The organism is Pseudoalteromonas sp. SWN29 (assembly GCF_015864465.1).
In the GTDB taxonomy this organism is placed as follows: Bacteria; Pseudomonadota; Gammaproteobacteria; order Enterobacterales; family Alteromonadaceae; genus Pseudoalteromonas.
Genome location: NZ_JADYXE010000009.1, coordinates 1 through 97,213, shown reverse-complemented (window position 1 = coordinate 97,213; position 97,213 = coordinate 1). Strand labels below are relative to the sequence as shown.

General features: G+C 39.1%; 89 protein-coding genes and 1 tRNA gene. 57 read left to right on the top strand and 33 right to left on the bottom strand.

Annotated elements, in window-relative coordinates:
- Nucleotides 1-258: 258 nt before the first annotated feature.
- Together I6F53_RS05450 and I6F53_RS05445 are read right to left on the bottom strand one after the other, a co-directional pair.
- Nucleotides 259-909, bottom strand: coding sequence for a hypothetical protein (locus I6F53_RS05450; protein ID WP_197238803.1), 651 nt, complete (start codon nucleotides 907-909; stop codon nucleotides 259-261).
- Nucleotides 910-1,665: 756 nt separating this feature from the next.
- On the bottom strand, nucleotides 1,666-3,042 hold the full coding sequence (locus tag I6F53_RS05445) for an NAD-dependent succinate-semialdehyde dehydrogenase (RefSeq protein WP_197238802.1): 1,377 nt from the start codon (nucleotides 3,040-3,042) through the stop codon (nucleotides 1,666-1,668).
- A gap of 348 nt (nucleotides 3,043-3,390) precedes the next feature.
- On the opposite strand from I6F53_RS05445, the gene I6F53_RS05440 reads away from it, so the two are divergent.
- Together I6F53_RS05440 and I6F53_RS05435 are read left to right on the top strand one after the other, a co-directional pair.
- Nucleotides 3,391-3,957 (top strand): Crp/Fnr family transcriptional regulator, encoded by a 567-nt coding sequence (locus tag I6F53_RS05440; protein WP_197238800.1) that lies wholly within the window; start codon nucleotides 3,391-3,393, stop codon nucleotides 3,955-3,957.
- Nucleotides 3,958-4,006: 49 nt separating this feature from the next.
- Nucleotides 4,007-4,501, top strand: coding sequence for a YgjV family protein (locus I6F53_RS05435; RefSeq protein WP_197238799.1), 495 nt, complete (start codon nucleotides 4,007-4,009; stop codon nucleotides 4,499-4,501).
- 39 nt (nucleotides 4,502-4,540) lie between these two features.
- Here I6F53_RS05435 and I6F53_RS05430 read toward each other — a convergent pair whose 3' ends face one another.
- Nucleotides 4,541-5,056, bottom strand: a complete 516-nt coding sequence (locus tag I6F53_RS05430) for an NUDIX hydrolase (protein ID WP_165727626.1) — start codon at nucleotides 5,054-5,056, stop codon at nucleotides 4,541-4,543.
- Between the two features lie 225 nt (nucleotides 5,057-5,281).
- Between I6F53_RS05430 and I6F53_RS05425 the strand changes: the two genes are divergently transcribed.
- From I6F53_RS05425 to I6F53_RS05395, 7 genes are all read left to right on the top strand, one after another.
- Entirely contained in the window at nucleotides 5,282-6,622 is a 1,341-nt protein-coding gene (locus I6F53_RS05425) for a sigma-54-dependent transcriptional regulator (RefSeq protein WP_165727625.1), read from the top strand.
- Nucleotides 6,623-6,636: 14 nt separating this feature from the next.
- Complete coding sequence (locus tag I6F53_RS05420; RefSeq protein WP_166420498.1) at nucleotides 6,637-6,846, top strand: histidine kinase dimerization/phospho-acceptor domain-containing protein; 210 nt, start codon at nucleotides 6,637-6,639, stop codon at nucleotides 6,844-6,846.
- Nucleotides 6,847-6,881: 35 nt separating this feature from the next.
- Nucleotides 6,882-8,366, top strand: a complete 1,485-nt coding sequence (locus I6F53_RS05415) for a sensor histidine kinase (protein ID WP_166420497.1) — start codon at nucleotides 6,882-6,884, stop codon at nucleotides 8,364-8,366.
- Entirely contained in the window at nucleotides 8,367-8,828 is a 462-nt protein-coding gene (locus I6F53_RS05410) for a response regulator (RefSeq protein WP_197139911.1), read from the top strand.
- A 10-nt stretch (nucleotides 8,829-8,838) separates the two neighbouring features.
- Nucleotides 8,839-10,806 carry a hybrid sensor histidine kinase/response regulator gene (locus tag I6F53_RS05405; RefSeq protein ID WP_197238797.1) on the top strand — a complete coding sequence of 656 codons (1,968 nt, stop codon included), beginning with the start codon at nucleotides 8,839-8,841 and terminating at the stop codon, nucleotides 10,804-10,806.
- A 260-nt stretch (nucleotides 10,807-11,066) separates the two neighbouring features.
- Nucleotides 11,067-12,482: an IS4 family transposase gene (locus I6F53_RS05400; protein WP_197238795.1), complete on the top strand. Its 1,416-nt coding sequence runs from the start codon at nucleotides 11,067-11,069 to the stop codon at nucleotides 12,480-12,482.
- 217 nt (nucleotides 12,483-12,699) lie between these two features.
- Nucleotides 12,700-13,314: a fumarylacetoacetate hydrolase family protein gene (locus I6F53_RS05395; RefSeq protein WP_197238794.1), complete on the top strand. Its 615-nt coding sequence runs from the start codon at nucleotides 12,700-12,702 to the stop codon at nucleotides 13,312-13,314.
- A 66-nt stretch (nucleotides 13,315-13,380) separates the two neighbouring features.
- On the opposite strand, the gene I6F53_RS05390 is transcribed toward I6F53_RS05395, so the two are convergent.
- Both I6F53_RS05390 and I6F53_RS05385 read right to left on the bottom strand, forming a co-directional pair.
- Entirely contained in the window at nucleotides 13,381-14,433 is a 1,053-nt protein-coding gene (locus tag I6F53_RS05390; RefSeq protein WP_197238793.1) for an aldo/keto reductase, read from the bottom strand.
- A gap of 18 nt (nucleotides 14,434-14,451) precedes the next feature.
- Nucleotides 14,452-14,880: an acyl-CoA thioesterase gene (locus tag I6F53_RS05385; RefSeq protein ID WP_197179947.1), complete on the bottom strand. Its 429-nt coding sequence runs from the start codon at nucleotides 14,878-14,880 to the stop codon at nucleotides 14,452-14,454.
- A 167-nt stretch (nucleotides 14,881-15,047) separates the two neighbouring features.
- Here I6F53_RS05385 and I6F53_RS05380 point away from each other — a divergent pair, with 167 nt between their 5' ends.
- From I6F53_RS05380 to I6F53_RS05370, 3 genes are all read left to right on the top strand, one after another.
- A complete protein-coding gene (locus I6F53_RS05380; protein ID WP_197179945.1) occupies nucleotides 15,048-15,224 on the top strand; it encodes a hypothetical protein in 177 nt (58 codons plus the stop codon).
- Between the two features lie 340 nt (nucleotides 15,225-15,564).
- Nucleotides 15,565-16,617 carry a DNA polymerase IV gene (gene dinB, locus I6F53_RS05375; protein ID WP_166420491.1) on the top strand — a complete coding sequence of 351 codons (1,053 nt, stop codon included), beginning with the start codon at nucleotides 15,565-15,567 and terminating at the stop codon, nucleotides 16,615-16,617.
- Between the two features lie 129 nt (nucleotides 16,618-16,746).
- A complete protein-coding gene (locus I6F53_RS05370; RefSeq protein WP_197238791.1) occupies nucleotides 16,747-18,267 on the top strand; it encodes a M17 family metallopeptidase in 1,521 nt (506 codons plus the stop codon).
- 73 nt (nucleotides 18,268-18,340) lie between these two features.
- Here the strand turns inward: I6F53_RS05370 and I6F53_RS05365 are convergent, their stop codons facing one another.
- Together I6F53_RS05365 and I6F53_RS05360 are read right to left on the bottom strand one after the other, a co-directional pair.
- A complete protein-coding gene (locus I6F53_RS05365; RefSeq protein WP_166420489.1) occupies nucleotides 18,341-19,978 on the bottom strand; it encodes a methyl-accepting chemotaxis protein in 1,638 nt (545 codons plus the stop codon).
- 144 nt (nucleotides 19,979-20,122) lie between these two features.
- On the bottom strand, nucleotides 20,123-22,348 hold the full coding sequence (locus I6F53_RS05360; RefSeq protein ID WP_197238790.1) for a S9 family peptidase: 2,226 nt from the start codon (nucleotides 22,346-22,348) through the stop codon (nucleotides 20,123-20,125).
- A 111-nt stretch (nucleotides 22,349-22,459) separates the two neighbouring features.
- On the opposite strand from I6F53_RS05360, the gene I6F53_RS05355 reads away from it, so the two are divergent.
- Together I6F53_RS05355 and I6F53_RS05350 are read left to right on the top strand one after the other, a co-directional pair.
- Nucleotides 22,460-22,858, top strand: coding sequence for an HIT domain-containing protein (locus I6F53_RS05355; RefSeq protein WP_197238788.1), 399 nt, complete (start codon nucleotides 22,460-22,462; stop codon nucleotides 22,856-22,858).
- A gap of 203 nt (nucleotides 22,859-23,061) precedes the next feature.
- On the top strand, nucleotides 23,062-23,595 hold the full coding sequence (locus tag I6F53_RS05350; RefSeq protein WP_197238787.1) for a fused DSP-PTPase phosphatase/NAD kinase-like protein: 534 nt from the start codon (nucleotides 23,062-23,064) through the stop codon (nucleotides 23,593-23,595).
- Between the two features lie 55 nt (nucleotides 23,596-23,650).
- Here I6F53_RS05350 and I6F53_RS05345 read toward each other — a convergent pair whose 3' ends face one another.
- Nucleotides 23,651-25,351: a dipeptidyl-peptidase 3 family protein gene (locus tag I6F53_RS05345; RefSeq protein ID WP_197238786.1), complete on the bottom strand. Its 1,701-nt coding sequence runs from the start codon at nucleotides 25,349-25,351 to the stop codon at nucleotides 23,651-23,653.
- A 295-nt stretch (nucleotides 25,352-25,646) separates the two neighbouring features.
- Between I6F53_RS05345 and I6F53_RS05340 the strand changes: the two genes are divergently transcribed.
- Nucleotides 25,647-26,486: an HDOD domain-containing protein gene (locus I6F53_RS05340; protein ID WP_166420484.1), complete on the top strand. Its 840-nt coding sequence runs from the start codon at nucleotides 25,647-25,649 to the stop codon at nucleotides 26,484-26,486.
- Between the two features lie 54 nt (nucleotides 26,487-26,540).
- Here I6F53_RS05340 and I6F53_RS05335 read toward each other — a convergent pair whose 3' ends face one another.
- From I6F53_RS05335 to I6F53_RS05310, 6 genes are all read right to left on the bottom strand, one after another.
- On the bottom strand, nucleotides 26,541-27,218 hold the full coding sequence (locus I6F53_RS05335; protein WP_166420483.1) for a FlgO family outer membrane protein: 678 nt from the start codon (nucleotides 27,216-27,218) through the stop codon (nucleotides 26,541-26,543).
- Between the two features lie 103 nt (nucleotides 27,219-27,321).
- Nucleotides 27,322-28,998, bottom strand: coding sequence for an amidohydrolase (locus tag I6F53_RS05330; RefSeq protein ID WP_197238785.1), 1,677 nt, complete (start codon nucleotides 28,996-28,998; stop codon nucleotides 27,322-27,324).
- A gap of 133 nt (nucleotides 28,999-29,131) precedes the next feature.
- Entirely contained in the window at nucleotides 29,132-29,368 is a 237-nt protein-coding gene (locus tag I6F53_RS05325; protein WP_197238784.1) for an EF-hand domain-containing protein, read from the bottom strand.
- A 9-nt stretch (nucleotides 29,369-29,377) separates the two neighbouring features.
- A complete protein-coding gene (locus I6F53_RS05320; protein ID WP_197238782.1) occupies nucleotides 29,378-29,614 on the bottom strand; it encodes an EF-hand domain-containing protein in 237 nt (78 codons plus the stop codon).
- A gap of 446 nt (nucleotides 29,615-30,060) precedes the next feature.
- Nucleotides 30,061-30,288: a hypothetical protein gene (locus tag I6F53_RS05315; protein ID WP_166420478.1), complete on the bottom strand. Its 228-nt coding sequence runs from the start codon at nucleotides 30,286-30,288 to the stop codon at nucleotides 30,061-30,063.
- Nucleotides 30,289-30,312: 24 nt separating this feature from the next.
- Entirely contained in the window at nucleotides 30,313-30,546 is a 234-nt protein-coding gene (locus tag I6F53_RS05310) for an EF-hand domain-containing protein (RefSeq protein ID WP_002961641.1), read from the bottom strand.
- Between the two features lie 330 nt (nucleotides 30,547-30,876).
- On the opposite strand from I6F53_RS05310, the gene I6F53_RS05305 reads away from it, so the two are divergent.
- Genes I6F53_RS05305 through I6F53_RS05290 form a run of 4 tightly spaced genes read left to right on the top strand, consistent with a single transcriptional unit; the run spans nucleotide 30,877 to nucleotide 34,742 of the window.
- Nucleotides 30,877-32,334: a sensor histidine kinase gene (locus tag I6F53_RS05305; RefSeq protein ID WP_197238780.1), complete on the top strand. Its 1,458-nt coding sequence runs from the start codon at nucleotides 30,877-30,879 to the stop codon at nucleotides 32,332-32,334.
- Between the two features lies 1 nt (nucleotide 32,335).
- The gene (locus tag I6F53_RS05300; RefSeq protein ID WP_197238779.1) at nucleotides 32,336-32,881 is read left to right on the top strand and encodes a hypothetical protein; all 546 of its coding nucleotides are present in this window, start codon (nucleotides 32,336-32,338) and stop codon (nucleotides 32,879-32,881) included.
- A gap of 2 nt (nucleotides 32,882-32,883) precedes the next feature.
- Entirely contained in the window at nucleotides 32,884-34,233 is a 1,350-nt protein-coding gene (locus I6F53_RS05295; RefSeq protein ID WP_197238778.1) for a sigma 54-interacting transcriptional regulator, read from the top strand.
- An 8-nt stretch (nucleotides 34,234-34,241) separates the two neighbouring features.
- On the top strand, nucleotides 34,242-34,742 hold the full coding sequence (locus I6F53_RS05290) for a DUF1543 domain-containing protein (RefSeq protein WP_197238776.1): 501 nt from the start codon (nucleotides 34,242-34,244) through the stop codon (nucleotides 34,740-34,742).
- A gap of 18 nt (nucleotides 34,743-34,760) precedes the next feature.
- Here I6F53_RS05290 and I6F53_RS05285 read toward each other — a convergent pair whose 3' ends face one another.
- Nucleotides 34,761-34,988 (bottom strand): hypothetical protein, encoded by a 228-nt coding sequence (locus I6F53_RS05285; protein ID WP_024611697.1) that lies wholly within the window; start codon nucleotides 34,986-34,988, stop codon nucleotides 34,761-34,763.
- A gap of 131 nt (nucleotides 34,989-35,119) precedes the next feature.
- On the opposite strand from I6F53_RS05285, the gene I6F53_RS05280 reads away from it, so the two are divergent.
- Nucleotides 35,120-36,370: a multifunctional CCA addition/repair protein gene (locus tag I6F53_RS05280; RefSeq protein ID WP_197238775.1), complete on the top strand. Its 1,251-nt coding sequence runs from the start codon at nucleotides 35,120-35,122 to the stop codon at nucleotides 36,368-36,370.
- 5 nt (nucleotides 36,371-36,375) lie between these two features.
- On the opposite strand, the gene I6F53_RS05275 is transcribed toward I6F53_RS05280, so the two are convergent.
- The 3 genes from I6F53_RS05275 to pdsR form a co-directional block, all read right to left on the bottom strand.
- Nucleotides 36,376-36,540, bottom strand: coding sequence for a hypothetical protein (locus I6F53_RS05275; RefSeq protein ID WP_197238774.1), 165 nt, complete (start codon nucleotides 36,538-36,540; stop codon nucleotides 36,376-36,378).
- A gap of 150 nt (nucleotides 36,541-36,690) precedes the next feature.
- Nucleotides 36,691-38,826, bottom strand: coding sequence for a proteobacterial dedicated sortase system histidine kinase (gene pdsS, locus I6F53_RS05270; protein WP_197238772.1), 2,136 nt, complete (start codon nucleotides 38,824-38,826; stop codon nucleotides 36,691-36,693).
- On the bottom strand, nucleotides 38,826-39,515 hold the full coding sequence (pdsR, locus tag I6F53_RS05265) for a proteobacterial dedicated sortase system response regulator (protein WP_197238771.1): 690 nt from the start codon (nucleotides 39,513-39,515) through the stop codon (nucleotides 38,826-38,828). The genes pdsS and pdsR overlap by 1 nt, the downstream gene beginning before the upstream one ends.
- A 204-nt stretch (nucleotides 39,516-39,719) precedes the next feature.
- Here pdsR and pdsO point away from each other — a divergent pair, with 204 nt between their 5' ends.
- Genes pdsO through I6F53_RS05250 form a run of 3 tightly spaced genes read left to right on the top strand, consistent with a single transcriptional unit; the run spans nucleotide 39,720 to nucleotide 43,141 of the window.
- Nucleotides 39,720-40,451, top strand: a complete 732-nt coding sequence (gene pdsO, locus I6F53_RS05260) for a sortase-associated OmpA-like protein PdsO (RefSeq protein ID WP_197238769.1) — start codon at nucleotides 39,720-39,722, stop codon at nucleotides 40,449-40,451.
- Between the two features lie 51 nt (nucleotides 40,452-40,502).
- Nucleotides 40,503-42,539 (top strand): marine proteobacterial sortase target protein, encoded by a 2,037-nt coding sequence (locus I6F53_RS05255; protein ID WP_197238804.1) that lies wholly within the window; start codon nucleotides 40,503-40,505, stop codon nucleotides 42,537-42,539.
- A complete protein-coding gene (locus tag I6F53_RS05250; RefSeq protein ID WP_197238768.1) occupies nucleotides 42,536-43,141 on the top strand; it encodes a class GN sortase in 606 nt (201 codons plus the stop codon). The genes I6F53_RS05255 and I6F53_RS05250 overlap by 4 nt, the downstream gene beginning before the upstream one ends.
- Here I6F53_RS05250 and I6F53_RS05245 read toward each other — a convergent pair.
- Nucleotides 43,036-43,995 (bottom strand): DMT family transporter, encoded by a 960-nt coding sequence (locus I6F53_RS05245; RefSeq protein WP_024604368.1) that lies wholly within the window; start codon nucleotides 43,993-43,995, stop codon nucleotides 43,036-43,038. The two genes, I6F53_RS05250 and I6F53_RS05245, sit on opposite strands and share 106 nt — an antisense overlap.
- 119 nt (nucleotides 43,996-44,114) lie before the next feature.
- Here I6F53_RS05245 and proB point away from each other — a divergent pair, with 119 nt between their 5' ends.
- The 4 genes from proB (at nucleotide 44,115) to I6F53_RS05225 (ending at nucleotide 47,689) form a co-directional block, all read left to right on the top strand.
- Nucleotides 44,115-45,218 carry a glutamate 5-kinase gene (gene proB / locus I6F53_RS05240; RefSeq protein WP_197238767.1) on the top strand — a complete coding sequence of 368 codons (1,104 nt, stop codon included), beginning with the start codon at nucleotides 44,115-44,117 and terminating at the stop codon, nucleotides 45,216-45,218.
- A 116-nt stretch (nucleotides 45,219-45,334) separates the two neighbouring features.
- The gene (locus tag I6F53_RS05235) at nucleotides 45,335-45,694 is read left to right on the top strand and encodes a glutaredoxin family protein (protein WP_197113089.1); all 360 of its coding nucleotides are present in this window, start codon (nucleotides 45,335-45,337) and stop codon (nucleotides 45,692-45,694) included.
- A 41-nt stretch (nucleotides 45,695-45,735) separates the two neighbouring features.
- Nucleotides 45,736-47,220, top strand: a complete 1,485-nt coding sequence (gene gltX, locus I6F53_RS05230; RefSeq protein ID WP_197238765.1) for a glutamate--tRNA ligase — start codon at nucleotides 45,736-45,738, stop codon at nucleotides 47,218-47,220.
- Nucleotides 47,221-47,389: 169 nt separating this feature from the next.
- Nucleotides 47,390-47,689, top strand: a complete 300-nt coding sequence (locus tag I6F53_RS05225; RefSeq protein WP_021032137.1) for a hypothetical protein — start codon at nucleotides 47,390-47,392, stop codon at nucleotides 47,687-47,689.
- Nucleotides 47,690-47,702: 13 nt separating this feature from the next.
- Here the strand turns inward: I6F53_RS05225 and I6F53_RS05220 are convergent, their stop codons facing one another.
- Both I6F53_RS05220 and I6F53_RS05215 read right to left on the bottom strand, forming a co-directional pair.
- Nucleotides 47,703-48,098 (bottom strand): hypothetical protein, encoded by a 396-nt coding sequence (locus I6F53_RS05220; RefSeq protein ID WP_197238764.1) that lies wholly within the window; start codon nucleotides 48,096-48,098, stop codon nucleotides 47,703-47,705.
- Between the two features lie 263 nt (nucleotides 48,099-48,361).
- Nucleotides 48,362-49,243: a CPBP family intramembrane glutamic endopeptidase gene (locus I6F53_RS05215; RefSeq protein WP_197238762.1), complete on the bottom strand. Its 882-nt coding sequence runs from the start codon at nucleotides 49,241-49,243 to the stop codon at nucleotides 48,362-48,364.
- Between the two features lie 112 nt (nucleotides 49,244-49,355).
- On the opposite strand from I6F53_RS05215, the gene I6F53_RS05210 reads away from it, so the two are divergent.
- The 3 genes from I6F53_RS05210 to I6F53_RS05200 all read left to right on the top strand — a co-directional run bounded on the left by I6F53_RS05210 (nucleotide 49,356) and on the right by I6F53_RS05200 (nucleotide 52,519).
- Entirely contained in the window at nucleotides 49,356-50,057 is a 702-nt protein-coding gene (locus tag I6F53_RS05210; protein ID WP_197238761.1) for a DUF3581 domain-containing protein, read from the top strand.
- 174 nt (nucleotides 50,058-50,231) lie between these two features.
- Complete coding sequence (locus I6F53_RS05205; protein WP_197238759.1) at nucleotides 50,232-51,479, top strand: DEAD/DEAH box helicase; 1,248 nt, start codon at nucleotides 50,232-50,234, stop codon at nucleotides 51,477-51,479.
- 59 nt (nucleotides 51,480-51,538) lie between these two features.
- Nucleotides 51,539-52,519: a sensor domain-containing diguanylate cyclase gene (locus I6F53_RS05200; RefSeq protein WP_197238758.1), complete on the top strand. Its 981-nt coding sequence runs from the start codon at nucleotides 51,539-51,541 to the stop codon at nucleotides 52,517-52,519.
- Nucleotides 52,520-52,592: 73 nt separating this feature from the next.
- On the opposite strand, the gene I6F53_RS05195 is transcribed toward I6F53_RS05200, so the two are convergent.
- Nucleotides 52,593-53,549, bottom strand: coding sequence for a methylenetetrahydrofolate reductase (locus I6F53_RS05195; protein WP_197238757.1), 957 nt, complete (start codon nucleotides 53,547-53,549; stop codon nucleotides 52,593-52,595).
- 259 nt (nucleotides 53,550-53,808) lie between these two features.
- Here I6F53_RS05195 and I6F53_RS05190 point away from each other — a divergent pair, with 259 nt between their 5' ends.
- Nucleotides 53,809-56,691, top strand: coding sequence for a M16 family metallopeptidase (locus I6F53_RS05190; protein ID WP_197238756.1), 2,883 nt, complete (start codon nucleotides 53,809-53,811; stop codon nucleotides 56,689-56,691).
- A gap of 132 nt (nucleotides 56,692-56,823) precedes the next feature.
- Here the strand turns inward: I6F53_RS05190 and I6F53_RS05185 are convergent, their stop codons facing one another.
- On the bottom strand, nucleotides 56,824-57,144 hold the full coding sequence (locus I6F53_RS05185) for a helix-turn-helix transcriptional regulator (RefSeq protein ID WP_197179900.1): 321 nt from the start codon (nucleotides 57,142-57,144) through the stop codon (nucleotides 56,824-56,826).
- A gap of 4 nt (nucleotides 57,145-57,148) precedes the next feature.
- On the bottom strand, nucleotides 57,149-57,556 hold the full coding sequence (locus I6F53_RS05180; protein WP_197179986.1) for a hypothetical protein: 408 nt from the start codon (nucleotides 57,554-57,556) through the stop codon (nucleotides 57,149-57,151).
- Nucleotides 57,557-57,900: 344 nt separating this feature from the next.
- Between I6F53_RS05180 and cysE the strand changes: the two genes are divergently transcribed.
- Both cysE and I6F53_RS05170 read left to right on the top strand, forming a co-directional pair.
- The gene (cysE, locus tag I6F53_RS05175; protein WP_197179898.1) at nucleotides 57,901-58,719 is read left to right on the top strand and encodes a serine O-acetyltransferase; all 819 of its coding nucleotides are present in this window, start codon (nucleotides 57,901-57,903) and stop codon (nucleotides 58,717-58,719) included.
- Between the two features lie 64 nt (nucleotides 58,720-58,783).
- The gene (locus I6F53_RS05170) at nucleotides 58,784-59,470 is read left to right on the top strand and encodes a hypothetical protein (RefSeq protein WP_197238754.1); all 687 of its coding nucleotides are present in this window, start codon (nucleotides 58,784-58,786) and stop codon (nucleotides 59,468-59,470) included.
- A gap of 11 nt (nucleotides 59,471-59,481) precedes the next feature.
- Here the strand turns inward: I6F53_RS05170 and xseA are convergent, their stop codons facing one another.
- Nucleotides 59,482-60,822, bottom strand: a complete 1,341-nt coding sequence (gene xseA, locus I6F53_RS05165; RefSeq protein ID WP_197238753.1) for an exodeoxyribonuclease VII large subunit — start codon at nucleotides 60,820-60,822, stop codon at nucleotides 59,482-59,484.
- A 135-nt stretch (nucleotides 60,823-60,957) separates the two neighbouring features.
- Between xseA and guaB the strand changes: the two genes are divergently transcribed.
- The 5 genes from guaB to rimI all read left to right on the top strand — a co-directional run bounded on the left by guaB (nucleotide 60,958) and on the right by rimI (nucleotide 65,163).
- A complete protein-coding gene (gene guaB / locus I6F53_RS05160; RefSeq protein WP_166420910.1) occupies nucleotides 60,958-62,427 on the top strand; it encodes an IMP dehydrogenase in 1,470 nt (489 codons plus the stop codon).
- 102 nt (nucleotides 62,428-62,529) lie between these two features.
- Nucleotides 62,530-64,107 (top strand): glutamine-hydrolyzing GMP synthase, encoded by a 1,578-nt coding sequence (guaA, locus tag I6F53_RS05155; RefSeq protein ID WP_166420909.1) that lies wholly within the window; start codon nucleotides 62,530-62,532, stop codon nucleotides 64,105-64,107.
- Between the two features lie 155 nt (nucleotides 64,108-64,262).
- A tRNA-Trp gene (locus I6F53_RS05150) sits at nucleotides 64,263-64,339 on the top strand.
- Nucleotides 64,340-64,403: 64 nt separating this feature from the next.
- Nucleotides 64,404-64,709 (top strand): hypothetical protein, encoded by a 306-nt coding sequence (locus tag I6F53_RS05145; protein WP_166420908.1) that lies wholly within the window; start codon nucleotides 64,404-64,406, stop codon nucleotides 64,707-64,709.
- Nucleotides 64,696-65,163, top strand: coding sequence for a ribosomal protein S18-alanine N-acetyltransferase (rimI, locus tag I6F53_RS05140; RefSeq protein WP_197179984.1), 468 nt, complete (start codon nucleotides 64,696-64,698; stop codon nucleotides 65,161-65,163). Before I6F53_RS05145 ends, rimI begins: the two co-directional genes overlap by 14 nt.
- 75 nt (nucleotides 65,164-65,238) lie before the next feature.
- Here the strand turns inward: rimI and I6F53_RS05135 are convergent, their stop codons facing one another.
- Both I6F53_RS05135 and I6F53_RS05130 read right to left on the bottom strand, forming a co-directional pair.
- Nucleotides 65,239-67,905, bottom strand: a complete 2,667-nt coding sequence (locus I6F53_RS05135) for an ATP-binding protein (protein WP_197238752.1) — start codon at nucleotides 67,903-67,905, stop codon at nucleotides 65,239-65,241.
- A 281-nt stretch (nucleotides 67,906-68,186) separates the two neighbouring features.
- Nucleotides 68,187-69,074: a LysR family transcriptional regulator gene (locus I6F53_RS05130; RefSeq protein ID WP_197238750.1), complete on the bottom strand. Its 888-nt coding sequence runs from the start codon at nucleotides 69,072-69,074 to the stop codon at nucleotides 68,187-68,189.
- A 102-nt stretch (nucleotides 69,075-69,176) separates the two neighbouring features.
- Between I6F53_RS05130 and I6F53_RS05125 the strand changes: the two genes are divergently transcribed.
- From I6F53_RS05125 to I6F53_RS05105, 5 genes are all read left to right on the top strand, one after another.
- Nucleotides 69,177-69,551 (top strand): isochorismatase, encoded by a 375-nt coding sequence (locus I6F53_RS05125; protein WP_197238749.1) that lies wholly within the window; start codon nucleotides 69,177-69,179, stop codon nucleotides 69,549-69,551.
- Nucleotides 69,552-69,966: 415 nt separating this feature from the next.
- The gene (prfC, locus tag I6F53_RS05120; protein ID WP_166420904.1) at nucleotides 69,967-71,556 is read left to right on the top strand and encodes a peptide chain release factor 3; all 1,590 of its coding nucleotides are present in this window, start codon (nucleotides 69,967-69,969) and stop codon (nucleotides 71,554-71,556) included.
- Nucleotides 71,557-71,613: 57 nt separating this feature from the next.
- A complete protein-coding gene (gene argS / locus I6F53_RS05115) occupies nucleotides 71,614-73,356 on the top strand; it encodes an arginine--tRNA ligase (RefSeq protein ID WP_166420903.1) in 1,743 nt (580 codons plus the stop codon).
- A 626-nt stretch (nucleotides 73,357-73,982) separates the two neighbouring features.
- A complete protein-coding gene (gene pdxH / locus I6F53_RS05110; protein WP_197238748.1) occupies nucleotides 73,983-74,621 on the top strand; it encodes a pyridoxamine 5'-phosphate oxidase in 639 nt (212 codons plus the stop codon).
- A gap of 21 nt (nucleotides 74,622-74,642) precedes the next feature.
- Nucleotides 74,643-75,410 carry a TatD family hydrolase gene (locus I6F53_RS05105; protein ID WP_166420901.1) on the top strand — a complete coding sequence of 256 codons (768 nt, stop codon included), beginning with the start codon at nucleotides 74,643-74,645 and terminating at the stop codon, nucleotides 75,408-75,410.
- Here I6F53_RS05105 and I6F53_RS05100 read toward each other — a convergent pair.
- Nucleotides 75,377-75,997 carry an AhpA/YtjB family protein gene (locus tag I6F53_RS05100; RefSeq protein ID WP_166420900.1) on the bottom strand — a complete coding sequence of 207 codons (621 nt, stop codon included), beginning with the start codon at nucleotides 75,995-75,997 and terminating at the stop codon, nucleotides 75,377-75,379. The two genes, I6F53_RS05105 and I6F53_RS05100, sit on opposite strands and share 34 nt — an antisense overlap.
- Before the next feature lie 152 nt (nucleotides 75,998-76,149).
- On the opposite strand from I6F53_RS05100, the gene serB reads away from it, so the two are divergent.
- Nucleotides 76,150-77,178, top strand: coding sequence for a phosphoserine phosphatase SerB (serB, locus tag I6F53_RS05095; RefSeq protein WP_197238746.1), 1,029 nt, complete (start codon nucleotides 76,150-76,152; stop codon nucleotides 77,176-77,178).
- Between the two features lie 20 nt (nucleotides 77,179-77,198).
- Here serB and I6F53_RS05090 read toward each other — a convergent pair whose 3' ends face one another.
- A complete protein-coding gene (locus I6F53_RS05090; RefSeq protein WP_197238745.1) occupies nucleotides 77,199-79,676 on the bottom strand; it encodes a PilZ domain-containing protein in 2,478 nt (825 codons plus the stop codon).
- A gap of 362 nt (nucleotides 79,677-80,038) precedes the next feature.
- Between I6F53_RS05090 and radA the strand changes: the two genes are divergently transcribed.
- Both radA and I6F53_RS05080 read left to right on the top strand, forming a co-directional pair.
- On the top strand, nucleotides 80,039-81,424 hold the full coding sequence (gene radA, locus I6F53_RS05085) for a DNA repair protein RadA (RefSeq protein WP_166420897.1): 1,386 nt from the start codon (nucleotides 80,039-80,041) through the stop codon (nucleotides 81,422-81,424).
- A 75-nt stretch (nucleotides 81,425-81,499) separates the two neighbouring features.
- Entirely contained in the window at nucleotides 81,500-82,432 is a 933-nt protein-coding gene (locus I6F53_RS05080; protein ID WP_024598619.1) for a hypothetical protein, read from the top strand.
- Between the two features lie 68 nt (nucleotides 82,433-82,500).
- Here I6F53_RS05080 and argE read toward each other — a convergent pair whose 3' ends face one another.
- Nucleotides 82,501-83,661, bottom strand: coding sequence for an acetylornithine deacetylase (gene argE, locus I6F53_RS05075; RefSeq protein WP_197238744.1), 1,161 nt, complete (start codon nucleotides 83,659-83,661; stop codon nucleotides 82,501-82,503).
- A gap of 223 nt (nucleotides 83,662-83,884) precedes the next feature.
- On the opposite strand from argE, the gene argC reads away from it, so the two are divergent.
- From argC to I6F53_RS05035, 8 genes are all read left to right on the top strand, one after another.
- Nucleotides 83,885-84,895, top strand: coding sequence for an N-acetyl-gamma-glutamyl-phosphate reductase (gene argC, locus I6F53_RS05070; protein WP_197238743.1), 1,011 nt, complete (start codon nucleotides 83,885-83,887; stop codon nucleotides 84,893-84,895).
- Entirely contained in the window at nucleotides 84,896-85,663 is a 768-nt protein-coding gene (argB, locus tag I6F53_RS05065; RefSeq protein ID WP_197238741.1) for an acetylglutamate kinase, read from the top strand.
- A 7-nt stretch (nucleotides 85,664-85,670) separates the two neighbouring features.
- Entirely contained in the window at nucleotides 85,671-86,603 is a 933-nt protein-coding gene (locus tag I6F53_RS05060) for an ornithine carbamoyltransferase (protein ID WP_197179860.1), read from the top strand.
- Nucleotides 86,600-87,802, top strand: coding sequence for an argininosuccinate synthase (locus tag I6F53_RS05055; RefSeq protein WP_007581653.1), 1,203 nt, complete (start codon nucleotides 86,600-86,602; stop codon nucleotides 87,800-87,802). The genes I6F53_RS05060 and I6F53_RS05055 overlap by 4 nt, the downstream gene beginning before the upstream one ends.
- A gap of 50 nt (nucleotides 87,803-87,852) precedes the next feature.
- Nucleotides 87,853-89,718 carry an argininosuccinate lyase gene (gene argH / locus I6F53_RS05050; protein WP_197238740.1) on the top strand — a complete coding sequence of 622 codons (1,866 nt, stop codon included), beginning with the start codon at nucleotides 87,853-87,855 and terminating at the stop codon, nucleotides 89,716-89,718.
- A 287-nt stretch (nucleotides 89,719-90,005) separates the two neighbouring features.
- A complete protein-coding gene (locus I6F53_RS05045) occupies nucleotides 90,006-90,200 on the top strand; it encodes a hypothetical protein (protein WP_197238739.1) in 195 nt (64 codons plus the stop codon).
- A gap of 16 nt (nucleotides 90,201-90,216) precedes the next feature.
- Nucleotides 90,217-90,750 (top strand): hypothetical protein, encoded by a 534-nt coding sequence (locus tag I6F53_RS05040; RefSeq protein ID WP_197238738.1) that lies wholly within the window; start codon nucleotides 90,217-90,219, stop codon nucleotides 90,748-90,750.
- A gap of 1,007 nt (nucleotides 90,751-91,757) precedes the next feature.
- Nucleotides 91,758-92,264 (top strand): hypothetical protein, encoded by a 507-nt coding sequence (locus I6F53_RS05035; RefSeq protein WP_197238737.1) that lies wholly within the window; start codon nucleotides 91,758-91,760, stop codon nucleotides 92,262-92,264.
- 45 nt (nucleotides 92,265-92,309) lie between these two features.
- Here I6F53_RS05035 and coaD read toward each other — a convergent pair whose 3' ends face one another.
- On the bottom strand, nucleotides 92,310-92,801 hold the full coding sequence (coaD, locus tag I6F53_RS05030) for a pantetheine-phosphate adenylyltransferase (RefSeq protein ID WP_197238735.1): 492 nt from the start codon (nucleotides 92,799-92,801) through the stop codon (nucleotides 92,310-92,312).
- 197 nt (nucleotides 92,802-92,998) lie between these two features.
- On the opposite strand from coaD, the gene I6F53_RS05025 reads away from it, so the two are divergent.
- The gene (locus tag I6F53_RS05025; RefSeq protein ID WP_166420885.1) at nucleotides 92,999-93,652 is read left to right on the top strand and encodes a TetR/AcrR family transcriptional regulator; all 654 of its coding nucleotides are present in this window, start codon (nucleotides 92,999-93,001) and stop codon (nucleotides 93,650-93,652) included.
- A gap of 97 nt (nucleotides 93,653-93,749) precedes the next feature.
- Nucleotides 93,750-95,207, top strand: coding sequence for a tRNA uracil 4-sulfurtransferase ThiI (thiI, locus tag I6F53_RS05020; RefSeq protein ID WP_166420884.1), 1,458 nt, complete (start codon nucleotides 93,750-93,752; stop codon nucleotides 95,205-95,207).
- Nucleotides 95,208-95,247: 40 nt separating this feature from the next.
- On the opposite strand, the gene I6F53_RS05015 is transcribed toward thiI, so the two are convergent.
- Nucleotides 95,248-96,150: a ketopantoate reductase family protein gene (locus tag I6F53_RS05015; RefSeq protein WP_197238734.1), complete on the bottom strand. Its 903-nt coding sequence runs from the start codon at nucleotides 96,148-96,150 to the stop codon at nucleotides 95,248-95,250.
- Nucleotides 96,143-96,496, bottom strand: a complete 354-nt coding sequence (locus I6F53_RS05010; protein WP_197238732.1) for a VanZ family protein — start codon at nucleotides 96,494-96,496, stop codon at nucleotides 96,143-96,145. Before I6F53_RS05010 ends, I6F53_RS05015 begins: the two co-directional genes overlap by 8 nt.
- A 151-nt stretch (nucleotides 96,497-96,647) precedes the next feature.
- Between I6F53_RS05010 and I6F53_RS05005 the strand changes: the two genes are divergently transcribed.
- Nucleotides 96,648-97,130, top strand: coding sequence for a YajQ family cyclic di-GMP-binding protein (locus I6F53_RS05005; RefSeq protein ID WP_007377833.1), 483 nt, complete (start codon nucleotides 96,648-96,650; stop codon nucleotides 97,128-97,130).
- The last annotated feature ends 83 nt before the right edge of the window (nucleotides 97,131-97,213 follow it).

Sequence of the window (97,213 nt, the reverse complement as noted above, 5' to 3'; positions counted from 1 at the left end):
GCGCTGTGGAGTTAAATCCAGAGCAACACAAAGAAGCTGCTTAACAATTTAGGCGACAACTGTCTTGAAAAACGCCGTTCTTCTACTAGGTCTGAATACGTTGAACTTATAAAAACTTGATATTTGGTTGAATTCACAATACTTCCTTGAATTTGAACATGCGCTATAACGCCCTGTTAACAGACAATAAAATCGTTGGTTAAAATAAGCGACGAAGGAGTAAAAACCAACTATTTTTTGTCCTTGTTTAACAGCTTGTTAGGCTACTTTATGTAGACCAGAATTTATAGCCCCTAAAACACCAACAACCAGTAAAATAGATAATAAATACAGGTAATACATACTAAAATAATTGAAATGTTCTTTTTCTAAAAAAGAGCCTTCTTCTTTATCAAATTTAGACAGTAACCATTTGGGGCCGACAAGAAATATTGGATAACCTAAAGTAATAAACCAAACATAAAATAAGTTAATATCTTGATTGGTTAAGCCGTACCAAAACCAAGAAGCTATAGGAATAATAATAGCTAATATTTTAAATAATTTAAGATCAGGTTTTAGGTTCGAGGAATACTTTTTGTTGATTTGATCGAAAGCTACTATTTGTCCTTTTTCCAATAAACGCATCCCAATATTTATTGTAATTGTAAGTAAAATACATGCATGAATTTCATTGTCACTGTAATTAAAACCAATTTTTGAAGTAATAGTAATAATCGGAGTTACTACAAAGTTTTGGTAAAACAATAGTAAATCGGCAATAAACCCTTTCCACTTAAAAATGGTATCGGCTAAAGAAGCGATCGAACTTATAGAAATGAAGAAAAACACTATTAGAAATAATCGACTTGGAAGCGACACATTTCTATAAGAGCTAATCAATTCTTCGTAATCTCCCTTCAACCCCATTGATGATCTCCATATGTGATTTGTGGTAGTAGCCTAACAACTTTTCAGAGGACACTTTCCCTATTTTAGCGCGAAAAAGTCCTTATTTTGTGAACTTACATTAATAGCAAATAGTGTAAGTGATTGCCAGCTATAAATATTATGCTTACTGTAGCTTATGGAAACATGCGGAAAAGAAGAAAGTTTCCTCTTATTCTTACTAAGTTAATGACGACTCATCTGAATGACTATATCTCGCTCATTTTTGTCTGTCAGGTTTCAGGTATTAGCTTCTACATATCAATAGTTAGCTCTGGGTTTAATCGTACTTGGCCTAGCTCTGTTTAAGCATCATATTGTGATGTTTTCTGTAATAGTCCTCGCTATGTTTATGCCTTTAATATATTGCTTAACTGGTTTGTTAGCGTAATTTAAAATAACGATAAAAGCAGCGTGCTTACGTTTTTATTAAAGAAGCTAAATTGTGAAGTGAGTTTTAAATTATTAAAATTTAATGAAGTAGCAATGGTTAGTTTGTAACTTTTATTTTGAAGGATATTTAGTTCTTAAAAGCGCGATGTAAAATCGCGCCTACGAATATATCCAAGCTCGGTACTGTCACTTACTAAAAACTAAGTGCTGCCTCAGAGAATTACTTTCTAAAAGTCATAAAAAAGCCTAAAAGTGGTTACCCGCTTTTAGGCTTAATAATTTTTTGAGTTTAAAAAGCGTATTAAAAATATTTATTCAATACGCAGCTTAACTGCTTTAGCTAAATTAGCTGGCGATCATAATGCTTTTAACATTAACAAATTCACGCATACCAAAACCGCCGTGTTCTCGGCCATAGCCACTGCCTTTAACGCCACCAAACGGTAGGTTAGGTTGTGCTAAACCATAACCATTGATATTAATCATGCCGGTGTCGAAGTGCTTTTTAGCTAGTTCAATGGCTTTTTTCTCATCTTTAGAGAAAATACCACCGCCTAAACCGTAGCGAGAGTCGTTGGCGATGCGCATTGCATCGTCGTTGTCTTTCGCTTTTATTAGCGAAGCTACTGGGCCAAATAGTTCGTCATCGTACGCAGGCATGCCAGGCGATAAGTTATCTAGTAGCGTTGGTGGGTAGTAGTAACCTGTTTGCGATGGAATTTCGCCACCCGTTACTATGTTTGCACCTGCTTTAACTGATTCCATTACTTGGTCATGAATGCCGTCACGTAAATCTTCACGTGCCATTGGACCTAAGTCTGTATCATCTGCCATTGGGTCGCCCATTTTCATGGCTTCAAATTGCTCTTTTATTTGCGCTTTAAAGTCATCATAAAGAGACTCAACCACTACATAACGTTTAGCTGAAACGCAGGTTTCGCCGTTATTAATCATACGGCCTGTTACACAGGTTTTAACTGCTAGCTCTAAATCTGCGTCATCAAGTACTAAGTAGGCATCGTTACTACCAAGCTCAAGTACCGTCTTTTTAGCATGCTTGCCAGCTTCTTCAGCTACTTTTTTACCTGTAGCATCACTACCTGTAAAGGTTACGCCGCTAATTGCTTTGTGCGCGATTAATGAACTTGCTGTTTTACCATCGATAAGTAAGTTGCTAAAGCAATGCTCAGGGAAGCCTGCTTGTTTAAATAAGGTGTCGATTTTTTCAGCCATGCCAAATACGTTACCAGCATGCTTTAATACTGTTGTGTTACCCGCCATAATATTGGCTGCACTGTAACGAATTACCTGATAAAGCGGGAAGTTCCAAGGCTGGATACCTAATAATACGCCCGTTGGTTGGTAGCTAATAATTGCGCGGCCACCTTCCATATCACGTTCTTCGTCGGCAAGTACTTGTGGGCCGTTTTCGGCGGTGTAACGACAAATAGCTGCACACAGCTCAACCTCTTGAAAGCCTTGCTCGTAAACTTTACCCATTTCTTCGGTCATTAGTTTTGCAATAGCTTCTTTTTGATCTTCAAATAGCGATGCTAATTTATTTAAATGCTTAGCACGTTCGGTAAATGAGGTTAAACGCCATTTTAAATATGTTTCGTGAGATTTTTCGATTACCTGCTCAGCTTCCTTTTGAGAAAGTAGTGTGTAGGTATTAATGGTTTGCTCAGTTGCCGGATTAATCGTTTTAACTGTGTTACTCATTTCTATCTCCTTACAAATTAATTATCTATAAGGGTGCAAAACAAAAGCCAGTTAGTATTCATCAATAAATTATTTATAACTGTATGTAATATTTGAGTTTTTATTTTTACTTTTTATAAAAGTATAATTTTTATTTAAAATGCTTTCTGATATGTTCTGTAAATAATGCAATTAGCAGAAAAAGTTACATAGAGATAAAAATGATACGTTTCTTCTAACCTTCACTTACTATTTATTGATTACTACGCACTTATAAAGCTTAGTGCAGCGCTGATAATATAAGGTTGTTTACTCAATATGCTAATACGAGTGCAGCTAAAATTCGCAAATGATTAAAATGGCAAATAAATGAGTCAAACATATGTATTTGAACTGGGCGATAGTTATGCCGAGCTTACACACGTTTTAAAACAAAAGCTGGCGGGGCAATACTCAGTTAAGCAATTCTCCCGAGATACAGTGCTATTACAACAAGGCGAAACGCAGCGTTATGGTTATTTAATTATTGACGGTGTACTTGGCGCTTTGCACTCTACAATTGATGGAGGGCAAAGGTGTAAGGAGTTTTATTTTAAAGATGAATTTGCGCTATTGTTTGCTAATTGGCTTACAAACACAGAGGCTTTTTATCAGTTAAAGGTTATAAAGGCTGCCACAGTTATCGTTGTCCCATTACATATATTTGATAACAGTGAATGGGTCAACATTAAAAACCAGCTTGTTGCTCAGCAGCTTATATTTAAAGAGGCAAAGGAGGCTTTTTTACTACTTAATAGTCCTGAGCAGCGTTATCGTTATTTGTTACTAAAAAAGCCGCACTGGCTTGCACAGCTAAGCTTAACCGAAGTGGCTATGTATATTGGTATATCGGCTATTTCGTTATCACGAATTCGTAAACGACTTAACTTAAGTTAAGGGCAAAAATAGTAAAGCTGGTTAGACTGCTGCTTTTTCAGGAGTCACTATGTTTTTATTTGCTCAGTGCTTGGTAGCCATCGCTACTTTATTAGATTTAGCTTCTTTTCAGTTTAAGTCTCGTTCGCTTATTTTAATGTGTTTATTTAGTTCTGTTTTACTTACGTCAGTTCATTTTTTTATACTTGGCCATGCCAGCGCGGGTAGCCTAATGTTAATTGCTGCAATACGTTATTTATATTGTGTATTTGCTCGAAAAACATGGGTAATGTTGGCGTTTATGTTACTTAGTTGCTTAGCAGTTTATTTTACTTGGTATAGCTGGCTAAGTGGTTTGGCACTTGCTGCAACACTTATTCAGACTTTTGCCTCGTTTCAAAAAAATGATCTGTATTTACGCTTAATTATGGTGGTGGGTACATCGCTTTGGATAAGTCATAATATATTAGTAGGCTCGCCGATAGCTGTATTAATGGAAAGCCTATTTATGGCTAGTAATTTAGTAGGGCTATATCGGTTTTATACCCCTAAAAAATTAGCTTAGGGGTCGGTATATTTCGTTTTTTAAACAGGTAAGTAGACGTTAAAAAAGCTGTTCAGCAATCTTTTTAAGTAAGTAGGTTTCTCGCAAAATAGAAAGCCCTTGTTTTTCGCTGTTGGCAAGCGTGCGCTCGTTATGTGCAATTGCATCATTAATATTAACCCATTTAGCAGTCATGCCATTTTGTTGCTCGTAATGTTCAAGCTGGGCTTTACCAAGTTCGTCGGCAATATTACATACGTAGCAATACGATTTTATATGGATAATGTCAAAATCGTCTTTATACCAAGGACGATACTCTTCGTAGAGTCCAAAGGCTTTTACTACACTTATTTGCTGTGCACCGGTTTCCTCATTTAGTTCGCGTATTAAGCCTTGCTCAATGCTTTCGCCTTCATCCACGCCACCACCAGGCAAGCTGTAATCTTCATAGCGGTTTGTGTACATTAAAAGTATTTTACTATTTTTAATTACAATGGCACGCCCTGTTATACGAGTAAATTGAGTGCCTTGGTCGATATTAATACCTGAATGAATCAGGGTTTTTAATTGCTGCATTTCATCTCCTTTGTGGGATGTTCATACTATCAGTTGCTATCATTGTGTGAATAGGAACGATTTTAATTATTTTTTTGTGATCGATTTTTTTAAGCATACGTAAATATTAAGTTGGTAACATAAATAGTATTGAATCACTTAATTATTTAAGTCATTAGATTTTAAGCGCGCCTTTAAATTAGTATTTATGATGCGTAGAATAAGAAAAAAGCATAGGGATTTATCATGTTAAACATACTTTTAGTAGATGATGACGTCGAGTTTAGTGACGTTGTATGCCACATAGTCGAATTCCTCGGCCACAATATAAGCACCGCAACCAGTTTAAAAGAAGCGCATCAATGGTTTGAAAATAATACCTTTGATCATGTGCTGTTAGATTTTATGTTGCCAGATGGCAGCGGCCTGCATTTACTCGATCATTTAAAAATGATTGGGCAATCTCCAAAAATTACACTTATTTCGGGCCACCCTTCAGTTAAAGGTATTTTAGCTGAAATGTGTGAGCCAAATGTAGGGCATTTATTAAAGCCATTACAACGCGAAGATTTAGAACTGGTTTTAAATGGCCCTAAAAAAGCAGTTAAAAAAGCAAAGTCGAGTGGTATAACGCGTCACTTTGGTGGCTTAATTGGCGAATCAGAGGTAATGCACAAGCTTTACAACATGATTGAACGCGTTGCTAAAACAAATGCTAACGTGATGCTCATGGGTGAAAGTGGTGCAGGTAAAGAAGTTGTAGCTCAAGCTATCCATAACGCCAGCCAGTGTGAAGGCCCGTTAGTGGCGAGTAACTGTGGTGCGCTTTCAAAAGAGTTAATTGGTAGTGAATTATTTGGCCATGAAAAAGGCGCTTTTACCGGTGCTATAGCTCGTAAAGAAGGGGTATTTGAGCAATCAAATAACGGTACTTTATTTTTAGATGAAGTAACCGAAATGCCAATTGATATGCAGCCAAATTTACTGCGAGTGCTTGAAACTAAAAAAGTAACGCGCGTCGGTGGTAACAGAGAAATACCAACAAATTGCCGTGTTATTTCAGCCACTAACCGCTCGCTTACCGATTTAGCGCAAAATAATATTATTCGTGAAGATATTTACTTTAGGCTAGCGGTTTTTCCTATTGATATACCGCCACTTCGCGATAGAAAAGAAGATATTCCTTTATTAGCTAAAGCGTTTTTAGATCAACTTAATGACGAAAATGGCACTGCCTTTAGTTGGACGCCAGCACAGCTTAAAGAGTTGCAAAGCTATGAATGGCCGGGTAACGTGCGCGAAATTCGCCATGCGATACACCGTGCATTTATTATGAGTGATCCGCAAACTAGCGATATTATTTTGCCTGATAATTTAGAATCGCCGTTTTCGCGTGTTAATAATCAAACTGCAGAAAAGCCAGTATCGGCAGGGCAAACAATTGAAGAAGTTGAAAAAGAACTTATTCATGCAACGCTTGATAAAGTGCAAGGTAATAAAACACTTGCTGCGCAAATGTTAGGTATTAGTACAAAAACACTTTATAACCGCCTTAATGCGTATGGCGGTATTGGCGAATATAAATAGATCTGAGGAAGGGTATGACATCAGACAATAAAACAGAGCAGCTTAATAAATTAGTACACGATGCAAGAGGGCCGCTAAATCGTATTTCGATGAATGCCGAGCTTATTAAATTGGTACTTGAAAACGATATGCCAAAGGAAAAAGCGTTAGATGCACTTGATAAAATTATCAATAATTGCCAACAGTGCAGCGAAAGTTTACAAAAAATATCAGACTCTCAATAAATACAGTGTTGTTTAAACACTAACTCGGGAAGCTAATGAACAAGCAAAAACATCAAAGCAAAGCGAATATTACTTGGGCAGCTTTTATAGTTGTTGTGTTGAGTATTATTGTAGGTAACGCATTTTTAGCATTGAACACTATTCAAGGTTTAACACAAACCCAAAAGAGTTTAGACAACACAAGTATGCTGACAACGGCAATTGAGCAATTGCATTTATCTATAGTGCAGGCTGAGTCGGGTCAGCGTGGTTATTTATTAACGGAAGAGGCTGATTATTTAACGCCTTACTATGATGCGATTGGGCAAATACAGGCACAAACAGATCATGTTAAATCGCTCCACTCTGAAATTGATGGCCAAGCAGATCGTATTGCTCAGTTACTAGTGCTTGTAGATAGTAAAATTAACGAGCTTAAAAAAACCGTTAACCTTGCACTTGATGATAGAGAAAGACGTGCATTGTATGTGTTAAATACACATAAAGGGCGAGATCTTTATAGGCAAATCCGTGAACACGTAAATGAAATACAAGACCGCGAATTACTTTTCAAAGTGAGTCATTTTTCAAAGTTAGCAAAGATAAAAAATGAGGCTAAAATTACGTTTGCTATAACGGCAATAACAAGTGCACTACTTATTATTGGTATGTTTGTAATGACGCGTCTTAATTTAAGAAATGCTGCAAAGTATCGTTTTGAGCTTGAAAAACAAAACGAAACATTAGCAACGAAAGTGTCTGAACGTACGCAAGAATTAACGTTGTATTCTGACGAGTTGAGCCGAAGTAACCGAGAGCTTGAAGAGTTTGCTTTTGTGGCGAGCCATGATTTACAAGAACCACTTAGAAAAATTCAAGCCTTTAGCGATCGTCTTGAAACAATGTTTAAAGATGAACTTGGTGAAAAAGGGATTGATTACATTGGCCGTATGAAAAATGCAGCTCAACGTATGTCTAACTTAATAAACGACCTATTAGAGTTTTCGCGTATAGCAACGCGTGGTAAAGACTTTGACGATACAAATTTAAACGAAGTGGTAACCGATATATTAAGTGATTTAGAAATTGCGATAGATGAGTCTAATACACAAGTAGATGTAGAAGACTTACCGGTTATTCAGGCTGATAAAAGCCAAATGCAGCAATTGTTTTTAAATTTGTTGTCGAATGCGGTGAAATTTAGACGCCCAGATGTAAGTCCACATATTAAAATTAGTTACCAGCATGAAAATATATTTAGTGCTGATCATAATACCGAATTAAGTTTTCAAGTTATTACAATAGAAGACAATGGCATTGGTTTTTCACAAGACTACGCCGATAAAATATTTGTACCGTTTCAGCGTTTACATGGCCGCTCAGAGTATAAAGGCACGGGTATTGGCCTTTCTGTATGTAGGCGTATTGTGGAGCGTCATGGCGGAACAATTACAGCCCAAAGTAAAGACGGTGAAGGTGCAACTTTCACCATAAAACTACCTGTGGAAGCTGCGCTTTTCACATTGCAAGGAGAGGCTTAAATGCCCTATACAAAAGTAAAACCGATTACTATTTTAATGGCAGATGATGATGAAGATGATCGTTTGTTAACACAAGATGCCCTTGCCGAAAGCCGTGTTCTTAACGAACTTCACTTTGTTGAAGATGGCGTTGAGTTACTTGAATACTTAGAGCGTAGAGGTAAGTTTGAAGACAAGACAACATCGCCTCGCCCTGGGCTTATATTACTTGATTTAAACATGCCTAGAATGGATGGTCGCGAAGCGCTTGAAGCAATTAAAGCAAACCCTAATTTAAAGGGTATTCCGGTTGTAATTTTAACTACGTCTAAGCAAGAAGAAGACATGGTTAAAGGCTATAACCTAGGCGCTGCATCTTACATTACAAAACCAGTAACGTTTGATGGCCTAGTTGATTTAATGAAAACACTTGGAAAATACTGGGTAGAATTTGTAGAGCTACCAACAACATTTAACGATTAATGGAGATTGTATGTTAGATAAAGTGACTCAGTTGCTGCTTGTAGAAGATGATGAAGATGATTACATACTCACCTGCGACTATCTGGACCAATTGGATTCACACACGTTTAACATTCAATGGATAAGCTCCCCTGAGCAGGCAATTGAAACGCTTAGCAAAAATGAGCACGACATTTGCCTGCTTGATTACCGCTTGGGTGCATCTAATGGTTTAGATGTATTAAAAGAAGCCATTACTAACGGCTTTAGCGGACCTATTATTATGCTTACCGGGCAGTCAAACGACGAACTAGATTCGGCGGCACTTGATGCTGGCGCGGTAGATTATTTAATAAAAACAGAAATGAGCTCTAGCCGCTTTGCGCGTGCTATTCGCTATGCTTTGGCGCGTAAAGATGTTGAAGGTGAGCGAGTAGAGCGCTTAAAAGCGGAAGCTGAAAACCGTTCTAAAGACCGCTTTTTAGCCCATTTGAGCCACGAATTACGAACTCCTCTATCGTCTATTTTAGGTTATACAGAACTATTAATGCAGAGCGACTTTAGTCAGCAAGCAGAAAATGAGTTAGGTGTAATTTATCGAAACGGTAAACACTTATTGAGCCTATTAAACGATGTGCTCGATTTATCTAAAATAGCCGCCGATAAATTAGAGCTAACCTTAAGTGAAGTTAACCTTGATAGCATGCTTGCCGATGTATACACGTTAATGCGCGTATCGGTGCTTGATAAAGGGCTTACGCTACGCTTTGAATCACATCAGCCATTGCCTTTAGTTGCACGACTTGATGCAACAAGAGTTCGCCAAATTTTAATAAATTTAATAAATAATGCGGTTAAGTTTACCGATAAAGGCGAAATTGTTGTTAATGCGTGGACGCAGTGGGTTGATGACACCGAAATGCTGTTTTTTAGTATTAAGGATTCAGGAATGGGTATAGCCCCTGAAAAACAAGAACTGATATTTAAACCGTTTGAGCAAATAGCTGATGTAGAATCGCGCTCTGTAGGTGGTGCAGGTCTTGGCTTAGCAATATGTGCTGAGCTGTTAGCGCGTATGCACGGTGATATTAGTTTGCACTCTGAAGTTGGTAAAGGCTCTACGTTTACTATTTCGGTTTACCCAGGTGATATTAGTGAAGTAGAGCGCCAAGTACTTAACTTTAGCAGTGCGCCGCAACTACAAAGTAAACTGGCTCCTTGTAAAGTACACGGAAGAGTATTGGTTGTTGATGACTTGCGCGACTTACGCATGCTAGTTGGTCATATGATCAGTACCTGTGGCGCGCGAGTAGACTACGCAGAGCATGGCCAGCAAGCACTTGAAAAAGTACGCATAGCAGATGCGTATAAATCGCCTTATGATATTATTTTTATTGATATTCATATGCCTGTAATGGGCGGCAAGGAAGCTACCATAGAGCTTAGAAAAATGGGCTACAAAGGCCCAATAATTGCGCTCACTGCTGCTACTATGAAAGGAATACATGAAGAACTTGCTGCGCTTGGCTTTAATGATGTAATACCAAAACCGGTTGATAGCACTGCTTTGTATCAATGTTTGCAAGATTATTTGGTAGCGCCAGAACATGCTCCTCAAGCCAAAGATATAAATAGTAGTTCGGACTTAACAGAGAAAAAACAGCGCTTTTTACTTGTAGAAGACGATCACGATGCAGCGCAAATTACACAGCTACTTTTAGAAAGTTTAGGTGTAGAAACTGTGATTGCGTCTAGCTGCGCGCAATGTTTGCAAATACTTAATCACGACCAACAATTTAATAAAGTATTGTTAGATATGCATTTACCTGATGGGTGTGGCGTTGATTTAGGTCAGCAAATTAACGACCGTTACCCTGAACTACGCTTAGTGATTGTAAGTGGAGCTGAGCCAGACCCAAGAGAAATAAAAGATTTAAATATTGACCGAGTTTTACTTAAACCTATTAATTTGAGCTTGTTAGAAACACTAATTAGCTAGGGCCTGTTTATCTTTCGAGGTTGAATTTGCAGCAGTATGTTTGGTATTTAGGCAAGGCAGAGCCTGTATAGTGTGGTTACTCCCCATAAATAGGCGATAACGTAGAACAAATGCCAAACATGCGCTGCCCGAAGGGTTCTGCCCAGGGACTATTTACTTTTTGTTGCCTACATGGATTTAGGTCTGTCTCTTATACACAAGTCTTTGAATATCGATAAGTCTGTGATCTAATCGATCATCATCACTCATAGATTTATCGTATGCACACAAACACTTCTGAAGAATGGGCTCAATTAATTTTTGGTAACGCTAATTTAGGAGATCCGAGACGCACCCGACGATTAGCTCTACTAGCAAGCGATATGGCTGAGAATGCAGACAGCTCAATTGTTAAGGCTTCTGATACACCCGCAAAAATTGAAGCCGCTTATCGTTTCATTAGAAATGAGAAAATATCCCCTCAAGCGATTGCAGATTCAGGGTTCTCACAAACGAGTGAAGCGGTAAAGCAGTTGCCTTTGGTTCTCGCTATCCAAGATACGACAGGATTGACATTTAAACACAGTGTTTGCAAAGAATTAGGCGATGTGAACTGTGCAAATACATTAGGAAAACCATCAAAAACAAGAACGCTATATGCGCATTCAACTTTAGCAATTGATGCAAATACGGAGCACGTTATTGGTTTACTCGACCAGTACTATTGGTTTAGGAAATCAAAGGTTAAAGGGACTAAAGTTCAACAACAGCAACGCCCTTACGAAGAGAAAGAAAGCTATCGCTGGCAACAAACATTAATGGATATAAAAAAACGTACAGGTGAATTATCAAACATACTTAACATCTGCGACAGAGAAGCTGACATTTATGAGTACATGACTTACCAAAAAGATGAAGGGCATCGATTTTTAGTCAGAGCAAAAGAAAATAGAAAATTAATAGAGCCTCAATGCAATCTCAATCAGTTAATAGAAACAGCGCAGGGTCAGTGTTGTTACACTATTAATATAGCGCAACGTGCGGGAAGAAAAGCGCGTCAGGCCCGAATTACATTGAGCTATCAACCTATAAGACTCGCCAAGCCTAAGCGAGTTCAAGGGCAAGAATCACCGACATTGAGTGTCAATGTCATTGTCTGTCAGGAAAAAGAAAGTACACAAAAAAATCCATTATGTTGGATTTTATATACGACAGAGCCCGTAAATACAGCAGAAGATGCCCAGAAATTAGTAAGATACTATGAACTTCGTTGGCGTGTAGAGGAGTTTCATAAAACATGGAAAACAGATGGAACCGAAGTAGAAGATTTACGTTTGCAACACAGTGATAATATTTTACGAATTGCGATCATTAAAGCGTTTATTGCTGTCAGGTTATTACAGCTGCAAAATATGGCGCAAAGGAGTGAATTAGACAAAGAAGTGAGATGTACAACTTGTGTTAAAGAGATGACGTGGAAATTACTATGGGCAAAGGTTGAAAAGGATGTGTTGCCGGATAAAGTACCGTCTATTCATTGGCTATACTATAGTTTAGCGAAATTGGGAGGGTGGTATGACAGTAAAAGAAATGGTCGAGTTGGCGTAAAAGCACTCTGGAAGGGGTGGTTGAAATTAGCAGAAATGGTCGAATCTGCCGAATTGTTAATATCAATTCAGCAGACAGAAAAGTTGTGATCAAGAGACAGGGATTTAGGTAAGGGGCGTGAGCAGGACGCGGAAGCTTTGCTCGGTTTTTACTTATTCTTACATGGATGTAAGCCAGTAGAGTAACGCAGGAGCAGTTACCGAGCCCACTAGGTTACAAACCTCGCGCCGCGATTAAATAGCCCCTAGATTGAACAAATTTCAATCCTGAAAGGTCAACAGGCCCTATTAACTGAGATGTTATTATATGCATTCAATAAAGTTATTATCTGAGAAATTAACACCATCAAAAGTAGTCTGTGTTGGCCGTAACTATACCGCACACATTGCAGAGCTAAATAACGAAACGCCAGATCAAATGGTTTTATTTAATAAGCCAAATAGCGCAATTACTAATACGTTATTTGCAGCTCACAACGGCGATACGCTGCATTATGAAACCGAGTTGTGTTTTGTCATTAAAAATAAAAAGTTTGTAGGGGTTGGGCTCGGCCTTGATTTAACTAAGCGCACTGTGCAAAGTAAATTAAAAAATAAAGGGCTACCTTGGGAGCGGGCTAAAGCGTTCGACGGGTCTGTTATTTTAAGTGACTTTGTTGAATTAACAGATGCAATGCAGCACTTTACCTTTGAACTTAAAATTAATAATGAAGTGACTCAGCGAGGGGATACTCATTTTATGCTGCATAACCCAGATTCAATTTTACAAGAAATTAGTGAATTTATGAGCTTAGAAGATGGTGACGTAGTAATGACAGGCACACCGTCGGGCGTAGGCGAGGTAACACCTAAAAGTATTTTCTCTGTTGCGCTTTATGCTAATGATCAGTGCTTGCTTGAGCATCAGTGGATCGTGAACTAAAAATACGGTTAAACAGACACTTAAACAGCCAATTAAATGTGATTTAATTGCCTGTTTAAGTTTGTATTAATAGGGCATTGGATGGTTTCTAAAAATAGCATCAATACTTGTCAGTATTTCACTGTTTAGCGTTATATCAAATGCATCAATATCTTCTTTTAATTGCGCCATACTTGTCGCGCCAATAATTGAGGACGTAACACCATCAACTTGGTTACACCATGCTAGCGCAAGCTGCGCTGGGGTAATATTATTTGCATAAGCCAGCTCAACATATTGCTTAGTTGCTTGTTCTGCATTGGGTGTATCTCTAAAAATACCGTTGCGCTGCATGAAGGTCCATCGAGAGCCTTCAGGGCGAGCACCATTTAAGTATTTACCCGTTAATAAACCGGCAGCCAGAGGCGACCATGGTAAGTAGGCAATCTCTTCATGAACACATTGCTCTATTAAATATGGCCAATCTTTAGCATGCGCTAGGCTAAATTCGTTTTGAATAGACACCATACGCGGTAAGTTATGCTCTTTAGCTAAACTTAAAAACTGGCTGATACCCCATGGCGTGTCGTCAGATAAACCGCAGTGCTTAATTTTTCCTGCTTTTACACATTCATTAAGGCCTTCTAGAATATCGAGCATACTAGCTTGCTGTTCTTGTGTATTTACGTCGGTAAATTTAAGCGTGCCAGGCCACTGCCTACCAAAATGTGGTGTTGAACGGTTTGGCCAATGTAACTGATATAAATCGATGTAGTCGGTTTGAAGGCGCTTGAGTGAATCGTCCACGGCTTCTATTACTGTTTGGCGAGTAATATTGCCACCATCACGTACCCACGATAAGCCATTGCCTGCAATTTTTGTGGCAAGTACTACATCGCCGCGTTTTTGTTTATTACGCGATAGCCAATCGCCAATAATTTCCTCTGTTTTACCATAGGTCTCTGGAGAAGGAGGCACAGCATACATTTCGGCTGTATCAATAAAGTTTACGCCTTGCTCTAGCGCGTAGGCTATTTGCTCATCCGCATCGCTTTGAGTATTTTGTTTGCCCCAAGTCATACTGCCTAGGCACACTCTAGATACGTCTACACCACTGCTACCTAGTGGACTGTATTTCATAAAAATTCCTTAGCTAAATTAGTGTTGAGCGTGGCTAGTTAAAGCCGATAAAAGAGGCTCAGAAATCGCAGCTTTTTGCCCTGTTGTAAAATCAAACATGACAACTTTAGAAGTACCCGTTGTTGTTATAGCCTTTTGAACATGGCTGTAAACGGTGTAATTCATGGTGAAGCGGTCTGTTTTTATATCAGTAATAGTAACACCCACTGTAAGCGTATCGGGAAAGGTGACAGGGCGTTTATAGCGAATATTATTTTCGCTAATTACTGGGCCCACACCATTTGGGCTTATTGTGTCGAACAGATTTATTTTATTTAAAAAGTCGATTCGGGCTATTTCAAAGTAACGTAAATACACTACATTATTTACGTGTTGCAGTGCATCCATATCAGCCCATGCTACGGTGATGTCGGTATGAATAGGGTGCTGATCTTTAAACGTTTGCATTATGTATTGGCCCTTAATTTTAAAGCACTTAGATTATCAATATGGTGTTATGAGCTCAAGGTAATTAGAGTATGTTTTTTTGTAAGATGATTGTACCTATTTAATTTTAGGTCTAAAGTTAAGTGGCACGGTAAAAACACACAAGACAAAAACACACAGAGGTATGTATGCAAAATATAATTAATTGGTTTTTAGCTTGTTTGGTTTTTATAGCCTCTTTCACCTGTTATGCAATGGGTAACGTATCTGGCGCTATTATTTTAATGCTAGCGGGGTTTTTATTCGAGGTTATATTTTGGCTACGCGGTTATAAAGAGCCTGAAGACAATAAACGCTTTTTTTAATCGCTAACTAGGGCCTGTTGACCTTTCAGGATTAAAATTTGTTCAATCTAGGGGCTATTTAATCGCGGCGCGAGGTTTGTGACCTAGTGGGCTAAGTAAAAACCGAGCAACAAAGAGTAAATTGCCCCTAGGCAGAACCCTTCGGGCAGCGTATGTTTGGCATTTGTGCTACGTTATCGCCTATTTATGGGGAATAACCACACTACATAGGCTCTGCCTTGCCTAAATACCAAACATACTGCTGCAAATTTAACCTCGAAAGATAAACAGGCCCTAGGCTTGCTTATCACAATTGATTCTATAATAATGACTGTATAAATAACCAGTCGTTATAGTGGTGATGAAAAAGTTTATTCACATAGACATGGATTGCTTTTACGCAGCAGTAGAAATGCGAGATAACCCAAAACTTGCACATGTACCGCTTGCTATTGGAGGCAATAGCCGACGAGGCGTGCTCTCAACTGCTAACTATATAGCGAGAGAGTATGGCGTGCGCTCGGCTATGTCGAACTATCATGCTAAACAATTATGCCCCGATTTAGTTATTGTTCCTGGGCGCATGGCTGTATACAAAGAAGCTTCAAACCAGATACGCGAAGTATTTAACCGCTACACAGACTTAGTTGAACCTCTTTCTTTAGACGAAGCCTACCTTGATGTAACAGACAGTAGTGCTTGTAAAGGCAGTGCCACGCTTATAGCACAGCAAATAAGAGCGGATATTTACACAGCCACAGGGCTTACTGCATCGGCAGGTATTGCACCTATTAAGTTTATTGCCAAAATAGCCAGCGACGAAAAAAAACCGAATGGTCAATTTGTAGTTTTGCCTCACGAGGTCGATGACTTTTTGGCGCAATTACCGCTGGGTAAAATTCCGGGTGTAGGTAAAGTAACACTCGAAAAACTCAATTTAAAAGGGTTATATACCGGCAAAGATGTACGCGAAAAAGGCGTAAATTGGATGCAGCAACATGTAGGTAATTTTGGTGTGTCGCTTTATCAAAAATGTGCAGGTGAGTATGTTGGTAAAGTATCGACAGATCGCATAAGAAAATCGCTGAGTGTTGAACATACCTACGAATACAATAAAACAAGTTTGCAAGAGTGCCTAGATGAGCTTCCAAAACTGTTAGACGAATTAGTTTTAAGGCTTAATAAGCAACAATTACAAAACCGTATTAATAAGCTGAGTGTTAAGGTGAAGTTTGCAAATTTTGTAGTAACCTCAGCCGACCAAGCATATCACGAGCTGAATACTGAAATACTTGTTCAACTACTTACCAAAGCCTATCAACGAGGTCTACAACAGCCTGTTCGGTTACTTGGTATAGGCGTTGGCATTAAAAACGAACCAGAGCAAAACTTCCAACTGAGTATTCTTGATTAAGCTGTAAAGCCTGTAACTCCAAGTTGCCATTTATTGGCAACTTGTATAATTAGCTCATCGCACCTTGCTGGTCTTCAATATTTAAATCGACGATAATAGGGGCTTATGTTTTCTAACAGGACTTTATTTATGGCATACCCTCAAGCGGTTAGTGCAAGCCTTGAATGCACATCTCATGATGCGCTTATTATTATTAGTGATGACTTTTCTCAATTACCAAACAATTCATTACGTGACGCTATTTTAGCGCAGGCAAAAGTTGATTCTCGCATTGGTAAGCAAGTTACTTTATTAGTGATTGAAAACAAACGCGTTGTACTTGCGCCAACCGGTCCGTTAAATAGAGATTACGACGACGTTCGTCGCTATTTTGATGCAGCTAAACTAGCAATTAACGAAGCAAAAGCATCGGGCAGTGTTAATCCTGCATTATTGTTACCAAATTTAAATGGTGATAGCCGTTACCAACATGCGCTAGAAGTTGCTTATTTAGGTGCTTGCCAAGCATTATGGCAGCCATTAGAGGCGCGTGAATATCACGGTGAAGGTATTGAGCCTATTACTCAAATTGCCTTAATGGGCGCGAACGAGCAAACAATTAAAGCAGTTAATGCCATTGCAGCAGGGCAGTATGCAGCACGTGATTTATGTGGCACTGAACCAGAGCGTATGGCTCCACCACGTTTTGCTGATTACTGCGTTGATTTGTTTAAAGGCTCAAATGTGGCCGTTGATGTAATTGATGATATTACTGCTATTGATAAAAACTACCCAATGCTAAGTACGGTTGCTCGTGCATCATACGCAGTTGAGCGCCATCACCCACGTGTTGTTAAGCTTGAATATGTACCAGAGGGCGAAATTACTCGTACACTTATGTTTGTAGGTAAGGGCCTTGTATACGATACAGGCGGTGCAGATCTAAAAGTAGGCGGCCATATGGCAGGCATGAGCCGTGATAAAGGCGGCGCAGCATCTGTTGCGGGCTTTATGAAAGCTGTTGCAGATTACCAACCTAAAGGCGTTAAAGTAGTATCGTATTTAGCTGTTGTTCGTAATTCTATTGGTTCAGATTGTTTTGTGCCAGATGAAATTATTACTAGCCGCGAAGGTGTACGTGTACGCATTGGTAATACCGATGCAGAAGGGCGTTTAGCAATGGGCGATCTACTTAGCGAAATGAAAGATTTAGCTAAAACGCAGGTTAATCCAACGTTATTTACTGTTGCTACATTAACGGGTCATGCGGCTCGTGCAATGGGTCCTTACGGTGCGTATGTTGAAAATGGCCCAGCTCGAAGCGCTGGTGTATCTCGTCAAATTGCTGACCTTGGAGATTTGTGGGCTGATGGCGCTGAAGTATCGCGTTCTCGCCGTGAAGATTACGACTTTATTAAACCACGCACACTAGCTGACGATGTTTTATCTAGCAATAACGCGGCATCGGCTGTTACCGCTCGTGGTCATCAGTTCCCAATGGCATTTATGGCTATTGTTGGTGGGCTTGATAAACACGGTAACGACTCTGCACAGCCTTTACCTTATGTGCATATGGATATTGCGGGTAGCGGTGTTGAAGGTGGTGATTGGCAGCACGGTAAGCCAACTGCCGCATCAGTAACGAGCTTGTTTGCACGTTACTGTTTGTAAGCTAAAAACTTACATGCAATAAAAAAGCCCTGTTAATTCAGGGCTTTTGCGTTTCATGATAACGGTATCGCTATCAATCTAATTTAAAGCGATTAACTACGCTCGAAAGCCCTTGGCTACTTTGCTTAAGGTTATCGCTGGCATTTGTAAGCTGTTTAGTATTATTAAGTGACTGCTCTGTTGATTGAGATAGCTCGTTAATACGTAAATTAACCTCGTCGGCAGCTTGAGTTTGCTGCTCTGTAGCACGTGCAATTTGGCTGTTCATTTCGGTAATAATTGAAACAAGTCGTTCTATTTCATTAAGTGAAGTATTGGCAGACGACGCCTGATCTACGGTAGAAACCGAAAGTGCTTGGCTTGATTTAACTGCTTCAACAGCTGCCTTTGCACCTTCTTGTAGTTTAGTGATCATGATTTGAATTTCGTCTGTGCTTTGCCCTGTACGGCTTGCCAATGTTCTTACTTCATCTGCAACAACTGCAAATCCTCGGCCGTGCTCTCCTGCGCGAGCAGCCTCAATGGCGGCGTTTAATGCCAGTAAGTTTGTTTGCTCCGATATACTTCTGATTACATCAAGTACAGAACCTATATTATGACTCTCGTTGGCTAAATCTTCTGTCACGCGGCTAACGGTTTCTATGTTACTTGAAAGTGTTTCTATGGCTGTTATTGTTTGCGCCACCACATTTTTACCCGTTGATGCGTTTTTTGCTGCATCTTTAGCTGCTTGCTCTGCGGCTTCGGCGTTACGGCTCACATCATGTATTTGGTGAGTCATTTGCTCCATGGCAGCTGCAACTTGGGTTGAGCTATCGTTTTGAAGCTCAATAAATGAGTGGCTCGTTTTACTTGATTCGTCAACGGTATGCGCATGCTCGCTTACGTCGCTTGCGCTTTGTGATACATGAACAAGCGATTCTCGCATTTTTAAAACAAATAAATTAAACGAGTGTGATAGTTCAGATATTTCATCGTTACCGGATTCATTTAATGTACGAGTTAAATCGCCTTCGCCTTGTGAAATATCTTTCATCATATCGGCTGCTAAACGAGTAGGTATTAAAATGCTTTTGCCTATAAAGTAACTAAGTAAAATAACAGCAATAATCATAATTGTTGCACTGACGACTATAAGGTTTCGTTGCTCACTAAATGCTTCGTCTATTGAGTCAAGATAAACCCCTGAGCCAATAATCCATTGCCACTGATTAAAACCTTTAACAAATGCGATTTTTTCAACTGGTTTTTCTTTACCTGGTTTTGGCCATTTATAAGGTATAAACCCTTCACCATCACGCTTAACTATATTAGCCATTTCTACAAAGAGCGCCTTGCCATCTGGATCTTTATTATTACTTAAATCTTTATTATCGAGAGCAGGCTTCATTGGATGCATTATCATTGTAGGCTGATAATCATTTATCCAAAAATAATTAGTATTGTCATAGCGCAGTGCTTTTATTGTTTCAAGAGCTTGCGTTTGAGCTTGCTGCTGGGTGAGTGAGTTACTTTGCTCAAGGTCATAAAAGTGCTCGATTATACTGTACGCAGTTTCTACTACATTTTGTGTTTTAAGGTACTGCTCGTTTTTAAGAGAGCTATATTGGTGAGTTAGGCTAGCTACACTAAGCGCTATAAGCCCAAATATCACAATTGCTATGAGCAGCGAGAAACGTTGAAATATACTAAAACTACGTAAACTAGGCATACATTTATCCTCAAAAAGTGTGCGCTTTAGCGCATAGAATAAGCGTAGCTAAAAAGAGAGTTTAATCTAGGCTTAACAACCATTAATGCAAAAAAAAGGCTGATTTATCAATCAGCCTTTAGTCTACTTTTTAAACTTGTTTAACTATTTAACATCAAAATGACGATTAAAGAAGTTTGTAATTGTTTGATGCAAGTGCGTTTGCACTTGTTTACCACGTAGGCTGTGCTTAGAGCCTGGGTAGGTCATCATTTCAAACTGTTTTTCGTTATCTTGTAGTTGTTTAAACAATTTAGTTGAATGCGTAAACAACACATTGTCGTCGGCCATTCCATGATAAATCATTAATGGACCTTTTAAGCCATCTGCGTATGGGAATACTGCGCTGTCCTCATAACCTTTAGCATTTGTATCAGGGTGACCTAAATAGCGCTCAGTGTAATGCGTATCGTATAGAGCCCAATCAGTTACTGGAGCACCCGATACGCCTGCTTGAAAGTAATCGCCCGCTTTAAACATAGTCATAAGTGCCATGTAGCCACCGTAACTGTGGCCATAAACACCAATGCGTTGTGGGTCTACGTAATCAAGTGTTCGTAAAAACTCTACGCCTTTAATTTGATCGGCAACTTCCACTACACCTAAGTGTTTATAAATAGCATCTTCAAACTTTTTACCACGGTTGTACGAACCACGGTTATCTAGTTGAAAAATTACATAACCTTGCTGTGCCATGTACTGAAAGTACAAGTTTTTGCTGCGCCAGCTATTCGTTACTCGCTGAGCATGCGGGCCGCCGTACACATTAACAATAACAGGGTGCTTTTTGCCATCGGTTACGTTACTTGGCTTAAATAAACGGTAATGCATAACTTGGCCATCTTCGGCTTTAATTGTGCCGTATTCTGGTTTTGTTAAATCGCTTAAATAAGGGGTAAGCGGGTGGTTACTATCTAGCTTGTTTTCTTCAAGCCATGTAATAAATTCGCCGTTTATTTTGCGAAGCGCTGCTGAGTTTGGTGTGTTATCAGATGAGCTATTGTCGATAAAGGTTTTGCTGTCTTTTGCTAGCACAACACTGTGGTATTTACCTTTTTCGGTGATACGTTTAGCATCGCCTTTTTTAAATAAAGGCGCACTGTATAAATGGCTCTCAAGAGGAGTGTCTTTACGACCAGCAAAGTACACAATGCCTTTTTTCTCATCAATGCCTTTTAAGCTATCAACAGCCCAATCGCCAGAAGTAATTTGGCGAACAAGTTGACCGTTTGTGCGATACAGATATAAGTGTTTAAAACCGTCGCGCTCAGATGCCCATACAAAGTGCTTTTTGTCTTTTAAAAACTCAAGATCAAAATGTAGGTTAATCCACGTATCGCTGTTTTCGGTTAATGCTACTTTTTGTGCTTTAGTTTCGCTGTTATAAAAACGCAGCTCTAATTTATGTTGTGAGCGATTTTGCCATTGGTACGACAATGTATTGCCGTCTTTCAGCCATTTAGCACGCGCTATATAAATGTCTTCATCTTTACCTAAATCAATCCAATCTACTTTTTGATCGTTAAGTTTAACAACACCCAGTTGAATTTTAACGTTGTCGGTACCTGTAAACGGGTAGCGTTGGTTAAATAACTTAACTTCATCAGCGTAAATTTCGTTACGGATAGCTTCTTTTACTGGTGTTTCGTCAACACGGGTATAGGCAATTTTAGTTTCATCCCCTGACCACCAATAACCGGTCATGCGGCTCATTTCTTCTTGAGCAACAAACTCGGCCATACCGTTTTTAATTACGCCACCGCCATCTTTACTAAGCTGAATCTCTTTACCTGATTCAAGCTCTAAAGCGAATAGATTTTGCTCTCGAATAAACGATACGTAGTTACCTTTAGGTGAAAAGCGTGCATCGGTTTCAAATGTTTCAGTGTCAGTTAGCTTTTTACTTTTACCAGAGGCTAAATCGTAATAATAAAGGTCGCCGTTAAGTGGGAATAAAAGTGCTTTACCGTCTTTAGACCATTTGTACTCAAGTATGCCTTTACCAAAAATACGTTGGCGTTCGCGGCGGGCTTTTTCTTCATCTGATAGATTTTCTGGGCCTGAAAATAACTTTGCCGAATCAACTAGCACACGGTTGGTGTTATCTTTTAAATTGTATTCCCATAAATCATAGCGGTTGTAGTCATCGCTTTTACCTTGCAGGTAAGTTACACGGCTGCCATCAGGCGAAAATTTAAGTTGTACAGGTGATTTACCAGAAAGGCTTGGATCGTCAAAAATACGTTCCAACGATAAAGGTTTTGCTTGAACACTAATAGCGCCAACCATTAACGGTAGGGCTAGTGAGAGGTGTTTTATTTTTTTTAGCACAAGGTTGCCTTAGCTTATTATAAATATTGTTTTGATGTTAAAGCCAAGCGTGTGCAACTGCAACTAAATGCTATAAAGTGGCGATTATTAAAGACAAAGTAGGACATAACAATGACGAACCCTCAATTTGAACTTGCACCAGAGCTTAAACGCGACTGTATAGAACTTGCCGACTGGCCGCTGTGTAAAGTACTTTTATTAAACGATAGCCAGTATCCGTGGTTTGTATTAGTGCCAAGGCAGGCTAACTTAAGAGAAATAATTGATTTATCTGAGGATGATCAAGTAGTTTATTTAAAAGAGTCAGCCAAGTTAAGTAAGTTATTAATGGATGTGTTTAGTCCGGATAAGTTAAACGTAGCGGCTTTAGGTAATATGGTACCGCAATTACATATTCATCATATTGCGCGCTTTACGAGTGATGCTGCTTGGCCTGCGCCAATTTGGGGTAAATTTCCTGCAGTCCCTTATACTGATGAGCAAATAGTAAAATTAAAAACCCATTTTTAATAGCTGTTCGGGTTTATTTATCTTTCGGGGTTAAATTTTTAGTAGTCTGTTTAGTTTTTAGATAAGGCCGAGTTTATGTTTATGTTGTGCGTCTGCTTCGCATAAATAGGCGATAACGTAGTATAAATGCCAAATATGCGCTGCCCTAGGTCGAAAAAATTTTAATACTGAAGGTCAACAGACTCTAATCAATAAGGAATAAAATGAAACTAATCAATCAACTTTGTACGGGTTTATTTATTGTCGCATTATCAGGTGGGTACTTTGCTGTTGCAACTGAGCAGCCAGTTAACACTGAAATTGTTAAAAAAACAGACATACAAAATTTAGTTGAACATAGTAATCATGTTTACTCTGCCGCCCAACCTAGTGCAGAGCAAATTAAGCTGTTGTCACTTGCAGGTGTAAAGCATGTAATAAACCTACGCTCCCCTAGTGAACAAACGTGGGATGAAGGTGAGCTTGTGCGATCTTTAGGGATGAGCTATCACGCATTACCTATTGCAGGTGCGAAGGATGTTACTGTTGAAAATGCGCGTAATTTAACAAACTTACTTAATGAGTTTGAGGGAGAATCGATTTTAGTGCATTGCGCAAGTAGCAATCGAGTTGGAGCGTTGATTGCAATTTCAGCACATGAGCAGGGTCTTGATGTAGAGGCCGCGCTTGATAAAGGAAAACGCTGGGGTATGAAAAGTCTAGAGCCTGTAGTGCGTGAAGTGGTAAACGATAAATAATAAAAAAGCGCTGCAGTTATAAACTACAGCGCTCTTAAATTATCGCCGTGCTAGGTTATTTTAAACCTAGTACTTCCTTACCTTGTTTAAACGTAACATCTACAGGGATATTTGCTTTGCTTAGTTTTTCTAAGTCTTTAGCAAGTTCTTCTTTAATATCACCATGAGTTGCGATTAGTTGATCTACTTTTTCGTAATCGCCATCACCTTGTAAGGTTAAAATTAAGCGAGATAGGTCAGCAATAGCAGTGCTCATTTTTTCCATGTTTATACTATATAAGCCCGCTTCATTTTTAGAAAACGCGCCTTCTTGTGCAAAAAAGTTAAAGCGGATCATATTCGCTTGACCATGCGCACTTGATGCACCAAAACGTACTGAGCGAAATATGCCAGCCATAAACGTCGTGTAGTAATCTTCAAGTGTACCTTCAGTGATCTCGCCTTTTTTAAGCAATTGCTCAACCATGTACAAACCTAAAATATCGGCTTTGCCTTCCTCTAGTGCACTCGCGTGCTCTTGTAATGATTGACGAACAGTTCCTTTACCAGTGATTGTATTTTTAATACCTAAACCGTGAGCGACTTCATGGAACATTGTATTGGCAAAAAAGGCATCAAAAGTAATGTGTTTACGCTGCTCAGGTACAATTAACTGCTCTGAAATTGGCACTAAAATTTTATCAAATTTAGCGCGCATCGCATTTTTAAGTTGCAGGCGACGAGTCCCTTTTTCTAACTGTACTTGCTCATCGTTAGGTAAGTTAATTGCAATTGTTTTGCTGCCAGCGTTTGAATGCCCTGCGTAGTAAACAACATCATAGGCATTTAGATCGGCGTCAGAGCCTGGTACTTCTTGTTTGTACTTGGCATCAACTGGTAAGTCTTTTTGAAGTTCAGGTAAAAATGCTGCAAATTTAGCTAAACGTTCGCTCCATTTTAAATCTTTAATAAGTACGTAAGATTCATAAGCAGCACGGTAACCAAATAATTGATCTTCATAAGTTTCAATTGGGCCAATAACCACATCTACTGGGTTGTTTTTCATGTCCATCCAAGCAAAGTCAGAAACTTGAAAGTCATCTTTTTGTAGAGCGTCAGCACGCAGGTTTAGGTAATTAGCAAACTCTTTATCATCGGCAAGTTTACTTGCTTCACGTAAAAGGTCGGCTGTTTTTGCAAGCTCAACGGCATACTCTTTTGAATATGGCACACTATAAAGCTTACCTTGCTCATCACGCTTAATTACAGAGTAAAGCCCTGTTTTGTCTTCAATATCTGCATTGTTTAACTCTTCTTTAGTTATATCGGCAGGGTAAAACTGTGCGCCAAGAGGCTTTTCTTTATAGCTAGATAAAAACGCTTCATCGCCATTTAAACGGTCCCATGGGCCGTAGTTAATATCGGCAAATTTACGTACTTTTTCGTCACCTAACTTTGCTAAAAAAGCATCTTTATTCTCACCAAAAGATTGCTTCCAAAATAACTCGTCCATTATTTTTGAAGCATCAATAAGCTTTCCAACCATCGCTCTTTGGTTGTCGCTCAAGTGTGATAAATCACTTTTCAAGCTAAAGTCGGTGTAAATATCTAAACGTTGTTTATCTGCATTAATAAGCTTAGGACCTGATTGTGCACTGCTTTTTTGAGCAAGCTCTACGGCTGTGTTGTCGGTAGAAGACGGTGCTTGTTCAGAACATGCACTAAGAAAAACAACACCAGAGAGCATAATTGCTTGGCTAATTTTATTTAAGATCATTATATTGCCTGTTAAAAAGTAAGTTTAATAATTGTACTGCTTTAGTTAAAAGGCTAAATACGTACAAACGCTTCCTTATTGTGAGTGCATTAAAGCAAAACTAAATGGTAAATAGCAAGTATTTGGCGTTGTAAGGCAAGCATGAGCGGTAAAACATTATAAATAAAAATAAACTTCTATAATTTTCTTAACTTTATCGGTAAGTTAGACAATACTAATTATATTACTAATACAAAAATTAACTGCCTGAGTTTGCAGTTACTTTACAGGCTGAACACAAAAGGACGGCAGCTTTATGTCTACAGAAAACGCTTTATTAACGATTCTAGTCGATAGAATAAATAACGATACGTTGGTTTTACCAACGCTACCTGAAGTAGCGATTAAGGTTCGCCAAGCTGCAGATAACCCTGATGTTAATTTAATGCAAATGTCAGATGTAATCTCACAAGATCCAGCGCTTTCAGCTCGTATGATAAAAGTAGCTAATAGTGCAATTATGGGACGCTCTGTAAAAGTATCTAATTTGCATCAAGCAGTGACGCGTATTGGACTGCGCCAAATTAAAAATATTGCAACGGCTATGGCTATGGAGCAATTATTTGTATCAAACAATGAGCTAATTAAAGGCTACATGGGTAAGGCATGGCAAAAAACATTAACGGTTGCTAGCCATTCAATAACACTCATGGAGTTTTACTTAAAAAACAATAAACACACTTCATTAAACCGTGATTCAATTACATTAGCTGCGCTTGTTTATAATATTGGTGTATTACCAATTTTAACTGAAGCTGAGCGCCACCCAGAAGTATTTGCCAATCCAAGCTTTTTAGCTCACGCAATTCAAAAGTTGAGTGGAAAAATTGGCTCATCCATCATGCAAGCTTGGGAGTTTCCTAAAGAGTTTGTAGATGTGGCTCTAAGCTGGGCAGATCCAAGTTACAAACCTGATAAGGTTAGTTACGTAGATTTTATAAGAGTAGGGGCTATTTTAGAGGGGACGTTACAAGTTTCTGATAAATCGGCAGCGCTGCAAACATATATAGATAAAGGTGTAATACCCTCTATGCAATTATTCACAAGTGATGAATACAACGATATGCTAACTGATGTGAAAAACATGTTTAGCTAAACATGTTTTATTACACAAACAAAAAGGGTTAACTTGCGTTAACCCTTTTTGTTTTTATTGAATGGCGTCTAATACTATCCCATCGGTTCTACGAGTGGGGTATAGCGATTCAACTACAAAGCTTGGTATAAACCCTTTAGCTGATGACACCACTACTTTAGATTTAGCACCAATAATACGTGCATTAACAATAACGCCACGATTAGTGTACGTAAGTGTGCCAGTTAAAGTGTATTCAATATGTGGATAGCCTTTAATGTCTTTACCATTTCGGCTAAACGAAAAATCACCCAAAGGCGTCACGTGCACTGTACCTGTATGTTTGTAATCAACAACAGACAAACCAAACTCTTGTAATTCAGTAATAAAGCTTTCAGCTAAATGATTACCAAAAATATTAGTGGTTTGCAGATTATCGTCTAAATTTACAAACGAAGTGATAGCGATAGGCGTACTACTATTTATGTAATTCATATTTTCAATCAGCTTCATTGCTAATTGCTCTGTATAATTACTTAGTAACTTACTGCTGTTAATTGGGCGGTAATTATTTTCAGGAAACTGCCAGTTACTAACGCGAGGCTGGTTATATTCAGCATAGCGATTGTGAGCGTTATTATAGCCAATATTGTTTTGTGGTGCATGTCCATTATAAATGGGATGAGTAGAACACGCTGAAAGTGAAAGTGTAAAAAGTGTCGATAAAGTAAGAGATATCTTTTTTGATAACATGTTTTCTTCCTGAAACATAAGGGAATTTTATAAATACCCCTCCTTATCGACACACTTTTTGATTACTTTAATTAAATTTAATAATTAATTTGTTTATTTTTGATTATGGTGTTTTTGTAACCTCTTCTTTTTTATAGCGAAGCTTACCTGCTACCCATGTTTGTAGTACGTTCGTCTTGTATATCTCGTCAACAGGCACTTTAAAGTAGTCTTTATCAATTAAAATAAAGTCGGCCCATTTTCCTTTTTCTAAACTACCCACTTTAAATTCTTGATGGGCCGCATAAGCGCCACCGAGAGTAAATGCTCGTAATGCATCTTCGCGGCTTAATACTTCACTTGGACGCCAGCCATTTTCAGGCAGCTTGTTATGATCCATGCGTGTGATAGCTGAATACAAACCATCAAATGGATTTGCAAGCTCTACAGGGTAATCAGATCCTGCTGCAACAACAGACCCTTGCTTTAAAAATGTTTGCCAAGCGTAGGCACCGCTTAATTGTTTTTCAGTTAAACGCTGCTCTACCATATGCATATCAGAAGTGGCATGCACTGGCTGCATAGAAGGAATTATTTTTAACGCTTTAAAACGAGGGATATCCTCAGGCGTTACAATTTGTGCGTGCTCGATACGATTGCGCAGTAATATACCGCCGGTTTTTTTAAACACATTTTGATAGGCATCGAGTACTACTTTATTTGCTTTATCGCCAATTGCGTGGGTGTTTGCGCTAAAGCCGCTTTTAAAGCTTTGTGTAAAGAGCGCTTCGAGTTTTTCTTGTGTTTCAAGCATTAAACCATGGTGGCCAGATCTGTCTGCATATTCTTCAATCAGAGCGGCGCCGCGAGAGCCCAGTGCGCCATCGGCGTAAACTTTAACACTGCGAATTTCCATAAAGTCATTTTTGTCGTGGTATCGGCCTGCTTTTAACATTGTGCCTAAATCAGGGCTTGCACCACTTAACATTGCCACAATACGTAGCGGTAAATTACCAAGGTCGCCGCGCTCTTTGTAAACTTCCCATGTGGTTTTATCAATGCCAGCATCGTGAGTAGAGGTAATGCCTAAACTTAATAAATGCTTACCTGCTGCATCTAGTGAGTCACTTATATCTTGCCTTGAGGGGGCTGGCATATGCTGGGTAATTAACGATTCTGCTTTATCTACAAAAATACCTGTAGGATTACCAAATTCGTCTTTAATTATTTCACCTCCTTCAGGGGCTTTTGTTTGGGCGGTAATACCAGCAAGTTCGAGCACTTTTGAATTAACCCAAATGGCATGGCCATCAACCCGGGAAAGTACCACTGGTCGATCGCTCACTACTTTGTCTAGATCTTTAGCTGTAGGGAAGCGTGTATCAGCCCAAAGTTCTTGGTTCCAACCACGTCCTATAATCCAGCCTTGTTTTTTATCGGCAAATATTTTTAGTTTATTTGTTACTTCATCAACCGATATTGCACCGCGTACATCAAGTTGCGATAAGTTATCTCCTAGGCCAATAACGTGCCCATGGGCATCAATTAAGCCAGGTAATAAGGTATTACCGTGTGCATCAATTAGTTTAGCGTCTGGGTAACTATCTTTAAGTGTATCGCTACCTAGCTTTACTACTTTGCCATTTTTAATAACGAGGGTAGTGAATTGCTGTACTTCACCTTGATATAAAGGCGTGTAGCCATTGGCGTTATAAATTACTTTTGTTTGTGCGAGAGTGTAACTAGAGCTTGCGCAAAGGCTGGCTAGTATGAGTGGTTTGATTATTTTTTTGAGTAGCATAAGGCATTATTTTTTATTGTTAGTGCGTTAACATTAGCAAACCCAATTTTATAATACCAATATGTGAGACAAATTATGAAGAGGAAAAAAGTAGTAAAGCTAGAACATAAAAATATCTAGCTTTTGAAAGGGTTTATTTACTAGCGTATAAGCTGTATTCACTTAGCGTTAGCTTACCGTCTTTGTCTTGATCGTAGCTTGAAAACCGAGACCAAAGAGCGGGATCTACTGCTGTTTCTGCGCGTGTTAAAAAACCATCCTGGTTTCTATCAAGTTTTTCAAATTGCTCTGCAATATTGTTGCTTGCAGCAAAGCCTAATGTGCTAAAAATACTAAACGCAAAAAGCGTTATATAGCTTGTTTTTTTCATGAAAAATACTCAGTAGAGGTTATTAGTAAGGTAATTTTTAAATTCGATTAACGAAATTTGGTTATCTTGATTTTTATCCCATTTTACAAATGTGTTTAAAAGTTGTGGCTGGGGAGCAAGTTCGTCATGTGTCAGATAGCCACTTTTATCATTATCAAGGTGATCAAAGCGTTGCTTCACATCAAGTGCAGCGGCATCAAAACTTAGTAGCATAAAAATGCTTATAACTAGGGAAAGTATCCTCATGGTATTCCTTCCAAAAGATGTATTAAAATTTTGTGGCTGAAATAAGAGGAAAAAGCACTTGCCGTAATTTAACTCCCAACATTAAATCCTTTTACACACTCCCTCAGGGATTATGGCAAATGCTTTTAATTCCAGTCTACCTATAACAAGCTTAAGTAAAGCTTAATCAGTAATTACTCATTAGGGTCTGTTGATCTTTGCGGATTAAAATTTGTTCAAACTAGGGGCTATTTAATCGCGGCGCGAGATTTGTAACCTAGTGGGCTAAGTAAAAACCGAGCAACAAAGAGTAAGTAGCCCCTAGGAAGAACCCTTTGGGCAGCGCCTGTTTGGCATTAATGCTACGTTATCGCCCATTTATGGGGAATAACCACACTGCATAGGCTCTGCCTTGACTAAATACCAAACAGACTGCTGCAAATTTAACCTTGAAAGATCAACAGGCCCTAAGGTTTAAAGCTTTCAAATTCTTTTTTTGAGATTTTTTCATCACCGTCTTCATCTAAGTCGGCAAACTGTCTCATTACTTCTTTGTCTTCTTTTGCTTCTACAATTGATATTTGTCCGTCCATATTTTTATCTAAATGGGAAAAACGCACGTTTATTGGCGATGCTAGTACGGTTGCACTAATGGCTAAAAACATTAATGAAAAAGCGGCTATAAGTTGTTTCATAATCACGTTCCTTATTAAATGAGTTTATTGGATAAACTTTTTGAATTCATCTAGCGACAATTGACCGTCTTGATTGGTATCAATTTGTGAAAAATTCTCGTGTAAAACAGCATCTTCACCTGCTTCGGCTTCACTTAATGTGCCGTTACTGTCTTTATCAAGCTCGTTAAAGGTGGCGTGAACGTCCATAGCGTGTGCGTTAGCGCCTAAAAAGCCTAAAGCCAGTAATGATGAAATTACTAAAATGCGTTTGTTCATAATTATTTCCTTATTGATTAAAGTTATTATTCCTATTACAAAAATGATGCCAAAAATAATTATTGTTATTTTTCAGTAGTTTATTGTTTTCACTTTAAGAGTGTGAGAAATTTTTACGGGGTTTATTGTAATTTTTGTGTGCCTTTTGCAACATTATTTAATGATGTTGATGAGAGGGATTTAAAATCAATGACTTACGTTGTCTCCATTTGGCGACACGCTATTTTGTTAGTGTTAGTTGTTAATCGTATTAAATATAATTGCTGGTTCAGCTAGCGTATAAGGTAAGCACTTAATAATAGAGCGCTTAACTTAAAAGGACGAAACGCAATGCCAGCAACCATAGCTAAAAAATACCAAGCAATGCTTAACTGGCGGCCTAATTTAATTGGGCAATTTGCAATGAGTATGCTGCTTTCGTTACTCCCCCTTTCTATAGTGGTAATTGTGTTTTTAAATGCGCTTAACAAGCAATTAGCAGTGACTCAAAGTATTGTGAGTAACAACTACCAAGTTACCAAATCGTTTAATACTCTAAAGCAAGAACTCAACAGCCTTGAGCGCGCCACTAGGCAAAACTGGGTATTAAAAAGTGAATCGCTCGATAAACTCATTGTCGATAAATGGCAGTCATCCCTGCAAAGTATCGATGAGCTTAAATTTGTAAACACGAATAAAGATTATACTCACCAATGGCAGCGCTTATATACCACCCTACAAACCGCGCATGCTGAATTGGTTGAGCAAAAACAACAACAAGCGGAGCTATTTGTGCCAGTGAGTGATTTAGTTGCTGAGCTTACTTTATGGTTACGTGATAAAAATGAAGCGCAAATTACCAATAACCAAAATGAGCTGACAAGCTTGCAAGCTTCATTTATAAACTGGCTGGTGGCACTTATTCCGCTTACTTTAATTGTAGGAGGTGGTTTTTTATGGCGCATAAGTGGGCGACTAAAAGGGTTAACTACGGTTATTGATAAGCTAGGGCAGGGACATTGGCAGCAAAAAATATCAGTTAAAGGCTCCGCTGAGCTAGTTGAGTTAGGAGAAAAGCTTCAGTGGGTGCAAGAGCAACTTCATATGCTTGAGCAGCAAAAAGATACTTTTTTACGCCATGTAACACACGAGCTAAAAACGCCGCTTGCTTCAATGGTCGAAGGCACTGATTTACTAACTGATGAAATAGTAGGCCCAATTACAGGTGAGCAAAAAGCAGTGCTTGAGCTTATTAGCCAATCTATGGTGCGCCTTCGTACAATGATTGACAGCCTGCTGAGTTATAATGCGATTCGCACCAGTAAAGACAGCCTAAGCGAAGTTGAGTTTAGCTATCTTATTAATAAAATTAATAGCCATTTTGAGCATCGTTTAAGTGCGCGTGAGCAGGCTCTAAAATGGCAAAATAACTTACCAAATAAACCGCTTGCTTTACCTAGTGAGCTTATTGAGATGATTTTAATTCAGCTTATTTCAAATGGCTTAAAATTCTCAGAAGATAAGCAGATCGTTACTATTAATTTAGCACTTGAGCAAAACCAACTTTGCATTGCTGTACTTGATAAAGGCTGCGGTATTAAAGAGCAAGAAAAAACTCAAATTTTCAGCGCATTTTATCAAGGTAAACACAGTAAAAATGTTACGCTGCAAGGCAGTGGGCTGGGCTTAACTATTGTAAAAGAATCTGTTGAACAGTTAAGAGGAACACTTACTGTTGAGCATAACGAGCCACATGGTTGCCGGTTTTCAATTAAAATTCCCATAACAAAAAATCTAGGAGTTAATTAGCATGGGCTTGCGTTTAATCGCTATTTTAAGTGTGCTCAGTAGCAGCATGGTTATATCAGGTTGTGAAATTAATAATGGGCAAGAAGAGCGTGTGTCAATTACACCTGTACCTGTGGTCGATACCAAAATAAAAAACGACAAAAACAGTAAACCAAGCCCCAAACCCAGACCAAAAATTGAACCTAGCTATCCTCCAGCAGATCAAGTTATTGCATGGCACGCTAATCAGTGTGGTGGATTTAAATTAGTGCCTAAAAAAGATATTTTTACGGGCGAGAACGACCTTAAACGGTTTTTTAAATTTATGTGCTTAAACATAAATGATGATCCAAACACGGTAATGACTAAGTTACTAAAACTCGATTTAGCTTACTTTTGGCCAGACGACATTAAGCAATATTTATGGCTTCAAAAACAGCAAGTGACGATGCAAATAAACGCTAAAAAAGAGCAGCAAGCACTTAACAATAAAATGCAAGAAACCCTCTCATCGTTAGCAACTATTGAGCAACAGCTTTTACTACGAGAAGAAACTAAGGAGCAGTAACTATGGCAGTAACTAAAGTGCAAGGTGCAAAAGTATTACTCGTTGACGACGACGCTAGCTTATTAAAACTGCTCGCTATTCGCATTGAATCAAAAGGGTACGAAGTAACGACCTGTGAAAGTGGCTTAATTGCACTACAAATACTTAAAAGCCAAGTGTTTGACGCTGTAATAACCGACTTGCGTATGGATGAAATGGATGGCATGGCACTGCATCGCCAGTTGCAAAGCCGTTACCCTGCGTTGCCTGTCATTATGATGACAGCGCACGGCTCTATTCCTGATGCGGTAGAAGCGACCAAACAAGGCATTTTTGCATTTATAACTAAACCCGTAGATAAAGATGAGTTATTCGACAGCCTTGCTAAAGCGATAGAAATTCACGGTGTTAACGCTGATGAAGCTGCGCCAAAAAGCAATATAGTTACGCGTAGCGGCACAATGCTGCACTTGCTTGAGCAAGTAAAACTACTTGGGCCAACACAAGTTAATGTACTCATTTCGGGGGCTAGTGGTACAGGTAAAGAGTTACTTGCACAGGCTATCCATCAACATAGCCACGTAAGCGACGGACCTTTTGTTGCAATTAACTGTGGGGCTGTACCGGGCGAGCTTTTAGAATCCGAATTATTTGGCCATAAAAAAGGCTCTTTTACGGGCGCAATTAAAGATCATCAAGGGTTGTTTCAACAAGCTGAGGGTGGCACGTTATTTTTAGATGAAATAGGCGACATGCCACTTAACTTACAGGTTAAGTTACTGCGCGTATTACAAGAAAAAACGATTCGTCCGGTGGGTTTTCAAGAAGAAATAGCAATTGATGTACGCATTGTATCGGCAACACATAAAAATTTACCCGAAGCTATTTTAAACCAACAATTTAGAGAAGATTTATACTATCGCTTAAATGTCGTTAATTTAAAATTACCGCCACTGTGTGAGCGCCGCGAAGATATAAGCTTATTAGCGCAGTACTTTAGCGCAAGCATTGCCAAACGTATGAACCAAAATGAAAAGCACTTTGCCAGCGATGCCATGCATGCGCTTGTGCGTTACGATTGGCCGGGTAATATCCGCCAACTACAAAACGTCGTAGAGCAAGTGGTTGCATTAACGCCAAGCGATGTTATTTCAGAGCACTTAGTGTTAGCTGCACTTAACAGTAACGAAACAAACGTAGAGCCGTTATCACTTAACGACGCTAAAAAAGAGTTTGAACGCGACTACGTAATCAATACTTTAAAAATGGCAGGTGGCAATGTAGCAGAAGGGGCTAAGCTTGCTAAACGTAATCGCTCAGATTTTTATAAGTTGATTAAAAAGCATAATATTGATGTTGATAATTTAGGTTAAGGAAAAGCATGCAGTTATTTATGGTGTATTTGGGTGGCAGGATTCAAGGCTGCCACATTGAAATGCACGATATTCGCTTTGTAGTAGGGGAGAATATTGAGCAAACCTACTCAAAGTTAAAAAGCCAATGGGTGGGCGATAAAAGCAGTGTTCATATGGATAGCTTTATGGCAATAAGCCACATTGATGGATTTAAAGTAGAAGTGGTTGATAGCTACGTTGAACAAAATAAACAACTTTATTTTGTAAACCTAGGGGCTTATAGAGGTGACTCTATGGCTGAGCAACACGACTTTGCACTGTATGTTGCAAGCAGTAGCCATGAAGCTAAAGAGCGAGCTAAAAGCGATTTGCTAGCAGGCCTTAGCCATATTCATAAAGACGATTTGCACGACGTAGACGATTGCTTTGCGATTGATTTACTCGACAGCCAATTAAATATTAAGCTGACTCCAAGCAGGCAAGCTCAAACAATAAAGCCAGACTGGTTTGGCTACCACGTACTTTAAATCAGCCAAAAAGCAGGATTAAGAGTCCTGCTCGTTTTGTTCATCCTTTTCGCTTTTAGCCGCCATTTTAAATGCCACAATAACCAACCCAAACATAGCAAACGGCAAAGCTGCCAACATGTATTCAACCATATTACTGTCTTGAAAATTTGCTTGTAGCAAAAAGTGACCCGCCACACACATTAAAATAACCACTAATAAAATGGGCAGTAGCATAAGTTCTTTTTTTGATGAATGATTTTTCATTGAATGTGTAGCTATAGCTGAAAATAATGCGCCATTGTAATGAGCTTACTTAAGCTTGGCAAACATCACAGAACTTATTAATTAATGATATGATTAGTGTCAAATAATTAAGCTGATGTTATGGGAATAAAGTGAAAAGTAACTTAAAGCAAGTTTACCTCGTTGGTGGTGCAGTGCGCGACAAGCTGCTAAATATAAAATCAAAAGATAACGATTATGTGGTAATTGGCGAAACGCCAGAGACGATGGAATCGCTCGGTTTTGTACCAATCGGTAGCGACTTTCCGGTTTACTTACACCCAAAAACAAAAGAAGAATATGCACTGGGGCGTACAGAGCGAAAAAGTGGCAAAGGCTATACAGGCTTTGTGGTTGATGCCAGCCCAAAGGTGACGCTCGATGAAGATTTAGCAAGGCGCGATTTAACTATAAATTCAATGGCGCTTGATGAACACGGTAACATTATTGACCCATTTAATGGCCAAGCTGACTTACAAAATAAAATACTGCGCCATACTACAGAGGCTTTTGTAGAAGATCCTGTTCGAGTACTGCGTATTGCCCGTTTTTTAGCGCGCTATGGTAGTGACTGGCGTATTCACCCAAGTACGTATGCATTAATGCGTGAGCTTAAAAATAAAGGTGAGTTAAACCATTTAGTACCTGAGCGGGTATGGCTTGAAACCGAAAAAGCACTGGGTGAAAAGCACCCTGAGCTTTATTTTGAAGCATTGCAAGGTTTGGGGGTTTTTCCAGAGCTTGAGCGTATGGCTAATGTACCGCAACCAGCAAACCATCATCCAGAAGGGGATGTATTTGTACATACTATGCTGGTACTTAGGCGCGCAGCTGATTTAAACTTTAACTTAGAAACTCGTTTTGCAGCCCTGACTCATGACTTTGGTAAAGCACTTAGTTTTAAAAAGTATGGAAATTTACGTGGGCACGAACGCGAAGGTGTTGCGGTAGTTGAAAAGTTTTGTGAGCGTTTAAAAGTACCTAATCGTTTTCGCGACATTGGTGTACTCACCAGTGATAACCACACGCTTTGCCATACGGTCGATCAACTAAGGCCGCAAACCATTCATAAGCTAATAGTGACTAACTTAAATGCGTTGGTACACCCAGAACGTTTTATCGCGTTTACCCAAGCATGCCAATGCGATGCACAAGGGCGAGGTGAAACATTGGTTGATAAGCCATACCCACAAGCAGCTAAACTGAGAGCAATTTATACTGAATTGCAAAAAATGGATAAAAAGCAGATAGTGCAAAATGCGCTTAAAAATGGCAAAAAAGGCCCTGAAATAGGCGAAGAAGTAAAACTTGCAGAAATAAACTGCATTAAAGCATTTTTAGAATGCGAAAAGCCTCAAGCGTAATAAAATTAGACTAAGTAGTGCGATACGCCTTGGTTTTTAGTTATGTCGTGCTTTCTTAGCTCTTTGTAGTTAGTACTTTTTGGTTTTACACTTTCAGACTCAGGTTTTTTAGAGGGCCTGTATAAGTCAAAAATAAAGTCTAGTTCTTCACGCTCTAGTGATGGTTTCATGAGTATTCCTTCAATTCAATACTTTAATACGATGTAGGGTATGGTTATTCGACTGAATAAAAAGTGAATAGTTACATTTGAAGTTGTACTAAATTGTAATCGGCAGTTTTGAAGGGGTAAGCGGCGCGTTAAACCGCTCTATTAGCTATTTTAGTTATGTAAAGGCAAGCTCACAGTAAACACCACACCATCGCCTTGTTCGTTATTTTGTGCAGTTACACTGCCTTTATGGTAATCGCACACCAGTCTTACAATATAAAGTCCTAATCCCAAATGCGGTTGTTGCTGCATTTGCTGGCTACGCACCGACACCATAGAGTCAAAAATATGCTCAGTGAGTCCTTCGGGTAACGCGGGGTCTGTATTACTCACTGTTAATGTTGCTTTATTTTCGCTCTGCTTAAGGCTTACATTAATCGCCGTATTGGCTTCACTGAACTCCAGCGCGTTATTAATAAGCTTATCAAGCAGCTGAGCTATAAACTCCGGCGCACCTTGCATGGGTAGTTTGCTTTGGCATACATCAAGCGCAAATAACTGGTTTGGGTAAGTAAGCTGATAGCCTTGCATGCAGCCATTTATTACTTTTTGTAAATCAAAAGGCTCTGGCTCGTTACTTTGAATACTTTGCTCGAGGCGAGTTGCTTCGCTCATGGTCGTTATTATTTTACCTAAGCGTTCAACGCCTTCACTGGCGCGATCGAGGTATTTTTGACTCAGCTCGTTTTGCGGCAAGCTTTGTAAGTTTTCGAGGGACGAGCGCACTACGGCAACAGGCGTGCGCAGCTCGTGTGATAATCGCGACGACATATTTTCTAAGTAATCGGTATAGCCACCAAGTCGGCTGACAATGTTTGAAAAACTACGAGACAGATCGCCAATTTCATCATTAGCGTCGCTGTAATTAATACTGCCGGTAACACGCCTTTGTGAGTCAATTGCTTGCTCAGCTGTATCGCGCAGTCGCCTAATGCGGCTCGATATACGCGAGGCAAAAAAGAATAGCGTGACAGTACCAATTAGCATCACGGCTAAAATAACGTTGAATAGTTTTTCGAGTGATTTATTACGCAGCGTACGTACGCCGTTTGTGGTTTCCTCTGCTATTACCGCGCCAATTACTTGATCTTGAATCCAAATAGGGTAAGCGGCCGATAGAATAACGGCTTTACTGTCGGGTGTTAATCGCCAAGACGATGCTGGTTGTCCTTTTAATGCTTTCGCTAAGTGCGTGCCTTGCATAGAAGCTACATCGTGCAGGGTATCTAAAAATTCGTTTTCTGGGCGCGTTAATATTTTATAGTAAATTGGGTGCAAGTAATTTTGCTCAAAGCGCTGCCACCACGTCTCAGGAGCCTGGTTAGCAAGTCCATCAGCCCAAACGCCATCTGCATTTTGAATAGTTCCTGTTTGTGCCAATACCCGATGATGATTATCGACCACCCAAATGCGGCTGCCACTGTGGCCCATGCCTTTTAAAATACGGCTGATTTCTGGAGAAGGGACTAATACCGAGCCTAAATCGTTCGGGTTATTTAAGTTTGAGGTCGACATTATTTTTGGTTCTAACAATGCCTCTTTGCTATCAATGTCAACAATGGCAAAGCCAAGTTTGTTGCCCAGCATGCTTATAGGAAAGCGCAGTTCTACATTATAGCCAGTGTCAGTACTTTCAAAATACCCCTGAATTTTTGTAAAAGGTATTTTGGTTTTAGCATCAAACGCATTAACCCAACCGTTTTGGCGCGGGGCAATAATGTAGGTATTAAATTGGCCGTCAGGCGTTTTTAGGCCAATTTTTAAATAATCGTTATTGGTAATGCTTAAGCTATTTTTAGCGCGATAAATAAGCGTGTCGTCAGTTACTTTAAATAGCGCATATAAGTAATTATCAAATTTTCCCACCATGTGATCAAACGACAAGTCGCTGGCTTTATGAGTACTGTTTGTTTTTTGTAAGTAGCGTTTATCGTAATGCCAAAATAGTGGTTGGTAGCTGTCCCAATCGGTGAGTTTACCGTCTAATTGAATAGGATTTTTAAGATTATAAGCGTATAAATCGCGCCCTTTTACTACTTGGTCTAAAAAGTTGGTTTGTTCGTCAAATAATGCGGGGCGTTCGTGCAATGCAGTCGCAAGTGCGCGAGTGGTGCCTACTAGGGTTTTTTCTTGGCCTTGGCGTAAAAACTTTTCCATCTCCCATACGTACTCGTAGCCGAGCCACGGTAGCAAAAACAAAAAACATGAAAGTAATATAAATTTACTGCGCAGGCCAAATCGTAGCATTAGTGTTGTTCCCACCTGTAACCCATGCCATACACGGTATCTATGCAATCAAAGGCGCTATCGAGTGCTATAAACTTTTTACGAATGCGTTTTACGTGTGAAGTAATAGTGCTGTCGTCTACGTAAATTTTTGCATCGCTCATTAATTCGTTACGGCTTTTAACATGGCCTGGTCGCTGGGCGAGTGAATGCAGCATCCAAAATTCGGTTACGGTTAAATCAACGAGTTGTTGTTGCCAAAACACCTGCATACGTTGCGTGTCGAGTGTTAACTGCCCGCGTGTTATGAGGGCGTTTGCATCAGCAGGTTGTGCAAGTGCTTCCATGCGGCGAAACAGCGCACCAATACGTGCAGCCAAGTGAGCCAAGCTTATGTCTTTTGTTAGGTAGTCGTCGGCACCCATACGCAGGCCGCATACGGTATCTATTTCGCTATCGCGGGCGGTTAAAAAAATAATAGGTAGTGTTTTAGAAAGCGATCGCAATGTTTGGCACAGTAAAAAACCACCATCTATTTCATGACCTAAGCCAATATCAACAATGGCTAAATCGGGCAGGGCATTTTTAAATTCAGCTTCTGCGCTGGCGCGATCTGCAAAGCCACTCACTTGGTAGCCCTGCGCGCTAAGCATTTCAATGTAGTTTTCGCGGATTGCGGGTTCATCTTCAACGATGGCTATTTTTTTCATTCTAATCATTATCCTATTGCCTCTGCTGTGCACTATAACGAAGTTTTTAAGCTAAGTAAGGTTAAAAAGGCAATTGCCTTTTTTTTGCCACAATTGCTCAGCAGTTTGCCATTTTTGCTCCTCTTTGTTGCCACTTGAACTTGTTTTAATAGAGCCATCAAAACAAAACATCACAAATTAAAAAGTAATTTAAAGGATCACATCATGAAGAAGACATTAATTGCATTAACACTCGTTGCTAGTTTTTGCACTCCAGTAATTGCCTCAACATCTAACACGCCATCAAAAGAAGCCCATAAAGAAACGGCTATTGGTTTAGGTGCAGGCGCTATTATTGGCGGTGTAGTGGGCGGGCCAATTGGTGCGTTTATTGGGGCATTTGCCGGTGGCTTAATAGGCGATTCAAAAGTCGCTGATAACAAAATTGCAGAACAAGAGCGTGCCATTACAGTAATGAAAGAAAAAACCAGCGATTACCAACACGTGCTTAACCACAACAATATGTTAGAGCAACAGTTAGAGGTACTGGCTAATCAAAATGAGCAGTTAACTCAGGCTCAAATAAATAACTTACTAGCGATGACAGTGCAATTCAAAACAGGTTCAAGTGTTATTGCCCCTCATTTTGCATTGCAGTTAGACCAACTTGTTACCTTGTTAAACAACCAACCACAACTCGCGCTTGATTTAAGCGGTTTTGCCGATCAGCGCGGCGATGAGCAAGCTAACCTTTTACTTTCTAAAGCGCGTGTAAATGCCGTGCAAAGCTATTTAATAAAACACGGTGTGAGCCACAAGCGCTTAAGCACGCAGGCATTTGGCGAGCAGCAAACATTGGCTAACAGCAACACAGTAGAAGATAACTTTTTTGATAGACGCGTAACGCTTACCACTCGCTCAATGAATAGTGTAAGTGGCCAAACGGCGAGTAACTAAACCTAACTGAATTTAAGTAAAGCTAAGCGTTCGATGGAGTGATTTATGTTGATATTGAGTAAACCAACCAAAGTGCTTACTCTTAAATGGGTAAGCCTTTTTATACTAAATATATTTGTGGTGTTAGCAAGCTTTAAAAGCCATGCACAATCACCCAAGTTAGAGCTTTTTGATAGCAATGGTGCGCCTGCAGGCTCAGCAATAATATTAAAAAGCGACGCCAATATGACCTTAACCGGCCTGATTAATCACGTTGTAGTAACGCAAACCTATCAAAACGAAAACCCGTTTGCTGTTAATGCGCGCTACGTTTTTCCATTGCCTGATGAAAGCGCCGTGCATGCCATGACCATGCACATTGGTGAGCGAATCATTAAAGGCCAAATTGATAAAAAAGTGGAGGCCGAAAAAAAATACGAAGAGGCTAAAAAAGCAGGTAAGCAAGCAGCACTGGTACGCCAGCAACGCGCCAATATGTTTATTACGAATGTGGCAAACATTGGCCCTGGTGAGCAAGTAATTATTGAGCTTGAGTATCAAGAAATAATTGACTACAGCAGCGGCACATTTGCTATTAGGTTTCCTACTACCATTACACCGCGTTATCACGCTATTAGTGGTGAAGTTGAGCAAAGTAATATCGAAAAAACAGCATTTAATCCAGCGCCAACAGGTTGGTTAAGCCCTGTCTACAGTACTCAAAATATCACTCAAGATAGTACTCAAAATGATAACGCACCAAGCAGCCAATTTAGCTTAAACATTGATATAGACGTAGGGTTAGAGCTGGTGGATATCAATTCTAAATTTCATAATGTTGATGTACAAAACACTGCGTTTGGGCAATATAAAATAGCGTTAAATGAAGCAAATGCAGTTAATCGCGACTTTGTACTTGAGTTTAAACCGCTGCAAAAAGAGCAAGCTCAAGCTGCATTTTTTACTCAGCAGTTTGAAAATGGTGACCGATACGGGCTTGCTATGCTAATGCCACCAGGGGATCACTTTACACAAACGCAGCGATTACCTCGCGAAATGGTATTTGTAGTTGATACGTCTGGCTCTATGCACGGGCAATCTATGGAGCAAGCTAAAAAAGCCTTGTTTTATGCGCTGTCATTACTTGATAGCGACGACAGTTTTAACATTATTGGTTTTGACAACATAGTGACTCCAATGAGCGATAAACCACTTATAGCCAGCGATTTTAATTTACGCCGCGCAGAGCGATTTATTTATGGCCTAGAGGCCGACGGTGGCACGGAAATACAAGGTGCGCTTAATGCCGTACTTGATGACAGCCAGTTTGATGGTTTTGTACGCCAAGTTGTATTTTTAACCGACGGTAGTGTAAGTAATGAAGACGCATTGTTTAAAAACATTCAAAGTAAATTAGGCGATAGCCGCTTATTTACGGTGGGTATTGGCAGCGCACCTAACAGCTTTTTTATGCGCCGAGCGGCAGATATAGGCAAAGGCTCATTTACGTTTATAGGTAGCACAAGTGAGGTGCAACCTAAAATGCAGCAGTTGTTTGATAAGCTTGCACATCCGGCTATTACTAATTTGGCGCTAAGCGATGAAAGCGGTAACAGCTTAGATTTTTGGCCATCACCACTGCCAGATTTATATTTTGGCGAGCCTATCATGGTCGCTATAAAACTTAATAATGCTAAAAGTGTGGTACTTGCTGGGCAAACAGCACAAGGGCCTTTAAGTATTAAATTAAGTACACAAAATACCTCAAGCGCTCAAGGTATAGCAAAACTGTGGGCGCGCCAAAAAATTAAGTCATTACTTTTATACAACGAGCAAAGTGCCGTTAAAGATGAAGTACAGCAGCTTGCACTTACTCATCAATTACTTAGCCCCTTTACTGCTTTTATAGCGATTGAACAAACTCAAATAAAAGAAGTGGCAGAGCAAACGGCGCAAGCTACTAATGCAGTACCACAAGGTATGGCAATGCGTTTACCGCAAACCGATGGGCAAAGTAGGCTGCATATATTATTAGGCTGTATTTTATTATTAGGATTTGGCGCTCTTAAAATAAACCGATCATTTAAATTAAGCAGGGCACGTAAATGAAAAAATGGCTAAGCGCGGGCTTACTAATAGCTGGGCTTGGTTTATTTGGTCACGGCGCCTACATGCAGGCAAAAGCATGGCTTGCTCAAGTATTAATTGAGCAAGCATGGCAAGAGGCGCTTAAAGCACCCGGCACTAAAGTAAAGCCGTGGTATTACGCCGACAGCTACGTGACTGCAAAGCTTGATTGGCCAAGCCATAATAAAACATTAAGCGTATTGGCTGGAGCGAGTGGTCGTAATTTAGCATTTGCGCCTAGCCAATTTTTACCCGCAGGGGATCTTGGCGGAAAAGAATTTGGCAATAAAAAGGGCGCGCTAATAGCAGGGCATAACGACACCCACTTTGCATTTTTAAAAAACGCAAAAGTAGGGGAGGCGTTTACTTTGCAATTACAAAGTGGGGTGATACAAAATTATAAGGTAACGGGGATTGAGGTTATTCATCAATCCCAACATGACTTTTTACAAACCCCCGGGCTGTATTTGCTTACCTGTTACCCTTTTGATTCACTTGCCTCGGGTACTGATTTAAGATTGCTTGTATCTGCACAAATGTCTTCGCCCGATTCACTAAGTGGTATATCAACCACAAGTTCTTGATGGCGCTGGCTGACCATTACGCCAATAAACACCACAAATATGCTCAGCCATTGCCACACGTTGAGCACTTCGCCCAAAATAATAGCTGACAAAATAAGTGTAAAAATAGGAATTAAATTAGAGTAGGCCGCCGCCGTAAGTACCGATACTTTGCTAATTGCATAGTTGTACATGCCGTAGCCGCCAAGGGTTACACACGAACCTAAATACAAAATGCTCATAAGTGCGGTTAAGTCGTGTTGGTTTTCGCTTGGTAGGTCGATAAAAAATAAAAACGGCGCAAAAAACAAGCTGCCGCTAATACCTTGCAGTGCAATTAAAGTAAGGGGCGAGTAGCGATTAGCTAAATGTTTAATACTTACCGTATAAAATGCAGCGCACACCATAGCCATCAACTCTAAAAAGTTACCCAGTAATGGATTAGGTGCTTGCTCAGAATTGGGTGAAAGAAGAGTAAGTAAAATACTGCCGCCAATACACAGCGTAAAACCAACAACAATGGCTTTGCTTATGTATTCTTTAAGTAATAAAAAGGCAAGTAGCGCAATAATTATAGGCAAGCACGATACAATAACACCGGCCTGCGAAGCTGATGTATATTCCATTGCATGGCCTTCAAATAAAAAGTACAAACAAGGCTCAGCAAGCGACATACCCACTAAATACTTCCAGTCACCTTTTAAATACTCAAACCGAATAACATAACGCCATAAACAAAGCGATAAAACTAACGTAGTGAGCATGCGTAAAAATATCACCAAGGCAGGGTCGTAAATGGCAATGGCATATTTGAGCGCAATAAAAGAGCTGCCCCATAAAAAGGTGGCAATAATTAAACATAAACTGGCAGGCATAGAGAGTAATTTACATAATTTAATAAAATCAGATCCTAGCATGAATATTTTTAACTTGTTCAAAAATACCGAGCTGGTATAAATTAATTCATCTTTAATTAATCAGTAGTAAAAAGCACATGCAAAGGGAACAGGTAATAGTTGTAAAGCTTGGTACAAGCGTACTTACTGGCGGCACCGATAAACTAGATAAAGCACACATGGTTGAATTGGTACGCCAATGCTGCGAGCTTAAAAAACAAGGCCACCAGGTTATTTTAGTGTCGAGCGGTGCAGTTGCTGCTGGGCGCGAACAACTATTAAAACCCTGTGGCAGAAGCTTAATTGATAAACAAATGCTTGCTGCAATTGGACAAGGTCAACTTATTCATATTTGGCAGAGCTTGTTTGGTTTATACGGTGTAAATGTAGGACAAATGCTGCTAACTCGCGCTGATGTAGACGACAGAGAGCGATACCTTAATGCCCGCGATACACTCACGGCATTATTAAATTACGACGTTGTGCCTATTATTAACGAAAACGACGCAGTCGCTACCAGCGAAATAAAAGTAGGCGACAACGATAACTTGTCGGCACTTGTCGCTATTTTGGCTAATGCTAATAAGTTACTGCTGCTAACCGATCAAGAAGGGTTATTTACCAGCGATCCGCGCACCAATGCCAATGCAACCCTTATTGGCGAAGTTACACATATAAATGATGAGTTACGTCAACTTGCTGGTGGCAGTGGTACAAATTTAGGCACCGGCGGCATGGCAACTAAATTACAAGCCGCCGACATTGCAAGGCGCGCAGGCGTTGAAGTTATTATTGCTAAAGGCGCTGGTAAAAACGTTATTTTAAAATGCATGAGTGACGAATTACCTGGCACGCGTTTTTTAAAACTCACCGCTCCAAAAGATGGCCGTAAAAAATGGTTACTAGCTGGGCCTAAAAGTACCGGCCAAATTGTTATAGATGCAGGTGCTATTGGCGCCCTTCAAAATAAAGGCGCTAGCTTACTCGCTAAAGGCGTTACTAATGCATTTGGACGTTTTGAACGCGGTGATTTAATTGATTTAATTGATAATAAAAATCAAGTGATTGCACGGGGCTTAACGCGCTTTAGCAGTACCGAGGTAAATAAAATAAAAGGTGCGCATTCTAGCCAAATAGGTAAGTTACTTGATTACGATAGTGGCGCAGAAGTACTTCATAGGGATGATATGGTATTGCTATAGAAGCACTTTTAGTAAATTAAATTACTTGAGTGTAATTCTCGCAGTATTACACTTTTTTGATTGTAAATTTGTGCTAAAATCTGGCTCCTTAAATTGTTGTAAGCAGAGCACAGAACATGAAATTAGTTCGTTGGTTTTTAGGTTGTATAATCTTATTCTTTAATTTTGTATTTACTCCTCGCAGTAAAAAGCGTGCAAGCGATGTGCAAGCGCAGCTTGATCAGCAAACCTCACAATTTAAACTATATCAATTTAAAGCATGCCCGTTTTGTGTAAAAGTGCGTCGCGCTATTAAGCGCGAAGGCTTAAACATAGAAACGCGTGACGCAAAAGACAATGAGCAATATCGTCAAGAGCTACTAGAACAAGGCGGCAAAGTTAAAGTGCCTTGCCTGCGTATAGAGCAAAACGGCCAAGTAGAATGGCTGTACGAATCAAACGATATTATTGCTTACTTAAACAAAGTAGCTGCATAAACCACTTAATTTTTATCTCACTTATCTAAAGAGACATTACCATGACAATCCGTACTCGTGTTGCCCCGTCGCCAACAGGTGACCCGCATCTTGGCACTGCTTACATCGCCTTATTTAATTACTGTTTTGCTAAACAACAAGGCGGTGAATTTGTACTTCGTATAGAAGATACAGACCAAGTACGTAGCACGCCAGAGTCAGAACTTGCGATTATGGATAGCCTACGCTGGTTAGGGCTTGAGTGGGATCATGGTCCTGATGTGGGTGGCGAATTTGGTCCTTACCGTCAATCTGAGCGTAGCGATTTATATAAAAAATACGCGCATCAGTTAGTTGACGATGGTAAAGCGTTTTACTGCTTTGCAACAAGCGAAGAGCTTGATCAAATGCGTGAAGAGCAAATGGCAGAAGGCCTACGCCCTAAATATGACGGTCGTGGTTTAAACCATACAGAACAAGAAATTAAAGCAAACTTAGCTGAAGGCAAACCTTACGTTATACGTATGAAAATCCCAAGCGAAGGCACATTTAAGTTTAACGACTACCTACGTGATGAAATTGAGATCCCGTGGGAAAACGTAGACATGCAAGTGCTATTAAAAGCTGATGGCTTCCCTACGTACTTTTTAGCGAACGTAGTTGATGACCACCATATGGAAATTAGCCATATTTTCCGTGGCGAAGAGTGGATTAACTCAGCACCTAAATTATTAAAACTGTATGAAGATTTTGGTTGGGAAGCGCCAGTACTTGGTCACTTACCATTACTACGTAACCCAGATAAATCAAAGCTGTCTAAGCGTAAAAACCCAACATCTATTAATTACTATAAAGAAATGGGTTACCTGCCAGAAGCCGTGCTTAACTACTTAGGCCGTATGGGTTGGTCAATGCCAGATGAGCGTGAAAAGTTCACACTTAATGAAATGACTGAAAACTTTGACATGAAGCGTGTATCGCTTGGTGGCCCAGTATTCGACGTAGATAAATTAAGCTGGTTAAACGGCATGTGGATCCGCGAAAACCTAACCGATGAGCAGTTAATTCAGCGCTTTGTTGATTGGAAGTTTAACGGTGAAATGCTCGCTAAAATATTACCAGAAGTTAAAACTCGTATTAATACGCTGTCGGATATGGTTGAGCTTGCAGGGCACTTTGTAGGGGGTATTCCAACTTACGATCCGGCGTTATTAACAGCAGGTAAAGCTGACGAAAACGTAATTCGCCAAGCACTACAATTTTTTGTATGGCAGCTTGAAGGTTTACGTAGCTTTGAAAAGCCCGCTATTTTTGCAATTGCAAAAGAAGTGGCTACATTCCACGAGCTAAAAATTAAAGACTTTTTAGAGCCAATATTTGTCGCAATTACTGGCAAAACATCAAGTACGTCAGTGCTTGATGCAATGGAAATATTAGGGTCTGACTTATCACGTGCTCGTTTACGTGTAGCTCTTGCTCATTTAGGTATTTCTAAAAAGCAGGCTAAAAATATAGAGCGTGCGTACCGCGAATACCCAAGTGCATAATTGCTAAACAATGTATTTTTAAAAGCCGAGCTTATTAGGTTGTAAATAAGCTCGGCTTTTTTGTTTCAGGCTGTTTAGCTATATGACATCGTATTTTGATATTGTTTAGCCTAAGCATTCACTATTTACTAAATGCTACAATGCGGCATATAAACTCATAGGAGGCAGTATGATTGCAACCGTTAAAAACAAAGCTATTTTTAGCAGCAATACATTTTCGATAAACCTTGTTACTTACCCAACTAATCACAGCGTAATGAATCATATTGACCCTGTGCAGCAAGGGCGCTATTACAAGCTCAACTTTGTATTAGAAAAACCTAAAGCGGGTGGGGTATTTAAATGCTCAAAATGCATTATAAATTTATTTAATCGTGTGTATTTGTTCAGACCCGATAAGTACGAACACAGCGTCTCTAAAATCGAGTCTGGAAAGCGTGTGCTACTGAGCTTTGCGCTTAATATATAATTTGCACTTTTACTTATTGATAGTCGTAAGCTTGTCCGGTGCATAAAACAGATAAGTCGCAATACGATACAGACGCTTCACTACAAGAATTGATAGTAAAAGCATTCCCGCCTCTGCGCATGGCATCAGCTTTAAGTAAATCAATCGCGTTTGATTTAGAGCGATTGTAGCTTACATTGTTGTTACCTCTACCATCGCCATCGCAGCTTTCACCTTCTATTCGCCCTAAGAGTGTTGCGCCACTTTCGTGTGCTTCTTGGTCGCTATAAAACTGCTGTAAATCTCTTTTATTAACGTAGGTGCCAATTTCTTGAGATAAAACGTCGTTGTCTATATCTGTATGATAAGTAATGCCTGAACAACCCGTTATTGTGGCGAGCACTGTTATTGCCATTATTAAACTTCGCATATTTATTAGTCCCTTAATTTATTTAATACCAATTTGCTTATATATGGGGGCTATTTAACGTTAAGAAAATCACGCTAAAACTAGGCGAAAATTTTTGTATCTAGTTGTTCTAAATAAAAAATTTTTAACGAAGTTATAGTGAAATTTAATTCGTTAAATTGTTCAAAGATTTATGCAAGTTGGTATAAGGTAATAAATTACTAACAAAATCAAATGCGGGCAATGTTTACTACTAAATAAATTGTTAGCATTTGTAAATGTATTTAGATTTTACTGAGCATAGGGTAAGTAAACAAAAAGAAGTGGCAAACATTAACCAACCAATGGCATAAAATAGCCCACTCTAAGCGCTGCGTTTTATAAAAAACATAGCCATACCCCAAGCCTGCAATAAACGAGACCAGCACATAGTTAGTCCCTCCAGCAAAATGTGCCAAAGCAAACACTGTAGCTGTTATTATCGGGGCAAGTAGCGCTAAGCGAGAAGGTGTAATAATTTGGCTAAGCTTAGTCTGTAATAACCCTCTAAATAAAGCCTCCTCAGCTACACAGGTAAATAAAAGATTAATAGCAATAAAGGTTAACCAAAAGTCAGGAACCTTAGGATTAAAGCTCACAAGCCCAAGTGTTAAAGCAGCTATAAGCGCAGTAAAAACGGTAGTAATAATTATTAAAACAGGTTGTTTAGCATCGAGCAAAATAGATTTATTAGAGTCTGCTTTCAAAGGTTTTTTACTTGAATCTAAGTTTGAATAAAAGTAAGCACAAAGAAATAACCCAGCCATCGCTTTATCAAAATTAGCATAAAGGGTAAAAGCAATCGCATCGCTTGTAATACGCTCGTTTATAACAATAGGGAGGTTATTAAAACCAGGCACCCAATGAAGTGCTAATGCCAATGAGGTAATTATAAAAATAGTACTTAAAGTAGCACGTATTATTGCCCGCTTTGTATGCAGCGCACAGTAGTATAAAACAACGTAAAGCCCGGTAAACAGCAGAGCATATAAATTTATATAACTTTGAAAATACGCACTTATAACACTTAAAGCTATTAAGTAATGCCAAAGAGGTTGTCGCATTATTGATATTTTGCAGTACGGAAAAACACATATAACGGATAGCGCTAATAAATAAAAAGTCATTGTTTTTAATTGCTCAGTTTTATTTAACAACTAATCTAACAGATTCGACCTCTCAATATTTTTTTTCTGGTAGTATAGATAGGTTATAAGCAGTTTAAGCAGTGAAAAAACTATGTTAAGTCCTTATTTTCAGCAACATGCTGATTACGTTTCTATCTCTCGTGAGCAAGGTTGTCGTTTCGCAAAATGTGTTGCCGATGACTACAATCCACTTCATGACAAAGATGCTAAAAAGTTTTGCGCGCCAGGAGACTTACTTTTTTCTTTAGTGTTAGATCGCTATGGCATAAGTGAGCGAATGGAATTTACCTTTGCCGGAATGGTTGACGAAAACACCAAACTTAATTTTCCTGAGGGAGCTGACGAGTTTGATGTCACCAATGGCGACAAAGTTATTTTAAAGGTAAAACGCGACGGTAAAACCAGCCAATGCCCAACACTTACAAACAGCCTAATAAAAAATTATGTTGAGTTTTCAGGTGCTGCGTTTCCACACGTAATTATTCCATTAATGGGTAAACAAGAGGTAATGATAAACCCTGCTCGCCCGATGGTTATTTACGAATCGATGATTATTAATCTTGATAACCTTGATATTAAAGCACCGACGCTTGAATTTGCTGAACCAAGTTTTGAGTATACAGGTAAACGCGGAAAAATTACTTTGCGCTTTAATTTACTCGAAAACGGCGAAAAAGTCGGTTTTGGTGAAAAGCACATGGTGGTTTCGGGTATTCGTGAATACTGCCAAGCAACAGTTGACGATTTAATCGCGTTTTACAACGAACGTAAAGCGACGTTAAAACCTGCTTAAAGCTATATAAATTATAAAAAGGCGCTGAATATATTGTTATTTAGCGCCTTTTTTATTGGTTTTAAGAGTCCAGCTAGATTAGCCGAGGGATTGGATACTTTTCTGGATTGGTTAATTTACGCAGTACAGTAATATGCGTACAATAGCGCTCTTTGTTATTTTAAAGCTAAGCCTATGTCTGCCACTACGTTCTCATCACTTAATCTCGACCCGTTATTATTAACAGCGATTGAGCAAAATAATTACACTACGCCTACCGCAATTCAGATTAAAACTATTCCGCCTATTTTAGCCGGAAGTGATGTAATGGGCAGCGCGCAAACAGGTACGGGTAAAACTGCCGCGTTTGTTTTACCGCTTTTACATAAGCTTTTAAATACCCATAAAAAAGATGAGCAAGGCCTTGCCCGCGTTGTAATTTTAACGCCAACCCGTGAGCTTGCTCAGCAAGTATTTGCCAGCTTTGAAAAGTACGCACAAGGCACTAACATAAATGGCGCTTTAGCTTATGGTGGCGCAAGTATTGGCCCTCAAATAAAAGCACTTAAAACAGCCCAAGTGATAGTGGCAACGCCAGGTCGTTTGCTCGATCATATTGTAAAAGGCAGTGTGGTACTTTCAAGTGTTGATTCGTTAGTGTTTGACGAAGCTGACCGCATGCTTGATATGGGCTTTATTGATGAAATTAGACGTATATTGCGACATATCCCTGGCGATCGCCAAACTTTACTATTTTCAGCGACATTTGATGACAGCGTATTTGAGCTAAGTAAAAAGCTACTTAAAAATCCTGAGTTAATTGAAGTTGATAAACGTAACTCAGCCGCAGTTGAAGTAGAGCAAGTTATTTACTCGGTAGACGAGGATCGTAAGCGCGAACTTGTATCGCACATGATAGGCATGAAAAACTGGCGCCAAGTGCTTATTTTTACTCGCACAAAACAAATGGCTGATCAGCTCGCTAAAGAAATGTGTAAAGACGGTTTAAAAACCGAATCAATCCATGGCGACAAATCGCAAGGTGCACGCGACCGCGCACTGCAAAACTTTAAAGAAGGTATTACACGCGTACTTGTTGCAACCGATGTAGCTGCGCGTGGTTTAGATATTTCTACACTTAGATACGTAATTAACTTTGAGCTACCATACATAGCAGAAGATTACGTACACCGTATTGGCCGTACAGGTCGTGCTGGTGAACAAGGGCTCGCTATGTCGCTGGTAAGTATTGATGAGCAATGGCTGCTAGAAGAAATTGAAGTACTACTCGATACGCGTTTAACGCCGCAGTGGTTAGCAGGTTATGAGCCCGATCCTAATAAAAAGCCAAAAGATAACCGTAAAAATACGAATAAATTACGAAAAGATCGCGATAAAAAACGTATTACAGGCAAAAGAGAGCCAAGTAGACGTCGTAAATAATAGCTTTTACTTTGCTTTTTTGCCTATACTGGAGCTACTAAATAGCCGAGGTAAAGTTAATGTTTGAAACTGATAAATGGGCATTCTCTGGTATTGATGGCCAAATATCTTTGCATAAATGGCAAAAAACAATCGACCTTATAACGGGGCTTTTTTCAGCCCCGTCGGGTTATATAGTTCAGGCAACAAGCAAAGGCTATCGCGTTGTTATTAGAAGTAACGAAGGTGGCTCTAACTTTGAGACCAATCCTATACTTCCTCCTCAAACACCTCTGTTTTGTCGGTACGTTGCTGAAACTAAAAATATTTTATATGTTAATGATGCAAGCAATAACGATGCATGGAACACCCTACCAGAAGTCGTTGAAGATGGTGTTGAATCCTACCTAGGTTTACCTATTCATTGGCCTGAAGGCGAAGTATTTGGCACGCTATGCTTAAAAGATACTCAGAAAACAAGCTATACCGATGAATACTTTGAACTCATAGAACAACTACGTGATTTGATTGAAGACGACCTAGCGCTTGTGTATAGCTATGAGCAAATGCGCGAAATAGCCATGTTAGACTCATTAACGAATATTTATAATCGCCGAGCACTTAACTTATTAGCCCAGCAAAAACTTAACTTAGCGCTACGTTTAGGCTTTGACGTGTGTTGTTTGTTTATTGATATAAACGACTTTAAAAAATTAAACGACACTTGCGGACATGAAGTGGGCGACAAAGCATTAATTATATTGGCAGATACGTTAAAAACGCATTTAAGAGATGCGGATATAATAGGGCGTTTAGGTGGCGATGAGTTTGTTGCAGTAATGCAAGTAAGCGATAAAAGTAAAATTAACTACATCATGGATAAAATATCCTCTGAGTACTCAAAAGCCTTACTCAAAGAGGAGGTTTGCGATTTATCGCTTAGTATTGGTTATAGTTTTACTAATAAACAAAAGCAGCCCTTTGAAGCGCTATTAAATGATGCAGACCACGCAATGTATAAAAATAAACAAGCGTATAAGCTCGCTAAAAAAGCACAATAATAAAAGCATTTTACTTAATCTTTGCCCATAAAAAAGCAAGCCATTAGGCTTGCCTAGAAGGGTGTTAATTTGTTTAAGCTATTAGCTTCTCAGCTAGATTTAATTCCATTGTAGCCTTTAGTAAACGATATAAGTTAATTGACGCGTCAATTTCTTCTTTACGGTTTGTTAAGCTTTCAATATTTAAACCCAGCGGTACATCTAAATGCGCACAGCTTTTAATTATTAAGTCGAGGTTTTCGCGGCAAATACGCACTGATTCGCTTAATGTATTGTCTGCATCAAGCATGCGCCATTTTGTAGCTTCTGGCACTGAGATACCCAGCCACTTCATAAAGTCTAAGGTTTTTTCGCCGCCGCACGGGGTAAACGTTAATATAATACGTTGTGGTGTAATACCTTGTGCTTTACATGTACGCGCGTAACTAGTGATTAACTCTATAGTCGCTTGTGCGTCGTAAACAGCTTGCGATATAAAAAACTGACAACCTTGTGCTGTTTTTTCTATTAATCGTTCGTGCTCATTTCGTTTGCTTGAATGGCGCTCAGCAATAGTAACGCCACCTAAAAAGAAATCATCTGATTGTTCAGCCAATGCTTTATATGCATCTGGCAGGCTTAACTTTATATCGCCTACCGATGACGGGCTACCTACTAAAACTACATTTTGTAAATCGTAGTCGTTTTTAGTTTCACTTAACCAATCTTTAAATTCGCCCACGCCACGCTGCGCCACACTTTTATAAGTAATCACATCTTGTGCAGATAAATTACGAATTAAATGGCTGTATTCACGCGGATCAACGGTTTGTTTAAACGCAAATGGACGATCTTGATTTGTACGGCTGCTTTCGTCTTGAATGTCGTAAATTATTACACCGTCGTATTCAATTTCGTGTAAGCGACCCAGTAGCTTTTCTGCAATGGTTTTTAATTGCGCTTTATCGGTGCCAATTTTAGGCGGCGTAGTACCAATAAGATAAACACCTTGCTTGGTGTCCTCTATTTTCTCTTTTAATGATAAAGCCATAATCCTCATTCCAGCCAAGTGCGTGTTGATGGATTTAATATAGCAGCCATTTAGACGTCTAGATAGATTTATTTAATGAAAGTTTTTCAACTAACATGATGTTTATTCATAGTGCATGTTCCCATTACTTATAATTGACACAGTTGTTTACATAATAAATTCCTTTGGGACTCTTATATTTATTGGCTTTGGGGCATAATCGAGGGTGAGTTAGTGTTAAATCTAACAATAAATTTGCTCAATTTAAAAAGGGACAACAATGAAATTTAAATTATTAGCAACCAGCTTAGCGGTATCGCTGGCGTTAACCGGTTGCGCAATGCAGCAAAACCAAAGCACGCAAACAACAGCACAACAAGAACAAGTAAATAAAGCTGATGATCGTGTTTTTTCACAAGATTACTTAATTGAAGAACTAGAAAACGGCTTACGCGTAATGGTTGTTAAAACCGATTACCCCGATGTAGTGTCGCTGCAAATTCCGGTATCGGTTGGATCGCGTAACGAAGTTGAAGAGGGCAAAACAGGTTTTGCTCACTTTTTTGAACACATGATGTTTAAAGGCTCACAAAAATACCCTGAAGATGTGTATTCAGACATATTAAAAAATTCAGGTGTTGATAACCGCGCGTATACAACAAACGATTACACCAACTACCATTTAAACTTTTCAAAGCAGCATCTTGATAAAGTACTTGAGCTTGAAGCTGATATTTTTCAAAACTTAACCTACACCGAAGAGCAATTTAGAACCGAAGCACAAACGGTAAAAGGTGAGTACTTAAAAAACAACGCGAGCCCAGTTCGTAAATTATTAAGCGCTGTACGCGAAGAAGCGTTTGATAAGCACACGTATAAACACACCACTATGGGCTTTTTTAAAGACATAGAAGCGATGCCTGATCAAATGGCGTACGGTAAAGAGTTTTTTGCTAAATTTTATAAGCCTGAGTATGTATCGATTGTAATTGTGGGCGATGTAGAGCCAGAAGAAACAATGGCTATGGTTAAAAAGCATTGGGGCAGCTGGAAAAAAGGTAACTACGTTGCTGACATTAAAGCAGAGCCTGTGCAACAAGCACCAAAATATTTGCACCAGCAAGATGAAGCGCTACCAGGGCATTGGTTGCTTGTATCGTACAAAGGCGCTGCGTGGGAGCCTGCTAAAAAAGACAGGGCAGCACTTGATTTAATCTCACAGCTTTATTTTTCAAATAATTCAGATTTATATCAAGAGCTAGTGGTCGACAAACAAATTGCCAGCCAAATGTTTACCTATAACCCAGAGACTAAAGATCCGGGTTTATTACACGTATTTGTTAAAGTAGAAAACGCAGACGATTTAGCCACTGCGCGCGATGCCATTAACCGCACTTATGCAAAAGCACGCACAGAGCTTGTTGATGAGCAAAAGCTGAGTGATTTAAAATCAAACCTTAAATACAGCTTTATTAATGGCCTTGATTCGTCGCAAGCGATTGCATCAACCCTTGCAAGCTACATGCATTTTGAGCGCGATCCTGAGGTTATAAACCAGCTTTATAAATCGGCTGATAACATTACCAGCGCAGATATTAAAGCCGTTGCTAATAAATACTTTACCGATAACGCACGTACCACATTAACGATGTCGGCACTTGATAAAGCCCCAGGGTTTGAGCAAGAAGTTGATTTAAATGCGCTTACTGCAAAGCTTGAACAAGCACCAGCGGCACCTGTGTTTAAAGTACTTGATAAAACGAATAGCTCGCCATTAATTGATGTTAACTTTTTATTCAATACCGGTGCGGCTGCCGACCCTCAAGGTAAAAAAGGCGTTGCTGCACTCACTGCGGCTATGCTTGCACAAGGTGGTTCGCAGGCGACAAGCTATAAAGATATTCAAAAAGCACTTTATCCGCTTGCGGGTAGTTTTGGTTATCAAATAGATAAAGAAATGCTGTCGTTCCAAGGGCGTATTCATAAAGATAACGCGGCGCAGTGGTATGCACTTGTGAGCGATCAATTACTAAACCCAGGCTTTAGAGATGATGACTTTAAACGCCTCAAAAAAGAAATGATCGACGGTATTAAGTCTGGCTTAAAAGCATCTAATGATGAAGAGCTAGGTAAAGAAGTGCTATACAGCGCACTTTACAAAAATCACCCTTATGAAAGCTACAACTACGGTGATATTTCGGATTTAGAAGCGTTGACGCTGGATGATGTTAAAGCGTTTTATAACAGCGAGCTTACGCAATCTAAACTCACGGTTGGCTTAATTGGGGCTGTGCCTGCAAAACTTAAAGCTAAAATGATGAGCGATTTTGCAACGCTACCAAAAGGTGAGCAAAGCCGTTTAAGTATTCCTGATGCGCCAGCACTTAAAGGTCATCATGCAACTATTGTAGAAAAATCTGCGCAATCGACGGCGGTATCGTTTGGTTTTCCTATTGATACAATAAGAAGCAGCGAAGACTGGACAGCCCTTTGGCTTGTGCGTTCGTACTTTGGTGAGCACCGTAGTTCTAACAGCTTTTTGTATGAGCGCATTCGTGAAACTCGCGGCATGAACTATGGCGATTACGCATACATTGAATATTTCCCACGTGGTATGTTTCAAACCAAGCCTGATGCAAACCTAGGTCGCTCTGAGCAAATATTTCAAGTGTGGTTACGCCCACTTCGCTCTAATAACGATGCGCACTTTGCAACTCGTACCGCTTTATTTGAGTTAGATAAGCTAATTAAAAATGGCATGAGCGAAGACGACTTTGAAGCCACGCGTAACTTTTTAATTAACTTTGTGCCGCAAATGGTCGCAAGTCAAAATCGCCAATTAGGTTACGCACTTGATAGCGAATTTTACAACACAGATAGCTTTGTAAGTTACGTGACTAACAAACTTAAAACGCTAACGCTTACAGATGTAAATCGCGTTATTAAAGAAAACTTACAAACAGAGAACGTTCAATATGTGTTTATAACCGCAGACGGCGCTGATATGCAAAAACGTTTAGCATCGCAGCAAACATCGCCAATGGTTTACAACACAGAAAAACCAGCAGAGCTTGTTGCTGAGGATAAAGTGATTGCCGATTATAAATTAGCAATTCCTGCTAACAATATTGAAGTAATGAAAGTCGATAAAGTATTTCAATAATTTAAGCTGTTTTTAAACTGTTTAAAGCGTATAAAAAATGCCCCAGTGCTTTAAAACTCTGGGGCATTTTTATATTAATACTTTAAGCCAAAGCATAGGCTTGTTATTAATAAAATAAGCTCGTTACTAGTATCATAAGTTCGTTACTAATAGCATACAGCCAACACCGAGTGTAAAGCTTATTAAAGAGCTTATAGCAATAGCTACAATAAACTTTTGCGTTGATTGAGTTTTAACCGTTTCATCTACTTCTAAGTCGTCTAGTTTTATAAGCTCGCCTTGGCGCACTTCAAATACTGCGCATAAAGCCATTGTGGTTTCTTTTGATGCCGCACCTTCTTTTTCTACACGCTGAATAGTACGTAAGCTTACATCGCAGGCATCGGCAAGTTGCTGTTGCGTCCAATTAAATTGCTGCCTAAGTTCTTTTATTGTTTTAGGATTAAGTTGCATGCGTTTATTTACCTACCACTAAGTCAATTAGCGCAAAGGTTGAATACCCACCCAAGTATCCGGCAAGTACACAGGCAGAAAAAAATAGGACGGCTCTTTTCGTGTCCTTAATAAAAGGAAGTACAGTTTGTTCTTGTTGTTTTATTTGCTCATTATTTTTAAAAAAAGTACATTCAAGCTTGCCAGTGAGAATATTTTTCATGTGATATTTAACTTGGTAGTTATGTTCTTTAAACTCAAATGTATGCGTGCTTTTTCTACCAATACTACGTTTACTACTAACTAAATCGTCGTTTACGTAGATTTCTTCTTTGCCAGTAAAGTAGCTGCCAAAACAGGCTATTTGATTGTCGCCATCTTGAAAGTAAAATTTGTAACCTAATTTTTTTGTATTTAATATATCGTTTTTCATCATCGTTATCCTTGTTGAGTTGATGATGCTAATTTAGCGTTTGTTTTTGTTATTTACGCCGTCAGCTGTACGCCAGTATGTATTTTGGCATATGACAGGTGAGCTGTCATATGTTGTTAGCTTTTGATTTTTATTAATTTATTATATTTTAAGTATGTATTGGTCATTTTAGTTACTGTCGTATAACTTAATCTAAAAAATGAGTAAGTATTTAAAATATCATTTCTGGGTGCTAGTTATATCTAATAACCAGAACAAATAACTAAGGGATTAACACCTTTGTGGCTAAATCCGTTAGACTTGGGAAAAGGCTATTTTATATCAACTTAAGGCAGTGCAGTATTATGCGTCATGCAATTTGGCAAAAGCTTCGCGACGAAGCTAACGATGTAGTAAAACGTGAACCATTATTAGCAAGTCATGTGTATTCATGCATTTTGAATCATGATTGTTTGGGTTCGGCATTGAGCTTTATTGTTGCTAATAAATTAGCTGATGCGGTGGTATCTGCATTTACTATTCGTGAGTTATTTGATCAGGCATTTGTAAAATGTGACCGTATGCTGTCTTTTGTAGCAGAGGATATTAAAGCAGTTAAAGATAGAGACCCCGCAGCAGAAACGCATCTTACCGTGATGTTAAATCTAAAAGGTTTTCATGCTATTCAGGCGCACCGTTTGGCCAATTGTTTATGGCAACAAAATCGCAGAGAGTTAGCGCGTTTTATTCAAAGCCGTACATCTGAAGTGTTTGGAGTAGATATTCACCCAGCGTGTAAAGTGGGCAAAGGCATTATGTTTGACCACGCAACGGGTATTGTTATTGGTGAAACAGCGGTAATTGAAGATAACGTTTCAATACTGCAATCGGTAACGCTTGGTGGTACAGGTAATGAGCAGGGCGATCGTCACCCTAAAATTAGAGCGGGCGTGTTAATTGGTGCTGGTGCTAAAGTATTGGGTAATATCGAGGTGGGTGAGGGCGCACGTATTGGTGCAGGCTCTGTTGTGCTAAGTAATGTACCTGCGCATACGACTGCGGTTGGTGTACCTGCTAAAATTATTGGTCGACCGGATTGTCCTTGTCCGGCGCAAAGTATGAACCAAAACTTTTTAACAAATCCTGAGCCTGAAAACGAATCACACACGAGCGCAATGCTATAAGCAATTCAAAGCAATTCAAAGCAATTAAAAGTAATTAAAAGTAATTAAACTAAAAGGAATTAACATGAACAAGAATAGTTTATTGGCTCTAGGGATTGGGTTTATTGCAGGTGTAGGTTTAACTTGGAGCTATTTTAATTTAGCTTCAAGTGATTCAGAGGCTACTGATTTACAGAAAAGTTATGCAAACCAGCAAAAGCCTAATGCTGAGCAAACAAAAAGTAATGAAGTAACAGCAGATGATGTTGAACCTGCCGTTACTGAGCAAGTCGCTAGTTTTGAGCAAAGTGATGATACTGCCCCAATTACGGCTGAAACTGAAGAGCTTGATGACTTACCTCTTGAGGAGCAAGTTGTGCAACTCAAGCAACAACTCGCCGAACAGAAAGCGACGCTTAAAAGCGTTTTAAAGCAAATGAGGAGGCCATCAGACTTTGAGCAAATTTTACGTGAAAAATTTGAAAAGCAAACGCGTGACGAAGAATGGGCTTATCGTACTGAAATGGCATTACAAGATTTTTTATTAACAGCTGATTTGGTAATTATGCCTGATGTTGTTAGTGCAAAATGTAAAACAACGATATGCGAATTTGAACTTACCGCACCTGCTGACAACGATGCATTTGACAGTGCTCAATGGCGAGAGCTAAGCGACAAGTTGATGAAACAAGAGTTTTGGCAACAATTTAAAAGCACTACCTCCACATCGAGCGATAGCGAGCTTAAATTCTTGCTAAGTACCGAGCTTTAAACTGTATCAGTTTAAGTAATAGGTATGACCTGTGATTCTATAGAGCCATCAACGAGCTCTGTAATTAAAACATCGCCTATTTTAATTTGATCCACAGATTTAACTACTTTCCCTTGCTGTGTTTTAGTGATGCTATAACCGCGCGCTAAAACATTAAGCGGACTTACCGAATCTAACCTACTTGCTTGCAATGCTAAGCTATTATTAGCTTGGCGTAACTGATGCTGTATAGCTTGGTTTAGCCTAGCTTGTAATTGCGAAAGTTGATGGCTTGCTGTAGCGAGTTTTTTATCGGGTGATTGGCGCATTAAACGCGGTGTTAAATTATTAAGCGTGCGCTCTTGCTGATATAAACGGTTACGCATAGCTTGTTGCAGTGCAATGCTTAGCTCGTCCAATCGTTGTGATTTTTGATTAAGTTGGTTACGCGGATGACACAAATTAAGGCGATGTTGTAGCTGCGTTGCTAGTGCGCGTTTGTCAGCAATATCGTGTTTAAACGCGTTAGACAAGCGATTAACTAATTGCGTTACTTTGTTGTGTAACTCTTGCGTATTTGGGCTTACAAGCTCAGCTGCTGCTGATGGAGTAGCTGCGCGAACATCGGCAACGTAATCGCTAATAGTGGTATCTATTTCGTGGCCTACCGCACTTACTATGGGTAATTCACTTTTATAAATAGCACGGGCAAGTTGTTCGTGGTTAAAACACCATAAATCTTCAAGTGAACCACCGCCGCGTCCTAAAATAAGAACGTCTACTTCATCACGAGCATTGGCTAATTCAATTTGGTTTATTAAATGCACGTGCGCTTCTTTGCCTTGTACCATGGCAGGATAAATAATGACTTCTAATTGCGGCGCACGGCGTTTAAGTACCGTTAAAATATCTTTTATAGCAGCGCCGGTTGCTGAGGTAATAACACCAATGCGATTAATATTTTGGGGTAATGGCTGTTTGTGAGCAGAGCTAAATAATCCTTCGGCGGCTAAGCGCATTTTAAGTGCATCGAATTCTTGCTTTAGCTGACCTTCGCCTGCAGGTTCCATATGTTCAACAATAAGCTGGTAATCACCGCGAGGCTCATAAAGTGATACGCGCGCTTTTACTGTTACTTGTGCGCCATTGGCAGGGCGGTAGCTTTGGTTGCGATTATTACCTCGCCACATTGCGGCTTTAATTTGTGCTTTATCGTCCTTTAACGAAAAGTACCAATGTCCAGATGCTGGGGTAATAAAGTTAGAAATTTCGCCCGTGAGCACTAAAGATGCAAAACCTTGCTCAAGGATTGTGCGAATTTCTCTATTAAGGCGTGAAACGGTGTAAACCGCCTGCGAAGGCTTCGAAAACATAAAAAACAACCTAAAACTATTTATTGCACTACTTTATCATAAATATTTGCGAAATATTATTTACTCATGGCAACAACGCTGTTAAAATTTGGCCGCAATTCCTTATCTTAGATCCACATGTGAGAAGTTGCCAAAATGCTTAGAATCGCTAAAGAAGCTCTTACCTTTGATGACGTACTTTTAGTACCTGGTCATTCTACTGTTTTGCCACACACGGCAAATATTTCAACTCGCTTAACGCGTGGTATCAAACTTAACTTGCCGCTTATTTCAGCATCTATGGATACTGTTACAGAAGCTCGTTTAGCTATTGCCCTTGCGCAAGAAGGTGGTCTTGGTTTTATTCATAAAAACATGACTATTGAAGAACAAGCGAAAAACGTACGTAAAGTTAAAACCTACGAAGCAGGTATTGTTTCATACCCTGTAACGGTGACTGCCGATTTAACAATAGCAGACGCTATTGAGCTTTCACACGAAAAAGGTTTTTCAGGCTTTCCAGTTACCGATAGCGACAATGTACTTGTTGGTATTGTAACTAGCCGTGACATGCGTTTTGAAACGAAGCTTGAACAGCCTGTTTCTACCGTTATGACTAAAAAAGAAAAGCTTGTTACCGTTAAGGAAGGCGCAGCTCGCGAAGAAATTTTAGGCTTAATGCACGAACACCGCATTGAAAAAATCCTTGTTGTTGATGACGCTTTTAAACTTAAAGGCATGATCACAGTAAAAGATTACCAAAAAGCCCAAGACAAACCAGACGCATGTAAAGACGACCAAGGTCGTTTACGCGTAGGTGCCGCTGTAAGTGTTGGCGCTGGTACTGATGAGCGTATTGCTGCATTAGTAGAAGCGGGTATTGATGTTTTACTTATCGATACATCGCATGGTCACTCTCAAGGTGTTATTGACCGTGTTTATAAAACGCGTAAAGAATACCCAAATTTACAAATAATTGCTGGTAACGTAGCGACCGCTGAAGGTGCGGTTGCACTTGCAGACGCTGGTGCCGATGCAGTTAAAGTAGGTATAGGCCCAGGTTCTATCTGTACTACACGTATTGTTACCGGTTGTGGCGTTCCACAAATTACCGCTATTTCAGATGCTGTTGAAGGCTTAAAAGGTCGCGACATTCCTGTAATTGCTGATGGCGGCATTCGTTTTTCTGGCGATATTGTTAAGGCACTTGTTGCTGGTGCATCGTGTGTAATGGTGGGCTCACTTCTTGCTGGTACAGAAGAAGCACCAGGTGAAGTTGAATTATACCAAGGTCGTTACTACAAGTCTTACCGTGGTATGGGCTCATTAGGTGCGATGGACCAAAAAGAAGGTTCATCAGATCGTTACTTCCAAAAATCAAACGAAGCAGACAAGTTAGTACCTGAAGGTATTGAAGGTCGCGTAGCTTACAAAGGTCCAATTGCAACGATTATTCATCAGCAAGTAGGTGGCTTACGTAGTGCTATGGGCTTAACGGGTTGTGCAACAATTGAAGAGCTTAATACAAAACCACAGTTTGTACGTGTTACTTCAGCAGGTATGGGTGAGTCGCACGTACACGATGTGCAAATCACTAAAGAAGCACCAAATTACCGCTTAGGTTAAGCCGCGTAATTAATTTAATATACTGGGCTTGCTTTGCAAGCCCTCTTTTTAGTCGTTTACATTAACAAATGACATTTAGCATCAGACTTTACGAGATACTCCATGAGCAAAGATATTCACGATTCACGAATTCTCATTTTAGACTTTGGTTCACAATACACGCAATTAATCGCGCGCCGTATCCGCGAAATTGGTGTTTACTGTGAGCTATGGGCATGGGATGTGACTGAAGAGCAAATCCGCGAGTTCAACCCACAAGGTATTATTCTTTCTGGTGGCCCAGAATCAACAACACTTGAAAACAGCCCGCGCGCTCCAGAGTATGTATTTAATGCAGGCGTGCCTGTACTAGGTATTTGCTACGGTATGCAAACAATGGCAGCTCAACTAGGTGGTAGTGTACACAGCTCTGATAAAAAAGAGTTTGGTTACGCACAAGTAGAAAAAGCAGGTAACTGTGCATTGTTTGATGCGATTGAAGACAGCATTACCGATGGCGGCAACGGCATACTCGACGTATGGATGAGCCATGGCGACAAAGTAATGGATATTCCAGCTGGTTTTACAACAACAGCTAAAACATCTACTTGTCCACATGCTGCAATGTCTAACGAAGAAAAACGTTTTTACGGCGTACAGTTCCACCCAGAAGTAACACACACGCATCAAGGTCAGCGTTTATTAGAGCGTTTTGCTATTGATATTTGTGGCTGTGAAAAATTGTGGACTGCTGCAAAAATTATCGATAATGCAATTGAGCGCATAAAAGAAACTGTTGGCGATGACGAAGTTATTTTAGGCCTTTCGGGTGGTGTTGATTCATCGGTTGTGGCTATGCTTATTCACCGTGCAATTGGCGAAAGGCTAACATGTGTATTTGTTGATAATGGTTTACTTCGTTTAAACGAAGGCCAGCAAGTAATGGACATGTTTGGTAATAAATTTGGCTTAAACATTGTTAAAGTTGAAGCTGAAGAGCAGTTTTTAAATGACCTTGCAGGTAAGTCTGACCCAGAAGATAAACGCAAAGCCATTGGTCATACGTTTATTAATGTATTTGATGAGCAAGCCAAAAAGCTTAAAAATGCAAAATGGTTAGCGCAAGGTACAATTTACCCAGATGTAATTGAATCGGCTGCATCTGCAACTGGTAAAGCGCATGTTATTAAATCTCACCACAATGTGGGCGGGTTACCAGATGACATGAAAATGGGCCTTGTTGAGCCATTACGTGAGTTATTTAAAGACGAAGTACGTAAAATTGGCCTAGAGCTAGGTTTACCGTACGACATGCTTTACCGTCATCCTTTCCCTGGACCAGGTTTAGGTGTGCGTGTACTTGGCGAAATCAAAAAAGAATACTGTGATTTATTACGCCGCGCTGATGCGATTTTCATCGAAGAGCTTCACAAAGCTGAGCTTTACCATAAAGTAAGCCAAGCGTTTACTGTATTCTTACCTGTTAAATCGGTAGGGGTTATGGGCGATGCACGTAAGTACGATTGGGTTGTATCACTTCGTTGTGTGGAAACAATCGACTTTATGACTGCGCGCTGGTCACATTTACCTTATGAGTTTTTAGGTGTGGTTTCTAACCGTATCATTAACGAAATAGATGGTATTTCTCGTGTTGTTTACGATATTTCAGGTAAGCCACCTGCAACTATCGAATGGGAATAATTAATTTTAGTTTTAATTAACTAATCTTAAGTGATTAAAAAACGGCGAATTAGCATGCTAATTCGCCGTTTTGTTTATTTAAAAAGCAGTTAAACTAAAAGAGTGATTTTTCTCTTTACCTTTGGCGAAACTTCTCTATAATTTGTCGTCATTGCAGGGGCGTAGTTCCAATTGGTAGAACAGCGGTCTCCAAAACCGATGGTTGGGAGTTCGAATCTCTCCGCCCCTGCCATTTCTTCTTTACATCGTTTTTATTACTTCTTATATTGTTCAAATGTCTAATCTACTGAGTTGTTATGCATCCACGTTACGCAGCTATTTTTGATATAGAAAATCTTGAACTCAATCAACATTATTGTCCAAAAATAAATGATCAAGCTAATACTTTATCGCAAAGTGCGATAGCTAGTTCTTTAACGCTCAATGAGCAATTACTTGCAGACATTAAACTCAGTGCAAAGCCTATTATTATAAATAGCGTTGTACAGGGCAGTGAGATGCAATTAAACGACAATAAGCTTACATTGCCAACCCCACAGCTCAACGCCTCTGAGAAGCGTGCTTTATGGGCTTTAATGAGTGAACACCTTGATAAACTTTAAATCAGTAGATGAAACAGCAATATCTCAATTAATGGCCGTCGAAACAGCGTGTCATAGCCATCCGTGGACTTTAAATACAATGAGTTCATGCATAGGCGGGCGCTATTTTAATGTTGCCGCATTTGATGAGGCTAACATGATTGGTTTTTATATTGGTGAAAAAGCAGGGCCTGATTTTACACTTATGGATATTTGTGTAACACCAAGTCATCAGGGTAAAGGCATTGCAAGGCAGTTGTTAGCGCAGTTTATTGAATACGGTGAGCAGCAAGATGCAGAAAACCTATTTTTAGAAGTACGCGAATCAAATACGCGTGCTATTGCGCTGTACGAGAACGCAGGCTTTACTGAAATGTCAGTGCGTAAAAACTATTACCCAAGTGATAACCCTGCTAAAAATGGCTTTGAAGACGCTATTTTAATGGGTATGGCGTTAGGTTTAAACTTTTCATAATTAAAGTTGGTAATTAGTATTTAAAGCACAGAGCCGCTAAAGCACTGCATTTGTACCGCTTTGCTAGTTTGCTTTTTAGGATTCCTTGTCGCTAATTGCTTGCTCAATGGCCACTATCAAATCGTTTACTAGCTCATCTCTTGGCACTTTATTGTTACTTTTTAAGTTCTCTTCAAGTGCTGCTGCGCTATGGTAAATTTCATCAAAGTTAAAGCATCCAGAACTTCCTTTAATACTGTGCGCTATACTTCTTAGTGCTTCCCAGTCATCAGAGTGTTGCAGAGCTTTAACGTCTTCTAAATATGTAGGTAAGTTCGCTAAATAGTTATCAGCTATTTGCTGAAACTTCTCGCTCTTTAATAAGCTATCCCATTTATTTTGATTGTCTTTTTCAAGATGTAAATAGCTTACAAGTACTTTTTCGAGTGCATCTTTATCAATGGGTTTAGCCAGTGCTTTATCACAGCCCGCTTCTAGGTAGGTGCCTATATCATGGTTCATTACATTGGCAGTAAGAGCAATAATAGGGCCATCGTATGCTGCATGGCGTAGCATTTTAGTCGCTTCTAAGCCGCCCATTACAGGCATTTGCATATCCATAATAATAAGCTGGTAGTCGTTTACGAGAGCCATTTCTACGGCTTGTGCGCCATTGTTAGCAATATCGGGTTCAAGGCCCCAGGTTTGCAGTAGTAATTTAATTAATAGTTGGTTATCTGGGTTGTCCTCAGCCACTAATATATTGGCGTCAAAGCTATTGGTTGCAAACGATAAGAGAGGGTCTTTTTCTGGTATTAACTGGCTGTCTTGTGTTAAAAACTCAAGCATTGGTTGATCATCTGATAACTGACATGCCACCCTAATTGTAACACGGCTACCAACACCCACTTCACTTTCAAGAGTTACATCGCCACCAAGTAACAGTGCTAAGTTTTTAGAAATACACAACCCAAGACCTGTACCACCAAAACGACGTGTGGTTGTGGCATCGGCTTGTTCAAACGGTTTAAATACTCGTTCTATTTGATGCTCAGACATACCAATACCGGTATCTTTGATTACAAACTCAAGTTTTTGACTCGCTTCTAAATAATGCACACAAATAGATACACTGCCATTTTCAGTGAATTTAACCGCGTTATTAGCAATGTTTATAAGTATTTGTTTTAAGCGGGTCACATCACTATAAATGGTGCGAGGTAACGGCAGTTGATAGTCTATATTAAGGGTTAATTGTTTTTCTTGTGCCAGCGGTTGAATAATTGATTCAATGTCGTGCACAAGCTGCACTACGTTTAACGCTGACAAATCAACAGCTAGCTTTTCGGCTTCGATTTTTGATAAATCGAGTATGTTATTTATTAGCTCTAGTAAGTGTTTTGAATTACGTAAAATAGTGCTTAGGTGTTGCTTATCGTTTGTTACTTTATCGTTGTGTAACAACTGCTCTGTAAAGCCCATAATAGCCGTGAGCGGCGTGCGTATTTCGTGGCTCATGTTAGCTAAAAAGCGGCTCTTAAGTTGATTAGCTTGCTCAGCTTGGCCAATAGCTAACTCAAGTTGGCTGTTCATAGCTTCAAGTGCTTGGGTACGGCTTTCTACTTTATCTTCAAGATGGTGTTTATATTCTTCAAGCTGTTGTTGGTAGTGCCTTATTTGATTAACCATGTGGTTAAAGTCGTTAAATAAAACACCTACTTCATCATTTGTATGAGCTGGTAAGTGCACCGATAAATCACCGTCACCCACGCGGTGGCTTGCAGCACCTAGTAACTCAATTGGGTTAAGTAATAAATTACGTACCACTACAAAAATTAATATTGGCAGGGTGATCACCGAAATAATAACAATTAAGCCTGTTATTAAACTTATGGCTTTACCTGATTGATAAAGCACTCCTTTTGGAATGGTCGATACGTAATAATATCCACCAGGCATTTGCACTGCAAAAATCATACGCTCAATTTTATCTATGCTTGAGAGCTCAATGGTCGAAAGCATACCGATATCAGCGAGGTCGTGAACTTGATTAAGTTCGTACTCGCTTATGTATTGGCCACGCATGTTGTAGTCAGAGCTAAATAAAATCTTACCGTCTTTGGTCAGCATTAAATTAAGTGTGTTGTTATACGGGGCTTCTAAAATACTGGAGTTAAGTATTGAAGGCTCTACATGCATTACAATAAACCCAAGCTGCTGTGGTCGTTTTAAGTAGTAATCAACGCTATAAATTCGTTGAATAAAATATAAACTCGTAGTGCCATCATCTTTTTGAATCATAAACTGCTGTTTACTTAAATTACTTTGCAATACTTGATTAAAAAATGGATAGCTTTTTGGGGCTGTAGTTAAATTGTTAGAGTAGTAGGCGTCACTTTTCCCGCTGGCAGAGACTAAGTTAATACTAATTATATCTGGGTAGGCTTCACTGTAGCTGGCAAATACATCCATAAGTGCGCCAAGTTTTCGAGTGTAGTTACCGTTTGCACGAATATCGTTTGTTAAAAAGTCGCTAAGTACTGGCGAGGTTGAAAGTAGTTTTGCAGTAGAGTGAAAAGAGTCGATGTAGTTAAATATTTTTTGCTGTTGCTGCTCAACAAAACGGCTCATTATTAAATCAGCTTGTTTTTGGGTTGAATTAGTTACATTGGTGAGCGTAAAGCCACCTAAAAATAGCAACGGTAGAATAACAAGGGGTGTTATATACCATAATAATCTAATACTTAACTTACTGGTTTTCATGACCAAACTACTTATCCTCCATGCAATCTATCAATAATATGCGTTACGACTTTATTAAACAAGCTTATAGCGGTCTTGATGGCTGAAATGTAACCACTAATTGTGTGGTATTTGGCTAAAAATAGCTGCTTATTTGTATAGTTAAGTTATTTTAATTTAATAAGTTATGTGTTTTTAAAATAGTATTTTAGTGCTTGAATAAAATTTACAATATTTATACATATAAAAGAGATTTTTTATGCTTAATATATTTAAAAAAAGTGCTGTAACGCTTATTAAACTTAAGTTGTAAGTTTGTTTAAGTGCTTTGCTATTTCATCAATGCATATTTTTACAGAGATTGGCATGTTGCGCGTGTAGGGCGTTAATGCATAAATACTTTTACTACTAAGTGAGTAATCGGGGTTAATTACCTCAAGTGAAGGCTTTACCAAGTTTAAGTAAAAATCAGGTACCAGACCCATTCCAGCTCCTGCTTTTATGAGCGATAAACAACTATGGAACGAGTTTGCAAGGCAGCGAGCTTGGGTACTGAAGTGAAGTGCTTCCCCATGTTCATTTTTAAAAGTGTGATCTATATTTAACCCTTGCCAAGTGTTAGCGATGTAAGGTGTTTTATTTAATATTTCAGACTCTAGTTGTTTAGGGTTTTTAATTACTCCCGTTTTTATACACAGCCTGTCGGTAAAGCTACCTATGCGCTTTTGTTTTAGGGCGCTGTCTTTTGAGGGACCCACTCGAATAGCGAGATCAATATTATGATCTAAAAAATCTATATGCTGATCGGCACTTACAAGCTCTGGCATTAATTTGGGGTATTGAGTCATTAAGTTAGCAATAACAGGGGTAATAAGCGTTTCCATTAATGCATTCGGGGCGGTTATCTTTATATTACCAGTAGGCTCTGCTTGTTGAGTTTTTACGGTATCCCATGCCGTAGTCGCGATATTATTTAATTCTTTACATTGTATGTAAAACAGCTCGCCGGTTGGCGTTAATGCTTGCCTACGCGTTGTGCGTTTTAAAAGAGTTACCCCAAGCTCTAGTTCTAGCGCTTTTAAATGCTGGCTTACTACCGACTTAGAAACATTAAGCTTATCAGCTGCGGCGGATATAGAACCTGCCTCAACAATATTTGCAAACACCGACATTTGTTTAAATTTACTCATGTTTATTGTTCTGTTTTTCTAAACTGTATTTTTTATTATCTTTGTTTTTAGTATTAAAAGATATGGCTAATATAAGCGTAATTTATTAACTACAGGTGATCTATGAATAGCGAATTAGTACTTCAAAAATGCAAACAAGGGATAGCGGATTGGCAGCATGCATTTAATAGCCAAGATGCAAAAGGCTGCGCGCAACAGTATTTTTCTGATTGTGAAATGCATGCACGCCCATTTGGTGTGTTTAATGGAGAGGCTGCAATAGAAAGCTTTTGGCAAGGGATCATGGATCAAGGCTTTAAAAATGTGCAATACACTGATGTTACATGGGAAAAGCTTGGTGATGATGGTTATGTTTTATCAGCTAAATGGACAATGAATCAAGCTCACGGTGCTGTTCATCGCGAGCATTGGGTTATTGCAGCCGATGGAAAAGCAAAGTTAAAAAGTGACGATTTTGAAGTGTTAGGTGAGCGCTAAGTAATTATTAATTTAGAGTCGAGTACGTGCTAACTGGTAAGTCTAATTTATCTAAGGTTTTGAAATAAAATACTTATATAAATTCCTCGATGAAAATAAGCTTAAAAAGCAACGAATCATCGCTTAAGCAATTATAAAATGGTCTGTAATTTAATTGCTGACCATATTTCAAATATTTCTATTCATATCTCTTCATTACAAAGCTAAGATATTTTTAAGTTAGATAGCACACTTTTATACCGACTCCTGTTACAATTGCCATTATTAAAAAATTAGCTATTGGCGTTTTATTATCAGCTGTTTATAACGTTAAAGTCAGCGTAAATAGTAGCTAATTACGATCAACATTACGGGTTTACTCGCAAGCGCTTATTTAAATGCATTCAACCCCGCATCAAACTAAAAGAATTTATTAATGGCAGACCAAACTATTATCAATGAAATCAGCAAGCGAAGGACTTTTGCTATCATCTCTCACCCGGATGCTGGTAAAACAACTATCACCGAAAAAGTATTGTTGTTCGGACAAGCTATTCAAAGAGCCGGTACTGTAAAAGGTCGTGGCTCTAACCAGCATGCAAAATCTGACTGGATGGAAATGGAAAAAGAGCGTGGTATATCGGTTACTACCTCGGTAATGCAATTTCCGTATAACAATGCGCTTGTTAATTTACTTGATACGCCAGGACACGAAGACTTCTCGGAAGATACTTACCGCACGCTAACAGCGGTAGATTCGTGCTTAATGGTTATTGATGCGGCAAAGGGTGTAGAAGACCGTACCCGTAAACTCATGGAAGTTACACGCCTGCGTACAACGCCAATTGTTACGTTTATGAATAAGTGTGACCGTGAAATACGCGACCCAATGGAAGTGCTGGACGAAGTTGAAACAGAGCTAAATATTGCCTGTGCGCCCATCACTTGGCCAATTGGCTGTGGTAAAGAGTTTAAAGGTGTTTATCACATTCATAATGACGAAGCTGTTTTATACAAAACAGGTCAAGGTCATAAAATTCAAGAAGTTCGCACTATTAAAGGGCTTGATAACCCAGAGCTAGATATCGCTATTGGCGAAGATTTAGCTGCGCAATTACGTGACGAACTTGAGCTTGTTATTGGTGCATCAAACGAATTTGATTTAGAGCTGTTTTTAGCCGGTAAGCTTTCGCCTGTTTATTATGGTACTGCACTGGGTAACTTTGGTGTTGACCATGTTTTAGATGGTTTAACTAAATGGGCACCAACGCCATTACCACGTGAAACAGAAGACAGACTTGTTGTTGCAACTGAAGAAAACTTTACCGGCTTTGTATTTAAAATTCAGGCAAACATGGATCCAAAACACCGAGACCGTATTGCATTTATGCGTATTGTATCGGGTAAGTACAGCCAAGGCATGAAGATGAACCACGTGCGAATTGGCAAGCAAGTGAGCATTTCTGATGCGGTAACCTTTATGGCGGGCGATCGTGAGCGAGCAGAAGATGCTTACGCTGGCGATATTATTGGTTTACATAACCACGGTACAATTCAAATTGGTGATACATTTACCCAAGGCGAAAAACTTAAATTTAGTGGTATTCCAAACTTTGCCCCTGAGTTGTTCCGCCGTATTCGTCTTCGCGATCCGCTTAAGCAAAAGCAATTATTAAAAGGCTTAGTACAGCTTTCAGAAGAGGGTGCTGTGCAGGTATTTAGACCGCTTATAAACAACGATTTAATTGTAGGCGCAGTAGGTGTACTTCAGTTTGATGTGGTTGTAGCACGTTTAAAAGCTGAATATAACGTAGATGCTATTTACGAAGGTATAAACGTAAATACAGCACGCTGGGTAGAAAGCAGTGATGTTAAAAAGTTTGAAGAATTTAAACGTAAGTGCGAAAGCAATTTAGCACTTGATGGTGGCGATAACTTAACTTACATAGCGCCGAGCCGTGTAAACCTTAACTTATCGGTAGAGCGCTACCCAGAAGTAACGTTTAACCATACACGCGAAAACTAGAACTCATTCAAAGAATTAAAAGAAAGCCTGCTTTGGTGGGCTTATAAAGGTAAAAACATGAATATTCGTACTATTTTAATCGAAAAAGCTATTGCAGCTATGGCTGGCGCAGGCTTACCTGAAGACACAAACCCAGCAGTAACGCAAAGCACACGCCCACAGTTTGGTGATTACCAAATTAATGCAGCAATGGGCGCAGCTAAAAAAATGAAAAGCAACCCACGAGAGCTTGCGCAAAAAATTATAGATAACCTTGATGTAAGCGATATCGCAGAAAAAACTGAAATCGCAGGCCCTGGTTTTATTAATATTCACTTAAAGCCTGAGTTTTTAGCGCAAAGCGTTAAAGCAGCTAATAGCGATGCAAAGCTTGCTGTAAACGAGCACGCTAACCCACAAAAAGTAGTGGTTGATTACTCATCACCAAACCTTGCTAAAGAAATGCACGTAGGTCACTTACGTTCAACTATTATTGGTGACTCAATTGTACGTGCGCTGGAATTTAGAGGCGACACAGTAGTACGTCAAAATCACATGGGTGATTGGGGCACGCAATTTGGTATGTTAATCGCGCATTTAGAGGATCAAATTAGCCAAGGTGTAGATTTAGATACTGTTGCACTTGCCGATTTAGAAACTTTTTACCGCGATGCTAAAAAACGCTTTGATGACGAAGAAGGATTTGCAGATAAAGCCCGTAATTACGTTGTTAAACTACAAGGCGGCGACGCACACTGTGAAAAACTTTGGAAACTATTTATAGCCACCTCAGTTAAGCACTCTGAAGAAGTATACAAACGTTTAAATGTAACGCTTACCCAAGCCGATATTATGGCTGAAAGCGCATACAACGCTGAGCTTAAAGATATAATTAGCCTGCTTAAAGATAAAAACATTGCAGTAGAGTCGCAAGGTGCACAAGTTGTATTTTTAGATGAGCTGGCAAATAAAGATGGCGAACCATCTGCGTTTATCGTACAAAAATCTGGCGGTGGCTTTTTATATGCAACAACCGATTTAGCTGCATGTGATTATCGCTCAAATAAACTAGGTGCTGATCGTATCTTAATTTTTGTTGATGCACGTCAAAACCTGCATTTTACTCAAGTAGAGCTAACAGCGCGTAAAGCAGGTTTATTAAGAGACGAAACAAGTTACGAGTTTTGCCCATTTGGCACCATGATGGGCGCCGATAACAAACCATTTAAAACACGTACTGGTGGCACTGTAAAACTTGCTGACTTATTAGAAGAGTCAATTAACCGCGCAGCAACTAAATTAGCTGAACGCGAGTCTGACTTAAGTGATAGCGAGCGCAGCGAAATTGCCCGTAAAGTAGGTATTGGCGCAGTTAAATACGCTGACCTTTCTAAGCACCGTACCAGCGATTACATTTTCAACTGGGACAGCATGCTAAGCTTTGAAGGCGCAACCGCTCCTTACTTACAATATGCTTATACACGTATACGTAGTATTTTCCGTAAGTCAGGCGTTGATGCAACTACGTTAAATTCAGACGTAGCAATTGTTGAACCTCAAGAAAAAGCACTTGCACTTAAGCTACTACAGCTTGAAGAGGTCCTTGATTTAATGATCAATGAAGCAACACCGCACGTACTATGTGGTTACTTATATGAGCTAGCAAGTTTATACATGACATTTTATGAAGCCTGCCCAGTACTTAAAGAAGGCGTAGAGCCAAGTGTACGTGATAGCCGTTTAGTGCTGTGTAATTTGGTTTCTAAAACATTAGAAACGGGATTAGATTTGTTAGGCATTGAAGTCATGGAACAAATGTAATCACCGTCGTATTTTAACCTAATACTGCGTTATCCACCCCGACTTACCCTAATCACATACAAACCGTATGCTCATAGGGATAAGTAGGGTTGGATGCCTTGTCTTAGGCTAAACTACTTAGGTGAACCTTCTGCTGCGTGTAGCTCGCTTTGACTGCGTTGTCGTGCTTTTTTAGCCTAAGTCACATACTAAATGTATGCTCCTTGGCATAAAAAAGCACTCCGCCTTGTCAGCACTTCTACACTTGCAGATATAATGTTTTACATTGTAGGTTGGGTTGAGTGAAACGAAACCCAACTATACACCTGAGACTCTATGTTTACTGCTATCGAATGCACCTGAGGCTCTGTGTTTATTGCTATCGAATACACCTGAGGCTCTGTGTTTATTGCTATCGAATGTACCTGAGACTCTATGTTTACTGCTATCGAATGCACCTGAGGCTCTGTGTTTATTGCTATCGAATGCACCTGAGACTCTATGTTTACTGCTGTCGAATACACTCGAGACTCGGTGTTATTGCTATCGCATATACCTGAATCTTAATATTTGTTACTACTCAACATCTAATGTTTTAAGCTCGCTACTCTAAGCTCTTTTCTAACGCTTTATTTAAAGGACTTGTTATGAAACTCGAAGATATCCGCCGTGAATACCTGCAAGACGCGTTAAGCGAAGATAACTTGCAAGATGATCCGTTTAAGCAGTTTGAAACTTGGCTTGAGCATGCGGTAGCAAGCCAGTTACCCGATCCAACAGCAATGGTTGTAGCAACCGTTGATGAAACCGGTCAGCCTTCACAACGTATTGTACTGTTAAAGCATTTAGATGATGATGGTTTTGTGTTTTTTACCAATACAGGCTCGCGTAAAGCGCAAGAGCTTAAAGGTAATAACAAAATTTCCTTGCACTTTCCGTGGCATCATATGGAGCGCCAAGTTATTGTGTATGGTGAGGCTAAACCATTACCTACCTCTGCCGTTGCAAAGTACTTTTTATCGCGCCCTAAAGAAAGCCAATTAGCAGCGTGGGCATCAGCGCAAAGTCGGCCTATATCGTCGCGTAAAGTGTTGATGGAAACCTTTACCAACATGAAAAACAAGTTTTCTAAAGGTGAAATTCCACTTCCTGATTTTTGGGGTGGTTACTGCGTAGTCCCCACTAAAATTGAGTTTTGGCAAGGCGGAGCGCATCGCTTGCACGACCGCTTTATGTATCAACGCCAAGCTGATAACAGCTGGCAAATTACACGCTTAAATCCTTAATAAATAGATGAGTAAGTAACCGTGCAATTTATTGACTCTCATTGCCATCTCGACTTTAGTGAGTTTGATTCGAATCGTGAATCACTCATAAACGAGTGTGTAGCAAAGGGAGTTAATCAGTTCGTTGTGCCTGGTATAACGCTTGCTCAATCGCATGCCCTCATAGAGCTCAAAGCAACCTACCCAAGTATAAAAATAGCCGCAGGGCTGCATCCTTACTTTTTAGATCAACATGAAGAATCGCACATAAAAGCGCTTTTTGAGTTCGCAACTACAAATAAGCGCCAACTGGTAGCTATTGGAGAGTGTGGACTTGATCGAAGTATTGAAAACCTTCCTAAACAAACTTATTTATTTGAGCAGCAAATAGCGCTTTCGAATGAGCTTAATTTACCGCTTATTGTTCACCACAGACAAAGCCATGATTTAATTTCGCAATCTTTTAAACGTTGTAGGCCAAAAAACGGGGGAGTGATTCATGCCTTTTCGGGCTCACTTCAACAAGCGCAGTATTATATTAAACACGGTTTTAAGCTTGGTGTAGGCGGTGTTATTACGTATGAGCGGGCAGCTAAAACACGTGCTGTTATTGCTGCTATTGAGCCAGAGCACCTAGTACTTGAAACAGACTCACCTTCAATGCCGTTAAGCGGTCATCAAGGTGAAGTTAACACGCCATTGCATATACCTAGTGTGTTTAACGCGTTATGTGATTTAAAGCCATACAGTGATAGAGATGTACTTGCCAAACAGCTTTATGATTCTTGCTCAGATGTTTTTTGCATATAGCGATTTACCTGCCAGCGTTTTAACCCTCGGCCTAATTGCCACGTAAAAATACAGGCAATCACTAGCATTAATAAAACCTGCCTACCTAAATCATGAAAATGATTATGGCTATCGGATATCGCAGCGCGAGTTAAATAAGTAACCGACACAAAGCCAATAGGGCGGTCGTCATCGCTTATTACCGGCTCCATAAAAGGCGTTTTTAATTTGCTTATCCCAGGCGTAGAGTCAGAAAGCTGACCATAAACATGGTGCGACTGCCAATTATCGCTACTGGCTAATAAAATACCCTGTTGATCGTAAATAGTCGCCGAAAGCACAAACTCATCTTTGCTTATATCGTTACAAATGGCATTGAGTTGTGGTTTGTTTTTTTCAATAAGCGGCGTTTTTACATTCAAAGCCATAAATTGAGTGAGGCTTTTTGCGGTGCTGTCTGCACTATCATAAAGTAACTGATGACTCTGAAAACTACTATTAACACCTACCCAGCTTAGTAATACAAAACAGCCAGCCGCAAGTATTAAGCGAACAAGTCGCTTTCTTTGAGATGCGGATATAGGGTTTTTAATATGGTTATTTTTCATAGTCACCGTTTATGCTGCTGACAGCATTTTGATTTGATGTTACAACTACACTAACTATAACCTTAAACCCCACCTGATGGCGAATTTAGTGTTGAGAATACCCATTTTGATATGCCAACTATCAGGAAAATAAAAACAAACACGGAGATCCCATGTCGCAAATCAACATGGCACAGCCAACTGCTGAGCAACCATTACAACGCTTAACTCTAAATACATGGTTTAGTTATAGTGGAGGTGTATTTACCCCTCTCGATCATATCCCAAACAAAGCATTGGGGTTATTTAGCATCGCGTTTGCAGGTGATTTTGAAGAAAAACACATTGTTAGCATTATTGATTTTTTAGCTATGCATAACCAAACCGTCACTGCTATATGCCAATACCAACCAGATTTAGGGTTATCTCCAGCACTATGTTTTTACACGCAAAACTGCGATCAAGCTATAAACCCGCTCGTGTTACAAGAGTTTTCAAACACGCTTGATTGCCAATTAGTGCAAGTTGCTACACCGCCTAATTTATATGAGCCTGGTTTATTGGTTATGGATATGGATTCAACTGCAATAACCATTGAGTGCATTGATGAAATAGCACGTCTTGCGGATGTATACGATGAAGTTGCTTCTGTAACCGCTCTTGCAATGGCGGGTAAACTTGATTTTAGCGAGAGTTTAAATCAGCGCGTAGCCAAGCTTGCGGGTATTGAAAAAAGTTTAATTGAAGAGCTAAAAGGTGTATTGCCTTTAATGCCTGGTATTAAAGCACTGTGCCAAATTTTAAAGCAACATAATTGGTATTTAGCAATTGCATCAGGTGGTTTTGTACCGTTTGCAGAGCGCGTTCAAGAGCTTATTAATTTAGATGAAGTACACGCTAATGTACTTGAATTTAAAGACGATAAACTAACAGGAAAAGTACTAGGTACAATTGTAGATGCACAGCAAAAAGCAATTATTTTAGAGTCTCTCCAACAAAAGCTAGAGCTTGAAAAGTCGCAAACAGTTGCTATTGGTGATGGCGCAAATGATTTAATCATGATGGCAAAAGCAGGTTTAGGTGTAGCAGTACATGGCAAGCCTAAAGTAGTTGAGCAAGCACAAGCGGCTATTTGTGAAGGATCATTATTGCAATTGTTGTATATGTTGGCTATTCCGTTAGAAAATGAGCCCGCTCTTTAAAGTTGTTTAAGTTAAACCGCTTAGCGCAAGCGGTTTAACCAAATTAGCTTACGGCGGCCCATTTGTTCAACTTGCTCTTTTTTAAGTTCTAAATGGCTTAAAGCTTCTTCAGTTATATCTACTACATCACCCACGCCTGCAACAGCCCATAATGCTTCTTCTAAATCTTTTGCTTTGTGCATTGCGTACTGGCTTACGTATTTAAGCTCATTAGATAGGTAGTCAGTATCGGGGCGGCCTGTGCGCGAAATATACAAACGCATCACAAATATAAGCTGTGATGTAATGCCTTTGCTAATTTGTTTATAAAAGCTGGAGTAGTCTTCACCTAGGGCGCATTGGCTAACAATAGCCTCTTCAATACTGCCTTTACGAGGGTCAAAATTAATAGCGAGTGTAAAAGCGAGTGGTGGGTCTTGGCGGCTACGATCTTTTATATTAGGTGTTATTACATTAATAATCTGCTCTTCGGTCAGAATGCTCGAAAAATCAGTTTTATTGCCTAATAAACCAAAGTTTTGCAAAATCACATGAATAGGGCTAGCGTATAAACCATAACCAATTGCACCCGTTTTAAAGTGTGCTACTTCTTTGTGTAAATACAGCGGAAATTGGCAAACGCTTTTCGTCACCATATTTCTAAGTGCGGTAGATAGGCCTTCTACTTTTGGCGCTTCTTCAGATACTTTAAGTTTGTCTTTATTCCCTTCTATTAGCTGAGTGAAAAAGGTCACGCCGGCATGGGGTAAATCAGCAATGCGATTCGCTTTTAAGTTGATAGTAGTGAATGATTTACTGATGGCCATTACTTCGTACTTTAGCTCACTAAGTTTATGCTTTTTAGTTATTTTTTGAAGCTCAGGAAATGTTAAAAGTACAATGTCGCCTTTTTTAAATGTAGCTGGTTGTTCGCACTCTAACTGCAAACCCATTACTGAAAAGTCACGTGTATAACCGTTAAATACTTCATCATTAATCGTGACACTAACCGGTGTTTTATAAAGGTAGCGCTTATGTGAGCGTAAATTTACGTATTCAAGTGGCACAATATCTAAATAAGGTGGAGTTTTGTGTTTAGCATGACCAAAATGCTTAAGCTGATTTACTAATGCTTTATCAAAAGTAAGCTGTTTATAATCTGCTTGCTCTGCTTTATTGCCAATACTAGTGAGTACAACAATATATTTAACGTCTTTTATAAGGCCTTTTACACGAGGTGAAGGCGGCTTATTTAATTTTTCTATATTTTCACCAGCACTATTTGGTAATGAAAGCGGTATAAAAGAATCATCCGGGTGGCTTGGCATTATTTGTATTTTAAAGCACTGCCAACTCTCTTTTTGACTACCAAAACCTAAAAATAAATCGCGTAAATTAGGGTTGTTACTTAGTTCTGTACGCGTTGCTGAGTAGTAATAAATTTTACCTGATGATACATGGGTAAATGTATAGAGATAATCTTCTTTAACCGCGGTTATTTGAGTTAATAATTGTGTAATACGCTGATGGTTAAGTACATTGTATAAACATGGAACTTTTCTTTCGTCGGTAAAGTAGCGCTGGATAAAAATATTATTTTCAGTAGTAAGGCTAAGGCTTGGGTAATATTGCTCATCTTTTTTGCTTAAAAATACATATAAAGACGTTACACGAGGGATGTAATATTGCTCATAGCCCTTAGATACTACAGCATCTAGTGTATTATCTAGATTTACTTTATAACGACGTTTATTACCGTGAATAAAGCTTTCTAAAAAGTCATTAAAGGCATCGTTATTTTCTATGTAAGTGCGTTTTAAGCGGATGTGGTTAAATTCGCGAGAGATGTTTTCTACGGCAACAACTTCGTATTGAATACCGTTTTTTAAGCCAAGTTCAAAGTCTTGTTCAAGGCCCACTAGGCGCATTGCAATTAGCTCGCCTTTTTTTATAGAGTAACGTGTTGCAAGCTTAACCTTACAACCGCTTAAAGATATATCTGAAGTACTAGCAGCAATATTCTTTTTATCTTTGTAATCAATAGTTACCTTTATTGAGTAATTCATTCGCTCTTCACGGCGACTCTCGTAAGAGGCAAACTTAATGACTTCAGTGCTTAAGTTACTTTCTAATTCTTGTAATTCTGACTTTTCGGCGGCTTGTTTTTGCAATACGCGGTGGTTGTTTTCTGTATTCATTACGGCTTCGTAAACGGCTAGGGTGTATTCTCCATGCTGTTTAAGTGCTTTTTCAAACACTTCAATGGCTGTGTCATCCATAAAGTGTTGTTTACCGTTATGCTCATACGGTTTTACTTGGCCTGTTACTAATCCACGTAGATCAACAAAGCGTGCCACCGGCTGAGATAAGCGCGACATTTCCATTTTCATCAAAAATTGCTCAGGTTTAGTTAACCCAGCTGTTTTTGATTTGAAAATCAGGTCAAATTTAGCATTACCTAAATATGTTTTTAACTCATTCACGAGGTCTTCGTGTTTGAGCATTATGTCATCAGCCATTTATAAAACCATCACCGTCTAATTGAAAAAGTAGGTATACTGTTAAGTCCATTTATTAGAAATTCAATAAACGTTAAATCGCGCTATGTCATTAATATAGGTACGATTATTCTAGTTACTACCGTTTAGCTCTTGTTATTATGTGTTATTTGCCATTTTGTTGGCAAGTTACTTTAAACTATTTTAAAGCAAAAAGTATGCCCTAAATTATCGCTAAAAAGAAACACCATTTTTATTTAATGATTGTGACGCTAGATTTTCATGCAAGCAAGAGTTTGTTGCTAAGTAAATGCTTGAAATGGCAAAATAAGCATTTAACAGTAAATGTTTTTAAAATTAAAGAATCGTAGATAAGGTTATAAATGACTAAAGCGGCAAAAATAGAGTTTGTGTGTACCGAATGTGGCATGAACTACCCACGTTGGCAGGGTCAATGCCGCTGCGGTGCGTGGAACACATTAGCAGAATTTAAACCTTCAGCAGGGCAAAGTAAAAAAACATCAGTTCGAGCGAATGTAGGCGGTTATGCTGGCGGCGCTGGTGGTGGCTCTAAAAAAATCAATGATATTGCTACATCAGAGGCTGAAAAACAGCTAACTGAAATAGGCGAGCTCGATCGCGTACTAAGCGGCGGTGTAACTACCGGCTCTGTTAATATTATTTCAGGTGACCCAGGTGCGGGTAAAACAACTTTGCTATCGGACTTGGTGGCGCGAATGTCACAACGTATGCCGTCACTTTACTGTACAGCCGAGGAGTCATTATCGCAGTTTAAAAATAGGGTTAACCGTTTAAAGTTAAACTATAACCCTGACGAGCTTTATTTACTTTCAGAAACGAGCGTTGAAACTATTATTGAAGAGCTCGAAAAGAATAAAATTAAGTTTGCTGTCATCGACTCTATTCAAGCAGTTGTAACCGAAACGGCAAATGGTAGCCCAGGCTCGCCTTCGCAAGTAAAAAGTGCCGCCCAAGCATTAACTCAATACTGTAAGCAAAACGATGTAACTATGTTCATTATTGCTCACGTAAATAAAAATAATGAAATAGCGGGCCCGCAAACATTGGTACACATTGTAGATGCACTGCTACATATAGACACCAACGATGGGCAAATTCGTACCCTTAGGGCAAATAAAAACCGCTTTGGCGATATTGATACAGTTGGCATTTTTAAAATGTGCGAACGCGGGATGTTAAGTGTTGATAACCCGAGCGAAATATTCTTATCGGGGTCTACAACCGATTCACCAGGTTCTACAATTACCTGTATCCGTAAAGGTAACCGTAATTTATTACTTGAGATTCAATGTTTAACTACCGAAACTGAGGCTGAGTTTCCGCAGCGTGTTTGTGTTGGTTTAAACATGAATCGTATAAAAATGCTGACCGGTATATTACGCAAACACACTAAAACTAAAATATTTCACGATACTTTTTTTAATATTGTTGGCGGCCTAAGAATTGATGAAACAGAAACGTGTATTGATTTAGCATTGGTTACCGCGCTACTTAGCAGCTTAAATGAGTTTGTTGTACCGCGAACCACTTGTATTATGGGCGAGCTTAGCTTAAACGGCGATGTACGCCCAATCGATAGCGGTGTACCACGTGTTAAAGAAGCCGCTCAGCATGGTTTTACAGAAATATATATTCCATTTCGTAATTATCATAAATCAATGGAAGGGCTTGGTGCTAAAATTACGCCAGTTAAAACAGTACATGAGTTGCTTAGTTTAATTAATTAACACTTACGGGTGTTAATGTGTAATGTTACTCTTAATAAAACTCGGTTTACACAAAGAATAGAATAAGGAAATAACATGAAAAAGTTAGTAATAGTTGCAGCAATTGTAGCTGCGGGCGTTGGTGGCGTGAGCTATGCAAATTATGTAGCTACACAAGAAGTGCGTGCAGAAGTAGATAAGCAACTTGCTTTAGTAAGCGAGCAAACTGGCGCTACATTTAAATATGCTGGTTTATCAGCAAGTGTTATTTCAAAAAGCGTAGAAATAACAAACATGGAAGTAATAAGCCCTGAGGGTGACAATGTTGCTAATATTCAAAGCATTGAAATAACTGGTTACGAGCCAGATAAAATATCACCACATACATCGTTTGATGTAAAAAGCTTTCAGTTTGACAAAGATTTTGTTTCAAAACTACCAGCTGATACAAACGAAATGCTAGCGTCGGCAAGTTACGACTTACATTCATCACTTGATTACGATGAAGAGTCTGGCAATAGTGATGTAGTTGTTAAGCTTGATGCAAAAGACATTGTTAGTTTTAACATGGATATGGGCTTGGCTAATTCAAAAGCCTTAATGGATGCCTCATTAGCGATTAGTAAAGCGCAACAAGAAGCGGGTAACCAGCCACTTACTTACGAGCAAGAGTTACAGCAGCAAACACTTGTTATGCAAGCAATGAGTAAGTTAGAGCCACGTAATGTTAGCTTTGTTTTAAATAACCAAGGTAAGCTAAAAGATTTATTATCAAGCGAGCTTGAAAAGCAAGGTATGACGCTTGAGCAGATGGAAATGACGCTAGAGCAACAGTTGCAACAAGCGCCTGTTACTGAAGACATAGCCGCAGCTTTAACTAGCTTTGCTAAAGGTTTAAATTCATTTAGCGTATCTGCAAAGCTACCTGAAGGTAAAACCATGATGGAAATTAATCAACAAGTTATGATGCTAGTAGGGCAACCTGAAGAGCTAGTTAAGTTTATTAATTTAGAAGTTAAAGGTGATTAAATATCAGTATTTAATCATTTAATAAAGGCGCCAATTGGCGCCTTTATTATTTGTGTTGTTATAAGCTGCTAGTGACTCTGATAGCTAAAGCAATTGGCTTTAATAATATCGGTGATTATTTGTTGTGATGGTTTTATTTTTTCCATCGCTAAAAACTCGTCAGGTTGATGCGCTTGGTTAATTGAGCCAGGGCCCATTACAATCGTTTCACAACCGAGTTGCTGGATAAAAGGAGCTTCAGTACAGTAATTTACCGCGACCGCTTTTTGACCCGCTATTTTTTCAGCCATTTTTACTAAAGCGCTGTCGGTGCTGCCACTAAATGCAGGAATGGGTTCGTGTAAATCAATAACACTCACAGCGTTAGGGTATTGATCATTAATTTCTTTCGTTGCATCGTGTACTAATGCTTGTAGTTCTTTAATGCTTAAACCCGGTAATGGGCGCATATCTATGTGCATTTCACAGCAACCACAAATTCTATTCGCGTTATCGCCGCCATGAATATTACCCAAGTTCAATGTAGGGTAGGGTATTTCGAAGTGCTCTATTGAATATTTATGCTTTAATTGTTCTTTTAAGATCATCAATTTTGTAATCACTTTATGCATAACTTCAATGGCGTTAAGACCACGTTCGGGATCTGAGCTATGGCCAGAGCGACCAACTACTCTTATTGCTGTACTCATATGGCCTTTGTGCATAAATACTGGAGTCATATCAGTAGGTTCGCCTATTATACAGCGTGCAGGTTTTAAATTGGGGTGTTTACATATTTGTTGTGCACCTGCCATTGTTGTTTCTTCGTCAGCAGTGGCGAGTATTAAAATAGGTTGAGTTTGCTGCTTTTCATCAAGTTCACTGATCGCTTGTAATACAAAGGCAAAAAAGCCTTTCATATCAATACTTCCTAATCCATACAATTTATTATCGAGTTCGGTAAGTTTAAACGGATTATAATTCCAACGACTGTCATCAAAAGGCACTGTGTCGGTATGACCAGCTAGCATTAGTCCGCCATCACCTTCTCCGCGTTTTGCTAATAAATTATAGCGCCCCTTACCTCCTTCTAATTCTATAATTTCACACGTAAAACCGAGTGTTTCGCACCAACTGGCTAGGAGTTCGATTACGTTTTTATTGCTCATACACAGGTTGTCTTCAATAGCACTAATAGAAGGGGCTGCAATCAATTGTTGGTACATGGAAATAAACGAAGGTAAAGGCATAAAAAAATCCAAAATAAGTATTCAATTTAATTGCATAACAATATAAAAGTATTTATGATGAATATCAATTCACTTTTTAAGCATAAATATATTAAAGTAACGCTATGAAAATAATGCGACGATAATCAAAATTCATTAATAAAAAAGACTTAATTAGCATCTAAGCTAGTTTAAGCGAACATTATAAGTAAGTAGTAACTAATTTTAAGATAACGAGTAACAAATGAATGTAGTGATTATTGGCGCAAGCGGTTATAGCGGCGCAGAGTTAGCAAGTTTAGTTGCTAAGCATCCAAACTTAACTTTAACAGGCTGTTATGTATCTGAGGGTAGCTTAGATAAAAATAAATTGCTAAGTGATTTATACCCAGAGCACCTTGGCTTACTAGACTGCCCTTTACTTCCTCTTAGCTCATCAGCGTTTGAAGACATTCAAAGTGATGCTGATTACGTATGCTTATGTACCGATCACAAAGTAAGTGTTGATTTAGCGCCGCAATTTTTAGCTATGGGTAAAAAGGTATTTGATTTATCAGGTGGCTACCGCCTAGCAAGTAATGAAGATTACGTTACTTATTATGGTTTTGAACATCAACATCCAGAGCTTTTAAATGAAGCCGCTTACGGTCTAGCTGAGTGGAACCATGATGCTATCGCCAATGCAAAGCTAATTGCTGTTGCAGGCTGTTACCCAACTGCTGCGCTTAATGCACTTAAACCGCTTAAACAAGCAGGCTTATTGAGCAGCGAAAGTATTATTATTAATGCAGTATCGGGTGTTACGGGTGCCGGGCGTAAAGCAAGCGTTGGTACTCACTTTTGTGAAGTATCGCTTACCCCTTATGGTTTGTTTAACCATCGCCACGGTCCTGAAATTGAACAACACCTTGGCCACAAAGTTTTATTTACACCGCATTTAGGTAATTTCCCGCGTGGTATTTTAGAAACTATTTATGTACAGCTTAAGCCAGGTGTTACCAAGGAAAACGTTACAGCGGCTTATCAAGTACTTGCTAACGAGCCATTAATTCGTTTGCTAGGCGATAAAATACCGTCAATTAAAGGTGTAGCTAAGCAGCCATTTGTTGATATTGGTTGGCAACAACAAGGCACACAGTTAATTGTAATGTCTGCCATTGATAACTTATTAAAAGGCGCAGCTGGGCAGGCTTTGCAGTGTATTAATATTTCTATGAATTTAGAGCACATTACCGGCTTAAAAGGATCGTTTTAAATGAGTAAAAAAACGTGGGTTATTAAACTCGGTGGTGCAGTACTTAATACAGAAAATGCTGCAAAAGCATTGTTTGATGTACTCAATGAGCAAAAAAATGATGAGTTTGTCATCGTTCATGGCGGTGGTTCTTTAGTGGATACATGGCTAAAGCAAGCGGGTTTTGCCAGCGCTAAACATCAAGGTTTACGTATTAGCCCTGCAGAGCAAATGCCTTATATAGTGGGTGCGCTTGCAGGTTGCGCTAATAAACAATTAATGACTCAAGCTATAAGCGCAGGGCATAAACCGGTTGGCTTAAGCCTTTTTGAGGCAGGTGTTACTGCTACTCAAAAATTAAAAGCGCTTTGCCTAGTAGGTAAGTGCAAAAGTAACGACGATTCTATTATTAACGACTTACTTAAAATTGGGCGTTTACCTATTGTTAGCTCTATCGGCTTTGATGAACAAGGCTTGTGGTACAACGTAAATGCAGATGAAGCTGCAGCGGCTATTGCCAGTAATTTAAATGCAGAACTTATTTTTATGACGGATGTAGAAGCGGTACTTGACGCAAATAAACAACCGTTACATCAACTTGACACAAAACACATTGATACTTTAATTACAGATGGAGTAATTGTGGGCGGGATGGAGGTCAAAGTTAAGACCAGCCTTCACGCTGCCCAACATTTACGACGCGGTGTGTATATTTCCAGCTGGCAAAAGCCAGAAAATTTAACAGCTCTGCTGCAAGGCGAGCATGTCGGAACAAAGATTACACCATAGGTTTATTATGTTTGAAAATTTTTTAACGGGTTTAGAGTTAGACCAAGAAGGCGCACTTAATTTATTAAAGTTAGCGCAAGATATAAAAGCAAAGCCAGAAAAATACAGCCAAGTATTAGCGGGCAAATCAATCGTAACGTTATTTGAAAAACAAAGTTTACGTACACGTTTATCGTTTGATATAGGTATAAATCGTTTAGGTGGTCATGCTGTTTATTTAGATCAGCAAAATGGCGCTATGGGTGCACGTGAATCAATTAAAGATTTTGCACTTAATATTTCTACATGGGCTGATGGTATTGTGGCACGTGTAAATCAGCACAGCACATTGACTACATTAGGCGAGTTTTCATCGGTACCGGTAGTTAATAGCTTGTGTGATTTATATCACCCGTGCCAAGCGCTGGCTGATTTTTTAACGCTTCAAGAAGTACATGGTGATGTGAGCCAACTTAAAGTGGCTTACTTAGGCGAGGGCAATAACGTGACTCATTCATTGATGTTACTTGCCGCTACGCTAGGTACTGACTTTGTTGCTGTAACACCAAAAGGGTGTTCACCAGATTCACAAATACTTAAAAAAGCTGAGCAAATTGCAGCAATGAATGGTGCATCAGTCATGGTAAGTGACCGTGTTGAAGCTGCTGTTGGTGCAAACGTTGTATACGCAGATACCTGGGTATCAATGGGTGATACAACACCACTTGAGCAAGTTAAAGAAAAATACATGCCTTATCAATTAAATCAGGCATTGCTAGATCAAACAGGTGCGACTACGGTATTACATTGCCAACCGGCACACCGTGAATTTGAAATTACCTCTGAGGTAATGGATGGTCCAGCATCTAAAATTATTCAACAAGCAGAGAATCGCATGCATGCGCAAAATGCTCTGCTAGTTACATTACTAAATCCAAATTTTGTTAAGGAACACCTATGAGTTCAATTAAAAAAGTCGTTTTAGCCTATTCTGGTGGTCTTGATACGTCGGCTATCGTGCCATGGTTAAAAGAAAACTACGGCTGTGAAGTAATCGCATTTGTTGCCGATGTAGGTCAAGGCGCTGAAGAACTTGAAGGCGTAGAAGCTAAAGCAATCGCCTCTGGTGCATCTGAATGTTACGTCGTTGACTTAAAAGATGAAATGGTAAGTGACTACATTTACCCAACGCTTAAAACAGGTTCAATTTACGAAGGCACTTATTTATTAGGTACGTCTATGGCGCGCCCAATTATTGCTAAAGCACAAGTTGAAATTGCACGTAAAGTAGGTGCTGACGCACTTTCTCATGGTTGTACTGGTAAAGGTAACGACCAAGTTCGTTTTGAATCATGTTTTGCAGCACTAGCCCCTGATTTAAAAGTAATTGCGCCATGGCGTGAGTGGGACTTATCAAGCCGTGAGTCATTACTTGATTACTTAGCAGAGCGTGACATTCCGTGTTCGGCATCGGCTACAAAAATTTATAGCCGTGACGCTAACGCATGGCATATTTCGCATGAAGGTGGCGAGCTTGAAGACCCGTGGTGCCAACCAACTGAACAAGTATGGACTTGGACTAACTCTCCAGAGCAAGCACCAGATAAATCAGAACTAGTAACTTTAAAAGTTGTTGAAGGCGAAGTGGTTGCTGTAAACGGTGTAGAACTTAAGCCTTACGATTGTTTAGTTAAATTAAACGATATTGCATCACCTCATGGTGTTGGACGTGTTGATATTGTAGAAAACCGTTTAGTCGGCATGAAGTCGCGCGGTTGTTATGAAACCCCAGGCGGCACCGTAATTATGGCGGCCCTTCAAGCCATTGACGAGCTAGTGCTTGATAAAGCAAGCCGTAAGTGGAAAGAAGTACTCGGTGGTGAATTTTCGCATTTGGTATACGACGGTCGTTGGTTTACACCTCTTAAAGATTCTATTTTAGCCGGTGCTGAAGCACTTTCTAAAGTGGCAACAGGTGAAGTGGTACTTAAGCTATACAAAGGCCAAGTAACTGCAGTTCAAAAGCAGTCACCAAATAGCTTATATAGCGAAGCATTCGCTACATTTGGCGAAGACGATGTGTATGACCAATCACACGCTGAAGGCTTTATTCGTTTATTCTCGCTTTCAAGCAGAATTTCAGCACTCGCTAAAAAGTAAATTATTTATAGCCCCTGTAAAAGGGGCACTACAGGGTTTGGAGAGATTTCATGGCATTATGGGGCGGACGTTTTTCTACGGGTCCAGATGAGGCGTTTAAGCAATTTAACGACTCTCTTCCCTTCGATTATCAGCTAGCGGAGCAAGATATTATTGGCTCTGTGGCATGGGCTGGCGCGCTTGAACAAGTAAATGTGTTATCGAATGATGAGCACAAAGAGCTTGTTGCGGCATTATATGAGTTACTTGAAGAAGTAAAAGCTGATCCACTCGCAGTAGCTACTTCCGGCGCAGAGGATATTCACTCGCATGTTGAAGCTGCTTTAATCGAAAAAGTAGGTGATTTAGCTAAAAAATTACATACAGGCAGAAGCCGTAATGACCAAGTAGCAACAGACTTTAGATTATGGTGTAGAGATACAGCCGAGCATATTTTAAAAGCAATTGAGCAGCTTAAAGGTGAGTTTGTTGCTTTAGCTGAGCGTGAACTGGGTACAATACTACCAGGTTATACACATTTACAACGTGCTCAGCCAGTATTATTTAGCCATTGGTGTATGGCTTACGTAGAAATGCTAGAGCGTGATGAAAGCCGCCTGCAAGATGCAAAAGCACGCATGAATTTTTGCCCATTAGGCAGTGGTGCATTAGCCGGCACAGCTTACCCCATTGATCGCCAAACACTTGCGCAAGGCTTAGGCTTTACAGGCGCTACTAAAAATAGCCTTGATGGCGTATCTGATCGTGACTTTGTTGTAGAGCTATTAAGTTGTGCTTCTATTTCGATGATTCATCTATCACGTATGTCTGAAGATTTAATATTTTACAACTCTGGTGAAGCGGGTTTTATTGAGCTTGCTGATAATGTAACGTCGGGCTCATCGCTCATGCCTCAGAAGAAAAACCCTGATGCACTTGAGCTTATTCGTGGTAAAACCGGGCGTGTGTTTGGTGCGTTTAGCGCGATGATGATGACGTTAAAGGCGCTGCCACTTGCCTACAATAAAGATATGCAAGAAGACAAAGAGGGCATATTTGACGCGATGCCAACATGGCTTGCCTGTATTCATATGGCACAAGCCTGTATTAAAGGCGTTAAAGTAAGAGGCGATCGAACTCTTGCTGCTGCTAAAGGTGGCCATGCTAATGCGACAGAACTTGCAGATTACCTTGTTGCTAAAGGCGTACCGTTTAGAGAAGGGCATCATATTGTGGGTGTGCTTGTTCAGCTTGCTATTAGTGAAGGTAAAACACTTGAAGATCTTTCGCTTGCGCAGTACAAATCGGTAAGCGACGTGTTTGAAGACGATGTATATCCGGTACTTGAAATTGACGCCTGTATAAAAGCGCGTCAAGCACTTGGCGGTACATCCATTGAGCAAGTAACGAATGCAATAAAAGAAGCGAAAAAAAAACAGCAAATAACGGTTCGTGATGCCAACTTAGATGATGTTGAATCAATAGCTAAATTGGTTCAGCACTGGGCAACTGTAGGCGAAAACCTACCGCGTGCTAAAAGTGATATGGTGCATTCAATAAATGAGTTTGCTGTAACTGAAATTAACGGCAGAGTAACTGGGTGTGCGTCGTTGTATATATACGACACTGGCCTTGCTGAAATACGCTCATTGGGTATAGACCCACAAAGCGCTGTTTCAGGACAGGGTAGACAGCTAGTTGAGCACTTATTAGTTAAAGCCAAAAAATTGGCACTAAATCGGGTAATCGTATTAACACGTGTTCCGGACTTTTTCGAAAAGCAGCGTTTTATATTTTGCTCTAAAGAGAGCCTGCCTGAAAAGGTAATGAAAGATTGTGAACTTTGCCTTCGTAAAGAAAATTGTGACGAAGTAGCAATGGAATATATTTTGAAGTTAAGTACACGTGCGGAGATCCCGTGTAAATACGTAGCTTAAAATCCCTGGATATAAAAACGTACGGTTACCCCTGTGCGTTTTTTTATGTCTGCAGTAAACTGGTCGGAGCTGTTTGGTTTGATTATGTAAATATATTTTGAGTGAGTTTTAAGGTGTCAAAAAAAGTTGGCACATTGGTTGCTTTGTTAAAGTAGACAACAAAGTAGATGGTAAAGAAAATAGTAAAATAGCTATCACTACTTTAAACAGGTGATGCATTTATCTGCATAATAATGTGGTTAAAAATTGCACCAAATATAATTAAAACTTTTACAAGGATCAATCACATGCAAGTTTCAGCTAATAGCCAATTACAAATGCAAGCATACAACAAAACACAACAATTAAAGCCTGCAATGGAACAAACTGCTAGCCCTAAAACCCTGCAATCTGATACAGTAAGCATCTCTCAAGAGGCTATTGCTGCAGCTGGTGCAGAATTACAGCGCGGTGGTGGTATAATACCTATAAAACCTAAGTAATTAATTAAGGTTATAAATGTTTTTAACTGAATTTTTTGGTTTTTTTTCGCTTTCAGCATTTACAATGTGGGGATTTTTAATGGCATTTTTTTTCAATGCCTTTGTTTACTCCCTAAATGTAAAAAGAGATACAAACCTATTGTTCAGTTCGTTTGTTATGATGGTTTCTTACACACTCTCTGATTATTTCTTTACATGGCTGTCGATAAAAACTACTGTATTGTTAGATTGGGCAATATATGATGTTCTAACTATTTTAATTCTTTTTATGAGCCTAGCCTGTAAGAAAAAAACCTCCGTTTCATTCATATACTTGATCGTAGGACTATCAATAAATTTAACTTTTTTTCTTTTGATGTATTTTGATTTATATGTACATCAAAACAAAAAACCGTGGTTATTATGGGACATTTACGCAGTTTCAGTTAATATTATAGACTTCACAATGATTGTTGCACTTATTGTTGATAGAGATTTTCTCGGTCTTAATAAATTAAAAAACAAAACCTTCAGCTACTTCAAGTCAAACGATAATCATAAAGTAACTTAGCTTAAAATGTACTTAACTGGTGCTTTCCTAGATTATATAAATGCTTTTACACAATGGGGCTTTTTAATGGCCTTTTTGTATTGCTTAGTATCTAGTATCAATACTAAAAATAAATCCCATCTCATTACATCAACCATAATGTTGTGTTCATATTTTTTGAGTGGATACTTTACTATATTGAATGATCCTTATTTAGATTGGATTTTATATGACTTACTTACCATAGCAGCAATACTTTTTTTTAAAAAAATTGACCTTATTAAATATTGCCCAAGTGCTAATTTTATTCTAATAGGTTTAGCTATTAATAGCCTTCTCGCATCAATAATGCATTACGATCTGTATATTCTTTACCACTTAGATGAGTGGTGGTATTGGAGCTTTTATTCTGTTGGGAGTACTTTAATAGATATATTGATGATGCTTTCGCTGATACTGAATAAAAAATTTGTACAAATGTCACCTTTTAAAATTATTACTTTAAATTCCAAAAATCTTAAAAATAATGAGTGAACTTATAGTTAGTCCAACAGTATCGTTTTACATTGGAGGGCTTGTACAATGGGGATTCCTTATGGCCTTTTTATACTCCCTTGCTCATTCGATTAATAAGCCTAATAAAGAAAGAGTGTATTTGTCTTTGGTTATGAGTGTTTCATATTCATTTAGTATATTTACAAATATGGATACGGTAACTTATCTAGATTTTTTGTTTTCCGATATTTTAACTCTTCTAGTTATTATTTTCCTTAGACGGCTCTGGCATAATGGTATTACCTACCTATATATTATTACTGGTTTAGCTATAAACTCAGCTTTACATTTCTTCATGCATTACGACATCTATATATTAAATAATACAAATTATTGGTGGCTTTGGAATACTTACGCAATTGGGATCAACGCTGTGGATTTTATAATGGTAGCTATATTTTTTATAAACAAAGATTTTCTATGTTTGATGAAATTAAAAACTGGTTTGATTACTAGTTTGAAAAGGACGGTTGGTGGCTGATCTACTTTGGAGCCTTGTCGATTTAGGCGATAATATAGGACTATTATTTACTTGGTTCTTTTTAATCTCATTTTTATATAATCTATCAGTAAGTATAAATAAGGCAGATAAAAACCTGCTACAGTTATCACTCATTATGCTGGTTTCTTATACTTCAAGCCTTTTTATGGATCCTCACACTGCGACTCCTCACTTAAATTATTTTTATTTTGATTTTGTTACCATAGGTATATTATTAATTTGGCGAGCTGTATGTAAAAGACCTATCTCTATTGCTTTTGTCTATGTAATTGTTGGTCTATTTATTAATGCGTGTTTGTTCCTGGGTATGCATTACGACATTGTAATCGTTGGCACTCTTTACTATTGGTGGTTTTGGACCATTTACACATTCGGCATGTACTTTATCGATTTTACTATGGCGCTCATACTAATTATCAATAAAGACTTACTGAAACTAGTTTGGTTAATTAAAAGGTTAAAACCATCTCCTATATAATTGCCAAATTAGCGCATACGAGTTATGCGCTAATGAAATAAATAGCTACTGGCCGTCACAGCCTAATTTAGTTTTTAGAGCTTTAACTATTACAGGGTCTACAAACTGGCTTACGTCACCATTATGACGAGCTACTTCTTTAACGAGAGTGGATGAAATAAATGAATTTCGCTCTGCGGGTGTTAAAAATACGCTTTCTAAGTCTGGATTTAGGCGACGGTTCATATTTGCTAATTGAAACTCGTAGTCAAAATCAGATACCGCTCTAATACCGCGAATAAGCACATTAGCATTGTGCTCGCGCGCAAGGTCTGCCAATAAGCCAGAAAAACCAATTACCTTAACATTATCTAAGTGGCTTAAAATAGTGTTGGCCAGTTCAACTCGTTCTTCAAGGTTAAAGCAGGGCTTTTTACTTGGGTTATTAGCAACCGCAACTAATACAGTATCAAACATTTTAGCAGCACGTTGAATAAGGTCTGTATGCCCATTAGTTAGCGGGTCGAATGTACCAGGGTAAATTGCAGTAACTTTCATAATGTTCACTATTTATTATTTTAGCGTTAGTTTAACAGTGTTTGTGATACAAAGCAGCCTAGCTAAAAAGTATGCAAATGTTTGTTTTATTTAAACAGGTCAGTCCATGGTGGGAGTGTTTTAATGACTCATATTTGTTTATACTCCTAAATCTCTTTTGAGTGTAATGTAGCCTATAGATAATTGAGTATTAGCATATGAATACCAAGGATAAAATAATACACACCAGTATTTTGTTGTTTAACGAAAATGGTGAGCGTGCAATATCAACAAACCATATTGCATCAAACTTAGGGATGAGCCCGGGTAACCTTTATTATCACTTTAAAAATAAAGAGGATATTATCCGTCATATTTTTGCGTTGTATCGCGATCATTTAAATACTCACTTTAAACCCATTAATAAAGAAGATGATGCATTTAGTCATTTAACCGCTTACCTAGATTCGTTATTTGAATTGATGTGGCGTTATCATTTTTTTTACGACAACTTAGGCGATATTCTCTCTAGAGACTCAGAGTTAAAACAAGCTTACATTGATTTCCAGCTGGAGTTATTAGAGCAAGTTCGTAAAATTATTTTAGGGCTTCGCGATAGTGAAATGATTGCTATTGATGAGCAAGATGTCATTGATTTAGCACATACACTTAAGCTAACAGTTAGTTTTTGGACGCCTTATATTAAAGCCCGTAGGCCAAGCGGTACGCTTGCTGAGCAAGATATCTATCATGGTATTTTAAAAGTGCTCACGTTATTTAGAGCGTACAGTACCGATAAAAGCATTGATAAAATGAACCTATTACGAGAAAAATATACCGAATTAGCGCAACAAGCCCCAACTGTCGTTTAGCCGTTGGTCTTTGGCTGTTTCCTAGACGCTGAATTTTTTGCTATAATCGCGCGCCAAATGCCTGGGAGCGCGAATTCCCGCAGTCTAAGAGTGAACTATGCTTAAATTTATCGTCAAACTACATCCTGAAATAGCCATTAAAAGCCGTTCGGTCCGTAAACGCTTTACTAAAGTGTTAGAAAATAACATTAAAATTGTATTGCGACGTCTTGACGAAAAAGTACAAGTAAGAAATAACTGGGATAATATTTCAGTTGTTACAAAGCTTGAAGATGCACAAGTTCGCCTTGATTTTATCGACAGTCTTAAACGCATACCCGGCATTGTTCAATTTATTGAAGTAACCGAAACACAATTCGAAACGCTTGATGATATTTACCAAAAAACAATAGCGTTAGTTGGGCATACAATTATAGGTAAAACCTTTTGTGTTCGTGCTAAGCGTATAGGGCAACACGACTTTACATCAACTGACTTAGAGCGTTATGTTGGTGGTGGGTTGAACCAGCATATTGAAGGCGCAAGTGTTAAACTTAGCCGCCCAGAAGTAACAATACGCTTAGAAGTAAAAGACGATAAAGCTTATATTGTTTCTCATACACATTTTGGTATGGCTGGCTTTCCGCTACCAACCCAAGAAGATGTGCTTTCGCTTATGTCAGGAGGCTTTGACTCCGGCGTAGCAAGTTACCAAATGATCCGTAAAGGCGCACGTACTCACTTTTTATTCTTTAATCTAGGTGGCGCAGCGCACGAGATTGGCGTTAAACAAGCAAGCTACTATTTATGGAAAAAATACAGCTCAACTCATAAAGTTAAGTTTGTAACCGTTGATTTTGAACCTGTAGTTGCTGAAATTCTAGAAAACGTTGAAAACAGCCAAATGGGTGTTGTACTTAAACGTATGATGATGCGCGCGGGTAGTGTGGTTGCACAAAAGTTAAACATTCAAGCACTTGTCACTGGTGAAAGTATTGGCCAAGTATCTAGTCAAACATTAGCGAATTTAAGCGTGATTGACCGTGTTACTGAAACGCTTATTTTACGCCCGCTTATTCAACACGATAAGCAAGAAATTATTAATATTGCTCGCCAAATTGGTACGGCCGAAATGGCAGAAACAATGCCTGAATACTGTGGTGTTATTTCTAAAAAGCCAACGGTTAAAGCCAAAATAGACGTTATTCTTGGTGAAGAAGAAAAGTTCGACTTTGACGTGCTAGATACCGTTGTAAACAACGCACGTATAATGGACGTGCGTGATATTGACGTAGAAGCCAAGCAAGAACTTAAAGAAGCTGAGTCAGTTGCAGATTTACCTGTAGGCTCTGTAGTAGTTGATATTCGCTCACCAGAGGAAGAAGAAGCTGCGCCGTTAGTAATTGACGGTGTTGAAGTGGTACATTTACCATTTTTCCGCTTAGCAACTAAGTTTGGTGATTTACCAAAAGACACTGACTACTATTTATATTGTGACAGAGGCGTAATGAGCCAGCTACAAGCACTTATGCTGCACGAACAGGGGTTTGAAACTGTAAAAGTTTATCGCCCATAAGGTTTGTCGTCTTAAGATTAAGAATTTATATAAGCGTGGTTTATACCACGCTTTTTTTTGCCTGAATTTTGACAAACAACTCATCGTTATAAGGTGTAGGAATACCGTGAAGTTTACCTTGTTGGCTAATATAGCCACATATAGCTGATATTTCAGTTTCTCTGCAATGCGCAACATCTTGCTGCATTGAAGAGTAATTGTCAGACGTTAATTCCATTATTTTATAAGCGGTATTGAGCGCTTTAATTAATGGGATATTAAGTCCTTGTACCTTTGCTATATTGCATGCTTCAGTGAGTGAATTAAATATTATAGCGTTGTACTTAGGTGCGCGTAATTCGCCATTTTTTACATTACTTAAAGCGCTTAATGGGTTAATGGCAATATTTACGAGTAGTTTTTCAAAACGAAGCTGCTGAATGTTATTAGTAAATTTTAGGTTTGGTATTACTTTAAAAATATCAGTTATTGGCGCGCTATTTTGAAAAGCTAATCCATTACAAGCACCAATAACACTTTGCCCTTCACCAGTATGTTGCACAATATATTGGTTTGATTTAAAACCCGCTATGCTGGTCGTTAAAAAGTAGAGTGCTTGATGAGTGCCTAGCTGGTTATTTACCTCGTCAACATTCCCCATTCCGTTATGCGAAAGTACAACGGAGCAATGCGTTGGTAAAAAAGGTTTTATTTGTGAAAATGCATCAAGTACTTGAAAGGCTTTAACGGTAAATAAAACCACATCAAATTCAGCCGCTTTATTTAGCTGATTTAATGAAATAAATTGTGCGTCAATTTTTTTTGATGCGCCCTTTCCTCTACTGTAAAAGCGAGTGTTTGTTGGGCTTTTGCGAGTTAAAATACTGACATTATGCGACGCACTTAAAAAGTGGCTTAGTAATAAGCCAATAGCACCATCGCCAACGATTAAAATATTAGCCATATGGGTTCTTTTTTCGAGGAGTAAAAATAACTCTTAATATAAAGTAGCTTGCAGCACCTGCAAAATCAGCAAAAAAATCACCAAGTGATGCTTGCCTATAGGGGAGTGCGTCTTGCATTATTTCTATTGAGGCGCCATAACCTGCTAATAAAAGTATTTGAGCATATAGAGGAAGCTTAAACGCTTTATCCATTATTATGGCTAATATAAAAAAAATCCCAAAATGGGCGACTTTATCAACATGGGGGAATAGGTTTGTAACCCCACCTTTTATTTCTTTGGCAAATAAAAAGGTAAACGCTACTATGCTGACTAAAAAAATTGCTTGATAAACACGCCTTGTCACGACAAATCCTAAGATCGCTTAAAAAAGAGGCGCTAGTATATCAAACTAATTTAATATCGCACCTGAACAAGATGCAGAAAAATGTAAAGATTTATAATTTTAGCGTTATAATTGCCACATAAAATTAAGATTAAATAGTTAGGAGCAAACAATGCCTTCATTTGATATTGTATCTGAAGTAGAAATGAACGAAGCTAAAAACGCGGTTGATAACGCAAATCGTGAACTAGAAACTCGCTTTGATTTTAGAGGTGTTGACGCATCTATAGAGCTAAATGATAAAACAATTAAGCTAAAAGCTGAAGCGGACTCTCAGGTTATGCAATTATTTGATATTTTAGCGAATAAAATATCTAAGCGTGGTATGGATGTATCAAGCCTAGAACTTCAAGATATTACGCGAGCGGGTAAAAATGTTTTTCGTAATGTAGGTCTTAAACAAGGTATTGAAAAAGATATGGCTAAAAAAGTAGTTAAAGCCATCAAAGATTCAAAAGTTAAAGTTCAAGCGGCTATTCAAGGCGAAGAAGTACGTGTTACGGGTAAAAAACGTGACGACTTACAAGAAGCAATGCAAGTAGTACGCAGTGCTGAATTAGGTCAGCCTTTTCAGTTTAAAAATTTCCGCGACTAATAAAGCGAGGGCGTTCAGAATTCTGTGTCAGCCTAAATTGCTAAATATCTAGCACACCATCTAACCTACCTTCGAAGTGGATG

Coding starts and splice junctions, on each gene's coding strand:
- I6F53_RS05450 (WP_197238803.1), bottom strand. CDS start 909: ATGGGGTTGAAGGGAGATTACGAAGAATTGATTAGCTCTTATAGAAAT.
- I6F53_RS05430 (WP_165727626.1), bottom strand. CDS start 5,056: ATGCAGCAATTAAAAACCCTGATTCATTCAGGTATTAATATCGACCAA.
- coaD (WP_197238735.1), bottom strand. CDS start 92,801: ATGAAAGTTACTGCAATTTACCCTGGTACATTCGACCCGCTAACTAAT.
- I6F53_RS05275 (WP_197238774.1), bottom strand. CDS start 36,540: ATGAAACCATCACTAGAGCGTGAAGAACTAGACTTTATTTTTGACTTA.
- I6F53_RS05285 (WP_024611697.1), bottom strand. CDS start 34,988: ATGAAAAATCATTCATCAAAAAAAGAACTTATGCTACTGCCCATTTTA.
- pdsR (WP_197238771.1), bottom strand. CDS start 39,515: ATGAAAAAAATAGCCATCGTTGAAGATGAACCCGCAATCCGCGAAAAC.
- argS (WP_166420903.1), top strand. CDS start 71,614: ATGAATATTCGTACTATTTTAATCGAAAAAGCTATTGCAGCTATGGCT.
- I6F53_RS05365 (WP_166420489.1), bottom strand. CDS start 19,978: ATGCCTAGTTTACGTAGTTTTAGTATATTTCAACGTTTCTCGCTGCTC.
- pdxH (WP_197238748.1), top strand. CDS start 73,983: ATGAAACTCGAAGATATCCGCCGTGAATACCTGCAAGACGCGTTAAGC.
- pdsO (WP_197238769.1), top strand. CDS start 39,720: ATGAAGAAGACATTAATTGCATTAACACTCGTTGCTAGTTTTTGCACT.
- I6F53_RS05135 (WP_197238752.1), bottom strand. CDS start 67,905: ATGAAAACCAGTAAGTTAAGTATTAGATTATTATGGTATATAACACCC.
- I6F53_RS05410 (WP_197139911.1), top strand. CDS start 8,367: ATGCCCTATACAAAAGTAAAACCGATTACTATTTTAATGGCAGATGAT.
- I6F53_RS05415 (WP_166420497.1), top strand. CDS start 6,882: ATGAACAAGCAAAAACATCAAAGCAAAGCGAATATTACTTGGGCAGCT.
- I6F53_RS05335 (WP_166420483.1), bottom strand. CDS start 27,218: ATGTTATCAAAAAAGATATCTCTTACTTTATCGACACTTTTTACACTT.
- I6F53_RS05145 (WP_166420908.1), top strand. CDS start 64,404: ATGCATCCACGTTACGCAGCTATTTTTGATATAGAAAATCTTGAACTC.
- I6F53_RS05205 (WP_197238759.1), top strand. CDS start 50,232: ATGTCTGCCACTACGTTCTCATCACTTAATCTCGACCCGTTATTATTA.
- I6F53_RS05090 (WP_197238745.1), bottom strand. CDS start 79,676: ATGGCTGATGACATAATGCTCAAACACGAAGACCTCGTGAATGAGTTA.
- cysE (WP_197179898.1), top strand. CDS start 57,901: ATGCGTCATGCAATTTGGCAAAAGCTTCGCGACGAAGCTAACGATGTA.
- I6F53_RS05440 (WP_197238800.1), top strand. CDS start 3,391: ATGAGTCAAACATATGTATTTGAACTGGGCGATAGTTATGCCGAGCTT.
- I6F53_RS05195 (WP_197238757.1), bottom strand. CDS start 53,549: ATGGCTTTATCATTAAAAGAGAAAATAGAGGACACCAAGCAAGGTGTT.
- I6F53_RS05435 (WP_197238799.1), top strand. CDS start 4,007: ATGTTTTTATTTGCTCAGTGCTTGGTAGCCATCGCTACTTTATTAGAT.
- I6F53_RS05355 (WP_197238788.1), top strand. CDS start 22,460: ATGACGAACCCTCAATTTGAACTTGCACCAGAGCTTAAACGCGACTGT.
- serB (WP_197238746.1), top strand. CDS start 76,150: ATGTCGCAAATCAACATGGCACAGCCAACTGCTGAGCAACCATTACAA.
- I6F53_RS05250 (WP_197238768.1), top strand. CDS start 42,536: ATGAAAAAATGGCTAAGCGCGGGCTTACTAATAGCTGGGCTTGGTTTA.
- xseA (WP_197238753.1), bottom strand. CDS start 60,822: ATGTTTTCGAAGCCTTCGCAGGCGGTTTACACCGTTTCACGCCTTAAT.
- I6F53_RS05210 (WP_197238761.1), top strand. CDS start 49,356: ATGTTAAGTCCTTATTTTCAGCAACATGCTGATTACGTTTCTATCTCT.
- I6F53_RS05025 (WP_166420885.1), top strand. CDS start 92,999: ATGAATACCAAGGATAAAATAATACACACCAGTATTTTGTTGTTTAAC.
- I6F53_RS05060 (WP_197179860.1), top strand. CDS start 85,671: ATGTTTGAAAATTTTTTAACGGGTTTAGAGTTAGACCAAGAAGGCGCA.
- I6F53_RS05385 (WP_197179947.1), bottom strand. CDS start 14,880: ATGCAAACGTTTAAAGATCAGCACCCTATTCATACCGACATCACCGTA.
- I6F53_RS05130 (WP_197238750.1), bottom strand. CDS start 69,074: ATGAGTAAATTTAAACAAATGTCGGTGTTTGCAAATATTGTTGAGGCA.
- I6F53_RS05330 (WP_197238785.1), bottom strand. CDS start 28,998: ATGCTACTCAAAAAAATAATCAAACCACTCATACTAGCCAGCCTTTGC.
- I6F53_RS05315 (WP_166420478.1), bottom strand. CDS start 30,288: ATGAAACAACTTATAGCCGCTTTTTCATTAATGTTTTTAGCCATTAGT.
- gltX (WP_197238765.1), top strand. CDS start 45,736: ATGACAATCCGTACTCGTGTTGCCCCGTCGCCAACAGGTGACCCGCAT.
- I6F53_RS05295 (WP_197238778.1), top strand. CDS start 32,884: ATGGCAGTAACTAAAGTGCAAGGTGCAAAAGTATTACTCGTTGACGAC.
- I6F53_RS05350 (WP_197238787.1), top strand. CDS start 23,062: ATGAAACTAATCAATCAACTTTGTACGGGTTTATTTATTGTCGCATTA.
- I6F53_RS05170 (WP_197238754.1), top strand. CDS start 58,784: ATGAACAAGAATAGTTTATTGGCTCTAGGGATTGGGTTTATTGCAGGT.
- I6F53_RS05290 (WP_197238776.1), top strand. CDS start 34,242: ATGCAGTTATTTATGGTGTATTTGGGTGGCAGGATTCAAGGCTGCCAC.
- I6F53_RS05080 (WP_024598619.1), top strand. CDS start 81,500: ATGAAAAAGTTAGTAATAGTTGCAGCAATTGTAGCTGCGGGCGTTGGT.
- I6F53_RS05420 (WP_166420498.1), top strand. CDS start 6,637: ATGACATCAGACAATAAAACAGAGCAGCTTAATAAATTAGTACACGAT.
- I6F53_RS05225 (WP_021032137.1), top strand. CDS start 47,390: ATGATTGCAACCGTTAAAAACAAAGCTATTTTTAGCAGCAATACATTT.
- I6F53_RS05180 (WP_197179986.1), bottom strand. CDS start 57,556: ATGAAAAACGATATATTAAATACAAAAAAATTAGGTTACAAATTTTAC.
- I6F53_RS05400 (WP_197238795.1), top strand. CDS start 11,067: ATGCACACAAACACTTCTGAAGAATGGGCTCAATTAATTTTTGGTAAC.
- argC (WP_197238743.1), top strand. CDS start 83,885: ATGAATGTAGTGATTATTGGCGCAAGCGGTTATAGCGGCGCAGAGTTA.
- I6F53_RS05370 (WP_197238791.1), top strand. CDS start 16,747: ATGGCATACCCTCAAGCGGTTAGTGCAAGCCTTGAATGCACATCTCAT.
- argH (WP_197238740.1), top strand. CDS start 87,853: ATGGCATTATGGGGCGGACGTTTTTCTACGGGTCCAGATGAGGCGTTT.
- thiI (WP_166420884.1), top strand. CDS start 93,750: ATGCTTAAATTTATCGTCAAACTACATCCTGAAATAGCCATTAAAAGC.
- I6F53_RS05220 (WP_197238764.1), bottom strand. CDS start 48,098: ATGCGAAGTTTAATAATGGCAATAACAGTGCTCGCCACAATAACGGGT.
- I6F53_RS05345 (WP_197238786.1), bottom strand. CDS start 25,351: ATGATCTTAAATAAAATTAGCCAAGCAATTATGCTCTCTGGTGTTGTT.
- I6F53_RS05395 (WP_197238794.1), top strand. CDS start 12,700: ATGCATTCAATAAAGTTATTATCTGAGAAATTAACACCATCAAAAGTA.
- I6F53_RS05100 (WP_166420900.1), bottom strand. CDS start 75,997: ATGAAAAATAACCATATTAAAAACCCTATATCCGCATCTCAAAGAAAG.
- pdsS (WP_197238772.1), bottom strand. CDS start 38,826: ATGCTACGATTTGGCCTGCGCAGTAAATTTATATTACTTTCATGTTTT.
- I6F53_RS05320 (WP_197238782.1), bottom strand. CDS start 29,614: ATGAGGATACTTTCCCTAGTTATAAGCATTTTTATGCTACTAAGTTTT.
- I6F53_RS05005 (WP_007377833.1), top strand. CDS start 96,648: ATGCCTTCATTTGATATTGTATCTGAAGTAGAAATGAACGAAGCTAAA.
- I6F53_RS05200 (WP_197238758.1), top strand. CDS start 51,539: ATGTTTGAAACTGATAAATGGGCATTCTCTGGTATTGATGGCCAAATA.
- I6F53_RS05235 (WP_197113089.1), top strand. CDS start 45,335: ATGAAATTAGTTCGTTGGTTTTTAGGTTGTATAATCTTATTCTTTAAT.
- I6F53_RS05305 (WP_197238780.1), top strand. CDS start 30,877: ATGCCAGCAACCATAGCTAAAAAATACCAAGCAATGCTTAACTGGCGG.
- I6F53_RS05380 (WP_197179945.1), top strand. CDS start 15,048: ATGCAAAATATAATTAATTGGTTTTTAGCTTGTTTGGTTTTTATAGCC.
- radA (WP_166420897.1), top strand. CDS start 80,039: ATGACTAAAGCGGCAAAAATAGAGTTTGTGTGTACCGAATGTGGCATG.
- I6F53_RS05125 (WP_197238749.1), top strand. CDS start 69,177: ATGAATAGCGAATTAGTACTTCAAAAATGCAAACAAGGGATAGCGGAT.
- I6F53_RS05040 (WP_197238738.1), top strand. CDS start 90,217: ATGTTTTTAACTGAATTTTTTGGTTTTTTTTCGCTTTCAGCATTTACA.
- I6F53_RS05300 (WP_197238779.1), top strand. CDS start 32,336: ATGGGCTTGCGTTTAATCGCTATTTTAAGTGTGCTCAGTAGCAGCATG.
- I6F53_RS05045 (WP_197238739.1), top strand. CDS start 90,006: ATGCAAGTTTCAGCTAATAGCCAATTACAAATGCAAGCATACAACAAA.
- argB (WP_197238741.1), top strand. CDS start 84,896: ATGAGTAAAAAAACGTGGGTTATTAAACTCGGTGGTGCAGTACTTAAT.
- I6F53_RS05425 (WP_165727625.1), top strand. CDS start 5,282: ATGTTAAACATACTTTTAGTAGATGATGACGTCGAGTTTAGTGACGTT.
- I6F53_RS05215 (WP_197238762.1), bottom strand. CDS start 49,243: ATGACTTTTTATTTATTAGCGCTATCCGTTATATGTGTTTTTCCGTAC.
- guaB (WP_166420910.1), top strand. CDS start 60,958: ATGCTTAGAATCGCTAAAGAAGCTCTTACCTTTGATGACGTACTTTTA.
- I6F53_RS05445 (WP_197238802.1), bottom strand. CDS start 3,042: ATGAGTAACACAGTTAAAACGATTAATCCGGCAACTGAGCAAACCATT.
- I6F53_RS05390 (WP_197238793.1), bottom strand. CDS start 14,433: ATGAAATACAGTCCACTAGGTAGCAGTGGTGTAGACGTATCTAGAGTG.
- I6F53_RS05055 (WP_007581653.1), top strand. CDS start 86,600: ATGAGTTCAATTAAAAAAGTCGTTTTAGCCTATTCTGGTGGTCTTGAT.
- proB (WP_197238767.1), top strand. CDS start 44,115: ATGCAAAGGGAACAGGTAATAGTTGTAAAGCTTGGTACAAGCGTACTT.
- I6F53_RS05015 (WP_197238734.1), bottom strand. CDS start 96,150: ATGGCTAATATTTTAATCGTTGGCGATGGTGCTATTGGCTTATTACTA.
- I6F53_RS05185 (WP_197179900.1), bottom strand. CDS start 57,144: ATGCAACTTAATCCTAAAACAATAAAAGAACTTAGGCAGCAATTTAAT.
- I6F53_RS05190 (WP_197238756.1), top strand. CDS start 53,809: ATGAAATTTAAATTATTAGCAACCAGCTTAGCGGTATCGCTGGCGTTA.
- argE (WP_197238744.1), bottom strand. CDS start 83,661: ATGCCTTTACCTTCGTTTATTTCCATGTACCAACAATTGATTGCAGCC.
- dinB (WP_166420491.1), top strand. CDS start 15,565: ATGAAAAAGTTTATTCACATAGACATGGATTGCTTTTACGCAGCAGTA.
- I6F53_RS05310 (WP_002961641.1), bottom strand. CDS start 30,546: ATGAACAAACGCATTTTAGTAATTTCATCATTACTGGCTTTAGGCTTT.
- guaA (WP_166420909.1), top strand. CDS start 62,530: ATGAGCAAAGATATTCACGATTCACGAATTCTCATTTTAGACTTTGGT.
- I6F53_RS05245 (WP_024604368.1), bottom strand. CDS start 43,995: ATGCCTGCCAGTTTATGTTTAATTATTGCCACCTTTTTATGGGGCAGC.
- I6F53_RS05405 (WP_197238797.1), top strand. CDS start 8,839: ATGTTAGATAAAGTGACTCAGTTGCTGCTTGTAGAAGATGATGAAGAT.
- I6F53_RS05325 (WP_197238784.1), bottom strand. CDS start 29,368: ATGAAAAAAACAAGCTATATAACGCTTTTTGCGTTTAGTATTTTTAGC.
- prfC (WP_166420904.1), top strand. CDS start 69,967: ATGGCAGACCAAACTATTATCAATGAAATCAGCAAGCGAAGGACTTTT.
- I6F53_RS05340 (WP_166420484.1), top strand. CDS start 25,647: ATGTCTACAGAAAACGCTTTATTAACGATTCTAGTCGATAGAATAAAT.